The sequence below is a fragment of the Salimicrobium album genome, from assembly GCF_900107115.1.
Lineage (GTDB): Bacteria > Bacillota > Bacilli > Bacillales > Halobacillaceae > Salimicrobium > Salimicrobium album.
Map to the genome: position 1 here is coordinate 519044 of NZ_FNOS01000001.1, position 115343 is coordinate 634386.

The window sequence follows — 115343 nt, forward strand, 5'->3', positions numbered from 1 at the left end:
CAAAGAAGAATATAAAGAATCCGATAAGTACAGGACCGGTGTAATCAAAGAAATTCATGTCCTCTGAACCATGCCAATATTGAATACTCACTGCTTCTTTTCTATCTACTCCCATCGCCTCCTGAATAGAGGTACGTATCATTTGATGGTCTGTCGGGTCCGAACCTTCAAGAATTAACAGAGGTCTATTTTCATCCCACTTAAGTAAAGCATCGATCTCCGCATCATTCAGCTGTTTTTGTGCTGTCTTTTCGTCGAGGATTGATACTTCCATTTTTCCGGAAGCCAGCTGTTCGTAGATTTGTTCCGGTGCTTCCACCACAGCCACTTCAGCCGTCCGGCTGTCATTATCGAGTACAAGCCATAAGAGGGATAATATAAGTCCAGGCGCCACTACCATCAGGGCCACACTCCGCTTATCTCTCAGGAATTGGCGTAAAATCCTTTTGGCTACAATAAGAATGTTCAAGCTTCCTCACCTCCGAAATGAAGGAATACATCCTCGAGAGTCTGGGTATGATATTCTCTCTTCCATGCATCCGGGCTTCCCGCAGCTATTACTTTCCCCCCACGCAGCATTGCCAGCCGGCCACATTTCTCGGCTTCTTCCATCGAGTGAGTAGTGATCAGAATAGTCGTCCCCTGTTCTTTCAACCGGTAAAATTCCTTCCAGATGCTGCGGCGTACTACAGGGTCAAGTCCCGTGGTCGGCTCATCCAGTATCAGAATTTCCGGATCGTGAACCATCGCTATCGCCAAGGATAATCTTCGTCGCATCCCCCCGGAAAAAGAGCCGACGGAACGGTTTCTGTATTCCAGTAGTCCGGTAATACGAAGTACATATTTCATTCTTTCTTTTTTTTGTTTTCTGAGATAGAAGGAAGAAAAGAAATCAAGATTTTCCCAGGCGGTCAGTTCGTAATAAAGAGCATTTTCCTGAGCCATATAACCGTACCGTTTCATAAGCGAACGTTTCGGCATTCGCTGGTTCCTCAGCTTCACTTCCCCCTCCTGAGGGATGATCAATCCCGTCATAATGCGCACGAGTGTCGTCTTTCCGGATCCTGAGGGGCCCAGTAATCCGAATATTTCCCCGCGATCGATGAATATGTCGACATCCTCCAGCACTTTTTCTTTTCCGAATTTATGTGTTATTCCATTCAGTTCAATCATTTCGATACCCCCCTTCCTTTATTTTAACTTCTTTCAAAGGATAAAACTCTATTTATACAAAACTATTTAATTTTTTTCTGCTTTCCTATTTGAAAGTGGTCCGTGGTAATTGTTAAAAACTGAAATTTTTGTAAGAGGTACGTTTTTTTATAATTTTGGAAAAAGCAACTACAGAAAAATTTTTTTAGTTTCAGTTAACTATTTTATAACTTCTTTAATCTCACAATTAATGTAAAAAGAGTTTCATCTGAATGGAGCGTGGGTACATTCCCTAGGAAGACATAATGATAAGGAGGATTCGTGTGAGCGATAAAAAAAGCAGAAAACAGGAACAACTGGAACGTTTTACAGCTGATGATCGCGATAAAGAGATGACCACGAACCATGGAACGAAACTCTCTGAAGACGAATTTTCCCTGAAAGCGGGAGAACGTGGGCCTACTTTAATGGAGGATTTCCATTTCAGAGAAAAAATAACGCACTTTGACCATGAACGTATTCCGGAAAGAGCCGTACATGCCAGAGGCTATTCCGCCCACGGAGAGTTTGAGCTCTATGAGTCTCTGGAACAATACACAACTGCTGATTTTTTGACGGATACAAGCAAAAAGACCCCTACCTTCACCCGCTTCTCCACGGTTGCAGGCTCTAAAGGGTCAGCAGAACTGGCACGTGACGTGCGTGGGTTTGCAACAAAGTTCTATACAGAAGAAGGCAACTTTGACCTTGTAGGTAACAACATACCGGTATTTTTCATTCAGGACGCCATTAAATTTCCGGATCTCGTCCACGCGCTAAAACCCGAACCGCATAACGGCATCCCTCAGGCAGCAAGTGCCCATGACACATTCTGGGATTTCATTGCGAATAACCAGGAATCGGCACACATGATTTTGTGGGCGATGAGTCCCCGGTCCATTCCGAGAAGCTTCCGGATGATGGAAGGTTTCGGTGTAAACACTTTCCGACTGGTAAATAAAGAAGGAAAAGGTCATCTGGTGAAGTTCCACTGGAAGCCGAAACTCGGCGTACACTCCCTCGTATGGGACGAGGCACAAAAAGTGAATGGTAAAAACCCGGATTTCCATCGTGCCGATCTTTACGAAGCAATTGAAAATGGAGATTTCGTCGAATTCGAACTGGGACTTCAGATAATCGATGAAGGAGATGAGCATTCTTTCGATTTTGATGTTCTGGATCCTACGAAAGTGTGGCCCGAAGAAGAAGTTCCGGTCAAACGGGTAGGTAAGCTGACGCTGAACCGGAACGTGGACAACGTGTTTGCCGAGAACGAACAGGTCGCTTTCCACCCGGGCCACGTCGTACCTGGAATCGACTTTTCCAATGACCCGCTGTTACAGGGACGTCTGTTCTCTTATACAGACACTCAGCTGACACGTCTCGGAGGGCCCAATTTCCACGAAATTCCGATCAACCGCCCCGTCTGCCCTTTCCATAACAACCAGCGCGACGGTATGCACCGAATGACGATTAACCGCGGTCAGTCGAGTTACCACAATAACTCGTTGGCGGATAACCATCCGCGTACTGTTCCTCCGGAGGAAGGCGGATTCGAACATTATCAGGAAAAAGTGGAAGGTGAGAAAGTACGCGCACGGAGCGAAAGCTTCAAAGACCACTTCTCTCAGGCCATCATGTTCTGGAACAGTATGAGTGAACACGAGAAAGGTCATATTAAAGATGCTATAAGCTTTGAACTTGGTAAATGTCAGCAGACAGCCGTCCGCGAACAGGTTGTGGATATGCTTTCCAATATAAGCGGAGATCTTGCTTCCTACGTAGCAGATAATCTCGGACTGGCAGCACCACAAAATCAGGCGGAAAATATAACAAAAACTTCTCCGGCTCTGAGCATGGCGAATACGGTACAGTCACCTGAAACCCGTAAAATTGCCGTGCTGCTTGCAGAAGGCTTCAACGGTGAAGAAGTTCAGGGAGTCCTTGACGGTATCGATAAAGCCGGTGCGGATGCTGAAATATTCAGTACCAAACTCGGTAAAATCAAAGCTGATAATGGGTACACGGTAGAGGCGGATCATACATTCCTTACCGGAGATTCCGTACTTTTCGATGCTGTGTACGTTGTAGGCGGCCCTGACCTCAGTGAATCTTACAAAATGAAGGCGAAGTACTTCACGAAAGAAGCTTACATGCACTTCAAGCCTGTCGGAGCGACTCACGACGGTAAAGACTGGCTCGAAGAAGCGGGCATGAGCGGACAGCCGGGAGTCATCACTTCAGATGATCTCGAGTCCTTTGGAGAAGACTTCATTAAAGCCGTAGCCGCACATCGTTTCTTTGATCGCGAATTAGTATAAATCAAAAACCCCGGATTCAGAGAATCCGGGGTTTCGTATGTCTTCAAAATCTGTTATGTAAGTCCTGATGTTATTTTGATAAATAATTGCGCAATCCTTCTGTTACTGCCTGAGCTACCTGATTCTGGTGGTCCCTCGTCTTTGCAAGATCCAGTTCGTAACCATTGGAAATATAGCCGAGTTCCAGCAATGCAGCAGGAGCCTTGTTACCACGAAGCACCTGGAAATTTCCATGAAGTGTGCCATCATCCTGATAACTTGTGCGTGCTGTGAGACGGTTCTGTATGGAGGCAGCGAGAGACGGAGACCCGTAGTAATAAGAGCTTATCCCTCTTGCACTTTCGTATTTGTGAGAATTGTAGTGAAGACTTACGAAAGCGTCTGCATTGTGACGGGCGGAAGATCCGGTGCGTTCGAAAAGCGAAACGTATCGGTCGGAGGTTCGTGTCATAATTACCTCCGCTCCGGCATACCTGAGTGCCCCTGCCACCGTCTGTGCGGTCTGAAGGGTTAAATTTTTCTCAAGCGTTCCATCTCTGCCTATCGCTCCGGGTTCGTACCCACCGTGGCCGGCATCTACAACGATCGTGGAATTCTTTAAAGAAGAAACATCTTCAGAGGGGGAAGCGGAATGGGACGCTTTAACAGCAGTGGCCCTGCCGGAACTTGTCAAAAATCCTGCAATCCACGCCTCAGAGCCGTTACCAAGTTGAACTTTTACCCATCCATTTTGTTCTTCTAATTTCTGATACGTGTCCCCCTGTCCGGCGAACCCGACGATTGGAGTCTCTGTGCCCGGCCCTTGTCGAAGGTGAACGGTATCAGCCTGGACGATTATGTCTCCTGAAGCTGTCTGTCCGGAGGAAGCGGAATTTCCTGCTGATACAAGATAATGACCCGCTACCCAGCCACTTTGTCCATTATAATCAACATTCGCCCAGCCGTATTTCTCTTCCTGCACTGTTACTTCCGTACCCCGAGAGAGCGCTCCCAGCACTTCGGACTCGCTCCCCGGCGCTTCCCTCAAGTACAGAGAGGAAGCGTCCACCTGCTTCGTGGAGTGACTGTCTGCCGCTACTGCAAAAGTTCCTGTAAAAATAAATAAAAAAGTAAGTAATAGAGCGGTAACCTGTTTAATAATGACTATCCCTCCTTTTTGTTTGCCGGGCCAAGGCCGGCAGTTATCATTATAACATTTTTCCATAAAACGAACACCCAGCGAATGGATTAATTCAGAATCTGGTCTTAAATACAGGTATACAATGAGTCCAGACAAAAACTATCCCCCAGGAAGCCGGACGATGCTGTCCGGTTCCAGGAGGGGGTTCGACGTATAAATAAAAAAGAACAACACTTCGCATCCTGCGGGCACGGCCCGCAGCAGTCTCCGTGTTGTTCTACAGAAAATCATTTCAATGAATTAACCGGTTCCTGTCTTCCCATTATCCGTGCTGTCCCGGTCTTTATACAGCTTAAATGCTTGCTACTTTCTTTTGCTGATAAATATCTATCATATTATGCAGTGCTGAACATTCGGCGTCGTCCAAAGGAATCATAGGAAGACGTACGCTCCCTACGGAAACGCCCATGTAATTCAGGGCTTCCTTCACAGGTGAAGGACTCGGCTGGGCAAAAATAAGTTTCATCATAGGCAGAATGTAACCGTGCAGAGTAGCCGCCGTCTTCACATCCCCACGCTTGTAACTGTCTATCATATCTATCATTTCGTCACCGATAACATGGGAAGACACGGAAATGACTCCGGCGCCCCCTACGGATAACATAGGTAACGTCAGGCTGTCTTCTCCGGTGTAAACGGAAAAGTCCTGAGGTGTCTGGCTGATGATACGCGTGGCAGCATCCAGATCACCGCTAGCTTCTTTTACAGAAACAATGTTCTTGATTTCAGCAAGCCTGATAATCGTATCGGGTTCAATGTTCACGACACTCCGTCCGGGAATATTGTATAACATGACCGGGAGCGGGGTTGCTGCAGCAACTTGAGAAAAGTGACGATACAGGCCTTCCTGAGAAGGTTTGCTATAGTAAGGAGCTACGAGCATAATACCGTCCACTCCCACTGCTTCTATCCGTTTTGTCAGTTCTACAGAGGCTTTCGTATTGTTGGAACCGGTACCTGCGATGACCGGCACTCTTCCGTCTGCTACTTCCACTACAAAGCGGCAAAGCTCCACTTTCTCCTCAGCCGTCAAAGTCGGGGACTCTCCGGTCGTTCCGGCTACGACAAGTCCCTCCGAACCGTGGAGGATCAAATGCTCCACGAGATTTCTCGTCCGGTTATAATCGATGTCCTCCTGGTCGTCAAAAGGCGTCACCATGGCCGTCAATAATTGTCCAAAATTCATTGTTACACACCCTTTTTAAGATTTTTAGATTTAGGTGCGGAGGACCATAATAAAAAGCAACAACGGAGATCAGGGCCGCTGTTGCCGTAGAAACATGTATATCGTTTCTCCGTAAGATAGCCCTCCATATAGTCTCCTATATGACAGTTCTGCATCTTTTAAATACCAGAACCAGCGGTCAGAATCATGAGGTTTCTGCCACTTCGGCAATGTCCCCTTTCGATGCGATTCAACGAAGCCTCCGCTTCTCCCTGCATCTACTAATGGTTATTGCACCTCTACCCTTACTTCAAACATTATTTGAAATAAGATGTGGTATTGAATTACTTCCAACATACCAGAGCAGGGCCCTTTTTACAATCGATTCGTTTCAAAAAAATCTTTTATTTTCGTATTTCTTCAATGCCCATTGTCAGCTTTGTTTCGTTACACTGCAAGGTACTTGACCAGCTATTGAAAAGAGTAGGGTCCAGAACTTCATTCTTCATAAAGACGTCTCATTTTCTCAATCTCTTTCTCCACTTCCTGTTTAAGGGTGCGTGGAGATATAACCCGGGCCTTGTGCCCCCACTGAAGCACCCAGGTGACTAGTCCCGTACTCATCTTTCCTTCTGTGGACAGGAGAAAATACTCTTCGTCCACCTGTTTCACCGATACTTCAAGACCAAATCTGTCGAGCACTACATTCAAAAGGGACTGATGGAATTTTATTTCGACTTTCATATTTTCTCCGGAGAACATATGAAAACTTTGATTAACGTACTCCTGAACATCGAAGTCACCTTTTTCAAACGTCTCATCGGCGATACGGATGTTTCTTATACGATCCAGACGGTAGTGACGCATCTCTTCTGTTTTACGGAACCAGCCGATCAAATAGTAGAAGTCGTTCTGCCAGATAAGGGCATACGGCTTCACTTCGTACTCGTCTCCGTTCCTATGATATTCGAACGTTTTATTCATGTTGTATTTACCATACTTGAAGCAGACGACCCGCTGCTCGGAAATAGCCCGGTGCACATGATCTATATTGATTTTCACCTGATCGTAATCGTTCGCTGTCATCTGTGAAAATATAAGAGGGTCCGGGAGGGTCGCAGCAATATGTCTACTCGTTAATTTGCCCAGCTTTTTAATAAGTTTCTTTTTTTCTTCCTCATTAATGAAACGGGCCGACAAAATGGCATCATTCAACAATCGAAGCTGATACGTTTCAAACAATCTGTCCTGAAAACTGTAATATACTTTGCCGAATTTCCCCCTGTTTTTTATAATTTCATAACCGATCTCTTCCAGCACGTTCATGTCACTTTTCAGGGTTCTCGCATCGAATTCTCTATCTACCCCGAAAAACTCCTGTAACTTACTGCTCATTTCCGTAATGCTCAGTTCGTTATTTTCGTCCGTCTCTTCAAAAAGGATACGTAACAACACTAACAGCCTGGTATTGTTGTTCAGTTCCAAACACTCACCCCTCGACGACTTCAAAATAGATTCGCTTCATATATCTTAAATTCATAGTAAAATTTATTCACACTGTTGTCTATGCTTAATCGTTAAAAATGCCCACAGTTCCCGCAGGTAAACATTTTTTTGTGTTTCTGGTAATTTTTTATAAAACAGTCGTATGTCCCTGTTTTCACTCATTTACTGAGTACGGGTTTGAAATTGTTGTCACCGCCGGAGCGTGGGAGTATAATATTCCATTAGTCTATGCAAACTAAAGGAGGGTTATAAATGGTGGAACAGAACTACAACAGAGTTCTGGTTGCAGCATTGCTCATATCAGGATCTTTCATTACGATCCTTAACCAGACACTCATGATCACGGCCATTCCTCCAATTATGGAAGAAATGAATGTATCGGCCAACTCCGCCCAGTGGCTGACCACCGTCTTTATGCTCGTAAACGGAATAATGATTCCGATTACCGCATTTTTAATAGAAAAATTCACAACAAGACAGCTGTTTATGACAGCTATGACAATTTTTCTGGTTGGGACATTTCTTGGAGGTATCGCTTTTAACTTCCAAAGCTTAATCGTGGCACGCGTAGTTCAATCAGCCGGAGCCGGCATCATGCTCCCGCTGATGCAGACGGTCTTTCTGCTTATATTCCCGGTGGAAAAACGCGGAACGGCCATGGGGTACATAGGACTCGTTATTTCCTTCGCCCCTGCCATCGGCCCTACCCTTTCCGGGTGGGTGACTGAAGAATTTACATGGAGATACCTGTTCTGGTTCATCTTCCCGCTTGTCATTATTATGATTTTGGTAGCTTTCTTCGTACTGAGGAACGTGACGGAACTAAAAAATCCGAAACTCGATATTCCTTCCGTACTTCTTTCCACGTTCGGCTTCGGAGGCCTACTTTACGGATTTACAAGTGCCGGAAACAATGGATGGGGAAGCCCTATCACTCTCCTCGGCCTTGCAGCCGGGTCCGTCATTCTCTTCGCTTTTATCAGAAGACAGTTGAGTATGACTCATCCGATGCTTGAGTTCCGGGTATTCAAACTGAAAACATTCAGACTGACCACCATTATCGCCGGCATTACGTTCATGGGGCTTATAGGTTCTGAAACACTGATCCCGCTTTTCATGCAGAACATGCGTGGTTTCACTGCGTTCGAATCCGGTCTCGTACTTCTGCCGGGGGCTCTCATTTCCGGGTTGATGTCTCCTATTACCGGAAGGATTTTTGACCGGATCGGAGGACGTGTGCTCGGAGTGATAGGTCTCTCGATCATGACGACCGGAACAATTCTTTTGGGAGTACTTGATACGGAAACGACTCTCACTTACCTGATGGTCGTCTACGCTATCCGCATGTTCGGTTTCTCGATGGTGATGATGCCCGTCACCACTTCAGGTTTGAACGAACTGCCCAACAAACTAATTCCTCACGGAGCCGCAGTGAGCAACACAATGAGACAAATCGCCGCTTCCGTGGGTACTGCCGTTCTGGTCACTCTGATGACAACATCCAAAGACGTGGCAGCATCTCTCACATCCATGGATAGGCCCGATATCTTTGGAGTTAATTTCGCTTTCTTCCTCATTGCCGCTCTCTCGGCGGTATCAACGGTTCTTGCTTTATTCATTAAGCGCACCTCTCCGCCTAGTGACGAGCAGTGGGATGAGTGGGAAAGACAGGCTCAAGAACAAAAGAACGAAAAACAAAAAGAGAAAGCAGCCGGCGGATAAATCGCCTGCTGCTTTCTCTTTTGCTATATTGTCTTATTAACGGAAGCTTTTTTCCATCGTTACGTGCGGAATATTGGCATCCATAAACTCATCAGAAGTCGTACGATAGCCGAGACTTTCATAAAAAGTTTCCGCCCGGGTCTGAGCATTCAACTTCGCCTTATCCCTTCCTTCTTTCTGGACGCGCTCTTCCATCGTACCTATCATCTGTTTCCCGAATGACAAGCCACGATGTTCCTTGAGCACACAAATACGTTCAAGTTTTCCGTAGTCATCCATTATGCGGAGACGTGCGGCTGCGACGGGCTGATCGTCTTCATAACCAACGAAATGCACAGACACTTCATCAAGACCATCATGCTCTTCTTCTTCTGTAACATTCTGCTCTTCAATAAACACTTTTCTCCGTACGGAGTAGGCATCTTTTCTTTCCTCTTCTGTAGATACTGTCTTTATTTCCATAATTTCTATTCCCCTTTCAGGCGGAACGTTTCATACACACTCCACGATTCGTTATCGAGCTGGTAGAGCAGTTGAAAACGGTCTAACCGGTCGGTAAGATCGAACTTGGACATCCGCAGACTTTCATATATGTCGGAGAATTCATCGTCCGACAGACTCTGTGCAATAGTGATATGCGGTACAAAAGTATGTTCTCTTTCTCCTTCAAGAGCACCTTCATGCATTTTTTCACTCAGTCTGTGGAGATCTTCGTTAGGCTCTATCTTTAAATACAGCACGTTTGCTGCCGGCTTAAAGGAACCTACCTTCTTCACTTCTATATCGATCGGCCTCGTTTTTTTTGCAATCTCATCCAGCGCAGGGATAATGGTTCTCTCGATTTCTTCATCGTCCGATTCAAAAGGATATTTCAAAGTGATGTGAGGCGGTACGAGAGCATAATGAGAGTCGTACCTTTTTCTGTAAGAGTTTGCCTCATCCTGGACTTTTTTAGACGGAAAAATAGCTATACCATATTTCATCTTGCGTCCCTCCTGTTCATTTTCCGATTATAGTAACAAGTCCCCTTTTGAAGTCTTTCTGCCAGGACCCCCATGTGTGGTCCCCTCCTTCAATTTCGTGGAACGTGTAATCGAACGGTTTTCTTTCAAGGTATTTATTCAGTTCGCGGTTCGGATTGAGAAAATCCTTTACTTCGCCTTCTGTGGTAGTTACTTCTGTCTCTTTAGTACCAATCGTATGATAAATCGACAGCGGTGTGAAGTCGCTTGCTTTCTTAGCTTCTTCCAGTACCGTCTCATTCACGAACGGGCTCTGCATTATAATGTTGGAAAAAGTATAAGGATAACGGCATCCGATCATGAAAGCCAGAGAACCTGCGAGGGAATCACCGATCAGTGTACGACAGCTGGCCATACAATGACTCGGATACGTCTGATCCAGGAAAAGAACAACTTCGTTTACAATAAAATCTATATAATTCTGCTGTCTTTTCCCTTCCGGATGGTATTTATCCTGCCTGTCGAATTTATCTTCATAATGGATCCCCACAAAGATAGTCGGAGAAATCTGTTTGGACTCATGAAGTTCATCGCTCAGGGTAGCTGCCCTTCCCATCTGAAAATAATCGTCCCCATCCTGCATGATACAGAACTGATATTTGTACAGTTCGGAAAAATTCTCCGGTAAATATACTTTCAGTTTCATTTCTTCTTTTAAATACTCACTGTTTATCGTATGTTCTTCGAATGTGCCTTTCCTTTTCACGTGAACACCCCTGCATCGTTTAATCATCCATAGATTTTACCCTTACGTTGAAGTTTCAAACCTTTACTTTTATTTTATCATAGTTAAGCTTTCGAATCTTTATTTAAAAAACGTTTGACATATATAGAGTACACATAGTATATTATTACATGTCTTACTTACATATTCAAAACACGGGCCGTTAGTTCAGCGGGAGAACGCTTGGTCGACAACCAAGAGGTCGCTGGTTCGATCCCAGCACGGCCCACTACTGAAAGTCTTTTTCTTCCTTAGGGAGAGAAAGACTTTTTTTGTTGAGGAAAACCATTACGGAAGTATTTTTTATTATCATATAAAGATTTCTCATGTACAATTATTATTATCTGCATAAGAAATCGATAGAGGTGAAATTATGTCACATACTGAAGAAAAATATTACATCGGCATCGGTGCTTCCGCAGGAGGCCTCGAATCTCTCGAACGCTTTTTCAAAACCATGCCCAACGATACAGGTCTTACTTTCATTATCATCCAGCATCTTTCCCCCGACTTCGAAAGCCACATGGATGACCTTTTACGCCGCTATACGAGTATGAATATCCATGTAGCCGAAGACATGATGGCGACGGAGCCGAACTCCGTCTACCTTATCCCGCCCCGTAAAAATCTCTCCATTTATCATGGCACTCTCCATTTAAATGAACAAACCGAACGAAAACACCTGAATCTTCCGATAGACCTGTTTTTTAAATCACTGGCTGAAGACCAGGGCAGAAACAGCATCGGGGTCATACTCTCCGGTACCGGAAGCGATGGTACTCTCGGGGTTCGTGCCCTGAAAGATGCCGACGGAATGGTGATAGCGGAGGACGAGACTACTGCCAAATTTGACGGGATGCCACGAAGTGCGATTTCCACCGGTCTCATCGACTACATTCTCCCTCCGGATGACATGGCTGAAGAGATAATCAATTACGTTACTCATCCAGCAGACCCCGTTAACAGGTCTTTACAAACCTCCGACGGAAAAAGTATGTTGTCGCGGATAAACAGAATTATGAGAAGTCACTCAAAAATAGATTTCGATAACTATAAAGAGACGACGATGATCCGCAGGATTAACAGAAGAGTGAAGCTGAACCGGCTGCAGACACTTGAAGAATACGCGGAACATCTCTCTAATTCGGAAAAGGAAAGAAATATACTCCAACAGGAATTGTTTATAGGCGTCACCGGTTTCTTCCGGGATAAAGAGGCTTTTGACAGTCTTACCGAAAATGTCCTCCCCAAACTCGATTATAACAAGGAGGCTCTCCGGATCTGGTCCGCCGGGTGTTCCACCGGCGAAGAAGTTTATTCGCTTGCTATACTTCTATGTGAATACATGGAAAAAAACAATCTGCAGACCGGTCTGAAAATTTTCGCAACAGACATAGATGACAAAGCACTTGAAACCGCCGGTAACGGTGTCTACCCGGAGAGCCTGATGTCGGATGTCCCTCCTGAACTTGTAGCCAAATATTTTATAAAGGAAGAAGAAGGATACCGCATAGCTAATTCCATAAGAAAAATGGTCGTTTTTGCGAAACATAACCTTGTGAATGATCCTCCTTTTTCCCGGCTTGATCTTCTCGTATGCAGAAATTTGTTCATTTATCTTAAAAGCGAAACACAGCAGTATATTTTGAATAAATTTTATTACTCGTTATTAAAAAATGGATACTTATTCCTCGGTACCAGTGAGACTCTCGGAGATTTAACGAAGGCTTACCGGTCCATAGATAACAAATGGAAAATTTACAAACCTCGGGAGGATTACCGGCCCGACCATCCTTCGGGAATATCTCTGTACAGTGACAAAGGCCCGGAAATTGAGAAAAACACCCAGCCTGCAAAGTCTGTGGCCCAGAACGTAAATCTTGAAAATGTATTACAAAAAGCTGTATCCAGTATCTCTCCCCCTTCCATAATTATCGACGGTAACGATCAGATTATTCACGTTATTAATGACATGTCGGATTATTTGCGACCTCAGCCGGGCAAGTTTTCAAATAATTTCAATACCAACATGTCCCGGGAACTTTCGTTATTTGTAAACAATATCCTTCGCAGACTGAAAGCAGAGCGTACTCACGTCCGGTTGAATAATATTATGAACGGAGCAGGAGAGGAGACTTCTCTCTCCCTGAGCGGCCACATCATCGAAATGAAGTATCAATTCTTCTACTTCATCAGTTTTATTGAAGCTACTGAGGTGAAAGTGAAAAATAGTGAGGAAGTGGATGTCTCGGATCAAATGAAAGAGCGGGTCCGATATCTGGAATCCGAACTCCAGCTTGCCAGAGAGGGCCTGCAGGCAACAGTGGAAGAACTGGAGACATCCAACGAAGAATTACAGACATCCAACGAAGAACTGACCGCTTCCAATGAAGAATTGCAAAGCACGAACGAAGAACTCCAATCCGTGAATGAAGAAATCTATACAGTCAATAACGAGTACCAGGAAAAAATCGAGGAACTGAAAAAAGCCAATAACGACCTGAACAACCTTTTGAATAATACAGAGATAGGAGCGCTCTATCTCGATGAAATGCTCTGTATAAGAAGAATCACCCCACTTATGAAGGAGGTTTCAAACGTACGTGATGAGGATATAGGCAGACCAATATCCCATATTTCGGTCATGTCCGAGTACCCCGAAGTTGTGGATGACGTGTACGAAGTGCTGGATTCTCTTATAAAGAAGGAAAAAGAGATAGAAGATAATAAAGGCAGGCACTGGTTCGTCCGCATCCGTCCTTACCGGACAGAATATAACTCCGTAAACGGAATTATCGTCACACTCGTAGAAATCACGAATTTGAAAAAGGAACGGTCAAAAGTGATGGAAACGAAGGAGAAATTTGAGCAGGTCCTTGAAATCAGCAATATGGGATGGTGGGAATTCAATGGCCGTGCCGATCATTTCGACGTCTCCCCTTCCTTTTTACAGAACTGCGGTTATGGAAAGGAAGATTTTCCTACGACGCTCAACGAAGTCAGCCGATATTTTAAGACAAATGATATAAAAGTAGCTTTTGAAAAAATGCTTTCGGGGAAGAAGAAGAGTATCAACCTGTTCGCTTCTTATCAGTGTGAAGATGGAAGTTTCATCCCTGTCCATTTTTTGGGGAGAGTCCTCGAGAAAGATCACGATGAAGACCCGCTCCGTATCGGCGGTACTATCATAGATATTTCCAACTACATGAAGCAAGGAGACTAAACTTATGGAACGTATGGAAGAAATAATCGAACAAATTCTTCAGGGGAACAATATTGAAGACTACAAAAACGAAACAAAAGAGGAAATTCTTTCTACACTGTCGGTCTACCATGAAGAACTCCGTTTTCAGAACGAAGAGTTGAAACGGACAAATCATGAGTTGGTACTGGTAAAAGAAAATTATGAATCTTTGTTTTATGAAGCCCCTACTTCTTACCTGACTGTAGATGGTTCCTTTTCCATTACGGACTGCAACAGGAAAGCTTCCTCTCTCTTTGAAAACGAGGATCTGACAGGTTCAAAACTGTTTGAGTGGATCAGCGAAGATAGCCAGGATGCTTTTTATTTCCATACGAAACAACTCGAACATCAGAAGGATATACAGCCGATAGATATTACTCTGGACATAAACGGAAAAGAAAAACATGTGCATATGGAAAGTAACGTGATTAATAAAGGTGAGTATAGAATCGCCTGTATCGATCAGACAGAAAACGTCAATTACCAGAAACACATTGAACACCTTTCCATCCATGATGAAATGACAGGACTGTACAATCGTCGTTACTTCGAGAAAAAAGTTCAGGAAATGGATACATCCCAAAATTTCCCACTTGGATTTATACTGGGAGATATCAACGGTTTGAAACTTATCAATGATGCCTTCGGTCACCCCGAAGGGGACAACGTTGTAAAAAAAGTTTCCGAAGCGCTTTCGGAAAACACCAGAACGAATGATGAAGTATTCCGCATCGGAGGGGATGAATTCGCTATTATTCTCCCGAACACGTCCGAAAAAGAAGTGAAGGAAATACGTGCCCAGTTAGTGAAATCCTGTGTAATTGAAGGCGATAATAAATTATACATCACTACTTCTTTCGGCTCCTCTGTCAAAAAAATGGCCTTCCAGTCCACCGAGGAAGTTCTTCAATATGCAGAGAACCGGATGTATAGAAATAAACTGTTCCAGCGAAACAGCCATCGGACCAGCTATATCAACAGTATGATGGCCAGTCTTTTCGAAAAAGTCCCGCGTGAAGAAGCCCACTCCCAGCGTGTGAGCAGCCTGGCCGAAAAATTGGGTCAGGCTCTGGATCTTGATGAAACGAGACTATTGAACCTGAAGACGGCAGGAATGCTCCATGATATAGGGAAAATCACCATTGATCACTCTATTCTCAACAAGGATACTCCGCTAACTGCGGAAGAGAATGAACTCGTGCAGCGACATCCGGAAATTGGGCACCGGATATTGAATGCTTCCGAAGAGTTCGCGGATTTATCAATGATCGTACTCACCCACCATGAACATTATGACGGCCGTGGATATCCTCTTAACCTGGAAGGGGAAGACATTAAGTTAGAGGCCCGCATTATCCATATCTGCGAGGCGTATGATGCGATGGTCAGTGACCACCCTTATCACCCTGCTATTTCTAAAGAGGAAGCATTACAGGAGCTTAAAAAGTATTCGGGCAAGGAGTTCGACCCCAAACTTGTGGAACTGTTTATTGAAATCATGTCCTGAAGCTGAAACTTCAGGACATTTTTTCTGAAGAGGAGATCCATCGCTCCGTGTTTTTATGACGATAAAACCGTACATAACAATCCGGTGATGGCAGTGCTGACAAACATTGATTCTGTGTCTTTTCTTCCGCCTTTTTGTCACATTATTCACAGGACCGACATTTTTTCGTGACAATTCATTCAACATACATGAACAATTTGTGAACTGTTGTCATATTCGTTGCGAAAGTCTGTATAAAGCCCCTATGATGGAAACACGCATTAACAGCAGTTAATTCAGAAAGGAGTCTGAACATGAAGAAACAGTGGCTATTTTCCGGTTTGCTTTTGTCTTTTTTACTTTTCCTGAGCGGATGCGAACCGTTAACTGTCTTTGATCCCATGGGACCACAGGCAGCACTATTAAAAGATGTCATATGGATATCTATATGGACTATGCTATTCGTTGTTGTCGTGGTCTTCGTTATCTTAATATATATCCTGGTTAAATATCGCTCGACAAAAACACCATCGGACTACAGACCACCGATAGTGAAAGGGAACATCTGGGTGGAGATAACCACAATTGGTATTCCGGTATTGATCATCGTATTCCTTTCCTTCGTCTCTGTACAAAGCACATATGAAGCAGAAAGCGTGCCGAAACAGTTCAAAGATGAGGAGCCTATGGTAATTTATGCTGCTTCCTCCAACTGGAAATGGCATTTCAGTTATCCGGAAGAAGATATTGAGACTGTAAACTATCTTTTCCTTCCTACTGACCGCCCTGTAGAGTTCCGCTTATATTCTTTCGATGCCATTTCGAGTTTCTGGATTCCTCAATTGGCCGGTCAAAAATACGCTATGACAGGAATGGTTACAACTCTGAATCTTGCCGCTACGGAAGAAGGAGAAATGCAGGGACGTAATGCCAACTTCTCCGGTGAAGGGTTCGCTGAACAGACCTTCAACGTGAGTGCTGTCTCCCAGAAAGAGTTCGATGAATGGGTGAAAGAAGTAAAAAATACTGCGGAACCTTTGGATGAAAAAACATTCAATAAACTGCTCGAACCCGGACATCTGGGCCAGAAAACCTTCAGCAGTACTCATCTTGATTTCAGCCCTCCTCCTGAGGAGCACGGGGAGATGAGCGAGGAAGAAATGAAGAAAGAAATGGAGCAAGAGCAGTCGGACCATTAAAAGAGAGGAGTCTTATGGATGGAGTTTTTTAAACAATTTGCCGTACCTAACCCAACTCCCACCATTTATTTATCTATGGTCGCAATCGGTCTTACACTGATTGCGGTCCTTGCCGGTATCACCTATTTCAAAAAGTGGGGATACTTGTGGAGTGAGTGGTTGACGACGGTTGATCATAAAAGAATAGGAATCATGTATTTGATTTCTGCACTGCTTATGCTTTTCAGGGGCGGAGTCGACGCGCTGATGATGCGTGCCCAAACTTCCATGCCCGGTAACGAACTATTAAGCGCAGCCGAATATAATGAAATATTCACCACCCACGGCGTTGTCATGATTTTCTTCATGGCCATGGCTTTTATTACAGCTTTAATGAACTTCGTCGTTCCTTTGCAAATCGGAGCGCGCGACGTTGCTTTCCCGAGACTGAACGCCCTCAGTTTCTGGTTGTATTTCATGGGAGCGATGCTTTTCAACCTGTCGTTCGTCATCGGGGGATCACCGAGCTCCGGTTGGACATCGTACTTCCCGCTCGCCGGTAACGAACTGTCCCCACACATCGGGACCAACTATTACATGATCGCGTTACAGATTGCCGGACTGGGTACGTTGATTACCGGTATTAACTTCATCGTTACGATTTTCAAAATGCGTGCCCCGGGCATGAAACTGATGAAAATGCCGCTTTTCACCTGGTCGGCGCTTATTACCAACCTGTTAATAACATTTGCTTTCCCGGTACTGACAGTAGCTTTGGCTATGGGTACCATGGACCGTCTGTTCGGAACCCATTTCTTCACAATGGATAACGGAGGAATGGCGATGCTGTGGGCCAACTTCTTCTGGGTATGGGGTCACCCCGAAGTTTACATTCTGGTGCTCCCGGCTTTCGGTATATACAGTGAAGTTATTTCTACGTTCTCCAAACGGAACCTGTACGGCTATACATCCATGGTCGTCGCTATTGTAGTTATTTCGACCCTTGCTTTCCTCGTTTGGGTACACCACTTCTTTACGATGGGGCAGGGTGCTCTCGTAAACAGTATTTTCTCCATCACTACAATGGCCATCGCTATACCTACGGGTATTAAAATATTCAACTGGCTGTTCACGATGTGGAAAGGGAAAATTCAATTTACGGTGCCTATGTTGTATTCTCTCGGATTTATTCCGATATTTACAATCGGAGGTGTTACCGGGGTCATGCTCGGTATCGCCAGTGCCGACTATCAGTATCACAATACGATGTTCCTTGTGGCACACTTCCACATCGTAATCATCCCAGGGGTTGTATTTGCAATGCTTGCCGGGATGACGTATTGGTGGCCGAAGATGTTCGGTTTCATGCTGAACGAGAAGATAGGAAAATGGGCATTCTGGAACATTGCAATCGGTACCTGTCTCGCCTTCTTCCCTATGTTCATCTCAGGGCTCGATGGCCAGGCACGTCGTATGTATACGTATTCCGAGGTTGCCGGTTTCGGAATCTGGAACCTTCTGTCGTTCTTCGGTGCTCTCGGTCTTGCAATGGGCTTTATACTGATTGTATTTAACGTATATTACAGTGCCCGCTATGCGACCCGTGATATCGGAGACGATCCATGGGATGCACGCACCCTTGAATGGGCTACCCGTACACCGGTGCCGGAATACAACTTTGCGGTTACCCCGCAAGTCGATTCACGCGAACCATTCTGGGACTCGAAATATGAAGGGAAAACGCTTTTCAAAGAGGAGATAAAAGACATCCATATGCCTAATAACAGTGGACAGCCATTCATTATGGCAGCTTTCTTCTTTGTTGCAGGGTTTGGTCTCGTCTTCAGTCTGTGGCCAGTCGTCTACGTTGCCGCTGCCGGTATAGCCGTCCTTCTCTTCATACGTTCCTTTGAACAGGACGACGGCCGTCATATTCATGAACAGGAAATAAGAGATACCGAAAACGATAAGAGAGGTGAGACGCGATGAGTACAGAGCACTCTACACCAATGGAATACAGCACGGAAACTAACGCTTTGAACATTATCGGTTTCTGGGTCTTTATAGGGGCTGAAATCGCGTTATTCGCTACCCTTTTCGCCACCTATTTCATTATGGAAGGTCGCATCGCAGATGGACCTTCCGGTGGCCAGCTTTTCGTCATCTCTACCTTAATGATTCAGACGTTCGTCCTTCTGACCAGCAGTTTTACGATAGGTCTCGGGGTCAATGCTATGCGTCTCGGCCGAAAAGGTGCTACGCTGACATTCCTGGCAATTACTCTTGTATTAGGGGCCGGGTTCGTCGGAGTTGAGATTTATGAATTTTACGAGTACGTACACGAAGGCCTGTCTCTTCAGACAAGTGCTTTTTCCGCCGGGTTGTTCACTCTTCTCGGTACGCACGGAGCCCACGTCTCCTTCGGTCTCTTCTGGGGAGCCGGGATCATCGTACAAATCGTCAAGCACGGATTTACGCCACGTACAGCCAACAAAACATTCATCTTTTCCCTGTACTGGCACTTTCTGGACGTCGTTTGGATTTTCATTTTCAGCTTCGTCTACCTGAAAGGAATGATGTAATATGAGAGAACTATTTCCGGCTAAACAGGTTACAGGTTTCGTCGCTTCTCTCGCTTTAACGGTGATTGCCCTGCTCGTCTATTTTCTTGATATGAGTTTTACAGTTGGCATGGTAGTTCTTCTGCTTACTGCTTTTACACAGGCAGGACTTCAGCTTGTGGTATTTATGCACGCGGGAGAATCACCTGATTCAGATTCCATTTATTTGAACACTTACTATGGTATTTTCATCGCCCTGGCCATCGTGTTCGGTTCATTACTGGCTATGGTCTGGGGATATTAATTAATCTGAACCACAGACAGACGAGTGGAAAATCACGTGGAATAAAGAAACAGGCAGAGACAAACTCTGCCTGTTTCTTTCATTTAAGCAATTTATACATATAGTATTCATTTATGTATTCCCCTTCTATTTTCAGGGAATTCACTTTTTCACCTTCTATTTTGAAGCCCATTTGCCTGTATAAATGAATAGCAGCAGCGTTGTGTGTAAGTACGGTCAGCTCAAGCCGGGTCACTCCCCGCTCTCTGGCCCAGCGAAAGCCTCTTCGCAGGAGCTGCTTACCTGTTCCTTTGCCTCTTTGACTTTCCTTTACTCCAAGAGCTATGTATGCACAATGACGGGCCCTTTCCAGTGCACTACCTCGAAGCATAATAAAGCCCGTGATTTCTTCATTCTCTTCACTTATAAACAAATCTGTCGAACGGTCTTCATTAACATTCCGGATCATTTCTTCCTGTTCCTTCACACTTATCTCTCTTTCCCCGGGTGCATACAGCATATTTCCCGATTCATCTAGTTCTTTACTTAATTCAAGAAATTCCAGGGCGTCCCCTGTCTCCAGTAATCTGCATTCCGTATCCATAGCTCTGCTCCTCCATTGATCTATTCCAATTTCCATAACAAAGCCCTAATTCCAAAAAAATTAGGGCATTCTTCATTTCATTTTATTGATTGAATCGCCGGTTTTCTTTTTTGTAACGGACCGTTAATTCTTCGGATAGTGACAGGAACAATCCCATCATAAAAATGAAGACTGAACCCATTACGAGACCAACTCCGATCATAGTCAACGTGCGGTCTCCAAGTCCCATTATACTTAACAAAAATGTCACAGTACCCATAATGAGAAGAGTTGCTCCGACGTATTGCACAGTGTTTAAAGTTTTAGAGTTCATTTCCATCACCTCTTACTACTATTATTACCCTTGTTCACAAATTTGTCAAACATTTTGTTAACGCTTTCATTGACATTTCCCGGGTAATATTAAATTAATATGGTCATGGAACTCGTATCGTGCCATCCTTTTATTTCAAAGAAAAAAACAGTCGGTAATCTTTTAAAAAGGAAGTAACCTCTCCATTTCTCATAAGTCCATTAGCAAAAGCTGTAACCGCCGTCCGGTATAACAGCCAGGCTGAAACATGCTGCGTTTCCACTCCATAAGTCCGGCACATGCCGGCTACCAATTCTTCATGCGACACTTCTCCGTGCTTCCGTATCCATTCCTTCATATACTCAGTTAATTTTTCGTAATAATCCAGGTTGGTCCGCACTGTCTTTTTAAAATCCTGTTCAAATACGCCATGGCCCGGTACGGCTCCAAGCACTTTAAGATCCAATAATTTGTGAAGAGAGGCTTCGTGGAACGAGCTGTCAGTAATGTAAGGTATTTTATGTTTATGAATGTACTCAGGACCGAAATAGCTGTCAGCGGCGAATAATATGTTATCTATTACCAGCCCGCCCTGGTTGTAACTGTGACCGGGAAACGTAATCATTCGTGCTTCCACTTCCCCGATTTGCACTGTTCCTTCTTCAACTACCCGGTCAATTTTCACCGGAGGTCCTTCCAGAAATTTATTCCGCGTCTCAGGGAGAGGGTCATTACCGGAGGATAGATATAAAGGTTCAATTGCCGGATTCTCCATAATTGCTGCTTCAAATTTCGGAGCGATAGTGATCACCCCGTACTTCTTCCGTAAAAATGCCGCTCCCCCGTAATGGTCCGCATGTGCATGAGTAAGAAAAAGGTGGGTAAGCGGGAACTCATTCTCTCTCAGGTATCGAACTGCTTTTTTTACAGTCGAGTCATCGATTCCCGCATCAATCAAAAGACCCGTATCGCCGCTTTGTACGTAGCCGATATTTACAACACCATCAAAATAATTGACATGTTCCGTCAGTTTCCTGAATTCCATATATCTTCTCCCCTTTCCAGCTATACTATACGGATTCGCTGAAAAAGGAACCTTTTCCTGTTACCCGTGAGTAAATTTTTTCCTGAGTATGAAGAGGTAAAGATGAGTTTCTGCTATGAGTTTTATGAACCGTCGAAGGCGCGTATAGCAACCCGCTGATCTGTTGGTATTCCAGCCTGTCCTCTTCTCTCGTCTGCCTGCGTTCCTTCACTTTCTGATCAAGGACAATTTTCCAGGCTTTTTCTATTCCCCGCGGAGCTTGCTGTCGTTCCGTGATGCGCTGATGGTAATCCTGATACTGATAATGGTTAACAGGTAAGATATAGCCCATCATTCTCCCTCCTCTTTCTTATCTCTATACCCCCTTTTTTGATATAATACGCAAAAAACGAACCGGTACTGCGTACAGTAGCGATTCGTTTATGTTACATATCCCGATTCGTGTATTCCGGCCAGACATTCCAGGGATACTGATCCGGTGGCATAGATTCGAATGTCATATCCTCTTTTTTCACAGGGTGAGAAAGTACGAGCCTGTGAGACCAGAGAGCAATCTGCTGACCCGGGTGATTGACTTTCCCTCCGTATTTCTGATCTCCATAGATCGGTGCTCCCTGGTGGGCGAGCTGGACTCTTATCTGATGGGGACGACCGGTATAAAGATCTATTTCCAGGAGACTCATCCCGGATTCTTCCTGCTTTACTTCATATTCAAGTTCCGCTTCTTTCCCGCGTCTATGATCCTTACCTACGACATAGACCTCATTCTTCTTCCGGTCTTTGACGAGGTAGTCTTTCAGCCGGGCCTTCGGTGAATCCATACTCCCTCTCGAGATCGCCAAATAATATTTCTCCATGGCATTTCTTCTGATCTGATCCGAGAGACGGGAGGCAGCTTTGGAAGTTTTCGCGAAGACCATCACTCCGCCTACCGGACGATCCAGGCGATGTACGAGCCCCAGATAAACGTTCCCGGGTTTATTGTATCTTTCTTTGATATCATTTTTTAGAATGCTCAGCAGATCTTCATCCCCGCTCGCATCTTCCTGCACCGGCACATTCATCGGTTTCTCCACGACAAGCAAGTGATTATCTTCATATAAAATAGGAATGTTAATACTTCCCTCTCCTTTCTTCATTCAATTTTTTTATGGATCCCGGGCACTTTTGAAAAAGTTTCCGAAGCTTTCGCAACGTGCTCTTCCCATAAGGCCGGCACCACGAAGTGCCTGCCCTGGGCGTTATTCAGAATAGCTGCATCGATCGTCGCCAGTCCCTGTTTTCTGTAAAGCCACGTATCTTTTTTCTCGAACGCCTGGAGACGTGCACGTTTTAACGTCACAGTTTCTCTGCTGACTTTCCGATACTGAAGGTTTAAATAAGTTTCATCAAATGAGATACCTGAGGTCCGCCAGCGGATCACTCCCCACCCCGGGAATAACACAAGGGCTGCGACGGGGAGGAGCACCCATGCGGGTACTGTCAATGAAACGACGATAACTGACGTTAACGACACGAGTAGACTTCCCCATATATAATAGGGAAGACTCCTTAGCGGTGGTCTTTTCATCCCAGGTTTGTCCCGATAGTACTCCGGAAGGTATTTATTAAGGAAATCGGGCACGTCGTTCTTTTTTAATAACGGAAGCAGGTAAACCGTACTCCCCTCCATTTTTCCCCCATTCACGCCTCCGGCTACCTCTACATACACATAACAAAGACCGAGCAGTTGTCTGATGATATTCTCTTTTACGATAACTGCCTGAATTCTGTTAACAGGAATCGTGCGCTGCCGCTTCTCGATAAGTCCGTATCTCATGTACAGTTCCGTTTCATATCTTGTAATCGTGAAATTCGCATACTTGACCATCGTCCAGAGAATACCCGCTCCCCATACGATGAGGACCGATATAAGAACAAGGAAGATAAGAAACTGTACAGCTAATGAAAACAGCCATCTGGTGGCATCTTCATACATCTGTTCCGGAATAATCTGATTGGCCTGGGAAAACAGAAGCCAAAGCAGACCAAAAATAATTATCGCATTATCGGAAGTTGCTCCGGTAAGCGCCAGTCTGGAATAGCTCATCACTTCTTCCGGATATACTTTTTCATAATCTTCTTCTGTTCTTTCCCCTTTATGTTTCAGATTTCCCGAAACCCGCTCCCCTTCTTCAAACGTGACCGCAGCAAGGGAAGCATCTACGTTCTCGTCGCTTCCAGCGGTTTCGATCTGCACTTTCGTCAAACCGAAAATCCGGTGCAGAAGGGTTTGAGTAAGATCTATCGACTGTATTCTGTGTTTGGAAATACGGCGTTCCCTGCGTACAAAGATCCCCTGCTTAATCTGTAATTCTTCTCCTGTAACCACATAAGAGAACCTGAACCATTTCACAATAGAGAAAACAAGCAGAATTACAAGCAGTAACCCGACACCTGCGAATTCGTACCACGAAGCACCGCTGTTGAAAATGATAAAAAGGACAGGCAGAAAACCGAGCGCTGCGTCTTTCAGAGAACGGAAGAACTGAAAAACGATGGAGGCAGGATGGAGACGTTTTTCATACATCATTTTCTTCCACCCTCGCAAGTTCCGAAATTCTGTCCCGCAACCCGGAAGCTTCCTCCTCGGTCAGCGCCGGTATTTCGTGAGTCGTCGCTGCAGTCGATATCGTCACCGTAGCAAGAGAGAATTTCTTCAGGATCGGTCCCTGTTTCGTATCTACGTGCTGAACACGAAGCATAGGAACTAGCGTTCTTCTCCTGATAATGATGCCATGCTGAATATAAACTTCCTGCTCAAAAACTTCATATCTCCAGCGCCGCCATCTTAGCCTGGGAATAAGAAATACAGAAAAAATTATGTCAATTATCAGCAGGGAGACTGCTATAGCGATGACCCACCAGGGCCATGATATGTATACAAAAGCTGCTATCGAACCGGCGAGAAGAGCAACGGGGATGATAAGATACAACACAGCCGTTAACCTCCAGGCACTGACAGCCGTTTCTTCAATGAGATTTGCGGGAGTCTGACGCATGCCCTCCCTCCTTTCCCCTTTATTATAACGAAACCATTGCTTAATTGCGAAGTCTTCCTTAATAGCTTCCTGATGTCCGGAAACTAAAAAAGATGCCCCTCCGGTTTTGAGAGAGGCATCGCTATCTGTACACTTAAAAACCGATAATATTGAACCCTGAATCAACGTGGATAATTTCTCCTGTTACGCCGCGGGAAAGGTCACTAAGAAGATAATAAGCAGTATCTCCTACCTCTTCCTGCGTAACCGGACGACGAAGCGGCGCTCTTTCTTCTATTTCGGCAAGAATCGAATTGAAGTCTCCCACGCCTTTTGCACTGAGGGTACGGAGCGGTCCGGCCGAAATAGCATTTACACGGATATTGTCTTTACCAAGGTTGCTGGCAAGGTACCGCATATTAGCATCCAGACTCGCTTTTGCTACCCCCATCACGTTATAGTTCTGGACGACTTTCTCTCCACCGAGATAAGTCATAGTCAAAATGCTGCCGCCGTCTTTCATAAGTGGTTTGGCTGCACGGGCAACTGCCGTGAGTGAATAGGAACTTATATTCTGAGCTGTAAGAAATCCGTCCCGGCTCGTGTTCAGGAATTCTCCCTTAAGTTCTTCACGGTTCGCAAAAGCAATGCAGTGCGCTAGACCGTGTATGGTCCCCACGTCATTCTGGATCGATTCGAAAGTCTGAATGATCGATTCGTCATCCGTCACGTCACACTCGTAGAATAAAGGCTCCTGTCCCTCAAGTGACTCGGCGAGTTCACGGACCGACTTACCGAAACGTTCTCCTACGTAAGTGAAAATAAGTCTTGCTCCCGCTTCGTGAAGAGAACGGGCAATTCCCCACGCTATACTTCTCTTATTGGCCACACCCATTACAACATATGTACGGCCTTCTAATGAAAAATTCATCAAAACCCCTCCTTGAGGTTAGTATTTGTTGTTAGTACCTGCTCCTATTTTATTATACCTTTATCAAAAATACAATTATACCAGCAAATTCATGAATGCAGAAGCCATACCGAAATAAATCAGTATGGAAATCAAATCGTTTATCGTTGTTATGAAAGGACCGGAAGCTACTGCCGGATCGATATTAAGTCGATCCATAATCAGCGGAACGAAGGCTCCTGCAATAGTCGCTACGATTAAAGCGGACATGATCGATATACCTACGAGCAGACCGAGGAAAAAGTTTCCCTGCCACACATACACTACTAAGGTAATGATAACACCACAGACGACTCCTGTTATGAGACCGGTGGAAGCTTCTCTTAACATCATCCGCATTTTCCCCTGCTTCCTGATCTCTCCCGTCGCTATTCCGCGTATAGCGACCGCCAGCGCCTGAGTACCCGTATTTCCTGCCATACCGGCGATAAGAGGGATGAAAATAGCCAGGATAGCTACCTGATTCAGCTGAGCTTCGAACTGACTGATCAGACTTGCCGTGAGACTGCCGAGAAACAGCAGAATAATAAGCCACGGGAGTCTCTTTTTTGCAGAAGTGAACGCATTATCGTTAGGGCCATCCACATCGGATATACCGGCCAGCTTGGAGTAATCATCACTTGCTTCTTCATCCATTACATCCATAATGTCATCCACCGTGATGATTCCGAGCAGATGGTCCTGGAAGTCGACAACGGGGAGCGCAAGAAAATCATAATCTCTCATCATCTGAGCAATCTCTTCCTGATCTTTAGCCACTGAGACACTTACTACCCGGTCGCTCATCGCCTCTTCGATAGTCCAGCCCGGTTCAGAAATGATCAGATCCCGGAGAGAAATTACGCCGGCCAGTTTTTTGTCATCGTCCACTACGTACGTATAGTAAATCGTCTCGGCGTCCGGTGCTTCCGTACGCAAATGCTCCATTGCCTCTCTTACTTTCATGGAGGCTTTCAAGGAAACGTACTCTGTCGTCATAATAGAACCGGCGGTCTTCTCTTCGTAATGAAGCAGATCCTTGATTTCCTGTGCGTCTTCTTTGTTCATTATCGTCAGAAAACTGGCGACCTTATCTTTTTCCAGCTGATTCAGAATGTCCACGGCGTCGTCCGAGGACATCTCGGCGAAAACTTCGGAGGCGAACCTTGGATCCATTTCAGAAAAGTATGGTTCCGACTCCTCGTGTTCTACGTGCTCCATTACATCCGCCATTTCTTTTGGTGACACATATGTATAAATAACCTGGCGGAGCTCTTCTTCCAGTTCTTCGAAAACTTTTGCCTGATCATAAGGGTGCAGCTCCAGAAATTCGGCCCGAAACTGGTCGATTTTCCCTTCACTCAGCGAATCTTCCACCTCGTTCCAGGCATATTGGCGTTCCTCTTCATCCAAATGTTCCATTTTATCCCGCCCCCTTTGTTATAATATAGTAAGTGTAAGCGACAGCTGTCATTCAGAAGGCTTACTGAAACGCTCATAATTTTTTACATAAAAGGCATGTTCGATTTTCAATGACAAGGAGTATGTTCTATGGCTTACGACATCATCGGTGACGTGCACGGCTGCCTCGAAGAATTAAAACAATTGTTCACAGAGCTCGGGTACAGTTATGAAAACGGGGTGCCCGTCCACCCCGAAGGAAGAATCCCCCTGTTTATCGGAGATATTACAGACCGGGGTCCACATTCCCTTAAAACGATCGAATTCGTTTGGGATATAGTGATCGAAGCTCGACAAGGACTGTATATCCCGGGCAATCACTGTGATAAACTGTATCGTTTCTTTCTGGGAAATGATGTTCAGGTGAAACACGGTCTCGAAACAACTGTGGAGGAATACCGGAGTCTGTCGAATCGGCAGCAGAAAACGGTCCGGACTCGATTTATGCAGCTGTTCGAGGAAGCACCGGTTTATTTGGATCTGCCCGAAATAAATACTGTAGCAGCTCATGCCGGCATCCGGGCTCAGGATATCGGTGATTTAAATAAACGGATACGCGCTTTCGTTCTTTACGGGCCCGTCACCGGTAATAAACTACGGGACGGAAGGCCGGAGCGCGTGGACTGGGCGCTGAATTACAGCGGTTCGAGACGTGTCGTTTATGGACATACGCCTGTCCTGGAACCCCGTTTCATTAACAATACCGTCAATATAGACACCGGATGTGTCTTCGGTAATAAACTGACAGCTCTGCGCCTCCCGGAAGAAGAAATTGTCCAGGTCCCTTCCCTGCTGACTTTTCAGCCCGATAACTTCCGTGCTTTCGGGTAAAAAGAAGGCGCAGAGCGGAAACTCATCTTTTCTTTTGTCCAGGGGTGGATGAATTGTAAAAAACTTGCGTGCAGAGCCTGCCCTTCGGACCATGCTGACGGACCTGCCCCGTAGAGCGTGTCACCGGTCAAAGGGTGACCGATACTTGCCATGTGCACCCTTATCTGATGCGTTCTTCCGGTTTCAAGACCCACGCTGACGAGGGTTTTGTCTCCCATTTCTTCCAGCACTTCATAACGGGTGACAGCTGATTTACCTTCAGCGGAAATTTCTCTTTTTATAATCGAATCTTGCGCCCGGGCGATCGGCGAGGTGATCCTGCCTTGTTTCCTTTCCATCATTCCTTCAACAAGGGCAGTGTACCCTTTTCTCAGTCCCGCCTCTTCTTTATAAAATAGCGAGTGACTGTAGGGATGTTTCGCTATCAGCAGCAGTCCTCCTGTATCTCTGTCGAGCCTGTTAACCAAATGGACGGTCTGCTTCCAGTTCTGCAGTGTGTAATGATGAAGCACAGCCTGGACGACCGTACCATGAGGATGCTGGCAGGAAGGCGTGGTCACCATACCGACCGGCTTGTCGATAAGCAGTACATCCTCATCCTCGTAAACTACAGTCAGCGGAGTAGCTTCCGGTTCGGCGGGTAAAGTATGCACCGCAGGGAATTCTACAGTCAGCACATCCCCCGGTGAGAGTTTATCGTAATGACTGACCACAGCTCCATTCCGGAAGAATCCTCCGTTTTTCTTAAGATCTTTGACCATTCGGCGTGACATCCCTGCTTCGTCACGAAGGAAATCCTGCACTTTCTTTTCCACAACAACTGAGAAAGCCTTTTTCATCCGTTACTCCCCATCGTTGTACTGATCGGAAATGAAGGAGTCGTGCACTCTGCGCCAGAAAGGGAAAGGACGGAATCTTGCAAATCTCACTTTCTCTTTAGCCACTCTGCACTGAATAGACTCGACGTTACTGTAAGTTCTTGTTAAATGGTCGATAGTAAAAAGAAAGCTTTTCTCATTAAGTGGACGGAACACACAAGTGTGATGAGCAGGTAATACAAGTGGAGACCCTACCGTACGGAACACCCTGTTGTTGATCGACGCCATTTCGGTCACCTGAATCGCTTCCAGGGAGGGGTGCAGAATCGCGCCCCCAAGTGCTTTGTTGTAGGCGGTACTGCCTGAAGGGGTAGAAATGCACAGCCCGTCTCCACGGAAGGTTTCGAAATGATCCCCTTTAATATCGATATCAACTACGACAGAACCCTCAGACGTTTTAATCGCACACTCATTGAGAGCGAGATGACGTTCTTCTTCCTCGTGCTCCTTCTGTTTAATCATCACTTCCAGGAGCGGATACTCGACTACCTGGAAAGGAGTGCGGGCGATTTCAATAATCAGTTTCTCTACTTCTTCAGGCATCCAGTCGGCGTAAAAGCCAAGGTGGCCGGTATGAATACCGATGAAGGCCGTATCATCCAGCCTGTGTAAATACGTATGGAACGCCTCAAGCAGCGTTCCGTCCCCGCCTACCGAAATAACAAGTTCCGGGGTGTCCTCATCGTATTCCAGCTTGAATTCGGCTAGGTAATTTTTAATCTTCGTCCGAAGCTCATTCGATTTGCGGTCCCCTTTGGATAAAATAGCGAATTTCATCATTTTCCCACCTTTCTTATTCCCGGGAGTTTTTCTTTTTATACTCCTCCTTCTTGCGAAATTCTTTCCGCGCCTCATACACTTCGTCTTTGATCTTGGACATCTCTTCATCGAGACGGAAAGCAGCTTCCCCTGCACTTCTTAAACGTGCCTTTATTTCCGGAGGAATCTGCCCCGAATATTTGTAATTCAACGTATGTTCATTCGTTGCCCAAAAGTTCATAGCAAGCGTACGGATCTGAATTTCTGCAAGTACCTTCTTCTGACCGTGTATCGTCTCTACCGGGTATAAAATAACGACATGATAGGAGCGATAGCCGCTGTCTTTCTGACTGGTGACGTAGTCTTTTTCTTCCACAATAGACAGATCGCTGCGCTGACGCAGCATTGCGGCTATGACATAAATGTCACTTACAAACTGACAGACTACGCGGACACCGGCTATGTCCTGCATTTCCTCTTCTATGTTTTCAGGGTTGATCGCTTTCTTTTTTGCTTTTTCAATAATGCTGTTCTTTGGTTTTACCCTTCCAGTAACGAATTCAATCGGAGATTCTTCCCCCTCGAAATCATACTGCTGCCGCATCCCTTTAAGCTTCACTTTCAGTTCCTCGACTACCTGGGCGTAAGGTGCAAAAAAGGCTTCCCAATTCATACTGCGCACCACCTTATCACTCATTTATAATAGTTATGAAGTGATTTTTTGTTCAAAACCATTGTATCATAATACCATAACCAGCAGACTGCATACATCAGCCGAATCATATTTTTTTACTGAAGGAGTGTGAAGTAGTGAGTCAGGAAATCGAGATTGAGTTCAAAAACTTGCTTACGGAAGAAGAATATAAGAGAATGCTCGAGGAGTTGCCGTTTGATCCGGACGAATTCTTTGGTCAGACCAATTATTATTTCGAAACAGGAAAGCTTCTTTTGAAACAGCATGGAGCTGCTCTTCGTATACGTCAAAAAGGTTCGGGATGGACAATGACTCTGAAAGAACCTCACCCTGAGGGCCTCCTTGAGACTCATGATGAAATCGATGAATACGAAGCCAACCTGTGGATCCGGAATGAAGGACACGCTCAGCCGAACATTACAAAACGGCTTAATAATCTTGGAATCGATATCAGCGATTTGTACTACCTCGGTTCTCTTTCCACCCGGAGACGGGAAATCAGTTATCAGAAGACAACAGTGACACTTGACTACAGCCGTTATTTTCAGACACACGATTATGAACTTGAAATCGAAGCCGATTCCCGGGAACAGGGTGTGAGAGTTTTTCAGGAGCTTCTCTCCAAGTTTTCCATCCCTCAAAGAGAAACGAAAAATAAAATTCAGCGATTCTATGAAGCGAGGGGCAGGTCAGATTAGTTGTCGGCACCCCTCCTCATTGCTACAATAGATTATATAGATAGGAAGGGATGAATTATGCCCCAGGAACATCGATCTATTTACGAAGCGATCGGAGACGAAAAGCTGCAGATACTTGTCGACGCTTTTTATAAACGTGTGGCCTCCCACCCGGAGCTCACACCCATTTTCCCGGCCGATTTAACCGAAACAAAACGTAAGCAGAAGCAGTTTCTGACTCAATTTTTCGGAGGGCCGCCCCTGTACATTCAGGAACATGGACACCCGATGCTGAGAGCCAGGCACATGCCTTTTCCCATCACGCCGACCAGAAGGGACGCCTGGCTTTCATGCATGAGAGAAGCCGTTTTTGAGGTCGGTATTGAACAGCCATATGAACGTATCATATTAGAGAGGCTGACAATGACAGCAAACAATATGATGAATACTCCGGAAGACGAGAAAGGGGAATCTATGTGAGTTGGAGAAGCTTAAGCCAGGCGGATCAAACATCCCAGGGCTTTGAGGAAGGTTTTTTCAATTTGCAGAAGCGGCCTATCGAAATCTACGTTTTCGTCGACCCGCTCTGCCCCGAATGCTGGTCTCTTGAACCTTTCATCAAAAAACTTACGCTTGAGTACGGCAGGTATTTCAAAATCCGTCCCATATTAAGCGGATCTCTTACCACCTGGCAGCGGAGCCACTCAGAGAAACCCGAGAACCTGAAGCGTCAGTGGGATCAGACTACTTCCCTCACAGGTATGTGCTGTGATGGTGATGTATGGATTGAAAACCCGGTCCACTCCCCTCTTTCTACGGCTCTTGCAGTGAAAGCCGCCGAATTTCAGGGAAAGAAATCAGGTATGAGATTTTTGAGAAAAGTTCAGGAGTATGTATTCCTTGAAAAACAGGACGTTTCCAAAGAAGAAATACTGGTGGAATGCGCAGAAAAGAGTCATATAGATGTGGAAGAGTTCAAACGGGATCTTCATTCCGAAACCGCTAAGCGGGCACTTCAGGATGACATGAAACTTAGACAGGAAATGGAAGTTGACGAAACCCCTACACTCGTTATTTTCAACGAATCCGAAGAGGATGCCGGTCTGAAAATCACAGGCCTTTATGAATATCATATTTATGTTAAAGTTTTGAAAGACATGCTTCAACAGAACCCGGCCCCTTCGTTAAAACCAAGCCTGGAAGAATTCATGAACCAATACCGGTTCGTAGCCAACAAAGAAATCGCTGTCGTCTACGACTGGACAGAAAAAGAAGCCCGACGGGAAATGCGCAAACTCGTTCTGAAACAGAAAGTACAGGAAATACCTGTGAAACACGGCGTGTTTTGGGAATATATACGTTAAAAAGATGGACATCTATAAGATGTCCACAGCTTGCAGAGAAACCCTATGTTTCTCTGCAAGCTTTTTTTGTGCCACTCGTGCGGGATGAATACCAATAAGCGAGAATAACGCAGCCGGTACAGTTGTTTTGAGCTTGCAGGGATGGACTGAGGCTGAGGGCAAAATTTAACCCCCGGTGTTGTACCGGGGGCCAGCTGATAGTATCTTTCACTTCGACTATTTATTTGTCAGGAGAATCAAGCTATCACCCTTCCAGCAGACGTTCCATTTCGTCAAGCTTCTGTTCAAACACGTCGAGCGCTTCCAGTACCGGCTGTTTGGATGTCATATCGACACCGGCTTTTTTAAGGACTTCAATAGGATAATCGCTGCTTCCGGCTTTAAGGAAATCTTTGTACCGTTCCACAGCGGAAGCCCCCTCCTCCTGAATCTGACTTGCAAGAGCTGTAGCGGCAGAATAGCCGGTTGCGTACTGATAGACGTAATATCCCATGTAAAAATGAGGAATCCGCGCCCATTCCAGGCCGATATCTTCATCGATAAACGCATCGTCTCCAAAGTACTTTTTATTAAGATTGTAATAGATTTCTGTCAGTCTCTCTGCAGTAAGAGCTTCGCCTTCCTGCTCTCTTCTGTGGATTTCATGCTCGAATTCAGCAAACATCGTCTGACGGAAGACAGTGCCCCGGAAACCTTCCAGGTAGTTATTCAATAAGAAAAGTTTCTCTTTCTCGTCATCCGTCTGTTCCACCATATAATCGTTCAATAATGCTTCATTTGTAGTGGAAGCGACTTCGGCTACGAAAATCGAGTAATTCCCGTAACGATACGGCTGATGCTGATGCGTGTAGTAGCTGTGAAGCGAGTGACCCAATTCGTGAGCAAGCGTGAATAAGTTATCCACATTATCCTGCCAGTTCATAAGAATGTAAGGGTTTGTGCCGTAATGTCCGGAAGAATAGGCCCCGCTTCTTTTCCCTTTGTTCTCTTCTACATCAATCCATCGATTTTTGAATCCTTCTTCAAGTTTTGCAGTATAATCCTCACCTAAAGGTCTGAGGGCCTCTATCACTTTCGACTGCGCTTCTTCAAACGTAACCTTCATTTCGACATCTTTGACCAGAGGTGTATAAAGGTCATACATATGGACTTCATCCAGTCCGAGAACCCGTTTTCTTAAACGGACATATCTGTGCATAAGGTCAAGACGGTCATGTACCGCTTCGATAAGATTGTCATAGACGGTTTCCGGTATTTTATTAGAATCGAGCGCCGCTTCTCTCGCACTGCTGTAATTACGCACCGTCGCCTTGAAATTGTTTTTCTTAACGTTAGCACTGAGTGTAGAAGCGAACGTGTTCTTAAAGGAGCCGAATGTATCATACATAGCACGAAAAGCATCTTCCCGTACTTTCCGATTGTCGGATTTCAGGAAATTGATAAAGCGGCCGTGTGTCACATCCACTTCATTCCCCTTCTCATCATTTATGGAAGGGAAAGTGAGATCGGCGTTATTAAGAGCTCCGAAAGTCTGAGCAGGAGCACCTGCGACTTCAGAAAAACCGGCAAGCAATTTCTCTTCTTTCTCGGATAGTATATGTTCTTTCTGGCGGATGATTTCGTTTAACGTGTGCTCGTATAATTTAAGCGGCTCGTACTCTCCGAGAAACTTATCAACCGTTCCCTCAGGCAGTGCCAAAATTTCGGGTACTATGAAACTCATTGCCTGAGACGCTTCAGTAAGCAACGTCTCAGCTTTCGTATTCATCTCCTGGTAATATGCATTCGTCGTATCCTGGTCACTGCGCATGTGTGCATACGTGAACAGCTTCCCGAGCCTTTGCATAAATCGATCCTGAAAATCGAACAGTTCGTACAATCGCTCTGCTGAATTTCCGAGCGTATTTTCAAATGGAGGGATTTTTTCCACTTCTCTTTTTAACTGCTCAAATTCTTCGTACCATTTCTCATCCGTTTCAAAAATATCTTCAAGTTTCCACGTGCGCTCTTCAGCCACGTCCTCGCGTTTTGGAAGTTCTTTCGTCTGTGCCACTTAAAAGCCTCCTTATTCTATACTGCTCAGGACCATTCGTCCCTTCGCCTTAATTGTATCATTAATTCCCTGTCCTGCCTTACAGCCTGCTCTACGTTTTTAGGGAAAGGGACACCTTTTCCTTTGTACCATCCTTCTTTTATTTTCTGAACATATCCAAAGTCCGCCAGTTCCTCCATGTAAGCTTCTGCAAGGTTGAACTTTCTGCTGCCGATTGCGTCCGACACAGAGACAGGCGGACAGGTCACCTTCTCTCCCTGCTTCAAAGAAGACATGGCAAGAATTATCTTCGTCTGCCATCTGACGGATATATCGTAATAAAGAGGCTGACAGCTTACAGGCAGGAAACATACGGAAGGAAGAAGAGAAGGGGATAGATTTTTAGAATAAAGGAACTGACGGAATTCATTTTCTTTCCCGAAGTTCCGTGGTGCGGGAGTCGTCCGGTAATAATAGACGGTCTGTAGCCAGTGCCGAAGAGATTTGTCGGCTGTACGTATGCGGAAAAGATCAGTGAAGGATAGATATTCAAGGGAGCGACTCTGTTTCCTGATGAGCCATTTTGCGGAGGAGAGGGCCTGACGGACATATATGATAGAGAAGGTTTTTGTGGGGGGAGAAAAAGTGTAGAAGACGGGTTGAAGATTGAATACGTAAAGAAACGACCTGAGAAACGCTGAAGAAGAAATCCGTCGGGAATCTCCTGTCACTTTCTCGTCAGCCAGAATCCATATCGGAATAATACCGGCCTCACGATACGTTACGGTCCTTTGTTCTATCTTTTCGGCGGGGATGACGGAGCATTGAAATTCTACAGCAAACTTACGATTTTTCCATTCCACGTAAACGTCGGGCCGCTGGTTGATAGCGGGTATGTAATATTCCAGAACAGGATTCAAATTCTGATTTCTCAACCATTCGTATAGAAGTACCTTGCCGGAATGATGTTGGAGCGTTTCCCCTTTACGGTCACATGCATTTCCCGGTAAATGTGCAAAATGCGGAGCGTACTTATCACTGAGCCGGAGCCGCACTCTTTCTTTACATTCAGGACAGTAGAAAGCTTTTATATGTTTGAGGTGTGCAACTTCCCTTGTCGTTCGTCTATACAGAGAAAACAAGGTTCCTTGTGTATCTAAAGCTGAAAACATGTCTCATCTCCTTTATGAAAGTTATACCACCGTTCAAAGTATTATATTCGTCACGCATTATGAAAATCCTGCTTTCTTTTCCGACTTCCGAACGACATAAAAAAAAGCACTTTCCTTAAACGGAAAAGTGCTTTTTGATAGATTTTAGAGCATCTTCTTCAAATATAGGATTACCATATTCATTAATGACGTGAACAGTGTGCTTCGTTTCTGAACCGAATTCCATCAGACGGCTTAAATAATTTTCCTGGATACTATCATCCATATTCTCATCCTGGAAGCGAACACTTAGATAATAACCTTCCTCGTAATGGTACAAGGCATTGTGAACGCTGTCCGGCAATGTCAGGTAATGGCTCAACTGAATGACATCCTCGATATCCGGAAAGTGAAGAACGAAGGACAACGGCTCTTTATTTTCTTCTTCTTTCTCACCTTCATTGTCTTTCTTATCTTCTGCAGTGCTTTTCTCTGAAGGCTCACTTTCCAGTAACGACTCCAGTTTCTCATCCATCGGAATGTCGATGTTCTTGTCTTCCTCATCCGGCAATTCCAGCTTTTGTCCGTCCTGGGAAAGTTGTGCTTTTGTTACAATAATTTCCATTCCTTTATCCATCGCCTGTACCTGGATCCACAACGGCCCTTCCGGAGAGAAATCTTCCTGGTCGCTCACTTCATCCATCATGTCCCAGAAAAGCTGCTCGCTGCGCTCCCGGTCATACCAGATTTCTTCGCGATTGAATCCCCGTTGTTCTACATCCTGATACGTTATATAAAACTTAACAGTGTTTTCATTAATCCGTTCTATTTCCATTTTCGTCTCTCTCCCTTCGAGGTAGTATAACAGGCTGAAGAGACTGCTCTATTATTTAACACAGTACCCGAATCCGCAACGGTCTACACCCTGCTTTCGAATAATTCACCTGTGCTGTTGACTTCATTATAGGATACCTTCCCTCGGCTTCAAAATAAATTGCTTTCACATAAAGTAAATGTAAGTTGATATTATATTTTAGACTATTTATTTTCTTTTGTCACTAGATAAGAAGGAACGAAATTTATCGTTTTCACGTTCGTTGATTATTGATTAATAAAAAAGCTATGCCTCTTATCGGGGCATAGCCTTTAACATCAATTGACAAGACGCTGAGCTTCTTTCAACTGGAAAGTTCGAACGCTCCTTGGAAGGAAGCGGCGTATTTCATCTTCGTTGTATCCGACCTGCAACCGTTTGTCATCAATAATGATAGGACGGCGTAACAAACCGGGATTTTCCTGGATAAGATCGAACAATTCCTGCATTGGTAATTGATCGAAATCAGTGTCCATTTCCTGGAACACTTTGGATCTCTTCGATATGATTTCTTCTGTCCCGTCTTCAGTCATTCGGAGTATTACTTTTATTTCATCGATAGTCAAAGGTTCTGAAAAAATATTTCTTTCCGTGTATCCAATGTTATGCTCTTCTAACCAGGCTTTGGCTTTACGGCATGATGTACAGCTTGGTGAGGTATAAAGTGTAACCATGTGAGACTTCACTCCTCATTTTTGGAATATAACAATATCTGCAAGCGAAATTGTTTATCAGTTTAAAATCACTTTAATTAAATCCTTATGTTCAGTATAACACAATAGGGACCGAAAATCCATATCGCTTCCCAAAAAACTGGTGAAATTGAGGTAGCGATGCTCGGTGTCGTTTTGCCTTACATATACTATTATACCACGTCTGACCTCTACTTAAACCCCGCAAGCGATTAAGTTCACAAAGTTTTCATTATCAATTAATACACCTTCATTGAAAAAGCTCCCGCACTGATACGGGAGCTCTTTTCAAACTTTCTTTTTAGTATCGAGAGAATCAATCATGTTGTCTACGGCCCTTTCTTCATCCAGCTGCAGAACTTCTTCTACCGGCTGATAGGATTTGCCGTAAAACTTCTTATCTTTATACGTGTGTATTTCCTTATACATCTGTTTCATCTGTTCAAATGTTTTCTCTTCACTGTAATCTTCCGGAGACCAGTACAGAATCTCAAGCTGACTCCATTCATTCGTAGCCAGGGAACGCCGGGAATATCCAATAGACTGTGCGTGTGAGAATCCTTCACGCTGATAGAAGCGGAGGCGTTTCTCCGTATCCGAATCTTCGTAATCGACCGGTTCCACTTCAAGTATAATCGGTTTGTTCTTTTCCTTCATCCTGTCCATCAGTTTGTGACCGAGACCTTCGCCCCGGGCGCTTGAGGAAACATACACATAATCGATAAAGACGAAAGTCGGGAATTCGGCATACATTAATACGTGTTTATCCCCTTCATCTTTGTAGTATAAATCTCCCTTTTCATTCAAAAGAGCTTCCATATGTTCCTGAGATTTCATTTCTTCAATTGGAAAATACTGATTAAGCTTTTCAAACCAGTTCATCGATCTACTCCCTTTTTCGTAGTCTCCTCTATTATAACGGAAATCCGCTCTTTTGTTAAATTGGAGTAAATAAACAGAAAAACCGGCCGCAATTTAAATGCGCCCGGATTTTGATTACGGAGTATAGTCCACTCCCTCAGTATAGTTGTTTCCTGCATTCCAGATAAGATATTCTTCGATTCCGTTATTATTAAGAGCCTCGATCTGTGCTTCCACTTCCGCTACTCCATACTGTTTCGTCGGACCCGAATATAACCAGGGAGCTTCGAAGTCCTGGATCCATGGCCGGGAAACCGGCGGCTCTTCCAATGTTTTCAATCGGTCATTTTCCACTTTAGCGTATTCCTCAACAAGCTTATAAGGTTCTGTATCTGTATTTTCAATTCCAAAGAAAGAACCCCAGTGACTCGGGTAAATCATCGAGGAAATCACATCGACATTCGAGGCGATTTTCGAAAAATTCTGGCCTATATTCGGTTCTTCGGGAACTACTGCCGAGTAACCGAAAATATCCACAGATACATCAGTATTGTAATTTCTGAGCGATTCTCTCGCATATTCTACAAAGTCCGTTACAGCATTAACTCTTTGCTGGACATCACTCACACCTTCCGAATCGTAATCGCCTTTCCCGTACTGAAGTACGTCGTCTCTGGATGCGAACCCTTCCGGAAAGCGAACATAGTCGAACTGCACTTCCTGAAAGCCAAGATCCGCCGCCATTTTAGCAACTTCAACGTTGTACTCCCACACTTCTTTCTTGAATGGGTTCACGAAGGCCTCTCCTTTCCCATTCGTCCATATTTCTCCGTTTTCTCTGGTAAAAGATAATTCAGGCCTCTCTTCTGCCAGTACATTGTCTTTAAATACGACAACTCTCGCTATCGGGTATATTCCTTTCTTCTCAAGATCTTTCAGTATGGCCTCGGGATCGTCCATCACGCTATCGTATTTACCTTCGAATATTTTTTTATATTTCTCGTTATGAGGTTCGAGCATAATTTCCCCGTGGTCTTCCTTAACATCAATTACCATTGCATTCAAATCCGTCGATTCTACCAGTTCAGTCAATTCAGGCATTTTTTTCCCTGCTGCCGAATTGGCAGTGACATAGATTCCCCTTACTGCATCGGGATATGTAAATGAAAGTTCCGACTCACGCATAAAACGCTGAATTCTGTCGGGAAACGGATATTTTTCAGGAACAAGTGCTTTGCCTGAAACCTCCGTTGCAGGCAACTCTTCCCCTTCTTCCGCCTGCACTGCTCCCCCAAGACTGCCAATAACTATTATAACGAACAAAATATTGCACAATACTGCTTTCATTTTACCATCCCCTGCCATCATTTCCTCTATTATATACGAAATTCCTATTCAATGACCATAGATTTCCATTACTTTCATAAAAATACTTATATTTAAAAGGACCGCTTCTATGCAGAAGCGGTCCTCCCGGTTACTTACCCGGATGATCCTGTTGATACTTTTCCATTTCCTTTGTCGTACAAAGTACCCAATGGTCCGGTCGCACTTCACGGAATTCAGGTTCCTCACTCTGATCGTGATCACTCGGGTCGTAGTTGAATCTTCTTCTGGATCTTTCATAATCCGGATCCGGAAGAGGAATAGCTGATAACAGGGATTTCGTATACGGATGCATCGGGTTCTCATATAAATCGTCGGCGTCTGCAAGTTCAACCATTTTTCCAAAATACATTACTCCGATACGGTCACTGATATATTTTACCATCGACAAATCGTGGGCGATGAATAAATAAGTGAGACCTTTCTCATTCTGCAGCTTCTTCAGCAGGTTCACCACCTGTGCCTGAATGGAAACATCGAGAGCTGAAATCGGCTCGTCAGCGATAATAAAGCTCGGGTCTACCGCCAGGGCCCGTGCAATACCGAGACGCTGGCGCTGGCCCCCGCTGAATTCGTGCGGGTAGCGGTTAGCATGATCTTCATTAAGTCCTACTGTTTCAAGCAGGTTCACAACGATATCTTTACGTTCCTGATCGTTGGAAGCAAGGCCGTGAACATCGAGGCCTTCCGCTATAATATCCTCCACCTTCATACGGGGATTCAAAGAAGCGTAAGGATCCTGAAAAATCATCTGCATTTCCCGATTGAAACGCTTCAATTCTTTTTTATCTTTCACACTGTGTACGTCTTCTCCATTAAAAAGCACTTCCCCGTCCGTTGCGTCATAAAGGCGGATGATGGTACGGCCCGTCGTGGATTTTCCGCACCCCGACTCTCCTACAAGCCCGAAAGTTTCGCCTTTGTATATATCGAAATTAAGGCCATCCACTGCTTTGATGACGCCTTTCCTTCCTGCTTTAAAGTGCTGTTTCAGGTTGTTGATCTCAAGCAGCTTTTCTTTACTCATACTCCATCTCCTCCCGCACTTTCCTGTGTCGTCCCTTTCATACGAGTCTGCACACTTTTAGGCGGCTGGACGGCCGGTGCATTCTCATGAAGAAGCCAGGTAGCTGCGTAGTGATCATCTGATACTTTGAACATCGGTGGTTCCTGTTCAAAATCGATTTTCATGGCGAAATCACTGCGCGGAGCGAAAGCATCTCCCTTTGGCGGGTGCATCAGATCCGGGGGAGATCCCGGGATGGCGTACAGTTCGTCGTCATTACTGTCAAGCGAAGGCATGGAGCCGAGCAGCCCCCACGTATAGGGATGTTTCGGGTTGTAGAAAATGTCATCCACTTTACCGATCTCCACTATTTTACCGGCATACATGACAGCTACTCTGTCAGCTACGTTCGCCACAACTCCTAGATCGTGAGTGATGAACACGATACCGGACTCCATTTCCTTCTGAATATCTTTCATCACTTCAAGAATCTGTGCCTGAATGGTAACGTCGAGAGCGGTCGTCGGTTCATCTGCAAGAAGAAGCTTCGGATTACACGCAAGCGCAATAGCGATCACTACACGCTGACGCATCCCTCCTGAGAACTGATGGGGATATTGTTTAAGACGCTCTTCGGCATTTGCGATTCCGACGAGTTCCAGAAGTTCCAGAGCCCTTTTTTTTGCGTCGCTTCTACTCTTCTTCTGGTGCTTGATCAAACCTTCCATGATCTGATTGCCGACTTTCATCGTCGGGTTCAGGGAAGTCATCGGATCCTGAAAAATCATCGCTATATCTTTCCCGCGGATTTTGGAAAGTTCTTTATCTTTCATTTTCGTTAAGTCTTTACCCTCAAAAAGGATTTCTCCTTCTTTGATACGGCCCGGAGGACTTGGTATAAGTCCCATTAAAGCTTTCGTCGTTACGGATTTACCGGAACCGGACTCGCCTACAATGGCAAGGGTTTCCCCTTTTTTAACACTGAAATCCACACCCCGGACTGCTTTCACTTCGCCTCCGTAGGTATCAAAGGATACGTGCAGGTTGTTCACTTCGAGTAAGTTATCCATGATGTACCCCTTTCTCCTATTCACGCATCTTCGGATCGAATGCATCACGAAGACCGTCTGCTAATACGTTAAATCCAATCATCAGTATCGATAATATAAGCGCCGGCCAGAACAGAATGAACGGATAAATCTGCAGAGATTTGAACCCTTCATCAATGAGCGTACCGAGAGATGCCTGTGGCGTCGGCAGACCAAGACCGATGAAACTCAGAAAAGCTTCAAAGAAAATGGCTGATGGAATCGTAAACATCGTATTAATGATGATCAGTCCCATGACGTTCGGTACGAGGTGTTTTCTGATCACCCTGTTATCCGAGGAACCGAGGGTCTGGGAAGCGAGCACAAATTCCTGGCTTTTCAGCTTCAGTACCTGTCCCCTCACTATTCTCGCCATCGGAATCCACCCGGTAATGACGAGCGCAATGGTAATGGACATGATCCCCGGATCCAGAATGAGGATCATCAGTACGACGACGACAAGGTTCGGTATACCAGTAAGTATTTCAATGATACGCTGCATGTAGTTGTCGACACGCCCGCCGTAATAGGCGGAAATACCGCCGTAGGCAACCCCGATCACCATATCGATTGCAGCCGCAAGAAGAGCTATGTAAAGAGAAATCCTTGTTCCTTCCCATACTCTCGTCCACTGATCCCTTCCGAGCCCGTCTGTTCCAAACCAGAAGTTAGAGTCAATACCTTTGGCTGCATATGGGTCGTGTACGGCTTCGACTCTTGCTTCCCCGCCATCGGATCCATCATTCAATACATTAATTTCCGTGAATTCTTCATCGTTGCTGAATCGGGCAAGTGCACTGGAACGGGCGGCTTCCACCGTGTCCCCCTCTTCAATCTGAGAGAGTGTCCCATCAAGACCGAGCCAGCCGAGCCCGTCGACCTTCGCAGGGATTTTAGCCCGCGACAGGTCCTGTTCATTTGCTGTGTATTCATTCATGTAAGGTCCGAATATTGCCATAACAGCTACGATAATAAGGAGGATCAGCCCGGCCATCGCTCCCTTATTCTTCCGGAGACGGATCATAGAATCTCTCCAGAAGGATAGGCTCGGCCTCCCTATTTCGTGCTGCTCTTCTCTTTCGCGATCCACAGGTACAAATAAATCTTTTGAAGGTGTTTGATTTTCCATACTCAATTAATCTCCTTCTGTCAGTCGGATTCTTGGATCAATGAGCCCGTATAACAGGTCAATGATCAGGATGATAAGGATGAACAGGAACGAGAAGAAAAGTGTCGTCCCCATAATAATCGGGTAGTCGTTTGTGTTGATGGATTTGACAAACTGTTCTCCGATCCCCGGTACCGAGAAAATGTTTTCAATTACGAGCGTACCTGTCATCAGACTTACAGCAAGCGGTCCGATAATGGTTATAATCGGAATGAGAGCGTTACGAAGTCCGTGTTTGAATACCACTCCGAACTTGTTCACTCCTTTTGCCCTCGCCGTAGTTATAAAATCGGAACCAAGTACTTCCAGCATTTCAGTCCGCATGTAACGAGCGGCAATTGCAATTGGGAAGATCGCCAACGCTATGGTTGGTAAGATTGTGTATTCCCAGCCTTCCCAAAGAGCAACTGGAAAAAGCCCCCACTGAACGCCTAAATAAAATTGAAGAATACCCGCGAACACGAAAGAAGGTATGGATTTACCTATGACCGCGATGAATGTGGAACCGTAGTCCACGACCCCGTTGTGATAAATCGCCGCCATCAATCCGAGCAGAACACCGATTATCGTTCCTAAGATTAGAGACTGTGCTCCGAGTGTCATCGAAGGCCCCATTCTTTCGAGCAGAATCGTCGTTACTTCACGATTATCAAATTGGAACGAAAGCCCGAGGTCTCCCTGGAAAAGTCCGGTAATATAATTGAAATACTGGACAGGGAGAGGGTCATTCAAACCGTATTTCTCCAAAACAATCGCCTGCTGCTCTTCCGACAGCTTATCTGCAGCACTTAAAGGTGTACCCGGCAGAAGCTTCATCAGGAAAAACGTCATCGTTGCAATGAGCAGCAACGTTATTAACATATACACAAGTCTCTCTAATATGTAACGCACCATATGCTGACACCTCCTGGTTGTAAAATCTTTTAAAAGTAGTTAATTGACTGAAAGTTCCGTATTATCGGAAAAATTCCTTTACAGGGAAAAAGAGAGCATACGTCCTGCGACATATACTCTCCTTTCTTGTTAATGGCCTATATAAAGTTAAGAATGTCCTTCTTATTTACCTTCAATATAAGCATACTTGTACGTGTAGTCGGCACCCATAGGGTTTACATAGACACCTTTTACATAAGGTTTCTGCAGCTGGGCCACACTACGCTGATAAAGTGGAGCAAGTACAGCATCTTCTTTCATAAGCAGTTCCTCCGCCTTCAGGAAGTTCTCCCAACGGGCTTCAGGATCCTGTGCAAGGTCCGTATTCGCTTCATTGATCAGTTTATCGTATTCTTCACTTGCATAACCGGTATGGTTGTTACCACCGTCTGTCAACCACAAGTTAAGGAAAGTGTTAGGGTCGATGTAGTCCGGTCCCCAACCTGCGTTCTGCAGCTGATAGTTCATATTCGTATCGCGCTCAAGACGTACTTCAAACGGCACGGAGTTCACTTTAACGGAAAGTCCCTCAAGCTGCTCCAGCTGATCTTTGATGTAAGCATCAAGGTTCTTGGCCGTTTCTGTATCTCCACCGAGGTACTCAAGTTCGACAGAATCTTTACCAAGTTCTTCTTTCGCCTTGTTCCAGTGTTCTTTCGCTTTCTCAAGGTCGGATGTTACGAGATCTCCGTTCAGTTCACGGAAATCTTTTCCGGATTCAGGATGAGAAACGAAGTTCTCAGGAACCTGGCCTGTAGATGCTTTCGAACCGTTGTTCAAAATTACGTCCACCATTCCCTGCCTGTCAATTGCGTACTGGATAGCTTTACGTGCGTTCACGTTCGAAAGCACTTCGCCTTCCTGATTCATCTTAATATAGAAAAGTGTAGGTTCATCTTTGATTTGGAATTCTTCCGAAGAGCGGTACTCATCCACGAACTCGGAAGATAAATTAGTACGGTCGATTTCACCGGAGTTGTAAAGGTTTACCCCTGTAGCTGTATCTTTCACTACGTTTACATTAATTTTATCAAGTTTTACGTTTTCAGCATCCCAGTAGTCTTCGTTCTTGACTACAGTCCAGCCTTCACCGTGATTCCATTCTTGAAACTTGTAAGGGCCGTTGGAAAGAAGGGCATCCGCTTCCTGAGCGTAGTTATCTCCCTGCTCCTCAACGAAGTCCTGGTTCAGAGGAAGGAATGTTCCGAACGATGTCAGAGTTTCGAAATAAGGCGTCGCCTGTTCTAATTGTACTTCAAGTGTATAATCGTCTTTTGCAGTAACACCAAGTTCACTTACTTCCATTTCACCGCTGGCAATCGCCTCGGCGTTTTTAATGACGCCGTTCATCATGTACGGACCGTACTCGGAACCTGTGTCCGGGTTAACGGCACGCTGCCATGCATAGACGAAGTCTTCCGCTGTTACAGGGTCTCCGTTGGACCATGTTGCGTCTTCACGAAGATTGAATGTATAAGTCGTTCCGTCTTCGCTCACTTCATGATCTTTAGCGATTCCAGGCTCCGCCTGGGCATCTTCATCCAGACGATACAGACCGTCTTTCGTGGAACCTAACCACTGGAACGCAACTGCATCGGTAGCCATGGACGAATCCATCGTCGGAATATCTGCGGATTCAGAAAGGTTCAATACCTGTTCTCCGTCCCCACCGGAACCTTCGTTATCTGATCCGGAACTTTCTCCGCCCTCACTACTGCTGTCGCCTCCGCCGGAGCAGGCAGCCAGGAACATACTCAAAGCCAGTGTCAGCACCAGCAATAACCAATTCGACTTCTTCATGTGAAAAAGACCTCCCCTTATTATAAATGTATTCTGAAAATTCAGCGGTTCGAACAACCCGCAATTTGAATTATACAAGTTTTCTTAAAATTTTGCATTAATTTTTTAAATCTTTTTGAAATAAACATTGTTACAAAAGTGGATTCGACCGGTTTTTTAAGTCTAAAGACCTATATTAAATTACAATAACATTACAACTATCACCACCTTTACCTTTGAAGGGACGAAATTCGGTGCTATAATTGTAACGATTTGTTACATAGTGAGGAGTGTTTGAATATGGAAGCCGTAAAAAAGGCCTTCTTTGTATTGCTCGTTAATCTTGTAATCACCGCTCTGCTTTTTCTGTTCAACGCTCCTGCATATACATTGAAGTATTATATTAATTCCGTTTTCTACGTAGTATTCTTTTATTTATTCATCGCACTTATGATGTGGGTGATCCGCGGAAGATTCTTCGACGGGATCACTTACAGTTTTCGCAGATTCTACAATAAGACTTCAAAACAGCGGGATTACCTTGAAGAATGGAAAGGAAAACCTCTGCCCTCAGAAACCGTCAATCACAGCTGGCTCCGGATGTTTTTCTTCCAGGGTGTTTTTATGCTGATGATTATGTTTGGACTTTTGTTCTTCTACTATGCAGGGGTTGCAAATTAGCACCCGTTTCCCTATACTTCTATTACAATATATATTCAGAGAACAAGGATGGAAGATAAGTACGTACAATGTTCTATTGGTACAGAGACGCTGTGGTGGGTGCGAACAGCGAAGACATAGTACGGAAACTGGGCTTCCGGAGTTTCACCGTATATCGGCGTTAACGATTAAAGTCGGCTGTATGATCGCAATACAGCAATTAGGGTGGCACCGCGAGCATTCGTCCCTGCACAGGCAGAGAGGAATGCTTTTTGTATGCAGGAAATTAATTATATAAACAGGGAGCGATTACTATGTCCATTATTTTTTCAGGTATTCAGCCGAGTGGCACACTTACTCTCGGCAACTATTTGGGAGCGTTGAAGCACTTCGTCGATCTGCAGGAGGACCACCACTGTTACTTCTGTATCGTAGACGAACATGCGATTACTATGCCACAGGACAGATTAAAATTGAGGGACAATATCCGTTCTCTTGCAGCTTTGTACCTTGCTGTGGGTATCGATCCAGGGAAATCCACACTGTTCATTCAGTCGGAAGTACCTGCCCACACTCAGCTTGGCTGGATGCTACAGAGTATCAGCTATATCGGGGAACTTGAACGGATGACCCAGTTCAAAGATAAATCACAGGGAGGCGGCAGAGACGGGGTTTCTTCCGGACTTCTCACATATCCGCCGCTTATGGCTGCAGATATCCTTCTTTATCGGACAGAGACTGTACCAGTAGGCGAAGATCAGAAACAGCATCTCGAACTTACACGGACGCTTGCAGAACGTTTCAACAATAAGTACAACAACGTTTTCACGGTACCCGAAGTCAGCATACCCACTACCGGGGCCCGGATCATGTCTCTCCAGAAGCCCGACAAGAAGATGAGTAAATCCGACGCCAACACAAAAGCATTCATTTCAATGCTCGATGCTCCTGATACGATAAGAAAGAAAATCAGGAGCGCCGTGACGGATTCGGAAGGAATCGTAGAATTCGACCCCGATAATAAGCCGGGAATTTCAAACCTGATTACCATTTATTCCGTCTGTACCGGCCGTTCGCCGGAGGAGTTGACAAATGCTTACCAGGGGCAGGGGTACGGAGACTTCAAAGCAGACGTAGCGGAGGCTGTCGTCGAAGTCCTCTCCCCTATCCAGGAAAAGTACTACGAGCTTCTCCATTCCGAAGAACTGGACCTGATTCTTGATGAAGGAGCCGGCAAAGCGAATGCTTCTGCAGAAAAGACGTTGAAAAAAGCGAAAAAAGCGATGGGACTCGGACGCGTTCATCAAAAGAGAGGTTGAATCTCAAGAAACTTTCCATACGGTACAAACCGGAACGTTTTCAGGTTCCGGTTTTTGTTTTTACATTCATTAAGGAAGCGGACCAACGGATAAATTGGTATGAACGCTCAAAAATACAGATATGATTTCGTACTTTATGTAAGTATCTGGAGTACGGTATAATACGTTCAACTCCTTCTTTACTTATGAAAGGATACAAGGTACATTTGAATTGGTAAGCTACGGGAAAGGGGAATAATTATGGCTTCGAGCCGTGCAGTGCGCAGACGAAGAAAAAGTAAAAGAAAACTGAAATTGTTCGTCGCACTTATATTGATTTTAACATTGACAGTCGTCGGTTACACGGCTTTTGAATATTTGAGTGGAAAACACAACGCGGAAGGGACGGCTTCTGCAGACGCCAAGGACTCTTCTGGTGAAATGACCAGTGAGTATAAGAAAGAGTGGGAAGGTACGGATAACGGGGATGGAAAAACGAACGTCCTGATGCTCGGAAGTGATCAGCGCGGCTCGGAAAAATCCCGTACCGATACAATTATGATTGCCCAGTACGATCCGGGTGCCCAGTCAGCGAAACTGGTCTCCATTATGAGAGACACATACGTCAAAATACCCGGCCACGGATATAATAAAATAAATGCTGCATTCGCCATTGGCGGTCCGGAACTGATGCGGAAAACGATAAAAGAAAATTTTGGTGTGGAGTTGGAGTATTACTCTCTTGTAGATTTTGACGGCTTCACACAAATTGTGGATACTATCGCTCCGGACGGACTTCGTATCGATGTGGAAAAAGATATGAACTTCGAAGATAGCGCAGGCAAAATCGATCTTGAGGAAGGGGAACAGAAACTGGACGGAAAGGAACTGCTCGGGTATGCACGTTTCCGCAAAGATGCGGAAGGGGATTACGGACGTGTCCGCCGCCAGCAGCAGGTGATCACCCGTTTAAAAGAGGAAATCATTTCCCTGAACGGTGTATTAAAAACACCTCGGCTGATCGGTACAATCCAGCCTTACGTCGATACGAACCTCGGCACCGGGAAAACTCTTTCCCTGGCCAAGGACTTTCTTTTGAACCCTGTGGAGGATATTGAAAAACTACGCATACCGACTGATGACAATACATGGAATGAACGTAAAGAGTACCCTATTGGTCTGGTACTGAATCACGATACAGAAGAGACAGCAAGAACGATCCAGGAATTTCTGGAATAAGCTAAAAGCCTTCCCTGAGATGGTCAGGGAAGGCTTTTTTGTAATTTATTAATAGATTACAAAGTCAGTCTGCATATTTCTCAAAAATCAGCGCAACGTTGTGTCCTCCGAAACCGAGGGAGTTACTCATTACTGTCTGAATTTCCTTGGATCTTGCTTCGTTTGGTACATAGTCAAGGTCACACTCAGGATCCGCTTCTTCATGATTTATTGTAGGAGGGAGAATACTCTCATTGATAGCTTTCAGGGAAAAAATCGCTTCTATCGCTCCGGCCGCTCCTAAAAGGTGTCCGGTCATGGACTTCGTGGAAGACATGGCCAATTTGTAGGCATGATCCCCGAACACGGTTTTAGTGGCAATCGTTTCATATTTATCATTAAGTTCCGTAGAGGTACCATGAGCGTTAATGTAATCAACAGTCTCCCTGCTGATTTCGGCATCTTCAAGAGCTTGACTCATGGCTCTTGCAGCACCCTCGCCTTCCGGAGCAGGAGCCGTAACATGGTGAGCGTCCCCTGTAGAACCGTAACCGGTAATTTCACCGTATATTTTAGCGCCTCTATTTTTCGCGGACTCAAGCGTCTCGAGAATGACAACGCCTGCGCCCTCTCCCATTACGAACCCGTCCCGGTTCCGGTCGAAAGGTCGGCTCGCTCTGGCCGGATCCTCATTCAGTGAGAGGGCCTTCGCTGAAGAGAAGCCGGCAAAAGCCATTTGAATCATCGGAGCTTCTGTCCCGCCGGCAATCATAATGTCGGCGTCTCCCCGCTGTATCACTTTGAAGGCATCTCCGATAGAGTTGGCACCCGAGGCACAGGCTGTTACCGTACACGAGTTGATGCCTTTGGCGCCCAGCGAGATGGAAACCTGACCGGCGGCCATATCCGGAATCATCATAGGGATAAAAAATGGGCTTACGCGCCGATATCCCTTCTTCTGAAACTTCTCGAACTCTGATTCATACGTGCCCATGCCGCCGATTCCTGAGCCGATCCACACACCGGTACGGGGAGCTATTTCTTCGGTGATTTCAAGGCTTGCATCCTTTACGGCCATGTGGGAAGCTGCTACTGCGTACTGGACGAATGGATCCATCCGTCTGGCTTCTTTCTTATCCACATACGGCGAGACGTCGAAATCTTTCAGCTCGGCCGCCACGGAGACCGGGTAATTGGCAGGGTCCATTTTAGTCATGGGGCCTATACCCGACTCTCCTTTCTTTATACTGTTCCATGTATCTTCGACATTATTACCTAAGGGTGTTACGGCACCCAGACCGGTAATAACGACTCGCTTATTATCCATCCTCTACTTCCTCCTTAAAAATTCACTGAATATTATCTATAAGTTACTTTTCGGTTCACCTCGTCCGTGAAACCTCAGAGCTTTATTTGCCCCAGCGCAGTGCGACTGCACCCCACGTCAATCCGCCGCCGAATCCGACGAGGACTACGAGGTCTCCGTTTTTGATTTTACCTGCTTTCACTTCTTCTGACAAAGCGACAGGGATAGATGCTGAAGAAGTGTTCCCGTACTTCCTGATAGTTGTGGCCATTTTCTCCGGAGGGATGCCGAGACGTTCTCTGGCAGCTTCCATAATACGGATGTTCGCCTGATGAGGCACGAGAAAGTCTACATCCTCTTCTTTCAGACCGATTTTTTTCACGACATTCACGGAAGACTCGGGCATCTGACGCACAGCAAACTTAAACACTTCACGGCCGTTCATCTGAAGTGCATCCTTCTGGTCCTGATACAGATGCGGTCCGCCCGATCCATCGGCACCAAGTTCGAAAGATAGTATTCCTTTTTCGTCGTCTACCGGACCGATCACTGCAGCACCGGATCCGTCTCCGAACAGCACGCACGTATTACGGTCTTCCCAGTCGGTAATTTTCGAAAGTTTCTCGGTTCCGACTACGAGAATGTTTTTATAGGCTCCAGTATCAATGAACTGTTTAGCGGTGATCACACCGTACATGAAACCGGCACACGCTGCCCCAACGTCCATGGCAGCAACTTTATTGGCGCCGAGTTTATGCTGAAGCATGGCCGATACGGAAGGGAAAGGCTGATCCGGTGTAACCGTAGCGACAATGATCATGTCCAGATCCTCCGCTGTCATACCGGCGTCTTCAAGAGCATTGACTGCCGCATTGTAAGACATATCAGAAGTATCTTCCCCATCAGCTGCAATCCTTCTTTCTTCGATCCCCGTACGGGTGCGTATCCATTCATCACTTGTATCTACAATTTGTTCCATATCCTTATTTGTAAGCACTTTTTCGGGTGTATAATGTCCAATTCCGAGAAATCCAGCATTCATGTTTTCATCCCCTTAAGGTATAATCTAATCTTATTACTTGGTGCTAATTCTAATGTAAATTATACCTGTCTGCAAGCACTTTGGCCGGAGAATCGCCTTATTCCGCGAAGATTCAGGCTGACCTCGCCTTTTCAGCGAACCCTTCCGGTCCTGATTTTTTTCGTAAATGTCATATGACAGAAGGTCCTCCTGGCCTCTTATCTCCTGAAGATACGCGGTGAAATATGTTTTTTTGTTTTATTTCTTTCCGGCTTTTGGTAATATGAGTAGTAAGATTGTACATAATTGAGGTGAATAACAATGCGTATTCTTTACACGATTCTATGGTCATTCCTATTCAGCTTCATGACTGCTTACGTAATAAGCAACATGAACCAGGTTGATTTCTCCATGCTTCAGGTCATTTTAATGACTGCCATATTCACGGGCGCAGTTATATTACTCGGAGAAGTAGGTCTGAAAGAGGAAGAAGCTTAAAAGAAGCGCTCAGCGCGCTTCTTTTTTTAATGGTGGAAGACCCGTACTGCAAACAGAAGTTTAATCAGAAGGAGGCTTCTTTACATTGGAAGCGATATGGTTATGGATCAAATACTTACTATTGGGCATATTTCAGGGATTTACGGAACCGATCCCCATCTCTTCAAGCGGACATCTGGTCATTTTACAGGAACTTATTTCCCTGAGCGATGAAGGGCTTGATTTTCTTGTTCTCGTCAACTTCGGTTCATTGATTGCCGTGCTTATCATTTACCGGAATGATATTACCCGCCTCATCCGGAACGGTTTCGGATACATTTTCAAACAGGAAAAAGCACATAAAGAAGACTTTGATTTCATCCTCTACCTTGTAGTTGCGACTATTCCTGCAGGTATTCTCGGAGTTGTATTCGGAGATTATATAGACAGTAACCTCGATGCCGTATGGATTGTGGGAGCGACGCTGCTCGTAACGGGACTGGCTCTCTGGGTTATAAGAAACATCCGCGGGGGGAAAAACGACAGGAACCTGACAATGAAAGATGCGGTTATTGTGGGACTTGCCCAAGGGGTCGCCCTCATACCCGGCATCAGTCGTTCAGGAGCGACTATTGTAGCCGCCATGCTGCTCGGGATGAAGCAGGAAACGGCTCTGCGCTTCTCTTTCCTTCTGTTCATCCCGGTAAGTCTCGGTTCGATGCTTCTTTCACTCGAAGATATTCTCGGAGCAAAAAGCGGACAATTATGGGCTGCTTACGTACTGGCTTTTGCCGGTTCCATAGTAGCTTCCTATTACTCCCTTCGCTGGTTCATGAACGTTATGGCCAACGGTAACCTGAAGTATTTCGCCTACTATTGCTTTACTGTCGGTATTCTCGTCCTGCTGTTTTTATCCTGAGCAGCGACCGGAGTATCAGCATAAAAAATTCCCTCCGGAGGAAAGCGTCTGTACTAGCACGCAGCCTTCGGGGGGAATTTTTTGATTTCGTATAAATCAATCCGGGATACCAAGAGCTATCTTCGCATAGCGGCTCATGCGATCTTTGCTCCACGGCGGGTTCCATACGATATTCACCTGAATTTCATCAATTTCAGGGAGATCGGATAAAGCGCGTTTTACATCCTGCTCGATGTGTCCTGCCAATGGGCATCCCATCGCAGTAAGGGTCATCGTAACGACCGCCTTATTATTTTCATCTACGTCTACGCCATATACCAGGCCTAAGTTCACGATGTCGATACCAAGTTCCGGGTCAATAACGTTTTCAAGAGCACCCATTGCGTTTTCTTCGATTGCAGTAGTCATTATTCAGCCTCCTTCTTATCTTCTTATACGTATTATAACGAAAAATAGAGCGAACGTTAAATTTTTCGCTACAATATTTTTTCAAGCCACTTCGTCATCTCCAGAATACCACTCCGGCTTACTTTGTGATCCCTCCCCGGTTCTTTGAGATGACGGATCGCCTGCTTGTTTCTGTATTGACACTCCACTTCGTTGTAAAACTCATAGCTGTGAGTGAACGGCACGACAGGATCCGCATCTCCATGCCAGAAGAAAAGCGGTCTCTCCTTCAATTTCTCAGGATGAAGCGAGAGATCTATCGTAGAAAGCGCCCAGTACAGACTGTTCAATTCTTCGTCGCTGACAGGAAGCTCTCCTCCACTTGCTCTTACGTCCTCTATTATCTTTTTTGAAAACTCTACCGGTTTCGGAGATCCCATCATGACGCAGGCCGCATTTATCCACGGGTACATCGTCAAAGCCGCCGTAGTCGTAATGCCGCCCATGGAAGTACCGCCGACTCCGAAACGGTCCCCTTCCAGCAGATCACGGATTTCCAGTTCATCATACAGAACCTGGAGTTCTTTCAGGTTTTGGTAAACAATATCCCAGAATTTGAGATTGAGCTGCTGCTGGTGCAGTTTTTCTTCGCGCTCTCCGTGGTACAGACTGTCCGGGAGCAGCACACGGTACCCTTTCTCCGCAAGCAGATAAGCCTGTGGTAAGTTGTGTTCTTTGGCGGAAGTGAATCCGTGGAAATATGTAAATACCGGGAGCGGTTCTCCCTGTTTCGCCGCTTCGGTGACGTGCAGAAGCGGAATTCCTCTCCATGACTCGCGTTGTACTGAAATCATTGGCTCTTTCCTTTCTTTTCTTAATTTACTTTGGTAAAATACGAATATTCTCAGTTAATAGTAACATTCACAAATTTCATTGGAAAGTTTTACATATTTCCAATAGTCGAGGTGACGAAATGAATAAACATATAATTGCGCTGGACTTGGACGGAACACTTCTCACAGATGAAAAAACGATCAGTCCCAGTACGAAGGCAGCCGTACAACAGATTATTCAGGAGGGCCATATCGTAGTTATATCTACCGGCCGTCCGCACAGGGCCAGTATTAAATATTATCACGAACTTGGACTGGATACTCCGATGGTGAACTTCAACGGGGCACTTATCCACCATCCACTGAACCAGAAGTGGGATGCTATCCACTCCCCTCTCCCTTTACGAAAAGCAAGAGAGATCATCCACATGGCAAACGAAATGGGTGTGAAGAATATTCTCGCCGAAGTAAAGGATCACGTCCACCTTCATTATTACGACGAAGACATGATGAAAATATTCGATACGAACGAACATCCCGTAACCGTGGGCCCGCTCACCAACCATTTGAAAACCGATCCCACGTCCCTGCTTATTCAACCGAAAGAAGGAGACATGGAAAAAGTGAAGTATATCCGCGAAGAGCTCGACAAACATGCCGAAGCCATCGATCATAGGCGATGGGGCGCTCCATGGCACGTTATCGAAATTGTCCGGTCAGGATTGAACAAAGCGGTAGGACTTCATAAGATTGCCCACTACTACCGCATACCACGCGAGAGGATTATAGCTTTCGGTGATGAGGACAACGACTTCGAAATGATAGATTACGCCGGCACAGGAGTGGCGATGGGGAATGCGATTGACGGGCTTAAATCAATTGCCGATGAAACGACCGCTTCTAACGAAGAAGACGGCATCGCCCATTTCCTTAACAGTTATTTTCAAATGAAACCTTCCATACGATAATTGCTTGATGGTATGAAAGAGAAGTCCTGGCATGCTGATCACGCCAGGACTTCTTAATTTATTATATCAACCTGGTATCTACTCTGAAAAAAGGCAGCCACCTGTAAACTGACTCCTCATCTTTTTTTCTCTGTCAGACAGCAGCAGGGCGGTCTTTCCATTTCAGCACATCATAACTGCCCGACAGGACCAATCCGAATACGGCATGTCCTGCAAGCCAGAGAGAAATTGCCTTCCCGTCCCGAAGCGAGGGGGTTTCCTGTATAGCGAGAAGAGTCAGCGGCACATACGTAAGTGCAGCGCCTGCGGACAGCAGCCCTGAAAGTACAAAACGGAATGTCGAGTCCCAGGCTTTTCTCTTTTCAACTATATAAACGAAAATAAAACCTATGCTCAAAGAGACAGATAGATGAAGCATCCATTCCAGTGCAGGGTGACCCATCGCATGACGGACTCCCGGAATAAAATCCACGTTCATCAGAAGGGTGTAGACGGAAAGACCAAAAATCTTCTCTATGCCGTAAAGAAAACCTCCAAGAGCGACACCTGCAATAGTGCCGATCCACGCTCCGATTTTTTTGATCATGCCCGTCCCCTCCTTTTAGTAGTGCTCCTGAGTTCTCAATTCCCTTAATATCTGAAGTAAAACCTCACAAATTTCTTCTTCCTCTTCATCAATCAGTCGGAAATAAAGAGCGCGGAGCAGATGCTTACCGTTATTAATGATAAGATCTTCCTCCGGATCCTTCCAATTTTCCCGTTCATAGAGGAAAGTCCATAGCCACGCGACCTTCTCTTCTTTTTCTATCTTATCGAACATAGTTATAATCGCAGTCACCATATGCTCTTCTTCATCGAACAGGTAGGGTCTGTCTATGAGAAATTGTTCACGGATGATCGGCAGCATTCCTTTCACTTCCTCCCCTGTAATACACGCGCAGGCGGACAGGCTGTTAAGTGCTTTGCCGGCGTGAGCCATCGTATGCACCCAGCCTTTTCCTTTCACGTAACCGCGATGATCCTGTTCCTGCTTCATGTATTTTTTCAGGTTTTCCCATACCCGGTGTATATTTTCCTCGGAAAGGAAAGCGTTACTTGAATGTCGAGAGAGGATGGGGGACATGAGTAATACTGAATAACTGCGACGGAACACAGCGTCTTCTTCCTGTTTGGACGTATTGATTCTATAAAATAAATAATTTTTATTCATCAGAGATGTGAGCATATTTCTAAGCTGCTGATCTGAGTATTTTTCTCTTTGGATGAAAGTGGACAATATATTATGAATAAGTTCCGAACGTAAATAAGGGTCCACCGCCCCCATATTCTGGAGCATCACTGTCGTTATTTCCTGCTGGTTGACGCGTTCAGGAAGAGTATAGTCGTTTTCCTTAATTTCTTCCAGCGTTTCTTTAAGTCTGTTCTTCATATGTTCACCTCTATTACTACTCAAAAAGTGTTTTTATTGTACCACAAACCTTCGCAACGAATAGAATGTTTTGTTTCTTCGTTTTGCTCCCGCCCTTTTTCTGCTAAAATGAATAAGTACAAAGGTTACAAGGAGGTTTTTTAAATGGGCGTAGTTGTAGAAGAAACACCGAATCCCAATGCCAGAAAATTCACGACGGATTCCCGTATTTTCCCCGGGGATGGAAGTGTGTCCGTAATGCCGGGACAGACGAGCGATTTCCCGATTATGAATGCACTGATGGAACTCGAAGGAGTCGATAACGTATTCGGCTTCCAAAATTTCATTACTGTCAATAAAAAACCGGATGCCGACTGGGATCAGCTGACTCCGAAAGTGGAAGCTGCAGTCAAAGAAGCCGGCTATTAAGAAGACTCTGAGACAGAAAGGCTGTCTCAGAGTCTTCTTTTACTTTATCCGTCTTTCCGGGCTCATTCTTCCCCGAATCGGTCAAGAGGTACGTAATTAACGTTCACAGGTTCATTGTCCTTGGCATTTCTGTCGTAAATCATAAGCGTAATTGCTCCGGAATCCGGCAACTCAGATTCAGGGATGGAAATGGCGAGCTCAAATTGCGACCAGTTCGGCGCCCCCGCATCCACTTGAACAGTCGTTTCCGAAATCAGTTCATTATGACCGTCTTCTACTCTGTAGAGGAAGTCTCCTTCGAAAACGCGGGCTTCCCCGCTCACTGTATAGTTTCCTTTTTCCCCGGACAGTTCAAGGTTACGAAAAGCGTCATTGCCTTCCACAGAACTCGATGGCTCGGATGGTTCCGGGTCTCCTTCTTCCTCTGTACCTTGTTCAGTTCCTTCTCCCTCAGCACTTCCTGACTCTTCGGAAGAACTTTCTTTCTGTTTCTCGATAGTGAAAGCTGAAGTGGAAGTAAACTCCATGTCCTTCACTTTATCACCGTTTACCGTATTGACCAGAAATGTCACCGTCGCTTCATATTCTCCAGGCGTCACGTTCTCTTTCCACTCTACTGCATTCTCAAGCTTTTGTCCGGCTTCTATATTTTCGGATGTTTTAGCCTGTGTAAATGAGCGATCAGCAGAAAAAGTGTACACATTTTCACCATTTTGATCCGTTACGCGGACATCGAACTGCTGTCCCGACAGGAATCCTGCTTCTACAGCTTCTTCACCTTCATTCGTCAAAGAGAAACTGATATCGGCTTTTTTCCCTGAAGTTTCAACACTGCTTTTCACTGCAAGCTGTTCAGCCAGTACCTGTCCGTTACTCTCGTCACTCGTTTTCTTTTCTTCATTTCCTTCGTTATTCTGCTGTGCACTTTCTTTCTCGTTTTTCTTTTCTTCATTTTCTCCGTTACTCTGCTGTTCGCTCTCTTCCTCATTTTTCTTTTCTTCTGTCTTACCCGTTTCATCGGCTCCACACGCCGAAAGACCAATAACTCCTGTGATCAGAATTGCCATCCACCATTTTTTCATTTCATTTCCCCCTTACAGGACTGTTATACTACTTTACTAATGTACCTTATTTTCATTCTTTTCGGAAGAAGCCGAAGACACCGGTGGTCTGGACAATATTGGTGAACGCCCGGTCATCGACATCGTGAATAATATGTTGAAGATCGTAAAGCTCGTAGCGGGAGATAACCATTATCAGCATATTTTTGTCCTCACCGGTGAAAGCCCCTCTTGCCGGTAACGTAGTAATACCCCGGACCACCTGAGCGTGGATTGCCTCTTCCATATCTTCTGCCTTCGAAGTAATAATCATCGCTGTCAGTTTTTCATGACGGGTATGTATTGCATCAATCACCCGCGTCGTAACGTATAGAGTCAGCAAAGTATATAAAGCGTTTTCCGGTTTATAAATCAGACCGGCTACGGCGATGATAGCACTGTTGATTATAAGGAAATAAGTGCCGATCGGCCGGTCTTTCATCCGGGAGAGGACCATAGCGATAATATCAAGCCCTCCGGTGGACGCCCCCCATTTAAGGGTGATACCTACACCGACACCCCCGAGCACGCCACCGAACACAGCGTTAAGTATAATGTCCTCCGACAATTGCAAAAGCGGTATAACTTCGAGGAAAAATGTCGTAAAAGCCACTGATATTGCGCTGTACACAGTAAACCCTTTTCCTACTTTCAGCCAACCGAGTATCGCAACAGGTATGTTCAGAATAAATAATATGATTCCGGTGCTGATAAAATGGATGTCCAGAAAATCCTGAATGATACTCGTTAAGAGCTGGGCCATACCGGTAAAACCGCTTGCGTAAACATTTGCTTCTATGAGAAATAAGTTCAGGCTGACTGCGTTAAACAGTGCACCTATAATAACGACGATGATCCTTTTCGTTTCAAATGTAAACATGGTGCTCCCCCCTGTCTTTTTTAATTATAGATTATTATTACTGAAATGAACATATGGTATACTTTGACTAAATAACTTCTTAGACATAAACTTAACATAGAACTCACTCTAATAGAATGAAGGTGAAAAAATGAGCGTACAAATCATCTGCGATTCTGCAAGTGACCTTTCAGAAGCTACATTGAGCGAATACGGAGTGGATCGCGTATCGTTGAAAGTTCTTCTTAAAGGCAAAGAGCATGAAGATGGTCAGGACCTTTCTCCCAAAGAAGTGTATGATGCGATGAGAGAAGGGGAAGCTCCGAAGACGTCACAGGTGACGGCCCAGGACTTCCGCGAACTCTTCACCGAAAAAATTGCCGCCGATCAGCCATTTCTATACATCGCTTTTTCCTCCGCCCTCTCCGGGACTTATCAGTCGGCAAAAGTAGTGGAGCAGGAGCTGAAAGAAGAATACCCGAAGGCCAAATTTGCAGTAATCGACACGAAAGCCGCCTCTCTCGGGTACGGACTCATCGTGCTAAGAGCAGCGGAAGAGAGTCGGAAAAACGCGACGCTGCGGGATCTTATATCCCTCGTTTCCTACCACTCCAAACATATGGAACATTTATTTACAGTAGACGACCTTTCATACCTTCAGCGTGGTGGTCGGGTAACCAAAGCAGAGGCTTTCGTCGGCAGTCTTCTTAAAATTAAACCTCTTCTGCACGTCGACGACGGGAACCTTGTGCCCCTTGAGAAGATCCGCGGTCAGAAGAAAGTATTTAAGCGCATGATTGAACTGATGGAAGAGCGCGGAAAAGACCTGAAACGCCAGCGTATCGCAATCAGTCACGGAGATAGCGAAGAGAGAGCCAAGCAGCTCGCCTCTATGATCGAAGAAAGATTCTCCCCTGCGGACATTCATATAGATATGGTGGGTGCAGCTATCGGAGCCCATGCCGGCCCGGGAACGATAGCACTCTTTTTTATAAATGAAGAGTACAGGTAACAACTCCTCATTTATGGAGCAAAAGGTAAAAAAATCAACGAACACGACGCTCAGTGTCCGTTGATTTTTTGTTTTCTGTTTCTAACCATTGTCATTATAACAAAGATAACGAAAATAGCCATAACGCTTACGACAAAACCGACGAATAACCAGTTGATCCCTGCCGAATCTTCCACGACGAACACATCGGCGGTCTCACGTTCCAGCACTACCCGGTACTTCCCATCATCTGACTGTCTGAGAAAACCGTCATGCATCAGGCCGCGCAACTGTTTGTTGTCTCCGAGCGAAGTTACAATGCCGCTTTTCGTTTCCTCCGAATTGTTTACGGCTACAAGCATTGTTTTCTCCCCGTCGATTTTAAATACTTCCATACCGCCTTCGTTGTACACTTTCTGCACTTCACCTTTCGCAAACGACGGAAACTCATTTTGCATCGCGTTCAACTTATTTATCCTTCTGGTTACTTCTTCGTCTGTTCCACCAAAATTCATCATCGGTAAATTCCCGATTCCCGGCTTTTCCCCCATCGGAATCGCTGTTCCATATTGCACTACGGCTACATCGTGATCGGTATACAGTTGCGTCAGAGCCAGTTTCCATCTCGTCACCGGATTAAATCCCGACTCCTGAGCTAACGTCGTAAAACGCCTCGTATCGTGAAAATCGACAGCACTGGCGGTAGTGCCCTCTTTCTCAGGAACCGGCAGTTCTATGTTACCTGTGCCCGAAAAACTTTCGGAGATCGCTTCCTGATACGATTCATCATACCATATGTCAAAACCTGTTTTGCTATAGGAAGAATCTTCCCCCTTGCCGATCAGTACCGTATCCGTAACATTGCTTAAAGTTTTTTGCCAAAAGTCCGGACTGGCCTCTTCCACTTCCGGAAAACCGAAGCCGTCCAGTCCCGCTTCTTGTTTCCAGTACGAAAGAATCGAACTTATTTCTTTTTGTACATCCTCGCCGGTTTCCTTCACCTTAACCTCCCCGTTTCCGGAGCGTTCCGTGAAACCTTTCTCCACCCATGGATGATCTTCGTCAATGTCCATCAGTGGCATATCCATAATCACTTTCATATCTCGATCATGGGCTTCTTCGGTAAGGGTCCGGACTTCTTTCATTGTACCTAAGTGTTCATCCACTTTTTTGTAATCTTTAACCTCGTATCCTTCAAAGTCCGACGAACTCATCAGCGGCGATAACCAGATTGTCGTAAATCCGAGATCCTTGATATAGTCCAGTTTCTCTGTGACGCCCTGGAGATCACCACCGTGATACCCGTTTTCTTTACCGGTCTCCAGGTTCTTATCGTTAGCGGTCTTACCGTTCATGAAACGGTCCACCGTTATGTAATAAATACTTTCACCTTTCCAATTCTCTCCTTCTTCTGCCGTAGCCGGTGTGGGAAGTACCCAAAAAAGAAGAGACGAAAGAATGAGCATAAGACCTGTCATTCTTCTCATCTGTCCTACCCCCTCAAATTTTCAATCATTATTAAAGGTTATCCTTCCAGCACCTTTACCGTCAACTATTATCTTTATATAAATACTCTTTCAGATTGAAAAGAGTGTAAACCGTCCACACTTTCTTCACAGCTCTTTTCGATGTCTCGAACTCTTCCACCTATTGCAGAAATTCAATTCTATCCGCTATAAATATTTTCAAAAAATTCATTGACTTTACAAATGAGAATGATTATCATTACAGGTGAGGGTGATTCCTCGCCATAACCTTGAACATAGTAGCAGGCACTTCCCCGTGTCTGCCCCCTTATCACAATAAAAAAGGAGTGGTCCGCTGGTCCGGACCACTCCTTTTTTATTGAATTTACGATTATGGCAATAAACCCATCGGCAGCATTACGAAACCGAGGAAAAGCGCCAATAGTACGGAAATGGTAAGTTGTATCCACCAGCTCGTAACATTTTTGCCTTTTTTCTTTTTGACAGCCACCATCTCTATGGAGGCGATTACCCAGATTCCGACCAGAAGTTTAATGATAACTGCCGGACCGTAGCTGGAGTAAGAAGCGAACAGGTCCCCTCCGGAATAAAGAATCAGTAAATAGTCTAAGCGTAGAATCATGTGAGAAATCTTGGCAGGCTTTAAGTTTCCCGAATTTAAAAACGTTGACACCAGCGCAAGAAGTGCTAAAGCCAGCACCCATGAAAAAATATGTAGATGAGTCATTTCATCATCCTCCTTTCTTTACTTATCGTATCACTTCTCCCGACTGATTCCCAATGAAAACCGGCTGGAGAAATCAGTAGAAAAACCTGTTATAATGAAAAGGTATTGTTATAAAGATTCAAAGGAGGTCCTGTATGTCTCGTAACAGTCAACAAATCATTGATCAGACGCAAGAATATGGTGCCAAAAACTATCACCCGCTTCCTGTAGTCATTTCGGAAGCAGAAGGAGTATGGGTAAAAGATCCGGAAGGTAACCGTTATATGGATATGCTTAGTGCCTATTCGGCCGTTAACCAGGGACACCGCCACCCTAAAATCATTCAGGCGTTGAAAGACCAGGCCGACCGGGTGACTCTTACATCCCGCGCTTTTCATAACGACCAGCTAGGCCCCTGGTATGAAAAGATCTGTAAAATCACTAATAAAGAAATGGCTCTTCCTATGAACACAGGGGCAGAAGCCGTAGAGACCGCTCTTAAAGCAGCACGCCGCTGGGCCTACGATGTAAAAGGTGTGGAAGAAGACAATGCGGAGATCATCGCCTGCACCGGTAACTTCCACGGACGGACGATGGCTGCTGTTTCCCTCTCCTCGGACGAGGATAACAAACGTGGCTTCGGTCCTGCTCTCCCGGGTATCAAATTAGTCCCTTACGGTGACATCGAAGCTCTTCGGGAAGCGATTACAGATAATACAGCCGCTTTCCTTCTTGAACCCATCCAGGGAGAAGCGGGAATCGTTATGCCACCGGAAGGTTTCCTGAAAGAAGCATCCGATCTTTGCAATGAAGAAAATGTTCTGTTTATCGCAGACGAAATCCAGGCCGGCCTTGCGAGAACCGGAAAGATGTTTGCATGTGACTGGGAAGACGTAAATCCGGATATGCTTATTCTCGGTAAAGCCCTCGGCGGCGGTGTGTTCCCTATTTCCTGTGTAGTATCCAACAAGGATATTCTCGGAGTATTCAATCCGGGTTCCCATGGGTCCACGTTCGGAGGTAACCCGCTTGCATCAGCCGTATCTCTCGCTTCTCTCCAGGTAATAGAAGACGAAAATCTAGCCGACCGCTCGCTTAGACTTGGCAATCATATGATGGAAGAGTTAAAATCCATCGACAGTTCCATCATAAAAGAAGTGCGGGGAAAAGGCCTCTTCATCGGTGTAGAACTTACCGAACCTGCGCGTAAATACTGTGAAGAACTGAAAGAAAAAGGACTTCTCTGTAAAGAAACGCACGAAAACGTAATTCGTTTCGCTCCACCTCTGGTCATTTCTGAAGAAGATCTGAACTGGGCTATCTCTCATATCAAAGAGGTTCTGAGCGTTTAATGTCACGAAAACGAAGAAACGGCTTCTGTCCCGGACAGAAGCCGCTTTTTTCTTTCGAAAAACTCTATATGTCAGTTTTATACGTCCCTCTTCTCCATAACCATTCCACCGGACCATACCGGTGTTTTTTCAGCCACCATCCGCTTATGACGACCTGGAGAAAGAAGACGCTCAGGACAAAAACGGTACTCTGCAGCGGCGACACTTCCCCGTAGAATCCGAAACCGACAGAGTAAAAAGCGATGAAGCTTACAACCGACTGCAATATATAGTTGGTAAGCGACATCCTCCCTACCCATCTAAGCGGACGTATCGCCCGTCTGACCGAACCTCTATACAACATGGTAATAGATAGTACATAGAACACAGCCGAGGCGGACCCGCCGATATTATCCTGAGCCAGATCGAACCAGCCGGGGCTGCCGAAGAAATAAGGGCCGACCTTGAATATGAAAAACAATATACCGGTCACTACCCACCAGCTCCGCATTTCATTTCTGTAATTCTCCGGTTCATGAAGCCACCTTTTTCTCGCAATGTACATTCCGAACAGCATCATCGGAAGCATGCTCATGATTAAAAACGGCCAATTCCCCGGGCTGTTCGTATACCACCAGTCCGTCAAATTCTGCGCCCAAATCTCCCCTAGCGCCCCGTTACCATAACTAGTCATTGCCTCCTGTATAGCTTCCCTGTTTACCATAGCCACATTGAAATCTCTGGCTGCATAAAGCAGTAAAGTGAATGGTAACGTTACGGCAGCCAGCATTCCGAAAGCGAAACGAAGCAGTGTCCGGTTCTTCACTTTCATAAATAGCAGAAGAATCATCCCAAGAATGCTATAGGTGAGCAGTATGTCTCCATGCCAGATAAGAAAAGCATGAATGATTCCGAAAAGAAAAAGGAAAAACATCCTTCGCTGTAAAACGGGTTCATAACTTACACCTTTTTCTACCAGCCGGTCTCTCATCATTTGCAGGCCAAACCCGAACATAAGAGCAAAAAGCGTGTAAAAACTCGCCTGGAAGAAGATATCGATGATCGCCCGGATTACTCCGCTCATTTCTGAAGAAAAGTACTCCTCTCCTCCTCCATATAGAAAGAAAGGAGCATTAAACGCCGGAGCGTTCACCATAAAAATACCGAATATCGCGAGGCCTCTGACGACATCCACCCATTCCAGACGCTCCTTCTCTGCAATTGGACCTCCCTTCGACATAATCTTCCCCCCTTACTTCCTTCTATTTGCTTTTTTCGTAGTGACTCTTTTAGCCGGATCCTGCTTCTGCACCCATTTCACATACTTTTTCATATCAGGGTGGTCCTGGATCCGTTCAATCCGGTTATAGAACCGGGCCAGTTCCCGGCTGGAAAAAAGTGCATGGATCTGACGATGGCAGGCAGTACATAATTGAGCTGTCGGTCCGTGTACGCCCCCATGCTGTTTAGGGATAAGATGGTGCTCTGTCGTTTTTACCGGGAAGCGCCAGCACAACTCACAAATATCCTCCATCACTTCAATCCCCTTTCACCTCCACAACTTTTGCTGCATCGAAAAAGTAAAGCACACTTCTGTACACTTTCCTTTTTCTTATATCTTCAATCGCTTTTGCGTAAAGGGAGAGCTGGGTACGGTAACGGGAAGAAAGCTCTTGTTCCGTTTCCTTTCCGCTCAGACTGTCCGTTTTGTAGTCAAGCAGAATATATCCATCTTTATAAGGGATGAGAAGATCCACGATCCCCTGGATAAATACCCGGTCGTTATCGTCTTCCTCCCAGTCGTTATATACTTCTTTTGCAGGTAGCATATAGTTGAAAGCTGCTTCACGTTCCACTCCCGGTTCGGCGATCACTGTTTTTCCCGTTTCTGTATCAAAAAAACGGGAAATGGCTTCGGCATCGATTGCGTCTGCTTCCTGACGTGTTATTATTTCCCGGGCAATAAGTTTTTCGGTGAATTCTTCCACTTCCGGGGGGGTATGTGGTTTTAGAGAAATATGCTGCATCACGGTGTGCATAGCCGTCCCCCGCTCGGCAGCAGTGAGCGCTTTTTCCTGCTGCATAAATTTAGGTCTCTTTCTCATCGGAGGCCGGTAAGGAAGAACGAGAGTCGTATCGGCATATTCATCCACTTCCTGTTTCCTCTTGATTTCTGTTACCGTCTGTTTAGCGCGTCGTCTTGCCGCCTGCTCGTGAGGGTAGCGATAACCCAATCTTTTCTCAACGAACGGTTCTATTTCATGATCAACAGGAGCCCACTTAAGAACGGATTCTTTCACTGTATCATCCCGATGTTCCCTTTCCTTTGCTGTACCGGTTAATTCTCTGCCGTGGATGACTCCGACAGACCATTGTGATTCATCCTTGTGAATGGCGGAAGAAGTTGCCACCTCCACTTCCCCGGCCGTAAGAATCTGGGCCTGCTGATGTCGGACAAGAGAAGGACCGATCCAGTCGAGGTACGATTTCGCGCTCAGCCTGTCAGCTGCCGGCAGTGTCCATGGTTCATAGCGGACAAACCGCTTCCATTCCTCCTGTTTTGCCTGAAAAGAAGCCACATTTCCGACAAGCACCAGTTTTTCCTTGGCCCGCGTAAGAGCCACGTAGAGCACTCGCATTTCCTCGGCGAGCATCTCTCTTTTTTTCTTTTCGCGCAAAGCGTGATAAGCGATCGTCGGGTAAGTGAGCCTTTTTTCGGGGTCGATGTATTTCGACCCGAAACCGAGATCTTTGTGGAGTAAATACCGGGAATTAAGATCTTTCATATTGAACTGCTTATCAATACCTCCGAGAATGACCACCGGAAACTCCAGCCCCTTACTTTTGTGGATCGTCATAATCCGCACGACATCTTCCTGCTCTCCAAGAGCCCGGGCCGCTCCAAGATCGTCTCCCCTTTCTTCCATTCTTTCAATGAAACGCAGGAAACGGAACAGCCCGCGGAAAGATGTATTCTCATAGGATCGGGCACGGTCATAAAGTGCCCGCAGATTCGCCTGACGCTGCCGTCCGCCGGGCATACCACCTGTGAAATCGTAATATCCGGTCTCACGGTAAATGTACCAGATCAGTTCCGACAGGGCTTCCTGTCTTGCCCGCTCCCGGAAGTCATGGAGCATAACCAGAAACCGGTCCAGTTTTCCGCTTAACGAATCCGTTTCTTTAGCAGTATACAATTTAACAGCTTCATAATAATTTGTCCGCTTGTCTTCCAGACGGATGCGTGCAAGCTCGTCCTCGTCCAGTCCGACAATCGGAGACCTGAGGACCGAAGCCAGCGGGATATCCTGTTTCGGATTATCAATAATCTTCAGCAGGCTGATCATTACCCGGATTTCAATCGCTTCGAAATAACCGGTGGAAAGCTCTGCGTAGACCGGTATCCCCTGCTGTTTGAGTTCATCCATTATAACCGGTGCCCACGCCATGGAACGTTGGAGAAATACTATATCTCTGAATTTAAGAGGTCTCGGCATACCTGTTTCTTTATCCATTACCTGCATCGGCTCGTTGCCATCGTACCCGAGCCACTCTCTGATTTTCCCTGCGTAAGCCCGGGCTTCAAGCTGCGCCTTTTCCAGATCACGGTAATCTTCTTCCATGTCCTCTTGCTCTTCTTCTGCTTCTTCCCGGTCAATTAACAGAAGTTCCGTACTCGTGTCTTCTTTGAACCATTCGTCGTAGGAGGTGTTCCCGTAAATCAGTTCGGCTTCTTTCTCATACTCCATCTCCCCGACCTCTTCGTCGAGAATTTGGCGAAAAAGGTAGTTCGTTGCATCGAGCACCTGGGTCCGGCTGCGGAAGTTTTTAGCCAGATCTATTCTCTCCCCGTCTTCTTCTTTCTCCTGGAAACGGCTGTACTTCTGGAGAAACAGGGAAGGTTCCGCGTGCCGGAAACGGTATATACTCTGTTTCACATCCCCCACCATAAACAAATCTCCCGCCTCGTCGTCGGCAGTCAATAGTTTAAGGAGCGTCTCCTGTACCAGATTCGTGTCCTGGTACTCATCTACGAGTACTTCCGCAAACTGGCGCTGATAATTTTTCGCCACCTGTGAAGGTACGAGGTGCTCCGGCTGTGAACTTTCATCCCGTAAAATATCCAGTGCATAATGCTCCAGGTCGGAGAAATCGACTACCCCTTTCTCTTTCTTCGCTTCCTGGTAGCGCTGTTTAAAATCTTTCACTACAACTCCCAGCTGAACGATGACCGGATACAACTCTCCCATTTCTTCAAGATATCTCACAAGGGGGCGTGCAAACCATTCTTCCTGAATCTGTTTGAATCTTTTCTTATATCTTTCCCGTATTTCTTTCGCTTCATTTTTCTTATCCTCTGTCACGTCTGATTTTTTTCTCGACAACGACGGGAACTTAGCTTCTTTCACGTAGTTCTCAAGCGACTGCCAGGATGTAGCGAGGCTGGCTTTCGCTTCGCGTACAAGAGCGAGATCTTTGTCTGCCGTTTCCCCGTATGTATAAGGGCCGTCCGGCTTACGGGTAAGTTCAAGAAATTCTTCTGCTTCTTTTTCCATAGCTTCAAGCTGATGATGAACTTCTCTTTTCAGCAGCACAAACCAGGGCAGATCTTCCACCTCTTCATTCACGGAAACGTTATACATTTCTGCCACCTGGTCCAGCCAATCTTCCGGCCACGGATGCTGTTCCGAGAACGTGTACATCTGAAGGATAAGCGACTCTACATCCAGGTCGTGACGGTCCCCGGAGAACCGGTCCACCAGGTCAAAAAACCGGGTTCGCTCCTCACCTTCCCGTCCATACCAGTCTTCCAGAAGATCTTCAAGCACTTCCTGCTTCATTAAATCCGCTTCTACGGAATCCGCAATTCTGAAGGCAGGATCGATATCCAGGAGATATGCATGTTTCCTTATCACTTCCATACAGAATGAATGGAGTGTCGAAATGGACGCACTCTGCACAAGGGACAGCTGTTTTTTCAGGTGGATAGAATCCGGCGACTGTTCAAGAGCTTTGTCGAGCGCCTCCGTCACCCTGTTCCTCATTTCCTGAGCCGCTGCGTTCGTGAAGGTTACTACGAGAAGGGAGTGGATATCCACCGGGTTCTGCCTGCCAATCACCTTTTGAATGATTCTTTCTACAAGAACCGCTGTTTTCCCCGACCCTGCCGCTGCCGAGACGAGAATATCATGGCCGGAATTATAAATCGCCTCTTCCTGTTCTTTTGTCCAGCTAACCATCGACTTCCCCCTTTTCTTTCAATTTCTCCCAGACTTTGCTGTCTTTCATATCGGCCAGCTTCCGGTACTGGTTCTCCGCAAGAGTCGGGTCGAACTGACAGACGGAACGGAAGGAACAGAACTGGCATGCCGTTTCCTGTTTCTTCTGATATGGATTAAGCGGAATATTGCCTTCCGTAATATCCATCCCCGCCTGCGTCATCAGTTTACGAACGTAGCCGTCCAGCGCTTCGAACCTTTCCCTGTCCGCCACTTTGGAATTGGAATAAAAACCGCCTTTTTCCTTTAATCCTGCTGGAACCACCGGGCTGTAACCTTTATCCGTTTCTGTATCCATCATACGGACAGCGGCTTCATCTTCCAGAAGCAGCCCCTGCATTTTAAAACTTTTCACTATTTCTCGTTCCAGTTCTTCATCGTTCAGCACTTTCTTTCCCGTAATCATCGGGTTATGGACATGGAAATACAGTACACCCGCAGGAGTCGCCTCCATCCCGAGCCACTCTTTCGCATTCTGTAATATAACTTCGAGATAAATAAGCATCTGCAGCGATAAACCGTAATATACATCGGAAAGATTCAGACCTCTTGCACTTGACTTGTAGTCAATGATCCTCAGGAACATCTCTTCATTATTCACAGCCTGATCCACCCGGTCAATCCTTCCCCTGAGCATGAGTTCGAAGCCGTTCGGAAGATCCAGACTCATAGCCGGAAGGGCTGCATCTTTCACTTCCCCGAAACCGAGTTCAAGACCGACAGGAGCAAAATTCGTCCGTCTCGCCTGCTCTCCGAGGATATATGTTGCCTGGGCAATCACTTTACTTAACTTCTCCTGAATATACCTGTATCGATTCGAACTCCTGAGCACCTGATGCTGCAGAACCGGTGCAAGTTCCTGTGTGGCACGGCGCGCATACTGTTCGGCAGAGGAACGATCCAGCTCCGAAAACCGCTTCCCTTCCTTTCCGATCCAGTCGGTTATCTGCCGAAGAGCCTCGTGGAACAACTGACCTATATCAGGGGCGTCCAATTTATACGTCCGTCGTTCTTCCAGATTCAGCCCTTTACCGGCAAAGTGCTGAAATCCGCAGCTGTAGTAAGATTCCAGGGCGGAAACACTCGTTTTCACCTGTTTCTTATGCATGCGGCGGGCTGTTTCCTGCTGGAGTTGAACGGGTTCATTTTTATAAAACAGGCTGTGAAGCACTCTTCGCGTCGTGCTCTCTTTCGTTTCCGCCTGAATATACCAGTTCAACACGCCCCACCAGGCATCCTGGATCCGGTATCCTTTAATATAACGGGCCAGCTGGGCAGTGAGAGCCGATCGCGTCTTGACCGGCGTCGTGATAAAACGTTCGGCTTCTTCCAGATCGTCCGGATCCTGAAGAAGCACATGTTCCCTGCAGGCCGGAAAGAGTTCTTCAATGCGGGTGATCAGAGGAGAAGCCGCCTTCGCTTTACCTTCCTCATCACTCAACGGATAACTCACCCATAATTTCCCGCTCGGCATCGTTGCTGCAAGATACATGTAGAAACGGTCGTAAAGCAGTCTTTCGCGACTTCCGGCCGCTAATTCCACTCCATGCCGGGACAGAAGTTCCCGGTCTTCCTCAGAAATCATTCCGTCTCCGGCAGGTTTCATTGGCCACGTTCCTTCGTTGACTCCGAGAAGAAATCCGGCTTTGATGCCGTTTAATCTGGAACGGTCCACGCTTCCGACAATGATATGATCCATACTTGGAGGTACGTGAGCGAAAGTAAGGGCATCGAGACCACTTTCGAATGCCTGGCGGAATACCTGAAGGGACATAGTTTCTTCCCCTATCATCTCCACCATTTCGTCGAGAAGTTGAAGCAGACTGTCCCATACCTGTTCCTGCTCCCTTCCTTTCTCCACTTCTCCGTTTTCATCATAGAAACTTCTCCATATTTCAAGCGTGCCCGGAACGTCCATTCTGTCCAGCCATTCAAAAAGAGCGGTCGCCCTCTTTTCATTGGATTTCCTGCCCCGGAGGTCGTCATCCAGATTCCCGAGGGCTTCTGTCACCTGACGACGGTATGCGTTAATGCGATCCTGCTTCTGTTTCTCTTCATCCGTCTGTGCCGCCTGTTCAAAACCCCGAAATCGCTGATATTTCCATGGCTCCGCCGATCTCCATTGCTCCCTCGAACGGATGCCATATTCGAGAACATAATTTTCCAACTCATCAATGGCTTCTTCGTTAAGAGGATGTTTCTTATCGCCGGAAGGGATAAAACCGGTTTTCAACAGCCGGAATACCGCATCATAGCGCCAGCCCCCCTCTACGACATCAAGTGCGGAACGTATCAGTTCCAGGAGCGGGTGGTTCAGCATCGTCCGCTTTTCATCAAGAAAGACCGGTATACCATAATCGGTGAAAATCGTTTCGATTAAACTGTGATACATACCGGCATCACGCATGAGAATTGCTATATCGCGGTACCTGTACCCGTCTTCCCGGACGAGCCGGAGGATTTCCTGGGCAGCTCCTTCCACTTCCGCCCTGGGGTGGACAGCTTCATAAATACCGATCGGTACGTCTCCTTCGAAAGAAGGGGCAGGACGTTCTTCAAAGTTATTCTCCAGGTGCTGAAATGCTTTACGATCAAGAAAACGGCCCTGTTCATTCGAAAGGGTCAGCGTCTCCTCCACTTCCACACCCCCTTCTTCAGCCAGCTCTCTGAGAATGGAACAGGTTTCTTTCGTTTCCGCAAAAAGATCGATATCCTCAGGATCTCCGTCTTCTTCGTCGAGTGTCAGTGTGACCTGTACCCGTTCCGCATGCTGGAAGAGTTCGCGCAGAACCTCATACTCCTGGGGAGTGAAGCTGTGAAAACCGTCTATGTATACTTCTGCATCCTGAAGAAATGAAGAGTGGGGTATTTTCTCTCCGAGCAGCTTCAACTGGTCTTCCCCATCCACGTAGACGCCTTCCATATAGTGGGTGAGACGGCTGTAGATATAATGAAGGTCTTCCAGTTTATCCTGCAGCGCCCTTTCTTCAGCGGTCCGGTGGACATACCCTTCCATGGCCTCCACTTGGGATTCAAGTGTGTCAGGAGTCACGCGATATCTTTTGAATTCCGTAATCATTTCTTCCAGCTGATGAATAAACCCCTGTTTCTCCATCGCCTTTTGGAAAACATTCCAATCGGATGTGCGCTCCTCTACGATTTTTCTGAGCAGCATTTGCACTCCCGTAGAGCTTATATAAGATCTCGTCGCCCCTCCGGTTTCCTGAAACACTTTCCAGGCGAGACGGGAAAAACTGAGCACATGGGCCCTCGTCGCCCCGTCGATATTCCCCCGTTTCAATAACGCATACTCCTGCTGGAAGGTCATCTGGTCCGGCACAAGATATACAATTGGGCGGCCTGCAGGCTCCTCCTGCAATTTCGCTTCGATTTCACTCAGAAAGTAGTTGCTTTTTCCGGCTCCCGAACGTCCGGTTATAAACTTGATGCTCATCCGCCTTCCTCCTTTTTCCTTATTTTACAATACCATAAGAAAATGAACCACCCGAGCGGCAGTTCATTGAAATGTTACACCCACCTGTGACATCGGCCAGTAACGTATTGACACTTTTCCGACCACCGAAGCTGAATCGATAAAACCGAAGCTGCGGCTGTCCAGGCTGTGCCGGCGATTATCCCCGAGAACAAAGAGTTTACCCGGAGGGACTGTCGGTATTCCTGTTATTCCTTCGAGCGTGAAACTGGAGGTGAACACTTCCCCGTCTTCCGGACGCAGCTTATCAAGATACGTTTCTTCCAACCGTTCATCGTTAACGTATAATTCGTCGTCTTTCACGGCTATCTCATCCCCCGGGAGACCGATTACTCTTTTCACATAGTCGTCTTTTTCGTTGTAATGAAAAACGATGACGTCCTGCCGATGTATTTCCGTCCATTCGTAGGAGACTTTATTCACCATTAAAAGATTACCATCATATAACGTAGGCTCCATCGACTCCCCGTCCACAATGTAACTTGCGAAGATAAAAGTGCGGAAAACCACCGCCACAAGGGCTGCCAGAATGACCGCACGAAACAGATATTTATGTTTATTCATTCCGTTTCCTCCAAAGGGTTTAATACTGGTAATTTACCCGGGAGAGGTCCGGTTCAACCCTTCTTCCTTCTGGCACGTGTCGCCAGCCGCTGCTCCAAATATTTACCGAGGAGCCAGAAAAGACTGATACAGATAAGCACAACAATAGTTTTGACAGGGTTCGAAGTAAAAGAGGTGATGCTGTCACCGACGAACGTTATCGAAAAAATCATTACGGATTTCCCGAGTACAGCAGCCAGTAAAAAGTCTCTGGTCTTCACTCCGGACAATCCTGCAACGACATTAATGATGGCGGAAGGGGAAAAAGGAAAGCACATGAGAAGAAACAGCGGACCGAATCCGTGCTCTTCAACCCACACCATCACCCGTTTTACCTGACGGTTCTTTCTCAAAAAACGAAAAAAACGTCGACGTCCGAGACCGCGTACTACAAGAAAGACAAGTACGGCTCCTGCCACAGCTCCGATCCATGAGTAGAGAAATCCTTTAATAAGACCGTATACCACGGCATTGGCAACTACAAATACTATGAGCGGCAAAACAGGGAGAAAAGCTTCGATAAGAGGCAGAACTATACCGGGAAGCGGACCAAAGCGCTCCAGCCTCTCCAGTTGCCGTATAGCGTAATCGAACAATTGATCATTTTCAGCTAGCAATTTCAATTCCTCAAGCGTTGGCATAAAGGTTCATCCTACTCTGTTTATCTATAGTAATTTTATTTTACTGGAATTCTTCTTTTCTGCCTACCGTGTCACTTTCGAAAATTGGATTGCATAAGCGAAGGGGTTCTATGATATACTACCACATAAGAACACATGTTCGCAATGAATGAGAGGAGGTCGTGGCATGGCTCACCTGAAAGAAAAACAACTTGATAAAGCCTCCCGCTACCTGTTCCTGACAATGGCGATCACTGTCATAAAACAGGACCGGCGGCATATAGCGAATGGCGCCCACAAGATTAAAGAACCTTACCTCGAGTTGCTCGGTAAAATGGAAGTGTGTGCCAGGGAAGAAAGAAAGCGTCTTCGTTCATTTATGGATACACATCAGGTTTACGTTATTGAAACCTCAAGGCACGAAGCCTTTACCACTTTTTCCTTTATGGCTGCAGGTTATGAGGAAAAGAGAAACTATTTCAATCCGGCTATCCGCAGGAAAGTGGAATTCATCTTATGGGAACTGATGGAGAAGGCTCTGAAACAAAAGAATGTCTCACAGTAGAAGTGAATCGTTTTTCGTACATGAGCCTGAACTGGGCGGTGCGTTCCAGCTGGTTCGAAAATACGCCGGGGGAGACAGGTAATTCTTCACACAATTTGTTTACAAATTGAACTCTCGTTTTTCTGGGATCGGTCTGGCCGGGGGCGAAATCACGTACAAAACTGTGGGAAATCCAGGAGCATTCAAGTCTTGAAGGGGACATGGTCGGGAAGTAATAGAGCTTCAGCATCCCGGAGATGACGATGGGGGATTTGTGTGTGTAGTTCGTAATAGCTTTTGTGCCGGAAATTCTACCGGAGAGGTTGCTTCCAAAATACTTACAGGAGTTGTCGATCACTTTCGTGGGGGGCAGGTCCACTATAAATGAATCTTCCACTTCCATCACCCTCGTTCTGATTTTCCCCTCTTCCTCTATGGCGATGAGAGCAACTGTACGTTCGTTTACTTCATATTCAGTTTTCAACGTTTCTTTCACGGTTATCATATCCCTTCCTTGTGAGTACAGTAATTGCTTTTTAAATATAGCAGATTATTTTCGAACCGTCTACGTTCCTGTTATTTTCTTCCGAAAATTCCAACATCTTCACCGTATTTGTTATAATAACAGTAAAATACCGGAGGAGAGTGCTATGTGGATTCGGAGAAAGAAAAAGAAATCTGCCCCCAGAGAACTGGAAACTATGGACTTATCCCTGAATGATATACGAAAAGCCATCAACGATTATGCCGAAAAAAAATCGGACAGGGTACCTTTAAGTGTAATCATTAATGAAGACCTAACCATCGACTATGAGCTTCTTGCTCACTTCATCGAAGGAAAACCGAGGAAGACTTTCTACATGTCCCGGGAAACTTACGAAGTATTTGAAGAGGAAAACCTTCAGCTCGCAAAAGATATCGATATGATGCAGCGGGCAGTGGATGCTTACGTTCAGCAGGAAAAAGAACTGCCCGTCATTGAAGATGACCCTTATCGACGGGTTAACTGCTACAAACTGGAGCGCCTCGGTTTGATAACCCACCGCCCCGACAGAGAATTTTATATTACTAAAGAAGAATACATGGTGGATTACGAGAGGAAGTGACTTCTCCGAAGAGGTATTCGATCAACGCTATCCCGCACTCGGTGTTCTTATCTCTGTTCAACCTAAAAAAGAGCCAATGCTACGGAGAGCATTGGCCAAAAGAGACGACTGATTAACTTTTGAGTGAGGGGTTTACATGAATGAAAAGGCTCTTTAGTGTACAAAGGCTTTTCTTTCATGCAGACAGTTATTTAAACTGCCTTTCTCAATTTTCATTATAATACAGCCTTTAAAAAATCTCACCGAAAGCTTTTTGCGGTCTACCGCATATGTGTCTGCGATATTTCTATTAACTGACAACAGACATCTGTTAGCTTTGTTGTAAATGATCACGCAGGTTCTTCCTTAAGATTTTACCGGTCGTATTTTTAGGAAGTTCCTCCATGAACTCTATGCGCTTCGGCAGTTTATACTTCGCCATTTCCTGCTTACAGTATTCAATAACAGCTTCTTCATTCAGAGAAGGATTATCTGAAACGACGAAAGCGATCACTGCCTCCCCCATCTCCGGATGAGGTTCTCCGACTACAGCTGCTTCCGTAATTTCCGGATGCTGATAGAGGACTTCCTCCACTTCTCTCGGGTAAACGTTATATCCGCCGACGATAATCAGATCTTTTTTCCTGTCCACGATATAAAAATACCCTTCCTCATCCTCACGCGCCATATCTCCGGTGAACAGCCAGCCGTCTTTAATCGTTACCGCTGTTTCTTCCGGCATTTTATAATAACCCCTCATCACGTTCGGCCCTTTGACGACGAGCTCGCCTGTTTCTCCGGCAGGTACTTCCTGGCCTAGCTCATCAACGACTTTATTCTCAACGTTAGTGATATTCTGTCCTATAGAACCGGCCCGCCGCGGCCTGTCTAAAGGATTAAAAGCCGTCACGGGAGAAGCTTCCGATAAGCCGTACCCTTCCGACACCCGTACGTTGAATTTTTTCTCGAAAGCTTCGAGGAGAGAAACCGGCAGAGAGGACCCTCCCGAAACGCTGATACGCATATTTTCAAATGTGCTTTCCTGGCCATCTCCAGTCTGCAGCAGGTAATTGTACATCGTAGGTACACCGGCAAACACAGTAGCTTCATACTCTTTCGCAGCTTTGAACACTTCTCCCGGTGAGAACTGAGGGATGACTATAATCGTTCCTCCATTTACAATCGGAGCGTTCAACGCCACGGTCAGGCAGAACACGTGAAACATAGGCAACGTTGCAATTACACGGTCCTCTTCACTTATTTCCAGATAGGTGGCCACATCTTTTGCGTTCGAATAGATGTTTTTGTGGGTAAGCATCGCTCCTTTCGGCTTCCCGGTCGTCCCGGAGGTATACAGAATAACCGCCAGGTCATCATCATCCAGCGAAGGAGGAGTGAATGAAGCTGATCCTTGCTCTACTGTTTTTGTAAACGATTTCATTTTTGGGGAGATAGTAAAAGCTTCCAAATCAATATCTGCCCCGGTATCCGCAACGAAATAATGGGTGACATCCAATTCATCATCCACTACATCCAGCTGACTTACAAGAACATCAAGCGTTATAACCCCTTTGACATCGCCATTTTTTAAAATATACTTCATTTCTTTGGAAGTGTACGTAGGATTGATAGGAATGACGCTGAGACCTGCACGAAGAGCGCCGTAAAGGCCAATCATAAACACAGGACTGTTGCCACTGATAAGAGCTACGTGATCCCCCTTCTCGAAACCGGCATCTTCGAGAGCACTTGCGAATTTAGTTACTTTAGCATCGAAAGTCCGGTAATCCGTCCTCTCTCCCTGAAAAATATACGCATCTTTCCCCGGCATTTCCCGGGCTGTCAAGCTTAAACGTTCACTTACGTTCATAGGTGCCTCCCCCTTCTTTTATTAAATGAATGAATAATCATTCATTATAAGGAATATCAACTTAAATTATAAATTATTGCCAGACTATTCGCAAATTTATTTCCATTCTTTTTTTAATATTCCGTAAATTACCTGGTCGATGAAATGATTATTCATACGGGCGCCGGACCGGGAGACCCCTTCTTTCGTAAACCCGAGACGTTCTGCGACGGCCCGGCTCGTTTCGTTTGCCACAGAGGCCCGGACAATCACTTTGTTCATACCGAATGTAGAAAAAGCGCAGGTAATCAGTGATTTGACGGACTTCGTGATTATCCCTCTCCCCTGGTACCTTCTCCGAAGCCAATACCCTATGTAAGTGGTGCGATTCGTCCAGTCCAGTTCGTTGAAACTTACCACTCCGACGATCTCTCCCTGAAAAAGGACGACTGCGGTCATACTTTCATATTCGGCATAACCGCGACGAAAATTCCTTATCGCATTTTCCATGTCCCGCACTTCCCGGGTATTCTCTACCCATGGAAGCCAGGTTTGTAAGTAGTGCCGTTCTTCCTCAACTATTTCGAACAGTTCACCTGCGTCGAAAAATTCCACGAGCCGCAGTTCCGTTTGTTCATCAACTTTCCGAACGAACATTTTCTTCCTCCTGCTCCGCTTCCTCCCGCACTCTTTCCAGAAACTCATGCACCACTTTTCTGTTACTCTTATCCCTGACGAATTTCAGCATTATTTTCCCTAAAACGCTGGCACCCTCATTGGTCCCTTCATAAATGAGTCTCGTTCTGTTTCCTGCCAGTTTTTGAAAAGTATAGGAAGTCTTTATATCAAAAGCACGTCCTACAGTGAATGTCACTTCTTTCAGTTTGTGCTCTTCCCTGTCTTCACAGGCTAAAGTCGTCACGATATATGTCTCCGTTCTCTTTCCTTCCCTGTAGGTCTGACGATGCCTTGCTCCTACCTCGTTCTCTTCTTTTTCAATGAGAGCATGTTCTTCCACTTGCGGCATAATCCTGGTGATGTTCTTATCTTTAAAAAGTTCCCATACTGTTTCAATATTTGCATCAATCGTTATCTCTTCACTCCAGGTAATCATCATTTGGACCTCCTACTTTTCGTATTCAACTGTGGTGCATTTCTTTCTACAAAACGGCCCGACTCTTTCCGGAGCCGGGCCTGTTTGATTAATACACAATCGTTAAAAAGTCTTCCTCATTAATCTTACCGAGATAGTGGGGAAGGTCAATGTCTTCGACTGACTTCCTGATTGCTTCTCTTTCATATTTTGTCCCTATTAAACGATTTTCCACATCAGAAACATCCCCGATTCCGAAGAAGTCGCCGTAGATTTTAGCGTTTTTAATATATCCTTTATCTACATCAAGACGTATGTCATACGTTCCTGCGCCTTCAATACGCTTCGTCTGGCTTATATTTGATTTCGGTGACTTTCCGTAGTTCCAGTCCCAGTTGCGGTAACGTTCTTCCGAAAGCTTTCTGATACCCTTCCAGTCTTCTTCGGTCAGTTTGTACTGAGGCACATCCTTCACATCTTCCACATCGAAAATATAGCGGAGTATCATCGACTTGAACTCTTCCATAGTCGTTCCTTCCGGAAGATATTCGGAAATATTCGCTACCCGGCTGCGGATCGATTTAATACCCTTCGACCGGATTTTTTCCGACTTCACGTTAAGGCTGCGTACTACATTTTCCACTTCGGAATTGAACATGAGCGTACCGTGACTGAACATCCGGCCTTTTGTCGTGAATTGTGCGTTCCCGGAAATTTTGCGGCCTTCTATCGTCAAATCGTTTCGGCCTGATAATTCTGCAGGAGCACCGAGCTGCTTGAGTGCTTCCACGACGGGTTTGGTGAATTTTGCGAAATCATGAAAGCTGTTTCCGTCGTCCCTGGTAAGAAAGCTGAAGCTAAGATTCCCTTTATCATGATACACTGCTCCGCCCCCGGAAAGACGACGAACGACGTGAATGCCATTCTCCTCTACGAAATCAGTGTTGATTTCTTCTACAGCATTCTGGTTTTTTCCTATAATGATGGACGGTTCATTAATATAAAACAGTAAGTACGTTTCACTGATATCGAGGTTTTTAAGTGCGTACTCCTCAATAGCAAGATTAATAGTCGGATCATAAATACCTTCGTTATCGATGAAGAGCAAGATTCTCATCCTTTCCTGTCAATTTTTACTTATCTCAAGTATAAGGGAGAGGGGCTTTCTTAGCAATTACTCGTCCGTCCACTTCAATCCTTCCTCCGCCAATTTCACTTCTCCCTGAAACACGTCCGCAGCTTCCTGTTTCAGCTTCGAATGGTTGCCGAAATGCGGAAGGTGACTGAGCCAGAGCTCTTCTACATCCGCTTTCACAGCGATTGCAGCCGCTTCCTCACTGGTCATATGACCGGCCGACCGGGCATCCATTCCTCTGTAAAAACTGGTGTCGGCAATCAAAAGATCCGCTTTCCTGGAAAAATCGATCCACTCTTCCTGATAACAGGTATCTGCCGTATAGACGATGGCCGATTCACCATTTGAAATCCGCATACCGTAGCACGGAACAGGATGATCGGTTTTCAGGAAAGAAATGGTGAAGGGCCCTATCGTCACGGGTTCATCGGGATCGTAAGGGATCGCCTCCGTGTAGGAAGAGGACAAAGCGGTGAAGCCATCCATGTCTTCTTCATGCCCGTAGACCGGAAGTTTTCCATTCACTTTTTCCAGCAGAGTCTGTACAAGCCAGGCGTGTTGCAGTACACCAATATCAGCTATGTGGTCATGATGGTAATGGGAAATGAGGACAGCGTCGATGGAACTTAAAGGCACATACCCCTGAAGACGGGAAAGCGCTCCACTGCCGCAGTCCAGAAGCAGTCGAAAACCATTTTCCTCTATTACATAGCTGGATGTCGCGCTGTTCTGGGCAGGGTAAGCTCCCCAGTATCCGATAGTTGTAATATTCATAATATTCCTCCTTTTATAATTCTTTAGTCCTATTTTGAATTGTTTTATAACATCCTGTTGCTTTCTCGCTTCTGTTATAATACAATGAATTTAACATAAAAACAGAGGAGGCATTACCCTTATGATGAACGTCGTTGAATTCTTCCGTAACTTGCCTAAAAAACAGTGTGCCAAATGTGGAGACGTAATCCAGGAGCAGGCGGACTGCTACGGTAATACGTGTCATGACTGTGAAGGTCCCGCTCTTTAATGTCAGATGAATAAATCAAAGAAGGGAGCAGGTTGCTGCTTCTTTCTTTCATTTTAACAGAATGTTTCCGAGACTTGTGAAGCGACAGCCCCGTTCCTATACCCGCTACTATATAACAGTTGTTACTAAAAAGCTTACAGCAATCTATGTACGGATTGACTGTAAGCTTTTTTATTATTCACTTTCAATAATTCGTCCGGCTGCTTCTTTCCCCTGATCGATACAGTCAGGGAGACCGATGCCGTAGTAATGGGCGCCTGCAAGCTGAACACCCGGCAAATCTCTCTTCATATGGTTCGTGACCTGATTCAGACGTTCTTTATGCCCTACACTGTACTGGGGCATCGCATTGTGCCAACGGGTGACGACGAAAAAGTCAGGCTGGTCGGTGATATCCATTATTTTTTTCAGATCCTTCATAACGATATCCCTGATCTCTTCGTCTGTTTTATCAACGACTTCCTCGTCCCCCGGCTTTCCGATATAACAGCGGAGCAGCGCTTTCCCCTCAGGTGCTGCATGAGCCCACTTTTTATGCGTCCACGTACATGCCGTAATCCGGTAGTCATCTGTCGTTCTTGATACTACAAACCCGGTACCGTCGATATCCTGTTTGATGGCTGATTTATCAAAAGCCATAGCGACATTGGCTACCGATGTTGCTTTCATCTGTTTCAGAGGTTCCGTCCAGTCATAATGAGCAAGCATTTTTGCAGCTGCTGGAGCGGGAACAGCCAGAATAATATCGTCTGCCTGTTTCACTTCCCCGTCACTCATCAGTATGTGATAACCGTGCTCTTTCTTCTCGATGTGATCCACACCTTTGGACAGCTGAACGCTCCCCGGTTTCAGCGCATCCTGCAGAGCGTCGATGAAACCCGAAAGTCCGCCGGCGAACGAGCGGAAGGCACTCGGTTTTTCCCTATTTTTCTTTTTTCTCACAGGGGGGGCAGTACCGGTATCTTTCAGCCCTTTGACCAGACTTCCATACTCTTCGGTGATTTCTCTGAACTGTGGAAAAGTGGCGTCCATACTCAGACGATCGATATCTCCGGCATAAATCCCGGAAAGAAGCGGTTCCACCGCGTTCTCTACTACTTCATTCCCGAGCCTGCGCCTTAGAAACAAACCAAGAGCCTCATCCCCGGTCGTTTCCTTCACCCGTTTACCGGGCTCAAGCAGAGCTCTCACTTTTCCTCTTCCGGAAAACAGGGTGGACTTCAAGAGCGGCCGTTTTCTCGTCGGAATTCCCATATGGGATCCCTGAGGCATACGGTTCAATCGCCCTTTCGCCAGAATATATGCATTTCCGGTCGAATTTTTGACCACTTCCTGCCCCATCCCGATTTCTTCAGCCAGTTCAAGCATGCTTGTTTTACGGGCAAGAAAGGAATCTGGCCCTCTTTCAATCGTAAACCCGTCCTTATGGAAAGTTCTTACCTTCCCGCCGAGACGTTCCGTTTTCTCCACAAGCTCCGTATCCACGCCGGCTTTCTGTAAATAATAAGCGGCAGATAACCCCGTTATCCCGCCGCCTATCACAACCGTTTTTCTGCTCATTCTATTTCTCTTCCTTCCACTTGGACCAGACCACATCGACAAGCGTTTCTATGAACTTCGGATTTGTGTTAGGCATTTCCGGGCGGTAGTAATTCGCCCCCACCTCGTCACACACGACTTTACATTCATAGTCATTATCAAAAAGCACTTCCAAGTGGTCTGCCACGAAACCTACCGGCGCGTAAACGAAGGAAGTGTAGCCCTTCTGCTCAAAGAGATCCCTGGTCAAATCCTGAACATCCGGGCCGAGCCACGGATCAGGAGTATTTCCTTCACTCTGCCAGCCAATCTCATACTGGCTGATGCCGGTAGCTTCCGAAATCAGTTCAGCCGTCTCCCGCAGCTGGTCCGGGTACGGGTCTCCTCCCTGAAGAATCTTCTCCGGAAGACTGTGGGCGGAAACGATCAGACAGGCTTTCTGCTTCTCATCTTCCTCCATTTTTTCATATTCCTGAAGAATCCCTTCTTTCCAGAAATCGATAAACGTCGGGTGGCTGTACCAGCTTTCCACAGAGCTGATCCGGATTCCGTGTTCCTCTGCCTTCTCCTGGGCACGTCCGTTATAAGACTTGACGCTGAAAGAGGAGTAGTGCGGGGCGAGTACGATCGAAACAGCTTCTTCGATTCCATCTTTGGCCATCTGATCGACTGCATCTTCGATAAACGGGCTTATGTGCTTCAGACCGATGTAAAGTTTGAACTCCACATCTTCCTGCATGCCATTCAGCTCATTGCGGAGCGCCCCTGCCTGTTCTTCCGTTATACGGGCCAGTGGAGAAATTCCCCCGATCGCTTCATAGCGGTCTTTAAGATCCTGAAGCGCTTCCTCCGAAGGCTTGCGCCCTTTTCTAATATGCGTGTAATAAGGCTCAATATCTTCTTCTTTGTAAGGCGTGCCGTACGCCATTACAAGTAAACCTACCTGTTTATTCGCCATTTCCGTGAACACCCCTTAATTGTTTTTGGAATATGTGTGTACCAGTTCGGTCAGTCTTCTTAACGTTTCCGGCTTAATTTCCGGAGTAACACCGTGACCGAGATTGAAAATATGGGGACCGTGTTTCAGCCCTTCATCCAGTATGGATTTTGCCCGGCTTTCAATAACATCCCATTCAGAGAGAAGGACTGCAGGATCAAGATTTCCCTGGAGAGGTTTTTGAATCCCCATCTCCCGGGCCTCTGTAATAGAGGTACGCCAATCCAGCCCAAGTACGTCAATAGGAAGCTCATCCCAATCCCCGAGCAGGTGCGGAGCGCCCACACCGAAAAGAATCAGCGGTACTCCTTCTTTCTTCAATTCGCGGAAAATCCGGTCCATGACAGGTTTGATGAATTTCCGGTAATCCGCAGCATGAAGAGCTCCGCCCCACGAGTCGAAAATCTGGATGGCTCGGGCGCCGGCTTTCACCTGGGACTGGACATACGTAATGATCATCGAAGCGAGTTTATCCATAAGTAAAAACCACGTTTCTTCATCTCTGTACATCAGTGACTTCGTTTTATGGTAATTTTTCGAAGGGCCGCCTTCGATCATATAGCTGGCCAGCGTGAATGGTGCACCGCTGAAGCCGATCAGAGGAACGTTAAGCTGCTCTTTCGTCAAAAGGCTGATCGTATCCAATACATATGGAACGTCCGATTGCGGGTCGATTTCCCCAAGATTCTCCACATCCTGACGGTTCCGGACAGGATTATGAATGACCGGCCCTACCCCTTTTCTTATTTCCACGTCTACACCGAGTGCAGGGAGCGGCGACATAATATCCTTATACAGGATAGCTGCATCAACACCGTAATTCTCAACGGGCAGCCTTGTTACATAAGCACACAGTTCAGGCTGATGAGTGATCTCAAACAACCCGTACTTCTCCTTCAGTTTTCTGTATTCCGGCTGGGAACGTCCGGCCTGACGCATATACCACACGGGCGTATGCTCTGTCGGCTCCCCGCGGAATGCTTTTAAAATTGTGTCGTTAAATGAATTAGTCATATAGCACCTGACTCCTTTATATTCTATCCGATTCCAACTATAACGATTATGTGCCCTGGTGTATAGCGATAAGCCACATTTGTCACTATTTTGTACCTTCTGACAGATGTGTCTCTTTCACCTTTACGTTCATACTCTGAAAAGAGCGGGAGTCTACCATTCCAGTGTTACTTCATTGGACGGCTCCCCTTCTCTTCCCGATTCCGGATCAAAAGGCACGACGTAATACGTCCGTGAATCAAAAAGTCCGAAGCTCTGAATCGTATGGCTGGTCTCCTTCGTCTTTGTTATCAGTTCCTTTTCTTCACCTTTTTTACGATAAATTCTGTACGTTACATCTTCATCTTTTTCGTCTGTGTTCCAATCGAGTTTCCCGCGCACCAGCGTCCATCCACCGATGTCGATGGAACCTTCCAGTTGAATATTCCGAGGCAGCTCCACCGGTTCTTCCAGAGAAGTAAGACCTTCAGGATCGGTAAATTCCTCTCCCGGGTCGAGCACTTCTTTAAGATTTGTAAGCATCTGTTTCGTAAGCGACACCGGTACGCTGCTTGAATCCTCAAGGTAATAGTCACTTCCCGAATCTCCGTACCCCATCCACATGCTCATAGCATAATTGGGGGTGAAGCCTGCAAACCACACGTCTCTGTTCTTGCCTTCCACCTCCGGATGCTGCGCAGTGCCGGTTTTTCCTGCAAGTGCACCACTGTAGCTTCCATTACGGGCCGTGCCGGAACTCACTACGGTCTCAAGCATTTCCCGGAGCTGGAAAGCTGTTTTTTCACTGAAGACGCGCACAGCTTCTATTTCTTCCTTCGGCTTCACGGTTTCACCGGTCCGGTCCGTAATGGTGGAAACGGTTCTAAGCGGCACCCGTTCCCCGTCATTCCCGACAGCCTGATAGCCGCCGGCGATCTCCATCGGGCTGTATCCTTCCGACATTCCTCCGAGAGCGATGGAGAGGTCGTCGTCTTCAGTGGCAAGACCGAGTTTTTCAAGATAGCTCTTACTTTCCTTCACGCCTATTTCGTTCAGCAGCCATACTGCAGGAGCGTTTTTCGATTTGACAAGGGCTTCATATAACGTCACCTGCCCTTCGTACCCGTCCAGATTCTTTGGAATATAACCCCCGTAACTGATCTTCTCATCTTTCAGTACGGAATAAGGGCTGTAAGTATCACCCATTAAGGCGGGACCGTACACTGCCAGCGGTTTCATTACGGATGCGGGCTGGTGTTTGGTGAGGGCATGGTTCATCTCCCCGTGTTCATACTCTCTTCCCCCGGTAAGAGCCGTCACCTTCCCTTCTTTATCTGTAAGCACAAAAGCCGCTTCCACCCCTTCGACAGAACCGGACGCGTAGTTCCCATCCTTCATCGTCTCATAAGCTATCCGCTGGGCTTCCGGATTCATATTCACTTCTATTTCATACCCTTCCGTTTTCAGTGCCTCTCTTGAAACACCGTAACGATCCACCACTTCCTGAACCACGACGTTTACGTAAGCATTCGACCATGTCGCGCCGACAGGTGCTTCTTCAGTATATTCCACCTGTCGGTTGGAGAGTGCTTCTTCTTCTTCCTTCGTAATGTACCCTTCATCTTCCATCCTGAACAGAACCGTGTCGCGCCTGTCTTTGGCCGCTTCGGGATCTGCTATCGGTGAATAATTGCTTGGGGCTTTCGGGAGGCCGGCCAGGAGAGCCGATTCCGTTTCGTTCAGCTCCGGTACAGGCTTTGAGAAATAACGCTCTGCTGCTTTTTCCACTCCATAGGTTCCTTCACCGAAGTAAATCGAGTTCAAATAAAGTTCAAGAATTTCATCTTTCGTATAATTCCGCTCCAGGTACAGAGCTACCATTACTTCCTTTGTTTTTCTGAGCCACGATTTATCGTTGGAGAAAAATAAATTCTTTGCTACCTGCTGGGTGATAGTACTGGCTCCTTCCACCTTCTCCCACGCTAAAACGTCGCGGTAAAGAGCTCTCGCTATGCCACGGGGGTCAATACCCGAGTGTTCATAGAACCTGCTGTCCTCGGTAGCCACCACGGCTTCCTGCAGAAATTCGGGCACCTCCTCCAAGGATATGGGACTCCGATTTGTGGAATAGATCTCTTCTATCTCTTCTCCATCCGCAACTACTGTAGTCGCTGCATCAAGGGTCATTGCATCTTCGGAAACGAAGAAGCGTCCTCCGAACATGAGCAGAAGCAGACCTATGGCCATGACGAATAAAAAGCTCCCCAACCCTATGAACGTATTCCTTAACCGTTTCCCCTTTTTCCTCATTTGCTTATATTCTTCGCGTTTCACTATAAGCCATCCTTTCTTCCTGCTTGCAGTTTCTCCTGCCCTCTTGCTAAAATTTAACTGAAGAAGAAAGGAGAATCTTTATATGATAGTTTCCATGACTAACGGTACGATCGATTTCCTGAAAAAGATTCAAAACCAGCATTCCGACAAACAGGTCCAGCTTATGCAGGGGGATAATTCCACAATCGCTTATTACGAAGGAGAGGAGCCTTCTATTTTCGAAGAAAGCCGTGATTATGAAATTGTCGACTCTACAGGAGATGTACAGAATAACGGTTTCGTAGTGACCAACAATATCCCTGTATCCGAAGAAGGACGCGCTACATTTGAAGACCGCTTCAAAAACCGGAAAGGGAACGTTGAAGGGATGGACGGGTTTCAGGCCATCCGTATTCTTCGCCCTAAACAGGGGAAAACCTATGTCGTATTCACGCAATGGCGTGATAAAGAAAGCTTTGATAACTGGAGGAACTCCCAATCTTTCGAACAGGCCCATAAGAAATCGGGTCCGGAACATAAACAGAAGCCGTCCTTTATCGATGGCGATGCTTATATCATGCACTACCGCATGGTGAATCCGGAAGATTGACATAACAGAGGCCGCTGACATTTTCAAAGAACTGTCATGCTATAAAGAAAGTGAGCGGAGAGCCCGCTCACTTTTTTCTTAGTCTCCTTTAACGTTGTTTTCAAAGAAATCCCTGAAGTTCTCTTCCGGCTGCTGACCGACGATACGATCCTGTTCTTCCCCGTTTTCGAAATGTACGACCGTAGGTGTTCCTTCGATTCCATACTTATGTCTCTGCTCAGGGAATTCAAGTACGTTCATCTTCTTCATATCCACACCCATCTCTTCTGTAAGAGGCACCAGGTACGGTGTTGTGTTCTGACAATATACACATTCAGGACTGTAGAAATATACAGTTACTTCCTCTCCCGACTCCACTTTCCCGGAAAGTTCATCAGGAAGGATCTGGTTGCCGTAGTTCGGATTCTCCAGCTGATCGATCGTGGACTGCTGCAATTCACTTTCGTCCTTGTTATAAGGGTTACCTTCTGCTTTTTCCGAGTTCTGCAAACTGACAATCAATGCCAGTGCCGCAATCAGTACCACAAGTACAGCTGCGAATATAATCATCTTCTTTTTCATCGTCACTGCTCCTTCTGCCGTAATAGTAATAAATGGCTTATGAAAATTATGATAAAAGCTGTACCGGCCAGAAAAGGAATCGTAATGAAACCTAAATAATTGACGTACTCGACCGTACAGGGGACCGTCCCGCAGCTTCCGCCCGGAGTCTTTAGAGCCGGAACTTTCTGAACCGAATAATGATACGTGGACACAAGAACCCCCGCACCACTCAAAATCAGTCCCGGTAAAGCGGTGTTTTTTTCATTTTTAAGTAAAGCGACACCATATATGATGACGAGGGGGTACATTAAAATACGCTGATACCAGCACCACTCGCACGGCGTATAACCAAGAAATTCCGAATAGAACAAACTTCCAAGCGTAGCGGTAAGGGCCGTCGCCCAGGCCACAAACATCAAATCTGACCTCTTCATACTTCGCCTCATCCTCTCTTTAAGTATTATACAAGGGAATGTAACGAATTGAAAATATAGAATAAAAATTCACGAAATCGCCATCATCTGTTCGTTTAAGCAAGACCGATGCGGGAATACAAATAAAGAGAAGATATTTATGTCCAAAGAAAGGATGGTCGTCTTATGGATCAGAAAATGAAAGAATTAATCGAAGGCTTAAATGAAGATCTTTCCCATGAATACGCAGCTTCTGTTATGTATACGAATAACGCTGCCGTGGTTTCGGGTTTGTATCGTTCAGTACTGAAACCGTTCTTCGAAGGAGAAATTGCTGACGAGCAGGGGCACGCCTTATATCTCGCAGAAAAAATAGCAACTCTCGGCGGAACGCCGACGACTACTGTAGCGGAGGTACCTCAGGAAACACGTGTTAAAGAGATGCTTGTAGCCGCACGTGATTCGGAGGAAGCCACTATCAAACGTTACGAACAAAGAAAGAAACAGGCCGATGAATTGAATCTTACCGAACTCTCTGTAAAACTCGATGACCTGATTTCCGATGAAACCGGTCACATGGAAGAAATCGATCGTCTGCTTCAGGACTCCCGACTGCACGAATAACCGGAGTGACTGGCGTTATAATCGAAAAGCGGACTACCCGTCCGCTTTTTTTCTTTCTTCTGACAACGATGATATAGTAAAGAGTAAAAGGAGGGAAAGATAATGTCCGAGTCCATGTTTAAAGAAGTAGAAACCCTCTATGAAAAAATGGTGGAAACACGCAGGTACCTGCATCAGTATCCTGAACTTTCTTTCCAGGAGACGGAAACAGCTGCATATATAGCTGATACATACGAAGCACTCGGTATCCCTTTCCAAAAAAATGTAGGCGGCAACGGAGTGATAGCCACGATACAGGGGGGACGGCCCGGCAGAACCGTGGCACTGCGGGCCGATTTTGACGCCCTCCCGATCCAGGAAGAGAACACCCACCTGCCTCACCGCTCCAGAAACGACGGAGTGATGCATGCGTGCGGACATGACGGTCACACGGCTGAGCTGCTCGGTCTCGCAGAAGCGGTGTGGAAATATAAGGAGGAACTTCCCGGCACTATGGTTCTCGTACATCAGCCCGCTGAAGAGATTACTCCAGGGGGAGCGAAACCTTTGCTTGAAACAGGCGCCCTCGACCACGTAGACGCCGTTTTCGGTACTCATCTCTGGACAAATACGGAATACGGGACAATCGAAACGGCCCGGGGTCCGTTTATGGCTGGCGCCGATGCTTTTGAAATTAAAATTAAAGGAAAAGGCGGCCACGGCGCCCAGCCTCACCAGACGAAAGATGCTATCGTCATCGCCTCCGACATTGTAGCTTCTCTCCAGCAGGTAGTCGCCAGGAGAATCGATCCGTTAAAGACTGCCGTAGTTACCGTAGGGACCATTCAAGCCGGCAAAGCCTTCAATATAATCGCCGATCAGGCCGAGCTTTCCGGTACCGTACGAACGTTTGAGCCCGAGGTACAGGAAACCATCAGGGAAGAGATGGAACGTATTACGAGAGGGATATGTGAGGCGGCAGGCGCCGACTACCATTTCTCCTACAATATCGGCTATCCTCCTGTTATCAATCATGAAAATGAGGCTGACCTGGTTCTTAAAGAAGCGCCGCATGCAGATTCCTCTCTCTCAACCCGTGAAGTGGACCCCTCCATGGCCGGTGAGGATTTCTCCTATTATTTACAGAAGAAGCCCGGAGCCTTCTATTTCACAGGAGCTAAACTGCCCGAACACGACTTCCCCCACCATCATCCTAAATTCGACTTTGATGAACGGGCTATGCTTCATGGGGCCAAAACCCTTCTCCAGGTATTTCTCAGTTACCAGCATAAATATAGCAGCTGAATCATAAATTTTTCATATAGACCTGCTTCCCCGGCCGCCCTGGCCCGGGGAATTTTTCTATTTATTTGCCCGTCTCTCTTCTTTTTTTGAACAGCATAATTTCAAGAGCAGCGATGGAGACGAGCAGCCAGGCCGTTCCGACAGCTATTCCCGCCAGAACGTCGGTGAAATAATGGACCCCTATAAAAATGCGGCTGAGAGCCACCGTAGTACCGAATAATGCAAGCAGTATATTCACGGTCCACTTCACTTTAGAAGTGAACCTGCTTACTGTAACGAGATAAATCATAAATCCGTAGAAAGCGAAGGCACCTGTAGAGTGTCCGCTCGGGAAGCTGTATCCGACCCCGTCATATGCCTCGATCACTTCCGGACGCTGGCGCTCAAACAATAACTTCAAACCTTTCGTAAGAGCGCTTATTCCTATCATATTGACCGCAAAAAAAAGTGCCACCCATTTACTTTTATTCGAAATAAACAGAAGATAACTTATTACGATGACCGACAGTGCTGACAAAACCCATACGGACCCTGCTTCGGTTATGTATCCCATCGTTTCTGTGAGCCACGGTGGATTGATGGTATCCACAAAATTATTTACTATGCGATCCAATGCGAACTTTTCCCCTTCAAGAACATCTTCACCGAGGGAAACGAAAGAGAAGAACCCTCCTCCTATGAGGATAAACCCTGCTATTATTAAAATAATGGATGTTCTGGTGGGATTTTTGAAATGTGTGCCTCTAAATAACAATTTCTTTTCCTCCTACTTCTTACTTCTTTACTATCTTTCCCCGCACCGTTTTCAAACAAACTACAAGCCCCGGCAGAGTATACCTCCTTGCCGGGGCTTTGCTTATGCTTTCGTCCTGTAGGCCAGGTTTGATTCATTCAGGCTTTCCTCTTCTCCGAACAGAAAATGTTTATGCATATCGGGTGAATAAATGGAGTGTACCGTCTCCACACCGGCCGCTTCCGCAACAGAGCGGAGCATAGCAGGAGAACTTCCGCAACATAGACCGATATAATTAACTCCGTCATTTTTCGCTTTTTCCGCCCATGCCGCAAGTTCATACCGGTTATGATAGAGCGGGTCGAGCGAAGTCGGAAAAGTCGTTTCCGTCGGGAGAGTGCAACTGCATCCGCCATCCGGAAGATTAAAAAATGTGGGATTGTCTTCCGTCGTACGGTACGGAATCGGCAGTGCCCCTACATATCCGTTCACTTTTCGTCTTATTTTCTCTACGTAGGGCTGCATAGTATCAGGACCGCGAAAACAGTTCATACCTACGACCAGTGCTCCGTTCTCTTCAAGAGAGGCGCAGGAATCCTCCACGGTGTAGCCGTCACGCAGTATGTTTTCCCCCATAAGACCGAGGGTTATGACAGCCGGGAGTTCAACCCGTCTGATCTCCTCCAGAGCAATAAGAGCTTCTTCGTGGTAGTAGAACGTTTCCCCGTTCACAAAATCCACCCCTTCTTCTTTACACCATCCGACCATTTCCCGGAACATTTCCCGGACTTGAACTTTACTATCTTCATTTTCCGGATCAAAGATATTCGTATTCGAAATGTTCCCGGCCACGAGCGCTTCTTCCTCCGGATGTTCTCGCGCCACTTCTTTAGCCAGACGGATTGCGTTCCGGTTCAGCGGTTCAAGCAGTTCCTCTTTGCCTATGATTCTCATCTTCTCCCGGTGGGCGTTGTAGGTAAAAGCTAACACTACATCGGAACCTGCAAGCATATAATCCCGGTACGTCTGTTTCAAAGCTTCCGGATTCTTAAGGGCTACTTCCGGCACGAAAGAACCCGCCTGAAGATATCCTCTCCTCTCCAATTCAAACAGGTAACCTTCCCCGGCAATCACCGGACCTTCTTCCAGCCGCTGCTTAAGACTTCTTTTAGTCATATACCTCGCTCCTTTTTATAATGGTTTGCGTATCAGGGCAGTTATGCACTTTTTCGAACAGACTCCAAAAGCGCTGCGCCCAGGTCATCCATCAGGTCATTTTTATCTTCAATGCCTACGGAGAAGCGGAGAAGACAACTATCCACTCCATATTTCACCCTCGTCTCCTCCGGAATATCCGCATGCGTCTGAGTTGCAGGATAAGTAATGAAACTCTCCACCCCTCCAAGACTTTCAGCAAACGTAATGATATTTAAGGTCTTCAGAAAAACCGGCACCTGTTCTTCTCTTGTTAAACGGAAAGAAAGCATCCCGCCCCGTCCCGGATACAGGACTTCCCGGACCTCTTCACGGCTCTTCAGATAATCAACAATTGTTTCCGCATTCTCCTCGTGCTGTTTCATACGTATGTGGAGCGTTTTCATCCCTCTCAGTAAAAGCCAGGAATCCATCGCCGACAGTGTCGCACCAATCCCGTTATGAAGGTTCTGGACAGTGCGGGTGAGCTCCTCCCCTTTCGTTATGATCGCCCCCGCCAGGACGTCATTATGACCTCCAAGATACTTCGTACCGCTGTGGATAACGATGTCCGCCCCTTCTTCCAGAGGATTCTGAAGGAGAGGTGAATAAAACGTGTTATCCACTATCAGCCTTACACCGTATTTTCTGCAGACAGCAGCGCATTTCGAAATGTCCACCTCCTTCATCAAAGGATTGGCCGGAGTCTCGAAAAATACGGCTTTTGTCCTTTCCCTCATTTCACTCTCCAGTGCCGCATCATCCGTGAGGTCTGCATAACGAAAAGTTATCCCGTACCGGGCAAGAACTTCTTCAAACAGCCGGTAGGTCCCGCCGTACAAATCACGTGAAACGATCACCTCCTCCCCCGAGCGGAACAGACCGAAAACTGTATGGATAGCTGCCATTCCGGAACTGCAGGCAAAAGCCCCGTCTCCCTTTTCGAGTTCCTGAAGTGTTTTCTCCAAAACAGAGCGCGTGGGGTTAGCCGTCCTTGTGTAATCAAAACCGGTGGATTCCCCGAGCCCGTGATGGGCATAACTTGTGGAAAAATAAACCGGAGTGCTTACTGCGCCGGTACCGGGGTCCGTCCTGTTTCCGGCCTGCGTCAGTATTGTCGCTCTCTCGTGTACCATAGTGGCATCCCTCCCATAAAAAAATCGACCTCCTGAAAAGAGGCCGATTTCTACACATTTGTGTACTATCGTCCTCTCATCTTTTCAAAGCACAGGCTTTGCTGGAATTGGCACCAGTTCGCTTTTAAACAATGGTTGCCGAGGTTTCAAAGGGCCAGTCCCTCCACCTCTCTGGATAAGAGTACATTAATATTCATTTGATTTTCACCAATTATATAGACGAACGCAGCATTCGTCAATATTTTTTTAATTATTTTTCAATTCAGTCGTTTCCTTACAAAGGTTTCCGTAAATAACCGACTGAACAAAATACCTCCGAACGCCATCAAAAGGGCTCCCGCCCACATCATCTGCACAGCAAATACCACGACGAAAATGAGTGTCTGGAAGAAAAGAAGCTGTCTCAGGAAACGTATCAATTCTTCTTTTCTCTGTTCAAAGGAGACCGGATAAATATCCAGCCAGGCGATAGTCCGATGATGCTGCCACAACGTCATCATCTGGAATCCGCTCAAATAAAGAAACAGGACACCGATAATTACACTTATCATCATATTAGGAACGAACCATACAGCAAGAGCACCTATAGCAGCCAGACGAATGTACATCCCGCTGTAATCGCCGGATCTTGCAAAAGTAATTCGGTACAGGTAAGTGTACGTTGTATCTCCGGAAAAAGGAATGCGGGCGGTCAAAAGTTTTACGATAAGACGCCTTCGTTTCACCCGGCTTTTCAGATGCGGAACGTCTGTGAACATATTAGCCAGCCTGTAGAACACCCTCATCCGTCCCTGGTCTTTTTCCAGCAGAAGATCCCAGGCAAGCCCGGCTTTCTGCTTCGATACTCTCCAGGCATATACTACAAGCCCGCTCAAGAGCACAAGACCCGGAACGACAAACAAGAGGGCATCAACGGCCGCAGAGTAAAACAGGGCGGCTGAAACTATCCACACCGCCGCCTGATAGCCGATACGTATAGAAGGCTGACGTTCCTGCAGCATCCACCAGTTGGACTGCATTACTCCCGCCTTCACGACAAGCATAAGCAGAATGATGGCGAGGTAGTGATCCGTACCCAGTTCAGGATACACGGTAAAATACAAAGGTCCGAGCGCAGCCCCCGCAAGAAAAATTACGTAAAGCTGCACCACATAACTATAGTAAAGACTGAAACGGAAATAATCCTTCAACTCGAACTCCGCCGGCAGAAGAAAAACCAGGTCCGGTTCTTTGATCATTGTACGTACCGGACTGTAGGATGTAATGCTGGCGAAAACCAGAGCTACAATCAGTCCGGCGGGGAAATCTTCAGGAACGGTCTGCAGCCACTGCTGATAAAAGTATGCACCGGCCGAAAGAAGAAAAAACATCACTACCGCAATATGACCGTTAAAAATATAGCGCGTATACCGGCTCAGTTCTTTCGTGTGTTCCCTCATCCGCTCTTTCCAGAAACGTCTGGCGTTAATCATGGGAATCGTCCTTCGTCAATCGTACATATATATCATCGAGGGAAGCCCGCGGCATGGAAAAGAATGTGCGAAGTTCTTCCAGCGTCCCGTCTGCTCTGATTTCTCCTTCATGAAGAATGACAAAGCGGTCACAGTATTTCTCTGCAGTGGCGAGTATATGAGTCGACATAAGAACCCCGGCCCCGTTCTTCTTCATTTCTTCCATCCATTCAAGATAAGACTGGATGCCGAGCGGGTCGAGCCCTACAAACGGCTCATCTACGATATATAAAGCGGGTTCGATCAGAAAAGCACACATAATCATGACTTTCTGACGCATCCCCTTGGAGAAGTGAACAGGAAACCAGTGAAGCCTTTTTTCCATATGAAATTCTTTTAAGAGAGGGGGGACTCTGCTGTTAAAAGTCTGTTCATCAATGTGATACGCACGGGCAGTCAGGCGCAGGTGCTCTTCCAGCGTAAGTTCATCGTACAGAATAGGCATCTCGGGGATATAGGCAAGCTGTTGACGATAGCCTTCGGGGTTCTCCCTGAAAGACGTACCATTTATGGAAACACTTCCTTTTTTCGCCTCCATCATTCCGATAACGTGCTTGATGGTCGTACTTTTCCCGGCGCCGTTCAATCCGATAAGACCAACTATTTCACCGGAATTCACCTGAAGAGAAATGCCGTGCAGAACGTTTTTACGGGTGTAGCCCCCAAATAAATTTTCGATATGTAATAGTGATTCCAATCTGACTCCCTCTTTTCGTGTGTAGTGGTCCCTTCCTTTAAAAAATAGTACCATAGTTGGCTTTCCTATTACAGTTCTTGCGTCCTGCTATGGTACAATACCCATCAAGGAGGGAATATTTATGACAGATTGTATTTTCTGCAAAATTATCAACGGAGAAATTCCATCAGCCAAAGTATATGAAGACGAAGAAGTTTATGCCTTTTTAGACATTAGTCAGGTCACCAAAGGTCATACGCTCGTCATTCCAAAACAGCATACTAAAAACATCTACGAAACTCACCCGCAAATAGCCTCCAATGTGTTTGCACGAATACCAAAAATCGCCACGGCCGTTAAATCCGCTTTTGATGCGGATGGTGTGAACATTGTAAATAATAACGACGAAGCAGCCTATCAGTCTGTATTTCACTTACACATCCACGTTCTTCCGAGGTACGAAAACGGAGACGGTTTCGGAGTCAAATGGACGGACAACAGTAATTCCTACACTCCGGAACAGCTTCAGGAACTGTCGCAGACGATTGCTGAAAAGATTTCTTAGAAACTGTACGGGACTTTTGTTATACTTATAACACATTCGCAATCGACCACGAGGGTACGGTTGGAGTGAAATCAGAAAAGCTTAGAAGAGGAGAGATTAGATGAATACTCGTGTACTGGTGTTGCTGTCGTTGTTTATAGGAATAGGGGCTGTACTGCATGCAGTCATGCCGCCGATATTTTTCGGAATGAGGCCGGATATGCTGCTTGCCATGATGTTTTTGGGGATTATTATGTTCCCTAAAGTATCTTACGTTCTTGTACTTTCCACAGCTACAGGAATCGTCTCTGCATTAACCACCACCGCGCCGGGCGGACAGATCGCAAACCTTATTGAAAAACCCGTCACAGGTATGATTGTATTTGTGCTCGTTCTCGCCATGCGTAACTTTAAACAGGAACGCATCAAAGCAGCTGTTCTTACGGCTGTCGGAACGATTGTCAGCGGCTCCATTTTCCTGGGGTTGATTCTGTTCGTTATCGGTTTAATGGATGCAGGCTTTATAGCCATGTTCCTGACTGTAGTGCTCCCGACAGCGCTTTTAAACACTGTGCTGATGATGGTATTGCACCCGGTTTCTCTCAGGATTATGAGAAACTCCCCATCACAGACACTTCGCGCCTCCTGACCTTATAGGAGCGGCCTCTCAGCCCGGTCGCTCCCCTGTTTTCAGGAGGAAAAGGTTTAAATGTATACATATCAGGAGAAACAGTAAACAGGTACAGGTTAGTGAGTAAAGGAGGAAACAGAATGGTCCGAGTTAAACCGTTTGTTATGGGAATTGTTTCCGGAAGTGCTGCCGGAGCCCTTTACGTTCTTTTCAGCACTCCCTCGTCCGGCCAGGAATTCCGCTCGAACGCTGTCAGTAAAAGTAAAGAATTGAACAGTCTTTTACGCAGGTCCGGTCAGGATGGTAAACAATTCAAAGATCAGGTTACTGAAACATCCAAAGACACACTTTCACTCATCCGTCATCTCAGCGAAGATATCAGCTCTTCTGTCGAGGGCTGGAAACAGACGATCGCTCCCCATCAGAAAGAAATTCAAAAATACTTAGAACAGATTGAAGAAAATCTTGCAGACCTTGAAGAGAAAGCAAAGCAGCATCGCACCTCCGGAAACGAAGAAACTCCCCGCAACTGATGAAAGAGCACCCGCTCCGGGTGCTCTTTTTTATCTTCCTTCATAAAAAAAAGCGTCCCGGCTCCCGGGACGCTTTCCTGACATTATTATTCAGCAGCTTGTAAATCTTCGATGGAATCAACTTCCATATATTCCGGGACTACAAGGCCGATTTTCGCGCCCTCCAGGTTAGCCCCGAGATCCTCTACCTGTTCTCCGTACTTCTCGAACTGGGAACCATGAGTGGCCGGCAACCATGCCGCTACCATTCCATCAGCTTCGCCATTGGCTACAGCTTCCCACATCGGACCATTGTCGAGAGGAGTGGTGGTCACTTCGAAGCCCTGTTCCTTCATGACTTCAGCTACAACGTTCGTAGATGCGATTTCCGAATCCCAGTTTACATAGACGAGTTCTACTTCTTTTCCATCAACTTCTTCTGTACCTTCCGTCCAGGATGATACTGCATCTTCATTATTGGAAACCCAGTTTTTTGCAGCCTCTGCAGGGTCTGCGCCATTTTGGATTTCAAGCATAACTTCTTCCATTTGAGAAGTTTCCCACTGGAACTGATCCAGAATCTTGTAAGCATTAGGCTTCTCGTCTTTCAGTCCCGTTTTCACCATCGTTTTGATTTCTTCAGCGTCCCCGAAAACTCCTTGCGGGTCTTCAAGATATTTCAGGTCATATTCAGCGAACTTCCAGTGTGGTGTCCAGCCGGTAACGACAATCGGCTCTTCATTGTCAATAGCTTCCCCAAGAGCAGTTGCCATAGCCCCGGAAGAAGAAGTGGATACTTCCCACCCGGCAAGACTGTCATACTTCTCCACAGCATCCTGGGAGGCCGCTACAACACCGGCACCTGCTTCAATACCTGTAATTTCGTAGTTTATTTCCTCACCATAGTTCGCCTTTCCTGAAGATTCACCGTCAGATCCCGATTCTCCACCGGAGTCCGAAGAACCTCCGTCCGAACCGCACCCCGCGGCTAATAGCGTCAACGATAATCCGGCTGTCATACCAATTCTTTTCCAATCAAACTTAAACATGTACTTCTCCCCTTTTCTTAATAAGTTTTATATAAATCAGGACACGTAGTCCTCTTCCACCTGCTTAAGGATTATCTCCCCGCTGTGTATTAAGATTTTGCGTAAAGCGGTCGATAATGATGGCCAAAATAACGATTCCGAACCCTGCGACGAAACCAGGTCCTACCTGAGCACGCTGAAGGGCTGTAATAACTGTCTGTCCAAGACCTTTCGCCCCGATCATGGAGGCGATAACTACCATGGAAAGTGCGAGCATAACCGTCTGGTTGATACCGGCCATAATCGTTTTCTTGGCCATAGGAAGCTGAACTTTAAACAGCTTCTGTGTTCCCGTAGTTCCGAAAGCATCGGAAGCTTCGATCAATTCACCGGACACCTGACGTATGCCGAGGTTGGTGAACCTTACCGTCGGAGGCGTAGCGAATATGACGGAGGCAAAGACACCCGGCACCATGCCGATACCAAAGAACGCAACAGCCGGAATCAGATAAACGAACGCCGGCATCGTCTGCATAAAGTCAAGAACCGGGGTGAGGATATTTTCTACCGGTTTACTTTTCGCCATCCATATTCCGAACGGCACTCCGATAATGACAGATATCAGACTTGCAAATATGACGAGTGTAAATGTATTCATCAGCTCTTCCCACAGCCCCTGGTTCGCCACAAACCATAAACCGATCACCGTAAAAGCGACCAGTCCGAACTTTTTACCCGAGGCGAAAAATGCAAGAACCGCTATTACTACGATGAATAACCAGATCGGTACGTTCATCAGCCAGTCTTCGGCAAATACTTCGATGAAATCACCGAAATCTTCCCGTATAAATGTAAAAATAGGTTTAAGACCTTCCTGTATGCCTTCAGTTGCTGCTGTGATCCATTCAGCTACCGGTATTTCAGGAAATATCCCCATTCAGGTTCACCTCACTTCCGGACAGAGCGGCAATTACTGCCCCTCGAACAATGATTCCTTCCAATTTTTCATTATCCACTACGGCTACAGGGACTTTAGCATCATGAATCACATCAAAGATTTCATGCATCGTAGTCTCCCTGCTCACCTGTACTACTTCTGTACGTAATATGTTTTTCAGAGTTTTTTCTTCTTTACCTGCCGCTTCGGCTACGTCATCAGCGGTAACGTATCCTTTTAAATTTCTATCGGCATCGGTGACGTAAATACTTGATAACCCTTCTTTCCTCATTCTTTCGAGAGCAGTCCGCGGGCCATGTTTCTCTATATCCACCGTCTCCGGCCGTTTCATAATGTGTTCGGCAGTCAGTACTTTGGAACGGTCCACATCTTCTACGAACCTCTCCACATAATCGTTAGCCGGATTGATGAGTATTTCTTCCGGAGTACCGATTTGTACTATCTTTCCATCTTTCATCAGAGCAATACGATCTCCGATACGGAGTGCTTCGTCGAGATCGTGCGTGATGAAAAGAATCGTTTTCTTCATTTTTTTGCTGAAGGGCAATCAGTTCATCCTGCATCTCTTTTCGAATGAGAGGATCGAGTGCCGAAAACGCTTCATCCATCAGCAGTACTTCCGGGTCGTTGGCAAGCGCACGCGCCAGTCCGACACGCTGCTGCATCCCGCCGGAGAGCTGACCGGGAAACTGATTCATATAATCCCCGAGCCCTACCATCTCGAGCGATTCGGACGCTTTCTTTCTGCGCTCATCTTTGTCTATGTTCTGGACTTCAAGACCGAATTCCGCATTTTCAACAATGGTCCGATGAGGAAACAGTGCGAAGCGCTGGAAAACCATACTTAATTTCCGACGGCGCACTTCTCTCAAAGCCTTCTTATCCATCTGGGAAAGGTCTTCTCCGTCGATCGTCACGCTTCCTTCCGTCGGCTCGATCAATCTGTTCACGAGACGTACCAGGGTGGATTTCCCGCTCCCGGACAGCCCCATTATTACGAAGATTTCTCCTGCCTCCACACTGAAAGTAGCGCGGTTTACACCGACTGTGTTCCCGGTTTTCTTTAAAATTTCTTCCTTCGACATACCTTCATCCAGATATTTGGTAGCCTTCTTGGCGTTTTTGCCGAATATTTTCGATAAATCTTTTACGTCGATTACTGGCAATCCCCTCACCTCTTTCTAAATTAGCAACGATTCCATTCGTTTTCTCTTTTTGTTACCTACTTGTAATACTGTAACTTATCCGACACATAAAACACAAACTTATTATAAATGTTATTCAGTTCAAAAATAACGTACAGTTTAAACTGTACACAACAAACAAAGTATAATACGCCTTTTTTCTCTGTTTTTCATCTATTTCCTGCCGGTGCTACTATTTTCTCCCGCAGTAGCATTGTAGTAACCTTAAAGTAATTCGTACTGGAGGAGGATTGCATGACATCTGTAAACTATCCCTTATTAGAAGAATTTCAGGCTAAAACCGTCCAGGAGTTTTCTAAAACTCTTGAGATGTTCGGTCTTACCTCCGGGGACGCGCGGCTTTTTATCATTTTATACATCCACCCTTTTCCTATGACATTGGATGACATGAGTAAGGCTTCAGGTAAAAGTAAAACGTCCATGAGCACCGGGATTCGAAGTCTGCTGGAGCAGGGGCTCGTAGAACGGGTGTGGGTGAAGGGGAAGCGTAAAGACTTCTATCAGGCTAATAAAAACCTGTATTTAAGTTTCCTTTCTTCTTTTATTGAAAAATGGATACAGCAGGCTGATGAACAGAAAGACAATCTGGAAAGGCTGCAGGCAGAGATGGCGGCCAGCAATTATGAGTTAGTCGAGGAAGGTTCCGCCGAAGAAGCGGATCTGCTTTATGAAAAAGCTGAGGAAATGAAAGTATTCCATGCATGCGTTACGGAAGCATTCACCAAAATACTTGCGCTGAAAGAAGATGAAGTCAACTAGTTATATATACCCTCCCCTCTTAAAAATAACCGGCGTATAGTCGGTTATTTTGATTTTTGTGACTTATTCCTGCCGCCTTTCTGCCCTCTCTTCTCCCTGCACTTATTAACCCTTCTTCTCCAACGTTTTCGCAAGGACTCCATGGACCCTTCGACCCCCGCCATCACGCTGTTAAAATTCTTTTTTATAAAACTGTTGCTTTTCTTCTCAATCCGTACTATGATTCCTCTTGTGGCCGGGGAAAAAAGTCTTCGCAGACCCGGCATGTCGACGATTCAACCAACTATTGACTTGCATTCTGATGCAGAGGAGGGTATTCACTATGATGAACTGCTGGAAATCAGTAAACATCAATAAAGAATTCGGCCTGAACCGGATTTATATCTTTTCAATTTTTATTGGGGTTATTTCTTTTCTCATCTTATTTATTCCGTTATCTATGTATCATGGCTCTAATGAAGTAAAAGACTATGGGCTGTTTCCGGTAGTCGTCGTTCTGTTTCTCCTTCCGCTGTTTCATCGGCTGATGCATATGCTTCCGTTACTATTGTCTTATAAACGTATGAAGGTGTTCCTGAAATTCAGAAAGCGCGTTTTCCCGACTTTCTTCTATCAGTGTAAATCGAAACTTTCAAAACAGACGTCCATTCTTATGGCGCTCGGCCCGACTCTTTTCATATCGGCGCCTTCGTATATGATGGCTTACATGTTCCCTGATTATTTCGTGTATTTCATGCTCATCACTTCTGTTAACTTAGCGATGTCTTTCACAGACTTCCTTTATCTTTATCATTTCGTGAAAGCTCCGCGCCGGTGTATAATCGAAAACGCAAAGGACGGGTACGACATACTGATCCAGCGGAAAGAAGCATAAGACAGCACCTGTAAGAGTGCTGTCTTTTCATTTTCTCCAGTTTTTGATACAGTAAACCGTAAGAGTAAAGGAGGGGCTATTTATGAGCTTCGCAGTCGTTTTTGGTGTATTTGCTTTAGTTGTACTATTTATTTTCAACTCATTAACTCACTCCCTATGTCTGAAAACGAAAATGGAGAAAGAAAAACAGATGAGAGTATTTCGTACGATCAACGTTCTCATTACCATTCTGCTGATTTCTTCTTACGTGGAAGTCATTACGGTTTTATAATAGAGCGTCATGCACTATAAAATAATTATCGTTAAGGAACACTGCAGGTACGGGCTGCGGTGTTTTTATTTTATGGAGGCAAGTTTCCCCCTTCCGTTTCTTTACATTCACAGTAGTAAGTGAAATGTTTTTTATGTTATATTATCTTTTAGGCAGACCTTCAGGCCCACCTCTGCAAATTACATACAAGGAGTGTACGACCATTATGAAAAAAGCTGTATTAACCACAATTTTAGCTACGAGTGTTTTTACGCTTGCGGCATGCAGTTCGGATGATTCCTCCGAAACGGTTGCAGAAACCGCAAACAGTGAAATTACAAAAGAAGAATTCTATAACGAACTGAAAAATAAACACGGGGAAGAGGTACTTCAGCAGCTTGTGACGAATGAAGTACTGACCGAAAAGTATGACGTAAGTGATGAGGCCGTGCAAAAAGAAGTGGACGCCCTGAAGGAACAATACGGAGACCAGTTCGATCAGGCTCTCGAGAGTAGCGGTTTTGAAGATGTGGACGCTTTTAAGGAAACGATACGTCAAAGTCTTCTTCAGGAACAGGCTGCTGCTGAAACAGTAGATATTTCCGAAAAGGAAATGAAAGACTACTACGAACGCATGAAAACAGAAGTACAGGCAAGCCATATTCTTGTCGAAGACAAAGAAACGGCAGAGGAAGTTAAGAAAAAGCTGGCTGATGGAGCAGAATTCAGTGAACTTGCCAGCGAATATTCCTCTGACGGCTCTGCACAGCAGGGCGGCAAACTCGGTTACTTCGGCCCCGGGGAAATGGCCCAGGAGTTCGAAGCGGCTGCTTACAAACTGGATAAGGGTGAAATCAGCGAACCTGTCCAGTCTCAATTCGGCTACCACATCATAAAGGTCACCGATAAACGTGATGCGGAAGATGTGAAACCTTACGAGGAAGCTAAACCGGAAATCAAAAGAACGCTCGTAAGTCAGAAAGTCGATCAGCAGAAAATGCAGCAGCATCTGCAGAAAATCATGGATGAAGCTGAAATTGACGTGAAACTGGAAGAATTCGAGGGACTGTTTAAACAGGAATCAGCTGAAGAAGGCAGCGGGGATTCTGAAGAAGATGGAAGTTCCGAAGAATAGTCCAATTTAAAAGCTGGGGGATTTATCCAATCCCCCGGCTTGTTTTATTTATTTGTACATAAATTTATTATTAATAGACTTCTGTAAAACTGCAGGCAGGGGAGGTGTGGTTCTCACTCCATTTCAAACAGGGGTTTGTAAAAAGAGCGCTGCTCCAGCGAATAAATCCTCTCCGTAAAGCTGCCTGGCTTTGTCTTTTGCAGGGAGGTGTTCATCATTTGTATGCGGGAGTCCAGCATATCGATCTGGTGCAGAATTTCTGCTTCGCGAATGTAAGGTGGTTTCGGGCTGCCCCATTCACCTTTACCGTGATGACTCAGTACAAGATGCTTCAGCGCCATCACTTCCTCCCCTTCGATATGAAGTTCCGAGGCCGCATGCTGGATTTCCTCGACCATTATGGAAATGTGCCCGAGCAAACGGCCTTCAATCGTATACTCGGGTGAATCAGGGTCCGAAAGCTCTCTTATTTTACCTAGATCATGTACGATAATTCCGGCGTACAGTAAATCCTTGTTTACTTCCGGGTAAATTCCACCGATTTCCCTGGCTAGGCGGAGCATGGTGACAACATGGTGAGCAAGGCCTGAAACGTAGTTATGGTGGTTCCTCGTAGCGGCAGGATATGTGAAAAGTTCTTCGTTGTACTCTTTTACGAAGTAGCGGGTGAGCCGCTGAAGATTAGCGTTGGTCATTTCGAACATGAATTCTTTGATCTGATCTTCAAGCCACTCCACACTCACCGGCGCTTCCTCCACGAATTGTTTCACTTCTCTTCCGTCTTCCTCCAGCGCCTGACGTATGTGCTGAATTTTCAATTGGGGCTTATTTCTGAATTGACTTATCTCCCCGGATACCTTCACTAATACACCTTTTTTAAACAACGTCTCATCTTCTTTTTTTGCGCCCCACAACCGGGCGTCGATTTCCCCGGTACGGTCACGTAAAAGCAGGGCTAAAAACGGTTTACCGTTACTGGCGATACTTTTATTCGCCGAGGTGATGAGCAGGAAATCGTCGAACGTCTCCCCTACCTGATAATGAGCAATTCCCTTACTCATAGGAAACCCCCTCTCTCCTGACAGGTTTCTGCTCCACTTTGGGAACATACCGGAAGATTTCCCCGGATTCCACAACACGAATAAAGTTCATCAGCCATTCATAGTAGTTTTTCGCATACTGCAACTTGTATATATCGTCTTCGAGTCGTTCCCTTAACAGTAAATCTTCCGTGTTCTGCTGCAGATTCCGGAACTCTTCGATGGCTTCATCCGCTTCTTCTATGTTCGTTTCTACATCTTTCTTCCATTTACTAGCAAAAAGAGAAGTGAAGGATTTGTACCAGTCTTCTTCAGACTTATACAGATCTTTGCGCATCCCTTTTTTAAAAGCAGGTTCTACCATTTTCATATCAGATAGTACTTTCACTCCTGTAGACATGCTCGTTTTGCTCATGGATAGCGCTTCTCTCATGTCATCGAGCGTCATAGGTTTCTCGGCAAAATACAAAACTCCATAAAGACGTCCGATAGATGGAGTAACCCCGTAAAGGTTCATATTTTTAGCGATCACCTGAATAAACTTTTCTTTCGTTTCTTCATACTGCTGCCATTCTTTATTTTCCACTGGAGGATCCCTCCCGTCTGATTCAAAATTAACATCCATCTATTCTATCAAATATTTTCTTAAAAAGCTCTATCCCTTTTTATCTTTTAGTTCACCTGCTTATCAAACGTATTCAGCTATATAACAAATTCCCTGCCCGGGAGGCAGGGAAACATGTTCTTCATTCTTTTTTGGAAAGCTGCAGCGCTTCTTTCGTGTTTTTCCATAGCGAGGAGCTGCTGTACATAAGTACACCTCCCCGATAAATTCTGGCACCGATAACTCCGAGCAGTATGATTGCGCCGACGAGAACGCCGAACGACAGAACCACTTCCCATACCGGCATTTCTCCCACTCCTATTCTCGTGAACATGACGAAGGGAGTGAAAAAAGGGATATAGGAAGCCGCCGCTATATAAAAAGCGTTCGGGTTGCTGAGGGCGGATATCGCAAAAAAGAACGCTACGACCACCAGCATCATCATCGGTGTCACCGTCTGTTGGGCATCTTCCACCCGGCTTACGAGTGAACCGAGCACCGCGGCCAGTGTGGCATACAGGAAGTAGCCGAGCAGAAAATAAATGACTGCATAAGTGATGATGCCCCAGTCCGGGTTGCTGAGACCGGCCATCTGGATAAGGGAATTCTCCGAACTGTCACTCATACGGATACCCACAATACCGCTGAGAATAAAAATCCCGAATTGACTCAGCCCCACCAGGGCAACCCCTGTTATTTTTCCGAACATCTGCGTGACCGGCGATACGCTGGAAATAAGAATTTCCATTACCCGGCTCGACTTTTCCGTAGTCACTTCCGTGGCAATGATGTTTCCGTACATAATGACAGCAAGATACATAACGAACAGCATAATATAGACGATCACGCGGGCCTGGTTCAGCTCTTCTTCGGACTTAGCCCCCTCTTCCAGTGCTGTCGTCTCAAATTCCACAGGCGTGGAAATTTCGGCAAGTGCTTCTCCGGATATATTCTGCTGCCGCGCCGCAGCGTTCATTTTGACCTGCTGTAATGCCTGCCTGACTTCCTGATCCGTGGAGGAAGTGAATTCGTCCGTGTAGTAATGACCGGCCGGCAATCCTGCTTCTCCTTTTTCGACTACGAGAAGCCCATCGAATTTGCCATCTCTTACCGACTTTTTCGCGTCTTCCGCTTCTCCTTCATATATTTCTCCACCGGGAATGGATGCAGCGAGAGCAGACGCCTCCGGTTCATCTGCAATAAGAGCTACGGAGGATTTTTCATCCTCGTCCCCCTGGAAGACTTCCATTACCGTCTGTATATTCGTCATGAGCAGGATAGCAGCCACCATAAGAGCAGTAGTAATGATAAAGGCCTTTGATTTAATTCTGTTAGTATATGTATGGGATAGAATGACAAAAAACTTATTCATATGATTCACCTACCTTTTCAATGAAGATATCTTCAAGCGACGGTTCCTCCACCTCGAATTTTCTCACAAATCCTTTGCCCTGCAGGGCTTCGAAAAGTACCTGTGCATCTTCTTCCTTATGTATCTGACAGGTCGCCCCCTCCGGTACAGCTTTATAGTGGAGCACCACCTCTTCCTCTTTCAGGAATGAAACATCGAAGTCGGCTTCGATCTGCACATTTTTCTTTCCGAACGAGCGTTTGATTTCCTTTAATTTCCCATGCACTACCGGCGCTCCTTTATGCATAATACACAAGCTTTCACAAAGTTCTTCGACGTGCTCCATCCGGTGGGAGGAGAAGACGATGGAAGTGCCCTTTTCTTTCAGCTCTTTCACGGCTTCTTTCAGCATCTCCACGTTTACCGGGTCGAGTCCCGTAAAGGGTTCATCCAGAATCAGCAGTTTCGGCTTATGCAGCACGGCGGAAATGAACTGGATTTTCTGCTGATTTCCTTTCGAAAGCTCTTCCACTTTTTTCGTCCGGTAATCGGGCACTTTGAAACGCTCCAGCCAGTAGTTGATTTCACCGCGGGCGTCCTGCTTATTCATCCCTCTCAGTTTGGCCAGATAGACGAGCTGATCTTCGACTTTAAGTTTCGGATACAGCCCCCTCTCCTCCGGCAGATAACCGACGAGGTGACTCTGATCGTACCCGATTCCTCCTTCATTCCAGGAGATTTCCCCTTCTGTCTGGTCGAGAAGACCGAGAATCATACGGAATGTTGTCGTTTTACCCGCACCATTTCCTCCGAGGAACCCGAACATCTGCTTTTCGGGTATTTCTATGGAAAGGCTGTCGACTGCAACAAACGAGCCGAATTTTTTAGTTACATTGTCAAGTTTCAGCATATTTCCTCCTCCTTCATTTTCTTTCGATTACGTTTCTTCAGTGAAAACGTTTCATTTTTAAACAAAAACTTCTATAATGTGAATAGGCATTCATCCAAAAAGGAGGGTACATAAATGAAAACATATTTTCTGACAGTATTCAGCCAGGACGGCACCAACCTGATCGACGAAAGGTTTGAAGCGGAAGACGATAAATCTGCTGCGGAAATCGGAAAAGAGAAATTGGCGGAACAGGGGTATGAAGAAAAGACACATCGTTGCGTAGCCCCTGAAGGTCATCTCGTCCTCTTTCACAGATAATCAGTATATAGAAGCCTTCCCCAGTTCCCGAGGGGAAGGCTTCTTTGAATCATTGAGCTTGAATTCGACGGTTGTCAGGGGTCTCTCCGATTATTTACCTGTGAACTCCGGCTTTCTTTTTTCCATGAAAGCACGGACGGCTTCCTTGTGATCTTTCGTTTCGCTCAGTTTTCTCTGGTTAATCCGTTCCTGCTGTAAATAATACTCAAGTTCCTTCACGCCCGCCTGATGGTACAGAATCTTCGTCGCAATCATCGATCTCAAAGGTCTGCGGCTCCAGCTCGTCATCAGGGCTTCCGCCCGGGACATCAATTCTTCCGTCACCATATCCACCAGTTTCAGTTCCTGGGCTTCTTCTCCAGACAGTTTCGCCCCCTCCCAGGCGTACTGTTTCGCATGATGCACACCGAGCCTTTCCTTCAGCCAGTAGTGGCCGCCTCCGTCCGGAGCCAGACCGATCCCGATAAAATTCATCGAAAATACTGCATTTTTTTCAGCAATAATACAATCGCAGCTGAGGGCGATACTCAACCCGAGTCCTACAGCAGAGCCGTGCACGGCAGCAACGACTATTTTAGGCATCGTATAGATTTCTTTAACAATCGCTTCGATGTCATTCATCAGTGCGCTGTATTTTTCCTCATCCGAAAACTCTTTCATCATCGAAATGTCGCCTCCGGCACAGAATCCGGGACCTTCGCCGGATATCAGAACCAGATCCGCTTCGTATCCTCTCACTTCCTCTAGCACTTCCCTGAACTCCTTAAGCATCGGTGCATTCAATGCATTGTATTTGTCGGGACGTGCCAATTGAACGTGTACAAAAGAGTCGTGCTGTTCTAAACGGAAATAATTCAATGTGTTTCCCCCTTTTTAATTCTTTACATACCTTCCTGTATTATACATTTCGACGAAAATTCCGACTTTCCTTTTAACAATATACGCACCCTTTTCTTGGCATAAAAAAAAAGCCGCCCGAAGGCGACTTTTTACTGTTCTTCCTGATCCTGGGTACCGTAAAGATCCTCAAGAGGTTTCGTAATGATCTGGCTTACCTCATTGATGACCGTGTTCAAACGCTGCTCTTCTTCCATCAGCTTGGAAATATCAGGATGCTGCTGTACAAGTTGTACAACGCTCTGCGCTTTTTCCACTTCTTCTTCGGAGATTTCTTCTCCCTGCATCTGCTTCTGTTGAAGCGTCATTTGCGTCTGACGGAAATCTTCGAACATCTGTTTAGAAGATTCATCGCTCATCACTTTGTCATAAGCGTCTTTAAGTGCTGTAAATTCTTCACTGTTACGTAGTGCTTTTTCCAGTTCATATGCATTATCATAAATATTAGCCATTGAAAAATAACCTCCTAAATTTGACTCTTTTCCTACTATAACAAACGAGTTTCCGTCTGTATAGGCAAAAACTTATATTCCAAGGAGGAGTACGATACCACTTTGAAGAAGGCCTACAAATCCCCCTAACATAGCTCCGAGATAAGTGATCATCTTGAACTCGCGACGTGAAATTCCGAGCACCAGATCTTCAAGGCGTGATACCTCGAAAGCTTCCACCTGTTCCTTCACGATATCTTCCAGATGCAAATGTTTAATGACACTTTCCATCTGTACCGAAAGAAAATCGATCGCTTTCGGAACGACAAAAGCCACTCCATCTTCCGTAATCCTCTCCCGCACAGGGGCCGAAATCTCGGAGAGCGGTTTATCCCAGTATCTCTCCAGAGGCACGAGACTGCTTAACGCTCCGGAGAAAGAGGCGATTATCTCCTCACGCCTGATGTGTTGTTCAATATCTTCCACTTTCAAAGCAATCAGGTGTTTATACTCCTCCACCATCACGTCTTCAATCCACTGTCTGGTCTCTTCTTTGTTTGCATATCTCACCATAGTGCCATGCAGCCGTTCGCTTATGTTTCTGCTGCTGAAAATAGAAGACATGAGCTGGCCGAACATCCCGTGTTTTTCAAAATAATCGTTGATAAGAGCCTTTACACGATATCGTCCGTCCGGGCTTTCAAGATACGAAGCTATTTTCCTCTGTACATAGATGCTTGCGCGTTTTGTAAGAAATATCCCCCTCTCTTCCCATTCTCCCGGCACAATATCTTTTATTTTTACGTCTTTTCTTCTGTCCAGCCACCCGCTGATAGTTTTCTCCAGCTGTTTTTCAAGTTCTCCGTGCACGTTTTCTTTCGTAAGTTCCGGGGCCATGGGAGAAATGAGTTCTCCCAGAGTGATTTTTGAATCGAGGAAACGGTTCACTTCTTTTCTGGTTCCCCTTAGCAGTGTTTCCCTGAATGTCTCGTTCAAAAGCTTATTCCTGAGCCCGCTCGGAGTCACCAGGTGTTCCACCACCATTTCACCCAGTTGTTTTGCCAGTTCACTTTGCCGTTTGGGAATAAGTCCCGGAGTGAACGGTATTTGAAATTTGCCTATATATACAGGACGATAGGGACGAAACAACATACGTATGGCGAGAGAGTTCGTCATTCCCCCGATCATTGCTCCAATTCCGATCATCATAATTGTAAACAGTATCGGATCCATATAATTATCCTCATTTCCGGTTATGTTTCTTTCAGTATAAGCGAATCGGTAAAAAACGTGCAATCAGTTCGCGGGACCCGAAGGTATGCCAAGTGTGCCGAGCCACGGAAGGACGCCCCTGTTTTGTTCCTCTTAACCAAAAAAACGCACCGGGACACCGGCGCGTTTCAGCGGCTCTTCACGAGCATTTGTATAGCTTCGCCTATTACTTCGTCTGCACTTTCTCCTTCGTTCTCTGCATCACGAATACATGTTTCCAAATTTTTTGCTACAATATATGCTAGGGAACGATCCATCGCCGACCGGGCAGCAGATAGCTGTGTTACAACATCTTTACATTCTTTTCCTTCATCCATCATTTTTAAAATGCCGCGTATTTGCCCTTCCACTCTTTTGAGGCGATTTTTCACATCCTGATTATATTCACTTTTCTTCTCTATATCTTCCATGAAGGAGCCCCTCCTCTTGCTAATCTGGTATTTTCTTTTAATACTACTACATCACTCGGGATTATACAAAAGAAAGGATATGTTTTATGAAAGCAGCTCAGCTGAAACAGCTTTACTCCAATTATACAACACCGGAAGAAGTGTCCGTACACGCATACGATTCCTATTACTGGTTCGATACGGACGAAGGGACGGTGGGCCTCAAGCGGGAAGAAGTTCCGGAACGTGAGCATACTCTCCTGCTTGAACTTTTCCCGAAAGCCGACCGGGGAATCTCTTTAAGGGAAGACCAGTGGAGACGTCTGCTTTTCCAGCGGGAAGAAGCAACTTTCCAGACGCCTCCTCACCGTTATCGCTTCATTTTCTTTACCGCTCCTCATTCCGTGGATCAGGAATCTCTCCACGAAGCTTTCCAGGCGCTCTTTCCGTTCCCTGTTTCCATCATCTGGACAGATGGAAGGGGCGGGGTAATCATTGAGGAGCAGACAGAGAGACCGGTGGAAACCATCGCTTTCGACGAAGTGATGGATGTACTTATGAGTGACTTCGATATGAAAATCCGTTTCTATGTAAGTGAATTCTATGAAGAGTTCCGGTCGGTCCATACCCATTTCACCTTCTCTCAAACGATGGCCGAAACAGCCTCCCGCTATCTCCCGGGAGCACTCGCCACACCTCTGAATACGGCTCTTTATCTTTATATGGATAGTTTAAAAGAAGAGAACAGAGAAATCCTTGCATCCAATTTCCTGAAAGGCACTGAATCCGACGGGGAACTTCTGGATACCGTCAAAGTGTTTCTTGAACACGGAGCGAATGCATCAGCCGCTGCCAAAACGTTATATATGCACCGCAACAGCCTGCAATACCGTATCGATAAATTCACGGAACTTACCGGAATGGACATCAGGCAGTTCGACGCAGGCGTCCTCGTTTATCTCTCTATTCTTTACATACGCTACTGACAACGTGCACAAAACGCCGTTGATTTTCCTGTGCACGTTAACCGTTTTCTTTATTGTACGGATGAGATAGACTGGTCCTTATAAAGAAAACGATTTCAAATGACGGGGGTAATGATAATGGCTGAGATCAATTTGAACAATATCCAAAAAGTTTATGACGGAAATGTGCATGCCGTACAGGATTTTAATTTACATATCAATGATAAGGAATTTGTGGTATTCGTCGGTCCCTCCGGGTGCGGGAAGTCGACGACTCTGCGTATGATCGCAGGACTAGAGGACATTACTGACGGGGATTTTATGATTGATGAAAATCGTATGAATGATGTGGCACCGAAAGACCGGGACATTGCAATGGTTTTCCAGAACTATGCCCTTTATCCGCACATGAACGTTTACGATAATATGGCATTCGGACTGAAACTTCGTAAAATGGATAAAAAAGAGATCCAGGAACGGGTTAAACGGGCTGCGGACATTCTTGGGCTCGAATCTCTTCTCGACCGTAAACCGAAAGCACTCTCCGGCGGTCAGCGCCAGCGTGTGGCTCTCGGGCGCGCTATCGTCCGGGATGCGAAAGTTTTCCTCATGGATGAACCGCTCTCCAACCTGGACGCCAAACTTCGTGTACAAATGCGTGCCGAAATCCAAAAGCTCCATCAGCGCCTGCAGACGACCACTATTTACGTAACGCATGACCAGACGGAGGCTATGACGATGGCAACCAGACTGGTAGTTATGAAAGATGGTGTTATCCAGCAGGTCGGAGCCCCGAAAGATGTATACGACCGGCCGGAGAACATGTTTGTCGGCGGGTTCATCGGCTCTCCTGCGATGAACTTCTTTACCGGAAAACTGGGTGAGGACCATATAGAAATCGATGAGGCGAAAGTAGCCGTTCCGGAAGGGAAGATGAAGACACTGCGCGAACAGGGATACGTCGGTAAAGAAGTCGTACTCGGCATACGTCCGGAGGAACTCCATGACGAACAGCTCTTTATCGACAGTAACAGTGATAAAAAAATCAAGGCTTACATCGAAGTTGCCGAACTGATGGGAGCGGAGTCCTATCTTTACTCGAGAATAGGTAATCAGGAATTCGTGGCGCGGGTGGACTCCCGCTCCGACGTCAAAGGTGGAGATACTATAGAAATCGCCATGGATATGAATAAAGCTCACTTCTTCGATAAGGAATCAGAGCTTCGCATCAGATAATCACTTAACAACAGCGCTTTTTGCCCCAATACGACAGGGCGCGCTGTTGTTTTTTATAGAATTCTTATCCGTCACTACGCTTTTCTGTGAAATACTTCGTCCAGAATGCGAAGTGCTGCATCAATCTGGGCCGTCGTCACGGTAAGGGGAGGAAGCAAACGTATCACGTCCGGACCTGCCGGAAGTACGAGCACGCCCTCGGTCCGCAACTCATCGATAATCGGTTTTACTTCATACTCCCATTCGACCCCTATCATGAGCCCGAGTCCACGCACCTCTTTTACTCCGTCGATATCGGCAACCATTTTGGTCAGCTGTTCTTTCATGTACTTCCCTTTTTCTTTTACATCATTGAGAAATCCTTCTTTAAGTATCTCTTCCAGAGTAGCTCTGGCTGCCGTGGCGCTGAGGGGGTTCCCTCCAAAGGTGGACCCGTGACTTCCCGGACCAAAATCATCCTTCAAAAAAGCCTTCCCCAGCATCGCTCCCACCGGAAAACCGCTGCCGAGCCCTTTAGCCGATGTAATGATATCAGGATCGAGCCCCATTGTCTCATAAGCGAACAGTTCTCCTGTACGTCCGGCTCCCGTCTGGATCTCATCAATGATAAGAAGCACTCCCCGTGATCTGCATACTTCCTGAACGAATTCCAGAAAACTCTGCTCTGCCGGACGGACTCCTCCTTCTCCCTGAACAATCTCAAGCATACATGCTGCTGTAGTTCCGTCTATGTTCCTTTCCACACTTTCTTTATCATTCCACACTGCATAGTCAAAAGGCTCGAGCATACGGCCAAACCCCTGCCTGACCTTTTCCTGTCCGGTAGCCGCCATTGTAGCAAAGCTGCGCCCGTGGAAAGACTGACCGAATGTTACTACTTTATCTTTGCCTGTATGTTTTCTGGCCAGCTTAATGGCTGCTTCATTCGCTTCTGCTCCACTATTGCAGAAAAAAACGGCATCCATGGAAGAGTGTGCTGTCAAAATTTCCGCCGCTTCCACCTGAGCCGGAACCGGAAAAATATTCGATACATGCCACAGCCGGTTCATCTGCTCTTCAATCGCCCTTTGTACTGCAACCGGACGGTGACCAAGATTATTCACCCCAATACCGGAGGTGAAATCAAGATATTCATTATTATTATCATCTCTTACGATCGTTCCTTCCGCATCCGTCAGAGTTACCGGCAGACGCGGATAAGTCGGAAACAGACTCACAGAAACATCCCCTTTCCCTCTTTTGTAATGAATGTGCCTTTCCATTCCCCGTTTATTGACATAGGTTCTTTCCCGCTGACAATCACCGCTTCCCGCAATGTTTCGGATAACGCTTCTTCCGCCGCTCTCACTTTAGGTATCATTCCTCCATAAATCGTCTCTTTTTCAATGAGCTGCCTGATGTCTGCTGAGGAAAGGTGCGGAATTATCCTGCCCTCCTCCATTACCCCGGGTACATCCGTTACAAAAATAAGTTTGTCTGCTTTCAGTGCTTTTGCAATTCCTGCAGCTGCGGTGTCGGCATTCACGTTCACAATTTCCCCATTTTCTGTCTGCGCAAGAGGAGAAACAACAGGAAGGAAGGACCTTTCGAGAGTTTCCTTCAGAAGTCCCGTTTCAATACGGGGTGTCCCCCCTACGTACCCGTAGGAAGAAAAGTCCAGAAATTCAGCAGAAATCACATCATCACAACCTCTTATGCCCACTGCCTTCATTCCTTCCTCCGTAAACCTGTCTGCCAGTTCCCGGTTTTTCACTTCTCCCAATACTGTTTCCACAACTTCCATAGCCGGTTTCGTCGTCCTCCTCAGTCCGTGTATGAAAGGAGCGTCGATTTTTCGTTCCTTCAGTTCGGAGGAGATAGAGGGGCCTGCGCCGTGAACAATTACAAATTGATACCGATCCCTGAGTTCTTCTACACTCTTAAGAAAAATACTTTCCAGTTCCTCGATCATACTGCCGCCTATTTTCAGGACGAGGAGGGGTTTATGTCCGGTAACTGGCATTGATTTTGACATAGTCATACGTCAGGTCACACCCCCATGCTGTTCCGGAAGCGTCACCGGCGCAAAGATCTACAGTGATCTTCACCTCATCCCGGGACAGATAGGAAGCTACTTCTTCCTCTGAAAAGTCGACGCCCTCCCCATTTTCAAAAACGGTACAGGACCCGACCGCCACGGTACACTTTCCGGAATCGAAACTCGCTCTGCTGTGGCCCATCGCACCGATAATCCGCCCCCAATTTCCATCTTCTCCATATATGGCCGTTTTGACGAGACTGGAACCTACGATTTTTTTAGCTACTTCTCTTGCTTCTCCCACACTTGCCGCGCCGTTCACGGTAACCTCCACCAGTTTGGTCGCCCCCTCTCCGTCTGCTGCTATTTTTTTAGCAAGGTCACAGCAGACTTCCGAAAAGACTCCTGCGAAAAGTTCCCAGTCTTCATGACCTTCGTGAAGAATTTCATTATTAGCCGCTCCGTTCGCCATGGCCAGCACCATGTCATTTGTCGAAGTTTCCCCATCCACGGTAATCTGATTGAAGGAGTGATTGACAGTAGATTTTAAAAGCCGGTCGAAATCTTCCGGATCGACAGCTGCGTCCGTCGTCAAAAACCCGAGCATCGTCGCCATATTCGGATGGATCATTCCGGAGCCTTTCGAGGTCCCGGCTACAGTTACTACGCTTTCCCCGATTTTCACCCGATAACAGACAGATTTCGTCTTCTTATCAGTAGTGAGAATCGAGGAAGCGAAGTCTTCCCCTCCTTCCGAATCCGGGTCTACTTCAAAACAGCCCTTTTTAATAATATCCATAGGCAGCTGTTTCCCGATGACACCGGTGGAAGAGACGGCTACCGAAGATTCCGGAAGGCCGTGACGTTCTGCCAGCCACCGTCTCATCTGAAACGCATTGGCCACTCCCCGGGCACCTGTACAGGCGTTCGCTACTGCACTGTTCACGACTACTGCCTGAAGCATGCCATCTTCCAGACTTTCTCTCGTCACCTGTAATGGCGCAGCCTGAAAGTGACTCCGGGTGTAAACGGCGGTACTGACAGCCGGCACATCACTGACAATCACCCCCATGTCTTTTCTCGTTTTTCTTAAACCTGTATGGGCTCCTCCGGCTGTGAACCCTTTTGGCGTGGCTACTGTTCCATTTTCTATCTTTTCTACGTTTAACGCTGTATCGATCAACCTCCCAACTCCTTTCTATTTTTTATTTATGGATATAAAGGAAACAACTTCAAACCTCTCGTCTCTTCGAATCCGAGCATAATATTCATGTTTTGTATCGCCTGACCCGAAGCTCCTTTAACGAGGTTATCTATAACGGACACTATCGTTAACCGACCTGTCCTCTCGTCCAGTTCCACATGCATATCACAGAAGTTTGAGCCGTACACATCTTTCGTTGCCGGGAATTCATCCCTGACCCGAACGAAAGGACTGTTTGCATAAAAAGTTCTGTAAAGATCCATCCACGATTCCGGATGTTCATGTAATGAGACATCGACATACATCGTCGCCATAATACCTCTCGTCATGGGTACGAGATGGGGAGTGAACGAAACTGCCTCCGATCTCCCGCTCCATCTCTTAAGCTGCTGCTCAATTTCAGGTATGTGCTGGTGTTCATTCACTTTGTAAACTCTGAAGTTCTCTTCTGTATTCGTATAAATTGTCTTTTCGTTCGGAGACTTTCCTGCTCCCGAAATACCGGATTTAGCATCTATAATGAGAGATTTTTTCTCCAGCAACCCGATATCGGCTAGAGGGGCGAGCCCAAGAAGCACCGCTGTAGGATAGCACCCGGGGTTAGCTAGAATATCCGCCTCCCTTATCTTTTCGCCATTCGTTTCCGGCAGACCGTACACAGCTTCGTCGAGTAACTGTCCGGGAGCAGGAGTTTTTTTATACCACTTTTCATAATCCGCCGGGTTCTGCAAACGTAAGTCCCCCGACAAATCAATCACCTTTACCCCGCTGCCCTGGAACAAAGGCGTCAGGTCTCTCGATACTCCTGCGGGTGTAGCGAGAAACAGTACATCCAGTTCCTCTTTCATCCGTTCCGTTTCTATAGGTTTAAGCTCATCACTGAACCACTCGGACAGCTGAGGCATTAAAGAAGCGTACGGAGAACCTGCCTCCGAAGAAGAATAAAGACTTATGTTTTTTATATCCTTATGATTGGCCAGAAGCCGGAACAATTCTACGCCACCATAGCCGGTAG

At 46.1% G+C, this 115343-nt stretch carries 115 protein-coding genes, 1 tRNA gene, 1 pseudogene, 2 riboswitches and 1 other annotated feature (2 of these 120 running past the window's edge); of the genes and pseudogenes, 38 read left to right on the forward strand and 79 right to left on the reverse strand.

The annotated features are described in order from the left end of the window. Both BLU03_RS02575 and BLU03_RS02580 read right to left on the reverse strand, forming a co-directional pair. A protein-coding gene (locus BLU03_RS02575) for an ABC transporter permease (protein WP_008590006.1) crosses the window boundary here: on the reverse strand, positions 1–469 show its start. The gene continues 545 nt to the left of window position 1, outside the view; 469 of the gene's 1014 nt are visible here — the first part of the coding sequence; the start codon lies at positions 467–469; its stop codon lies off the left edge, out of view. Then, entirely contained in the window at positions 466–1173 is a 708-nt protein-coding gene (locus tag BLU03_RS02580; protein ID WP_008590008.1) for an ABC transporter ATP-binding protein, read from the reverse strand. Before BLU03_RS02580 ends, BLU03_RS02575 begins: the two co-directional genes overlap by 4 nt. Positions 1174–1457: 284 nt before the next feature. Between BLU03_RS02580 and BLU03_RS02585 the strand changes: the two genes are divergently transcribed. After that, positions 1458–3512 (forward strand): catalase, encoded by a 2055-nt coding sequence (locus tag BLU03_RS02585; protein WP_040609349.1) that lies wholly within the window; start codon positions 1458–1460, stop codon positions 3510–3512. 70 nt (positions 3513–3582) lie between these two features. Here BLU03_RS02585 and BLU03_RS02590 read toward each other — a convergent pair whose 3' ends face one another. The 3 genes from BLU03_RS02590 to BLU03_RS02600 form a co-directional block, all read right to left on the reverse strand. Further along, the gene (locus tag BLU03_RS02590) at positions 3583–4716 is read right to left on the reverse strand and encodes an N-acetylmuramoyl-L-alanine amidase (RefSeq protein WP_093105383.1); all 1134 of its coding nucleotides are present in this window, start codon (positions 4714–4716) and stop codon (positions 3583–3585) included. A gap of 268 nt (positions 4717–4984) precedes the next feature. Continuing rightward, positions 4985–5878, reverse strand: a complete 894-nt coding sequence (dapA, locus tag BLU03_RS02595) for a 4-hydroxy-tetrahydrodipicolinate synthase (protein WP_093105388.1) — start codon at positions 5876–5878, stop codon at positions 4985–4987. Between the two features lie 109 nt (positions 5879–5987). Further along, positions 5988–6167: riboswitch (Lysine riboswitch) on the reverse strand. Between the two features lie 188 nt (positions 6168–6355). Then, positions 6356–7342: a helix-turn-helix transcriptional regulator gene (locus BLU03_RS02600; protein WP_076569196.1), complete on the reverse strand. Its 987-nt coding sequence runs from the start codon at positions 7340–7342 to the stop codon at positions 6356–6358. 273 nt (positions 7343–7615) lie between these two features. Here BLU03_RS02600 and BLU03_RS02605 point away from each other — a divergent pair, with 273 nt between their 5' ends. Then, complete coding sequence (locus tag BLU03_RS02605; protein WP_076569194.1) at positions 7616–9085, forward strand: MDR family MFS transporter; 1470 nt, start codon at positions 7616–7618, stop codon at positions 9083–9085. Positions 9086–9121: 36 nt separating this feature from the next. Here BLU03_RS02605 and BLU03_RS02610 read toward each other — a convergent pair whose 3' ends face one another. From BLU03_RS02610 to BLU03_RS02620, 3 genes are read right to left on the reverse strand one after another with little or no spacing between them, the layout of a single operon-like run. After that, the gene (locus BLU03_RS02610) at positions 9122–9547 is read right to left on the reverse strand and encodes a GNAT family N-acetyltransferase (protein ID WP_040609351.1); all 426 of its coding nucleotides are present in this window, start codon (positions 9545–9547) and stop codon (positions 9122–9124) included. A gap of 5 nt (positions 9548–9552) precedes the next feature. Then, positions 9553–10068 carry a YjcG family protein gene (locus tag BLU03_RS02615; RefSeq protein ID WP_093105391.1) on the reverse strand — a complete coding sequence of 172 codons (516 nt, stop codon included), beginning with the start codon at positions 10066–10068 and terminating at the stop codon, positions 9553–9555. Positions 10069–10084: 16 nt separating this feature from the next. Beyond that, positions 10085–10813, reverse strand: a complete 729-nt coding sequence (locus BLU03_RS02620; protein WP_008590025.1) for an alpha/beta hydrolase — start codon at positions 10811–10813, stop codon at positions 10085–10087. A 175-nt stretch (positions 10814–10988) separates the two neighbouring features. Here BLU03_RS02620 and BLU03_RS02625 point away from each other — a divergent pair. The 7 genes from BLU03_RS02625 to qoxD all read left to right on the forward strand — a co-directional run bounded on the left by BLU03_RS02625 (position 10989) and on the right by qoxD (position 19604). Then, positions 10989–11060, forward strand: a tRNA-Val gene (locus tag BLU03_RS02625). Between the two features lie 144 nt (positions 11061–11204). Beyond that, positions 11205–14054, forward strand: a complete 2850-nt coding sequence (locus BLU03_RS02630; protein WP_093105396.1) for a CheR family methyltransferase — start codon at positions 11205–11207, stop codon at positions 14052–14054. A 4-nt stretch (positions 14055–14058) separates the two neighbouring features. Further along, positions 14059–15582: an HD domain-containing phosphohydrolase gene (locus BLU03_RS02635; protein ID WP_093105399.1), complete on the forward strand. Its 1524-nt coding sequence runs from the start codon at positions 14059–14061 to the stop codon at positions 15580–15582. A 293-nt stretch (positions 15583–15875) separates the two neighbouring features. Next, complete coding sequence (gene qoxA, locus BLU03_RS02640; protein ID WP_093105401.1) at positions 15876–16760, forward strand: cytochrome aa3 quinol oxidase subunit II; 885 nt, start codon at positions 15876–15878, stop codon at positions 16758–16760. An 18-nt stretch (positions 16761–16778) separates the two neighbouring features. Next, positions 16779–18728 carry a cytochrome aa3 quinol oxidase subunit I gene (gene qoxB, locus BLU03_RS02645; RefSeq protein WP_076569188.1) on the forward strand — a complete coding sequence of 650 codons (1950 nt, stop codon included), beginning with the start codon at positions 16779–16781 and terminating at the stop codon, positions 18726–18728. Then, positions 18725–19321 carry a cytochrome aa3 quinol oxidase subunit III gene (qoxC, locus tag BLU03_RS02650; RefSeq protein ID WP_008590035.1) on the forward strand — a complete coding sequence of 199 codons (597 nt, stop codon included), beginning with the start codon at positions 18725–18727 and terminating at the stop codon, positions 19319–19321. The genes qoxB and qoxC overlap by 4 nt, the downstream gene beginning before the upstream one ends. Position 19322: 1 nt before the next feature. Further along, complete coding sequence (gene qoxD, locus BLU03_RS02655; protein ID WP_093105404.1) at positions 19323–19604, forward strand: cytochrome aa3 quinol oxidase subunit IV; 282 nt, start codon at positions 19323–19325, stop codon at positions 19602–19604. Positions 19605–19683: 79 nt separating this feature from the next. On the opposite strand, the gene BLU03_RS02660 is transcribed toward qoxD, so the two are convergent. From BLU03_RS02660 to mgtE, 9 genes are all read right to left on the reverse strand, one after another. Then, complete coding sequence (locus tag BLU03_RS02660; protein WP_008590040.1) at positions 19684–20187, reverse strand: GNAT family N-acetyltransferase; 504 nt, start codon at positions 20185–20187, stop codon at positions 19684–19686. An 82-nt stretch (positions 20188–20269) separates the two neighbouring features. Continuing rightward, entirely contained in the window at positions 20270–20500 is a 231-nt protein-coding gene (locus BLU03_RS02665; RefSeq protein ID WP_008590042.1) for a hypothetical protein, read from the reverse strand. 130 nt (positions 20501–20630) lie between these two features. Next, positions 20631–21524, reverse strand: coding sequence for an MBL fold metallo-hydrolase (locus BLU03_RS02670; protein ID WP_093105406.1), 894 nt, complete (start codon positions 21522–21524; stop codon positions 20631–20633). A 25-nt stretch (positions 21525–21549) separates the two neighbouring features. Next, the gene (locus BLU03_RS02675) at positions 21550–21855 is read right to left on the reverse strand and encodes a hypothetical protein (RefSeq protein WP_008590046.1); all 306 of its coding nucleotides are present in this window, start codon (positions 21853–21855) and stop codon (positions 21550–21552) included. A 94-nt stretch (positions 21856–21949) separates the two neighbouring features. Continuing rightward, positions 21950–22663 (reverse strand): RluA family pseudouridine synthase, encoded by a 714-nt coding sequence (locus tag BLU03_RS02680; protein ID WP_234972546.1) that lies wholly within the window; start codon positions 22661–22663, stop codon positions 21950–21952. Further along, positions 22660–24096 carry a PH domain-containing protein gene (locus BLU03_RS02685; RefSeq protein ID WP_093105409.1) on the reverse strand — a complete coding sequence of 479 codons (1437 nt, stop codon included), beginning with the start codon at positions 24094–24096 and terminating at the stop codon, positions 22660–22662. Before BLU03_RS02685 ends, BLU03_RS02680 begins: the two co-directional genes overlap by 4 nt. Further along, entirely contained in the window at positions 24086–24565 is a 480-nt protein-coding gene (locus BLU03_RS02690; protein WP_008590053.1) for a PH domain-containing protein, read from the reverse strand. Before BLU03_RS02690 ends, BLU03_RS02685 begins: the two co-directional genes overlap by 11 nt. 133 nt (positions 24566–24698) lie before the next feature. Further along, positions 24699–25475 carry an enoyl-ACP reductase FabI gene (gene fabI, locus BLU03_RS02695; protein WP_008590055.1) on the reverse strand — a complete coding sequence of 259 codons (777 nt, stop codon included), beginning with the start codon at positions 25473–25475 and terminating at the stop codon, positions 24699–24701. 75 nt (positions 25476–25550) lie between these two features. Beyond that, the gene (gene mgtE / locus BLU03_RS02700; protein WP_093105411.1) at positions 25551–26915 is read right to left on the reverse strand and encodes a magnesium transporter; all 1365 of its coding nucleotides are present in this window, start codon (positions 26913–26915) and stop codon (positions 25551–25553) included. Positions 26916–27044: 129 nt separating this feature from the next. On the opposite strand from mgtE, the gene prpE reads away from it, so the two are divergent. Beyond that, positions 27045–27785 (forward strand): bis(5'-nucleosyl)-tetraphosphatase PrpE, encoded by a 741-nt coding sequence (gene prpE, locus BLU03_RS02705; protein WP_076569175.1) that lies wholly within the window; start codon positions 27045–27047, stop codon positions 27783–27785. Here prpE and BLU03_RS02710 read toward each other — a convergent pair. Genes BLU03_RS02710 through BLU03_RS02720 form a run of 3 tightly spaced genes read right to left on the reverse strand, consistent with a single transcriptional unit; the run spans position 27755 to position 30095 of the window. After that, a complete protein-coding gene (locus tag BLU03_RS02710) occupies positions 27755–28624 on the reverse strand; it encodes an RluA family pseudouridine synthase (protein ID WP_076569173.1) in 870 nt (289 codons plus the stop codon). The two genes, prpE and BLU03_RS02710, sit on opposite strands and share 31 nt — an antisense overlap. 3 nt (positions 28625–28627) lie before the next feature. Further along, positions 28628–29440: an NAD kinase gene (locus tag BLU03_RS02715; RefSeq protein ID WP_008590062.1), complete on the reverse strand. Its 813-nt coding sequence runs from the start codon at positions 29438–29440 to the stop codon at positions 28628–28630. Between the two features lie 16 nt (positions 29441–29456). Then, positions 29457–30095, reverse strand: a complete 639-nt coding sequence (locus BLU03_RS02720) for a GTP pyrophosphokinase (RefSeq protein ID WP_008590064.1) — start codon at positions 30093–30095, stop codon at positions 29457–29459. A 137-nt stretch (positions 30096–30232) separates the two neighbouring features. On the opposite strand from BLU03_RS02720, the gene BLU03_RS02725 reads away from it, so the two are divergent. The 3 genes from BLU03_RS02725 to BLU03_RS02735 are packed head-to-tail and all read left to right on the forward strand — an operon-like array spanning position 30233 to position 32157. Next, the gene (locus tag BLU03_RS02725) at positions 30233–30814 is read left to right on the forward strand and encodes a CYTH domain-containing protein (RefSeq protein WP_076569171.1); all 582 of its coding nucleotides are present in this window, start codon (positions 30233–30235) and stop codon (positions 30812–30814) included. Between the two features lie 57 nt (positions 30815–30871). Continuing rightward, positions 30872–31273, forward strand: a complete 402-nt coding sequence (locus tag BLU03_RS02730; protein ID WP_008590069.1) for a globin domain-containing protein — start codon at positions 30872–30874, stop codon at positions 31271–31273. Beyond that, positions 31270–32157: a ClpXP adapter SpxH family protein gene (locus BLU03_RS02735; protein ID WP_093105414.1), complete on the forward strand. Its 888-nt coding sequence runs from the start codon at positions 31270–31272 to the stop codon at positions 32155–32157. Before BLU03_RS02730 ends, BLU03_RS02735 begins: the two co-directional genes overlap by 4 nt. Positions 32158–32401: 244 nt before the next feature. Here the strand turns inward: BLU03_RS02735 and pepF are convergent, their stop codons facing one another. The 11 genes from pepF to BLU03_RS02790 form a co-directional block, all read right to left on the reverse strand. After that, positions 32402–34210, reverse strand: coding sequence for an oligoendopeptidase F (gene pepF / locus BLU03_RS02740; RefSeq protein ID WP_008590073.1), 1809 nt, complete (start codon positions 34208–34210; stop codon positions 32402–32404). 26 nt (positions 34211–34236) lie between these two features. Continuing rightward, the gene (locus tag BLU03_RS02745) at positions 34237–35361 is read right to left on the reverse strand and encodes a competence protein CoiA (protein ID WP_093105417.1); all 1125 of its coding nucleotides are present in this window, start codon (positions 35359–35361) and stop codon (positions 34237–34239) included. A gap of 115 nt (positions 35362–35476) precedes the next feature. Then, the gene (gene mecA, locus BLU03_RS02750) at positions 35477–36175 is read right to left on the reverse strand and encodes an adaptor protein MecA (RefSeq protein WP_008590076.1); all 699 of its coding nucleotides are present in this window, start codon (positions 36173–36175) and stop codon (positions 35477–35479) included. Positions 36176–36492: 317 nt separating this feature from the next. Continuing rightward, a complete protein-coding gene (gene spxA, locus BLU03_RS02755; RefSeq protein ID WP_008590078.1) occupies positions 36493–36888 on the reverse strand; it encodes a transcriptional regulator SpxA in 396 nt (131 codons plus the stop codon). 306 nt (positions 36889–37194) lie between these two features. Next, positions 37195–37788 carry a GNAT family N-acetyltransferase gene (locus BLU03_RS02760; RefSeq protein WP_093105419.1) on the reverse strand — a complete coding sequence of 198 codons (594 nt, stop codon included), beginning with the start codon at positions 37786–37788 and terminating at the stop codon, positions 37195–37197. 114 nt (positions 37789–37902) lie between these two features. Then, on the reverse strand, positions 37903–39114 hold the full coding sequence (locus BLU03_RS02765; protein ID WP_093105422.1) for a putative glycoside hydrolase: 1212 nt from the start codon (positions 39112–39114) through the stop codon (positions 37903–37905). Positions 39115–39244: 130 nt separating this feature from the next. Then, positions 39245–40180 carry an ABC transporter ATP-binding protein gene (locus BLU03_RS02770; RefSeq protein ID WP_093105424.1) on the reverse strand — a complete coding sequence of 312 codons (936 nt, stop codon included), beginning with the start codon at positions 40178–40180 and terminating at the stop codon, positions 39245–39247. Next, a complete protein-coding gene (locus BLU03_RS02775) occupies positions 40177–41229 on the reverse strand; it encodes an ABC transporter ATP-binding protein (protein ID WP_008590087.1) in 1053 nt (350 codons plus the stop codon). The genes BLU03_RS02770 and BLU03_RS02775 overlap by 4 nt, the downstream gene beginning before the upstream one ends. 16 nt (positions 41230–41245) lie before the next feature. Further along, entirely contained in the window at positions 41246–42376 is a 1131-nt protein-coding gene (opp3C, locus tag BLU03_RS02780) for an oligopeptide ABC transporter permease (RefSeq protein ID WP_093105427.1), read from the reverse strand. Positions 42377–42382: 6 nt separating this feature from the next. Next, on the reverse strand, positions 42383–43309 hold the full coding sequence (gene opp3b / locus BLU03_RS02785) for an oligopeptide ABC transporter permease (RefSeq protein WP_093105430.1): 927 nt from the start codon (positions 43307–43309) through the stop codon (positions 42383–42385). 162 nt (positions 43310–43471) lie between these two features. Beyond that, on the reverse strand, positions 43472–45148 hold the full coding sequence (locus BLU03_RS02790; protein ID WP_093105432.1) for a peptide ABC transporter substrate-binding protein: 1677 nt from the start codon (positions 45146–45148) through the stop codon (positions 43472–43474). A gap of 279 nt (positions 45149–45427) precedes the next feature. Between BLU03_RS02790 and BLU03_RS02795 the strand changes: the two genes are divergently transcribed. The 3 genes from BLU03_RS02795 (at position 45428) to BLU03_RS02805 (ending at position 48324) form a co-directional block, all read left to right on the forward strand. Further along, on the forward strand, positions 45428–45808 hold the full coding sequence (locus tag BLU03_RS02795; protein ID WP_076569152.1) for a DUF3899 domain-containing protein: 381 nt from the start codon (positions 45428–45430) through the stop codon (positions 45806–45808). A gap of 36 nt (positions 45809–45844) precedes the next feature. Further along, positions 45845–46039, forward strand: a binding site (T-box leader). A gap of 62 nt (positions 46040–46101) precedes the next feature. Next, positions 46102–47106 carry a tryptophan--tRNA ligase gene (trpS, locus tag BLU03_RS02800; protein ID WP_093105435.1) on the forward strand — a complete coding sequence of 335 codons (1005 nt, stop codon included), beginning with the start codon at positions 46102–46104 and terminating at the stop codon, positions 47104–47106. A 486-nt stretch (positions 47107–47592) separates the two neighbouring features. Beyond that, positions 47593–48324: an LCP family protein gene (locus tag BLU03_RS02805; protein ID WP_407690259.1), complete on the forward strand. Its 732-nt coding sequence runs from the start codon at positions 47593–47595 to the stop codon at positions 48322–48324. A 64-nt stretch (positions 48325–48388) separates the two neighbouring features. Here BLU03_RS02805 and fabF read toward each other — a convergent pair whose 3' ends face one another. Further along, on the reverse strand, positions 48389–49630 hold the full coding sequence (gene fabF / locus BLU03_RS02810) for a beta-ketoacyl-ACP synthase II (protein WP_093105440.1): 1242 nt from the start codon (positions 49628–49630) through the stop codon (positions 48389–48391). An 82-nt stretch (positions 49631–49712) separates the two neighbouring features. Next, positions 49713–50651: a beta-ketoacyl-ACP synthase III gene (locus BLU03_RS02815; RefSeq protein WP_076569144.1), complete on the reverse strand. Its 939-nt coding sequence runs from the start codon at positions 50649–50651 to the stop codon at positions 49713–49715. A 300-nt stretch (positions 50652–50951) separates the two neighbouring features. On the opposite strand from BLU03_RS02815, the gene BLU03_RS02820 reads away from it, so the two are divergent. Together BLU03_RS02820 and BLU03_RS02825 are read left to right on the forward strand one after the other, a co-directional pair. After that, positions 50952–51128, forward strand: a complete 177-nt coding sequence (locus BLU03_RS02820) for a YjzD family protein (RefSeq protein WP_008590105.1) — start codon at positions 50952–50954, stop codon at positions 51126–51128. 85 nt (positions 51129–51213) lie between these two features. Then, the gene (locus tag BLU03_RS02825; protein WP_093105442.1) at positions 51214–52026 is read left to right on the forward strand and encodes an undecaprenyl-diphosphate phosphatase; all 813 of its coding nucleotides are present in this window, start codon (positions 51214–51216) and stop codon (positions 52024–52026) included. A 96-nt stretch (positions 52027–52122) separates the two neighbouring features. Here BLU03_RS02825 and BLU03_RS02830 read toward each other — a convergent pair whose 3' ends face one another. Further along, entirely contained in the window at positions 52123–52434 is a 312-nt protein-coding gene (locus tag BLU03_RS02830; RefSeq protein WP_008590109.1) for a metal-sulfur cluster assembly factor, read from the reverse strand. A 68-nt stretch (positions 52435–52502) separates the two neighbouring features. Then, entirely contained in the window at positions 52503–53267 is a 765-nt protein-coding gene (locus tag BLU03_RS02835) for an alpha/beta fold hydrolase (RefSeq protein ID WP_093105445.1), read from the reverse strand. Positions 53268–53386: 119 nt separating this feature from the next. Here BLU03_RS02835 and BLU03_RS02840 point away from each other — a divergent pair, with 119 nt between their 5' ends. Further along, positions 53387–54214, forward strand: coding sequence for a Cof-type HAD-IIB family hydrolase (locus BLU03_RS02840; protein WP_076569142.1), 828 nt, complete (start codon positions 53387–53389; stop codon positions 54212–54214). Between the two features lie 133 nt (positions 54215–54347). On the opposite strand, the gene BLU03_RS02845 is transcribed toward BLU03_RS02840, so the two are convergent. Together BLU03_RS02845 and BLU03_RS02850 are read right to left on the reverse strand one after the other, a co-directional pair. Further along, positions 54348–54800, reverse strand: coding sequence for a hypothetical protein (locus tag BLU03_RS02845; protein WP_008590113.1), 453 nt, complete (start codon positions 54798–54800; stop codon positions 54348–54350). Between the two features lie 15 nt (positions 54801–54815). Further along, complete coding sequence (locus BLU03_RS02850) at positions 54816–55643, reverse strand: DUF2785 domain-containing protein (protein WP_008590116.1); 828 nt, start codon at positions 55641–55643, stop codon at positions 54816–54818. Positions 55644–55787: 144 nt separating this feature from the next. Between BLU03_RS02850 and BLU03_RS02855 the strand changes: the two genes are divergently transcribed. Further along, positions 55788–56051: a NifU N-terminal domain-containing protein gene (locus BLU03_RS02855; protein ID WP_076569138.1), complete on the forward strand. Its 264-nt coding sequence runs from the start codon at positions 55788–55790 to the stop codon at positions 56049–56051. A gap of 62 nt (positions 56052–56113) precedes the next feature. On the opposite strand, the gene BLU03_RS02860 is transcribed toward BLU03_RS02855, so the two are convergent. Beyond that, positions 56114–57133: a BsuPI-related putative proteinase inhibitor gene (locus BLU03_RS02860; RefSeq protein WP_093105447.1), complete on the reverse strand. Its 1020-nt coding sequence runs from the start codon at positions 57131–57133 to the stop codon at positions 56114–56116. Positions 57134–57185: 52 nt separating this feature from the next. Then, positions 57186–58031, reverse strand: a complete 846-nt coding sequence (locus BLU03_RS02865) for a YitT family protein (protein WP_008590123.1) — start codon at positions 58029–58031, stop codon at positions 57186–57188. A 130-nt stretch (positions 58032–58161) separates the two neighbouring features. Here BLU03_RS02865 and BLU03_RS02870 point away from each other — a divergent pair, with 130 nt between their 5' ends. After that, complete coding sequence (locus BLU03_RS02870) at positions 58162–59022, forward strand: DegV family protein (protein ID WP_008590126.1); 861 nt, start codon at positions 58162–58164, stop codon at positions 59020–59022. A gap of 50 nt (positions 59023–59072) precedes the next feature. On the opposite strand, the gene BLU03_RS02875 is transcribed toward BLU03_RS02870, so the two are convergent. Both BLU03_RS02875 and BLU03_RS02880 read right to left on the reverse strand, forming a co-directional pair. After that, entirely contained in the window at positions 59073–60488 is a 1416-nt protein-coding gene (locus tag BLU03_RS02875; RefSeq protein ID WP_093105450.1) for an alpha-amylase family glycosyl hydrolase, read from the reverse strand. A 370-nt stretch (positions 60489–60858) separates the two neighbouring features. Then, positions 60859–61215 (reverse strand): YisL family protein, encoded by a 357-nt coding sequence (locus tag BLU03_RS02880; RefSeq protein ID WP_093105453.1) that lies wholly within the window; start codon positions 61213–61215, stop codon positions 60859–60861. 134 nt (positions 61216–61349) lie between these two features. Between BLU03_RS02880 and BLU03_RS02885 the strand changes: the two genes are divergently transcribed. Beyond that, the gene (locus BLU03_RS02885) at positions 61350–62546 is read left to right on the forward strand and encodes an ornithine--oxo-acid transaminase (protein WP_093105456.1); all 1197 of its coding nucleotides are present in this window, start codon (positions 61350–61352) and stop codon (positions 62544–62546) included. 64 nt (positions 62547–62610) lie between these two features. Here BLU03_RS02885 and BLU03_RS02890 read toward each other — a convergent pair whose 3' ends face one another. From BLU03_RS02890 to BLU03_RS02915, 6 genes are all read right to left on the reverse strand, one after another. Then, a complete protein-coding gene (locus BLU03_RS02890) occupies positions 62611–63765 on the reverse strand; it encodes a DUF418 domain-containing protein (protein ID WP_093105458.1) in 1155 nt (384 codons plus the stop codon). 12 nt (positions 63766–63777) lie between these two features. Further along, the gene (locus BLU03_RS02895; RefSeq protein WP_176765384.1) at positions 63778–64059 is read right to left on the reverse strand and encodes an HNH endonuclease; all 282 of its coding nucleotides are present in this window, start codon (positions 64057–64059) and stop codon (positions 63778–63780) included. Positions 64060–64063: 4 nt separating this feature from the next. Then, on the reverse strand, positions 64064–67765 hold the full coding sequence (addA, locus tag BLU03_RS02900; protein WP_093105461.1) for a helicase-exonuclease AddAB subunit AddA: 3702 nt from the start codon (positions 67763–67765) through the stop codon (positions 64064–64066). Further along, positions 67758–71258 (reverse strand): helicase-exonuclease AddAB subunit AddB, encoded by a 3501-nt coding sequence (addB, locus tag BLU03_RS02905; RefSeq protein ID WP_093105464.1) that lies wholly within the window; start codon positions 71256–71258, stop codon positions 67758–67760. Before addB ends, addA begins: the two co-directional genes overlap by 8 nt. 63 nt (positions 71259–71321) lie before the next feature. Continuing rightward, a complete protein-coding gene (gene lepB / locus BLU03_RS02910) occupies positions 71322–71861 on the reverse strand; it encodes a signal peptidase I (protein ID WP_093105466.1) in 540 nt (179 codons plus the stop codon). Between the two features lie 53 nt (positions 71862–71914). Beyond that, positions 71915–72541, reverse strand: a complete 627-nt coding sequence (locus tag BLU03_RS02915) for a TVP38/TMEM64 family protein (RefSeq protein WP_093105469.1) — start codon at positions 72539–72541, stop codon at positions 71915–71917. A 166-nt stretch (positions 72542–72707) separates the two neighbouring features. Here BLU03_RS02915 and BLU03_RS02920 point away from each other — a divergent pair, with 166 nt between their 5' ends. Continuing rightward, a complete protein-coding gene (locus BLU03_RS02920) occupies positions 72708–73085 on the forward strand; it encodes a hypothetical protein (RefSeq protein ID WP_076569114.1) in 378 nt (125 codons plus the stop codon). Here BLU03_RS02920 and BLU03_RS02925 read toward each other — a convergent pair. Further along, positions 73030–73569: a competence protein ComK gene (locus tag BLU03_RS02925; protein WP_084193812.1), complete on the reverse strand. Its 540-nt coding sequence runs from the start codon at positions 73567–73569 to the stop codon at positions 73030–73032. The genes BLU03_RS02920 and BLU03_RS02925 overlap by 56 nt on opposite strands. Positions 73570–73714: 145 nt before the next feature. Between BLU03_RS02925 and BLU03_RS02930 the strand changes: the two genes are divergently transcribed. Next, positions 73715–74170 carry a DUF3939 domain-containing protein gene (locus tag BLU03_RS02930; protein WP_008590153.1) on the forward strand — a complete coding sequence of 152 codons (456 nt, stop codon included), beginning with the start codon at positions 73715–73717 and terminating at the stop codon, positions 74168–74170. A gap of 310 nt (positions 74171–74480) precedes the next feature. On the opposite strand, the gene BLU03_RS02940 is transcribed toward BLU03_RS02930, so the two are convergent. The 5 genes from BLU03_RS02940 to BLU03_RS02960 form a co-directional block, all read right to left on the reverse strand. Further along, complete coding sequence (locus tag BLU03_RS02940) at positions 74481–76019, reverse strand: fatty acid--CoA ligase family protein (protein WP_093105472.1); 1539 nt, start codon at positions 76017–76019, stop codon at positions 74481–74483. Positions 76020–76115: 96 nt separating this feature from the next. Further along, complete coding sequence (locus BLU03_RS02945; RefSeq protein ID WP_176765385.1) at positions 76116–76655, reverse strand: GNAT family N-acetyltransferase; 540 nt, start codon at positions 76653–76655, stop codon at positions 76116–76118. Further along, on the reverse strand, positions 76636–77115 hold the full coding sequence (locus BLU03_RS02950; protein WP_234972545.1) for an SRPBCC family protein: 480 nt from the start codon (positions 77113–77115) through the stop codon (positions 76636–76638). The genes BLU03_RS02945 and BLU03_RS02950 overlap by 20 nt, the downstream gene beginning before the upstream one ends. Before the next feature lie 85 nt (positions 77116–77200). Further along, positions 77201–78199 (reverse strand): lipoate--protein ligase, encoded by a 999-nt coding sequence (locus BLU03_RS02955; protein ID WP_008590161.1) that lies wholly within the window; start codon positions 78197–78199, stop codon positions 77201–77203. A gap of 66 nt (positions 78200–78265) precedes the next feature. Continuing rightward, positions 78266–79000 carry an MBL fold metallo-hydrolase gene (locus BLU03_RS02960; protein WP_093105477.1) on the reverse strand — a complete coding sequence of 245 codons (735 nt, stop codon included), beginning with the start codon at positions 78998–79000 and terminating at the stop codon, positions 78266–78268. 121 nt (positions 79001–79121) lie between these two features. On the opposite strand from BLU03_RS02960, the gene yhfH reads away from it, so the two are divergent. Then, a complete protein-coding gene (gene yhfH, locus BLU03_RS02965; RefSeq protein ID WP_008590165.1) occupies positions 79122–79250 on the forward strand; it encodes a protein YhfH in 129 nt (42 codons plus the stop codon). Between the two features lie 174 nt (positions 79251–79424). Here the strand turns inward: yhfH and hemY are convergent, their stop codons facing one another. From hemY to BLU03_RS02985, 4 genes are all read right to left on the reverse strand, one after another. After that, positions 79425–80810: a protoporphyrinogen oxidase gene (gene hemY, locus BLU03_RS02970; RefSeq protein WP_093105480.1), complete on the reverse strand. Its 1386-nt coding sequence runs from the start codon at positions 80808–80810 to the stop codon at positions 79425–79427. A 1-nt stretch (position 80811) separates the two neighbouring features. After that, a complete protein-coding gene (gene hemH / locus BLU03_RS02975) occupies positions 80812–81747 on the reverse strand; it encodes a ferrochelatase (protein ID WP_076569100.1) in 936 nt (311 codons plus the stop codon). A gap of 15 nt (positions 81748–81762) precedes the next feature. Continuing rightward, the gene (hemE, locus tag BLU03_RS02980) at positions 81763–82800 is read right to left on the reverse strand and encodes a uroporphyrinogen decarboxylase (protein ID WP_093105482.1); all 1038 of its coding nucleotides are present in this window, start codon (positions 82798–82800) and stop codon (positions 81763–81765) included. A gap of 153 nt (positions 82801–82953) precedes the next feature. Then, on the reverse strand, positions 82954–85113 hold the full coding sequence (locus BLU03_RS02985; protein WP_093105485.1) for a transglycosylase domain-containing protein: 2160 nt from the start codon (positions 85111–85113) through the stop codon (positions 82954–82956). 82 nt (positions 85114–85195) lie between these two features. On the opposite strand from BLU03_RS02985, the gene BLU03_RS02990 reads away from it, so the two are divergent. After that, complete coding sequence (locus tag BLU03_RS02990) at positions 85196–85702, forward strand: antibiotic biosynthesis monooxygenase family protein (RefSeq protein WP_076569093.1); 507 nt, start codon at positions 85196–85198, stop codon at positions 85700–85702. A 78-nt stretch (positions 85703–85780) separates the two neighbouring features. Here the strand turns inward: BLU03_RS02990 and BLU03_RS02995 are convergent, their stop codons facing one another. Beyond that, positions 85781–86263, reverse strand: a complete 483-nt coding sequence (locus BLU03_RS02995; RefSeq protein ID WP_008590174.1) for a thioredoxin family protein — start codon at positions 86261–86263, stop codon at positions 85781–85783. Positions 86264–86265: 2 nt separating this feature from the next. Next, positions 86266–86679 carry a disulfide oxidoreductase gene (locus tag BLU03_RS03000; RefSeq protein WP_234972544.1) on the reverse strand — a complete coding sequence of 138 codons (414 nt, stop codon included), beginning with the start codon at positions 86677–86679 and terminating at the stop codon, positions 86266–86268. Between the two features lie 165 nt (positions 86680–86844). On the opposite strand from BLU03_RS03000, the gene BLU03_RS03005 reads away from it, so the two are divergent. Continuing rightward, complete coding sequence (locus tag BLU03_RS03005) at positions 86845–87282, forward strand: ferritin-like domain-containing protein (protein ID WP_008590177.1); 438 nt, start codon at positions 86845–86847, stop codon at positions 87280–87282. A 102-nt stretch (positions 87283–87384) separates the two neighbouring features. Further along, the gene (locus BLU03_RS03010; RefSeq protein ID WP_093105488.1) at positions 87385–88566 is read left to right on the forward strand and encodes an amidohydrolase; all 1182 of its coding nucleotides are present in this window, start codon (positions 87385–87387) and stop codon (positions 88564–88566) included. Positions 88567–88627: 61 nt separating this feature from the next. Here the strand turns inward: BLU03_RS03010 and BLU03_RS03015 are convergent, their stop codons facing one another. The 5 genes from BLU03_RS03015 to BLU03_RS03035 form a co-directional block, all read right to left on the reverse strand. After that, positions 88628–89320 (reverse strand): phosphatase PAP2 family protein, encoded by a 693-nt coding sequence (locus BLU03_RS03015; RefSeq protein WP_093105491.1) that lies wholly within the window; start codon positions 89318–89320, stop codon positions 88628–88630. A 102-nt stretch (positions 89321–89422) separates the two neighbouring features. Then, a complete protein-coding gene (locus BLU03_RS03020; RefSeq protein WP_008590183.1) occupies positions 89423–90475 on the reverse strand; it encodes a homocysteine S-methyltransferase family protein in 1053 nt (350 codons plus the stop codon). Positions 90476–90516: 41 nt separating this feature from the next. Beyond that, positions 90517–91629: an aminotransferase class I/II-fold pyridoxal phosphate-dependent enzyme gene (locus BLU03_RS03025; protein WP_008590184.1), complete on the reverse strand. Its 1113-nt coding sequence runs from the start codon at positions 91627–91629 to the stop codon at positions 90517–90519. A 73-nt stretch (positions 91630–91702) separates the two neighbouring features. Beyond that, a riboswitch (SAM riboswitch) is annotated at positions 91703–91811 on the reverse strand. A gap of 75 nt (positions 91812–91886) precedes the next feature. After that, a complete protein-coding gene (locus BLU03_RS03030; protein WP_093105493.1) occupies positions 91887–93101 on the reverse strand; it encodes an ABC transporter permease in 1215 nt (404 codons plus the stop codon). Further along, complete coding sequence (locus tag BLU03_RS03035) at positions 93094–93837, reverse strand: ABC transporter ATP-binding protein (protein WP_008590188.1); 744 nt, start codon at positions 93835–93837, stop codon at positions 93094–93096. Before BLU03_RS03035 ends, BLU03_RS03030 begins: the two co-directional genes overlap by 8 nt. A gap of 121 nt (positions 93838–93958) precedes the next feature. Here BLU03_RS03035 and BLU03_RS03040 point away from each other — a divergent pair, with 121 nt between their 5' ends. The 3 genes from BLU03_RS03040 (at position 93959) to BLU03_RS03050 (ending at position 95524) form a co-directional block, all read left to right on the forward strand. Then, positions 93959–94381, forward strand: a complete 423-nt coding sequence (locus tag BLU03_RS03040) for an HIT family protein (protein ID WP_093105495.1) — start codon at positions 93959–93961, stop codon at positions 94379–94381. A 100-nt stretch (positions 94382–94481) separates the two neighbouring features. Beyond that, positions 94482–95009, forward strand: coding sequence for a tryptophan transporter (locus tag BLU03_RS03045; RefSeq protein ID WP_008590191.1), 528 nt, complete (start codon positions 94482–94484; stop codon positions 95007–95009). 122 nt (positions 95010–95131) lie between these two features. Then, the gene (locus tag BLU03_RS03050; protein WP_076569075.1) at positions 95132–95524 is read left to right on the forward strand and encodes a YtxH domain-containing protein; all 393 of its coding nucleotides are present in this window, start codon (positions 95132–95134) and stop codon (positions 95522–95524) included. Between the two features lie 86 nt (positions 95525–95610). Here the strand turns inward: BLU03_RS03050 and BLU03_RS03055 are convergent, their stop codons facing one another. From BLU03_RS03055 to BLU03_RS03065, 3 genes and pseudogenes are all read right to left on the reverse strand, one after another. Further along, complete coding sequence (locus BLU03_RS03055; protein ID WP_093105497.1) at positions 95611–96552, reverse strand: glycine betaine ABC transporter substrate-binding protein; 942 nt, start codon at positions 96550–96552, stop codon at positions 95611–95613. Between the two features lie 64 nt (positions 96553–96616). After that, the gene (locus BLU03_RS03060) at positions 96617–97468 is read right to left on the reverse strand and encodes an ABC transporter permease (RefSeq protein WP_093105500.1); all 852 of its coding nucleotides are present in this window, start codon (positions 97466–97468) and stop codon (positions 96617–96619) included. After that, a pseudogene (locus tag BLU03_RS03065) lies at positions 97452–98655 on the reverse strand (quaternary amine ABC transporter ATP-binding protein). Before BLU03_RS03065 ends, BLU03_RS03060 begins: the two are co-directional and overlap by 17 nt. Positions 98656–98928: 273 nt before the next feature. Between BLU03_RS03065 and BLU03_RS03070 the strand changes: the two are divergent. The 4 genes from BLU03_RS03070 to BLU03_RS03085 all read left to right on the forward strand — a co-directional run bounded on the left by BLU03_RS03070 (position 98929) and on the right by BLU03_RS03085 (position 101712). Continuing rightward, positions 98929–99453 (forward strand): GbsR/MarR family transcriptional regulator, encoded by a 525-nt coding sequence (locus tag BLU03_RS03070; RefSeq protein WP_093105503.1) that lies wholly within the window; start codon positions 98929–98931, stop codon positions 99451–99453. Positions 99454–99775: 322 nt separating this feature from the next. Then, on the forward strand, positions 99776–100327 hold the full coding sequence (locus BLU03_RS03075; protein WP_008592264.1) for a DUF3267 domain-containing protein: 552 nt from the start codon (positions 99776–99778) through the stop codon (positions 100325–100327). Positions 100328–100409: 82 nt separating this feature from the next. After that, positions 100410–100598, forward strand: coding sequence for a hypothetical protein (locus BLU03_RS03080; RefSeq protein WP_008592263.1), 189 nt, complete (start codon positions 100410–100412; stop codon positions 100596–100598). Positions 100599–100803: 205 nt separating this feature from the next. After that, a complete protein-coding gene (locus BLU03_RS03085; protein ID WP_008592262.1) occupies positions 100804–101712 on the forward strand; it encodes a peptidylprolyl isomerase in 909 nt (302 codons plus the stop codon). Between the two features lie 113 nt (positions 101713–101825). Here the strand turns inward: BLU03_RS03085 and yhaM are convergent, their stop codons facing one another. The 4 genes from yhaM to BLU03_RS03105 form a co-directional block, all read right to left on the reverse strand. Further along, positions 101826–102773 carry a 3'-5' exoribonuclease YhaM gene (yhaM, locus tag BLU03_RS03090; protein ID WP_093105506.1) on the reverse strand — a complete coding sequence of 316 codons (948 nt, stop codon included), beginning with the start codon at positions 102771–102773 and terminating at the stop codon, positions 101826–101828. Beyond that, positions 102766–103338, reverse strand: coding sequence for a GbsR/MarR family transcriptional regulator (locus tag BLU03_RS03095; RefSeq protein ID WP_008592260.1), 573 nt, complete (start codon positions 103336–103338; stop codon positions 102766–102768). The genes yhaM and BLU03_RS03095 overlap by 8 nt, the downstream gene beginning before the upstream one ends. 160 nt (positions 103339–103498) lie before the next feature. Continuing rightward, positions 103499–104728, reverse strand: coding sequence for an ABC transporter permease (locus BLU03_RS03100; RefSeq protein WP_008592259.1), 1230 nt, complete (start codon positions 104726–104728; stop codon positions 103499–103501). Next, the gene (locus tag BLU03_RS03105; RefSeq protein ID WP_093105509.1) at positions 104721–105617 is read right to left on the reverse strand and encodes an ABC transporter ATP-binding protein; all 897 of its coding nucleotides are present in this window, start codon (positions 105615–105617) and stop codon (positions 104721–104723) included. Before BLU03_RS03105 ends, BLU03_RS03100 begins: the two co-directional genes overlap by 8 nt. A 114-nt stretch (positions 105618–105731) precedes the next feature. On the opposite strand from BLU03_RS03105, the gene BLU03_RS03110 reads away from it, so the two are divergent. Beyond that, positions 105732–105917, forward strand: a complete 186-nt coding sequence (locus tag BLU03_RS03110; protein WP_093105512.1) for a YhzD family protein — start codon at positions 105732–105734, stop codon at positions 105915–105917. Positions 105918–106007: 90 nt separating this feature from the next. Here the strand turns inward: BLU03_RS03110 and BLU03_RS03115 are convergent, their stop codons facing one another. The 4 genes from BLU03_RS03115 to BLU03_RS03130 all read right to left on the reverse strand — a co-directional run bounded on the left by BLU03_RS03115 (position 106008) and on the right by BLU03_RS03130 (position 108927). After that, complete coding sequence (locus BLU03_RS03115) at positions 106008–106775, reverse strand: enoyl-CoA hydratase (protein ID WP_093105514.1); 768 nt, start codon at positions 106773–106775, stop codon at positions 106008–106010. A 131-nt stretch (positions 106776–106906) separates the two neighbouring features. Further along, complete coding sequence (locus tag BLU03_RS03120; protein WP_008592250.1) at positions 106907–107266, reverse strand: YlbF family regulator; 360 nt, start codon at positions 107264–107266, stop codon at positions 106907–106909. 72 nt (positions 107267–107338) lie between these two features. Next, on the reverse strand, positions 107339–108478 hold the full coding sequence (locus tag BLU03_RS03125) for a DUF445 domain-containing protein (protein WP_093105517.1): 1140 nt from the start codon (positions 108476–108478) through the stop codon (positions 107339–107341). Positions 108479–108645: 167 nt separating this feature from the next. Next, positions 108646–108927: a metal-sensitive transcriptional regulator gene (locus tag BLU03_RS03130; protein ID WP_093105519.1), complete on the reverse strand. Its 282-nt coding sequence runs from the start codon at positions 108925–108927 to the stop codon at positions 108646–108648. An 86-nt stretch (positions 108928–109013) separates the two neighbouring features. Between BLU03_RS03130 and BLU03_RS03135 the strand changes: the two genes are divergently transcribed. Then, positions 109014–109892 carry a PucR family transcriptional regulator gene (locus BLU03_RS03135; RefSeq protein ID WP_008592247.1) on the forward strand — a complete coding sequence of 293 codons (879 nt, stop codon included), beginning with the start codon at positions 109014–109016 and terminating at the stop codon, positions 109890–109892. A 117-nt stretch (positions 109893–110009) separates the two neighbouring features. Next, on the forward strand, positions 110010–111107 hold the full coding sequence (locus BLU03_RS03140; RefSeq protein ID WP_008592246.1) for an ABC transporter ATP-binding protein: 1098 nt from the start codon (positions 110010–110012) through the stop codon (positions 111105–111107). 74 nt (positions 111108–111181) lie between these two features. Here BLU03_RS03140 and BLU03_RS03145 read toward each other — a convergent pair whose 3' ends face one another. The 4 genes in view from BLU03_RS03145 to argC are tightly spaced (at most 26 nt apart) and all read right to left on the reverse strand, a layout consistent with a single transcriptional unit that may run on beyond the window. Beyond that, on the reverse strand, positions 111182–112369 hold the full coding sequence (locus tag BLU03_RS03145; protein WP_093105522.1) for an acetylornithine transaminase: 1188 nt from the start codon (positions 112367–112369) through the stop codon (positions 111182–111184). Next, on the reverse strand, positions 112321–113127 hold the full coding sequence (gene argB, locus BLU03_RS03150) for an acetylglutamate kinase (RefSeq protein ID WP_093105524.1): 807 nt from the start codon (positions 113125–113127) through the stop codon (positions 112321–112323). The genes BLU03_RS03145 and argB overlap by 49 nt, the downstream gene beginning before the upstream one ends. Next, positions 113090–114307 (reverse strand): bifunctional glutamate N-acetyltransferase/amino-acid acetyltransferase ArgJ, encoded by a 1218-nt coding sequence (gene argJ / locus BLU03_RS03155; protein WP_008592242.1) that lies wholly within the window; start codon positions 114305–114307, stop codon positions 113090–113092. The genes argB and argJ overlap by 38 nt, the downstream gene beginning before the upstream one ends. Before the next feature lie 26 nt (positions 114308–114333). Then, positions 114334–115343, reverse strand: partial view of an N-acetyl-gamma-glutamyl-phosphate reductase gene (gene argC, locus BLU03_RS03160; protein WP_076569051.1) — the 3' portion only. It continues 25 nt past the right edge of the window; the window shows 1010 of its 1035 coding nt (coding positions 26–1035); the start codon falls outside the window, past its right edge — the gene reads right to left on this strand; its stop codon occupies positions 114334–114336.

What these genes read in the sequence shown, in the direction of transcription:
- BLU03_RS02580 (WP_008590008.1), bottom strand. Translation starts at nt 1,173, where the DNA reads ATGATTGAACTGAATGGAATAACACATAAATTCGGAAAAGAAAAAGTG.
- BLU03_RS02585 (WP_040609349.1), top strand. Translation starts at nt 1,458, where the DNA reads ATGATAAGGAGGATTCGTGTGAGCGATAAAAAAAGCAGAAAACAGGAA.
- BLU03_RS02590 (WP_093105383.1), bottom strand. Translation starts at nt 4,716, where the DNA reads ATGGAAAAATGTTATAATGATAACTGCCGGCCTTGGCCCGGCAAACAA.
- dapA (WP_093105388.1), bottom strand. Translation starts at nt 5,878, where the DNA reads ATGAATTTTGGACAATTATTGACGGCCATGGTGACGCCTTTTGACGAC.
- BLU03_RS02605 (WP_076569194.1), top strand. Translation starts at nt 7,616, where the DNA reads ATGGTGGAACAGAACTACAACAGAGTTCTGGTTGCAGCATTGCTCATA.
- BLU03_RS02610 (WP_040609351.1), bottom strand. Translation starts at nt 9,547, where the DNA reads ATGGAAATAAAGACAGTATCTACAGAAGAGGAAAGAAAAGATGCCTAC.
- BLU03_RS02615 (WP_093105391.1), bottom strand. Translation starts at nt 10,068, where the DNA reads ATGAAATATGGTATAGCTATTTTTCCGTCTAAAAAAGTCCAGGATGAG.
- BLU03_RS02630 (WP_093105396.1), top strand. Translation starts at nt 11,205, where the DNA reads ATGTCACATACTGAAGAAAAATATTACATCGGCATCGGTGCTTCCGCA.
- BLU03_RS02635 (WP_093105399.1), top strand. Translation starts at nt 14,059, where the DNA reads ATGGAACGTATGGAAGAAATAATCGAACAAATTCTTCAGGGGAACAAT.
- qoxA (WP_093105401.1), top strand. Translation starts at nt 15,876, where the DNA reads ATGAAGAAACAGTGGCTATTTTCCGGTTTGCTTTTGTCTTTTTTACTT.
- qoxB (WP_076569188.1), top strand. Translation starts at nt 16,779, where the DNA reads ATGGAGTTTTTTAAACAATTTGCCGTACCTAACCCAACTCCCACCATT.
- qoxC (WP_008590035.1), top strand. Translation starts at nt 18,725, where the DNA reads ATGAGTACAGAGCACTCTACACCAATGGAATACAGCACGGAAACTAAC.
- qoxD (WP_093105404.1), top strand. Translation starts at nt 19,323, where the DNA reads ATGAGAGAACTATTTCCGGCTAAACAGGTTACAGGTTTCGTCGCTTCT.
- BLU03_RS02660 (WP_008590040.1), bottom strand. Translation starts at nt 20,187, where the DNA reads ATGGATACGGAATGCAGATTACTGGAGACAGGGGACGCCCTGGAATTT.
- BLU03_RS02665 (WP_008590042.1), bottom strand. Translation starts at nt 20,500, where the DNA reads ATGAACTCTAAAACTTTAAACACTGTGCAATACGTCGGAGCAACTCTT.
- BLU03_RS02670 (WP_093105406.1), bottom strand. Translation starts at nt 21,524, where the DNA reads ATGGAATTCAGGAAACTGACGGAACATGTCAATTATTTTGATGGTGTT.
- BLU03_RS02675 (WP_008590046.1), bottom strand. Translation starts at nt 21,855, where the DNA reads ATGGGCTATATCTTACCTGTTAACCATTATCAGTATCAGGATTACCAT.
- BLU03_RS02680 (WP_234972546.1), bottom strand. Translation starts at nt 22,663, where the DNA reads ATGAAGAAAGGAGAGGGAAGTATTAACATTCCTATTTTATATGAAGAT.
- BLU03_RS02685 (WP_093105409.1), bottom strand. Translation starts at nt 24,096, where the DNA reads ATGATGTATGAAAAACGTCTCCATCCTGCCTCCATCGTTTTTCAGTTC.
- BLU03_RS02690 (WP_008590053.1), bottom strand. Translation starts at nt 24,565, where the DNA reads ATGCGTCAGACTCCCGCAAATCTCATTGAAGAAACGGCTGTCAGTGCC.
- fabI (WP_008590055.1), bottom strand. Translation starts at nt 25,475, where the DNA reads ATGAATTTTTCATTAGAAGGCCGTACATATGTTGTAATGGGTGTGGCC.
- mgtE (WP_093105411.1), bottom strand. Translation starts at nt 26,915, where the DNA reads ATGGAACATTTGGATGAAGAGGAACGCCAATATGCCTGGAACGAGGTG.
- prpE (WP_076569175.1), top strand. Translation starts at nt 27,045, where the DNA reads ATGGCTTACGACATCATCGGTGACGTGCACGGCTGCCTCGAAGAATTA.
- BLU03_RS02710 (WP_076569173.1), bottom strand. Translation starts at nt 28,624, where the DNA reads ATGAAAAAGGCTTTCTCAGTTGTTGTGGAAAAGAAAGTGCAGGATTTC.
- BLU03_RS02715 (WP_008590062.1), bottom strand. Translation starts at nt 29,440, where the DNA reads ATGAAATTCGCTATTTTATCCAAAGGGGACCGCAAATCGAATGAGCTT.
- BLU03_RS02720 (WP_008590064.1), bottom strand. Translation starts at nt 30,095, where the DNA reads ATGAATTGGGAAGCCTTTTTTGCACCTTACGCCCAGGTAGTCGAGGAA.
- BLU03_RS02730 (WP_008590069.1), top strand. Translation starts at nt 30,872, where the DNA reads ATGCCCCAGGAACATCGATCTATTTACGAAGCGATCGGAGACGAAAAG.
- BLU03_RS02745 (WP_093105417.1), bottom strand. Translation starts at nt 35,361, where the DNA reads ATGTTTTCAGCTTTAGATACACAAGGAACCTTGTTTTCTCTGTATAGA.
- mecA (WP_008590076.1), bottom strand. Translation starts at nt 36,175, where the DNA reads ATGGAAATAGAACGGATTAATGAAAACACTGTTAAGTTTTATATAACG.
- spxA (WP_008590078.1), bottom strand. Translation starts at nt 36,888, where the DNA reads ATGGTTACACTTTATACCTCACCAAGCTGTACATCATGCCGTAAAGCC.
- BLU03_RS02760 (WP_093105419.1), bottom strand. Translation starts at nt 37,788, where the DNA reads ATGAACTGGTTTGAAAAGCTTAATCAGTATTTTCCAATTGAAGAAATG.
- BLU03_RS02765 (WP_093105422.1), bottom strand. Translation starts at nt 39,114, where the DNA reads ATGAAAGCAGTATTGTGCAATATTTTGTTCGTTATAATAGTTATTGGC.
- BLU03_RS02770 (WP_093105424.1), bottom strand. Translation starts at nt 40,180, where the DNA reads ATGAGTAAAGAAAAGCTGCTTGAGATCAACAACCTGAAACAGCACTTT.
- BLU03_RS02775 (WP_008590087.1), bottom strand. Translation starts at nt 41,229, where the DNA reads ATGGATAACTTACTCGAAGTGAACAACCTGCACGTATCCTTTGATACC.
- opp3C (WP_093105427.1), bottom strand. Translation starts at nt 42,376, where the DNA reads ATGGAAAATCAAACACCTTCAAAAGATTTATTTGTACCTGTGGATCGC.
- opp3b (WP_093105430.1), bottom strand. Translation starts at nt 43,309, where the DNA reads ATGGTGCGTTACATATTAGAGAGACTTGTGTATATGTTAATAACGTTG.
- BLU03_RS02790 (WP_093105432.1), bottom strand. Translation starts at nt 45,148, where the DNA reads ATGAAGAAGTCGAATTGGTTATTGCTGGTGCTGACACTGGCTTTGAGT.
- BLU03_RS02795 (WP_076569152.1), top strand. Translation starts at nt 45,428, where the DNA reads ATGGAAGCCGTAAAAAAGGCCTTCTTTGTATTGCTCGTTAATCTTGTA.
- trpS (WP_093105435.1), top strand. Translation starts at nt 46,102, where the DNA reads ATGTCCATTATTTTTTCAGGTATTCAGCCGAGTGGCACACTTACTCTC.
- BLU03_RS02805 (WP_407690259.1), top strand. Translation starts at nt 47,593, where the DNA reads ATGCTCGGAAGTGATCAGCGCGGCTCGGAAAAATCCCGTACCGATACA.
- fabF (WP_093105440.1), bottom strand. Translation starts at nt 49,630, where the DNA reads ATGGATAATAAGCGAGTCGTTATTACCGGTCTGGGTGCCGTAACACCC.
- BLU03_RS02815 (WP_076569144.1), bottom strand. Translation starts at nt 50,651, where the DNA reads ATGAATGCTGGATTTCTCGGAATTGGACATTATACACCCGAAAAAGTG.
- BLU03_RS02820 (WP_008590105.1), top strand. Translation starts at nt 50,952, where the DNA reads ATGCGTATTCTTTACACGATTCTATGGTCATTCCTATTCAGCTTCATG.
- BLU03_RS02830 (WP_008590109.1), bottom strand. Translation starts at nt 52,434, where the DNA reads ATGACTACTGCAATCGAAGAAAACGCAATGGGTGCTCTTGAAAACGTT.
- BLU03_RS02835 (WP_093105445.1), bottom strand. Translation starts at nt 53,267, where the DNA reads ATGATTTCAGTACAACGCGAGTCATGGAGAGGAATTCCGCTTCTGCAC.
- BLU03_RS02840 (WP_076569142.1), top strand. Translation starts at nt 53,387, where the DNA reads ATGAATAAACATATAATTGCGCTGGACTTGGACGGAACACTTCTCACA.
- BLU03_RS02845 (WP_008590113.1), bottom strand. Translation starts at nt 54,800, where the DNA reads ATGATCAAAAAAATCGGAGCGTGGATCGGCACTATTGCAGGTGTCGCT.
- BLU03_RS02850 (WP_008590116.1), bottom strand. Translation starts at nt 55,643, where the DNA reads ATGAAGAACAGACTTAAAGAAACGCTGGAAGAAATTAAGGAAAACGAC.
- BLU03_RS02855 (WP_076569138.1), top strand. Translation starts at nt 55,788, where the DNA reads ATGGGCGTAGTTGTAGAAGAAACACCGAATCCCAATGCCAGAAAATTC.
- BLU03_RS02860 (WP_093105447.1), bottom strand. Translation starts at nt 57,133, where the DNA reads ATGAAAAAATGGTGGATGGCAATTCTGATCACAGGAGTTATTGGTCTT.
- BLU03_RS02865 (WP_008590123.1), bottom strand. Translation starts at nt 58,031, where the DNA reads ATGTTTACATTTGAAACGAAAAGGATCATCGTCGTTATTATAGGTGCA.
- BLU03_RS02870 (WP_008590126.1), top strand. Translation starts at nt 58,162, where the DNA reads ATGAGCGTACAAATCATCTGCGATTCTGCAAGTGACCTTTCAGAAGCT.
- BLU03_RS02875 (WP_093105450.1), bottom strand. Translation starts at nt 60,488, where the DNA reads ATGAGAAGAATGACAGGTCTTATGCTCATTCTTTCGTCTCTTCTTTTT.
- BLU03_RS02880 (WP_093105453.1), bottom strand. Translation starts at nt 61,215, where the DNA reads ATGACTCATCTACATATTTTTTCATGGGTGCTGGCTTTAGCACTTCTT.
- BLU03_RS02885 (WP_093105456.1), top strand. Translation starts at nt 61,350, where the DNA reads ATGTCTCGTAACAGTCAACAAATCATTGATCAGACGCAAGAATATGGT.
- BLU03_RS02890 (WP_093105458.1), bottom strand. Translation starts at nt 63,765, where the DNA reads ATGTCGAAGGGAGGTCCAATTGCAGAGAAGGAGCGTCTGGAATGGGTG.
- BLU03_RS02895 (WP_176765384.1), bottom strand. Translation starts at nt 64,059, where the DNA reads ATGGAGGATATTTGTGAGTTGTGCTGGCGCTTCCCGGTAAAAACGACA.
- addA (WP_093105461.1), bottom strand. Translation starts at nt 67,765, where the DNA reads ATGGTTAGCTGGACAAAAGAACAGGAAGAGGCGATTTATAATTCCGGC.
- addB (WP_093105464.1), bottom strand. Translation starts at nt 71,258, where the DNA reads ATGAGCATCAAGTTTATAACCGGACGTTCGGGAGCCGGAAAAAGCAAC.
- lepB (WP_093105466.1), bottom strand. Translation starts at nt 71,861, where the DNA reads ATGAATAAACATAAATATCTGTTTCGTGCGGTCATTCTGGCAGCCCTT.
- BLU03_RS02915 (WP_093105469.1), bottom strand. Translation starts at nt 72,541, where the DNA reads ATGCCAACGCTTGAGGAATTGAAATTGCTAGCTGAAAATGATCAATTG.
- BLU03_RS02920 (WP_076569114.1), top strand. Translation starts at nt 72,708, where the DNA reads ATGGCTCACCTGAAAGAAAAACAACTTGATAAAGCCTCCCGCTACCTG.
- BLU03_RS02925 (WP_084193812.1), bottom strand. Translation starts at nt 73,569, where the DNA reads ATGATAACCGTGAAAGAAACGTTGAAAACTGAATATGAAGTAAACGAA.
- BLU03_RS02930 (WP_008590153.1), top strand. Translation starts at nt 73,715, where the DNA reads ATGTGGATTCGGAGAAAGAAAAAGAAATCTGCCCCCAGAGAACTGGAA.
- BLU03_RS02940 (WP_093105472.1), bottom strand. Translation starts at nt 76,019, where the DNA reads ATGAACGTAAGTGAACGTTTAAGCTTGACAGCCCGGGAAATGCCGGGG.
- BLU03_RS02945 (WP_176765385.1), bottom strand. Translation starts at nt 76,655, where the DNA reads ATGTTCGTTCGGAAAGTTGATGAACAAACGGAACTGCGGCTCGTGGAA.
- BLU03_RS02950 (WP_234972545.1), bottom strand. Translation starts at nt 77,115, where the DNA reads ATGATGATTACCTGGAGTGAAGAGATAACGATTGATGCAAATATTGAA.
- BLU03_RS02960 (WP_093105477.1), bottom strand. Translation starts at nt 79,000, where the DNA reads ATGAATATTACAACTATCGGATACTGGGGAGCTTACCCTGCCCAGAAC.
- yhfH (WP_008590165.1), top strand. Translation starts at nt 79,122, where the DNA reads ATGATGAACGTCGTTGAATTCTTCCGTAACTTGCCTAAAAAACAGTGT.
- hemY (WP_093105480.1), bottom strand. Translation starts at nt 80,810, where the DNA reads ATGAGCAGAAAAACGGTTGTGATAGGCGGCGGGATAACGGGGTTATCT.
- hemH (WP_076569100.1), bottom strand. Translation starts at nt 81,747, where the DNA reads ATGGCGAATAAACAGGTAGGTTTACTTGTAATGGCGTACGGCACGCCT.
- hemE (WP_093105482.1), bottom strand. Translation starts at nt 82,800, where the DNA reads ATGACTAATTCATTTAACGACACAATTTTAAAAGCATTCCGCGGGGAG.
- BLU03_RS02990 (WP_076569093.1), top strand. Translation starts at nt 85,196, where the DNA reads ATGATAGTTTCCATGACTAACGGTACGATCGATTTCCTGAAAAAGATT.
- BLU03_RS02995 (WP_008590174.1), bottom strand. Translation starts at nt 86,263, where the DNA reads ATGAAAAAGAAGATGATTATATTCGCAGCTGTACTTGTGGTACTGATT.
- BLU03_RS03000 (WP_234972544.1), bottom strand. Translation starts at nt 86,679, where the DNA reads ATGAAGAGGTCAGATTTGATGTTTGTGGCCTGGGCGACGGCCCTTACC.
- BLU03_RS03005 (WP_008590177.1), top strand. Translation starts at nt 86,845, where the DNA reads ATGGATCAGAAAATGAAAGAATTAATCGAAGGCTTAAATGAAGATCTT.
- BLU03_RS03010 (WP_093105488.1), top strand. Translation starts at nt 87,385, where the DNA reads ATGTCCGAGTCCATGTTTAAAGAAGTAGAAACCCTCTATGAAAAAATG.
- BLU03_RS03020 (WP_008590183.1), bottom strand. Translation starts at nt 90,475, where the DNA reads ATGACTAAAAGAAGTCTTAAGCAGCGGCTGGAAGAAGGTCCGGTGATT.
- BLU03_RS03025 (WP_008590184.1), bottom strand. Translation starts at nt 91,629, where the DNA reads ATGGTACACGAGAGAGCGACAATACTGACGCAGGCCGGAAACAGGACG.
- BLU03_RS03030 (WP_093105493.1), bottom strand. Translation starts at nt 93,101, where the DNA reads ATGATTAACGCCAGACGTTTCTGGAAAGAGCGGATGAGGGAACACACG.
- BLU03_RS03040 (WP_093105495.1), top strand. Translation starts at nt 93,959, where the DNA reads ATGACAGATTGTATTTTCTGCAAAATTATCAACGGAGAAATTCCATCA.
- BLU03_RS03045 (WP_008590191.1), top strand. Translation starts at nt 94,482, where the DNA reads ATGAATACTCGTGTACTGGTGTTGCTGTCGTTGTTTATAGGAATAGGG.
- BLU03_RS03050 (WP_076569075.1), top strand. Translation starts at nt 95,132, where the DNA reads ATGGTCCGAGTTAAACCGTTTGTTATGGGAATTGTTTCCGGAAGTGCT.
- BLU03_RS03055 (WP_093105497.1), bottom strand. Translation starts at nt 96,552, where the DNA reads ATGTTTAAGTTTGATTGGAAAAGAATTGGTATGACAGCCGGATTATCG.
- BLU03_RS03060 (WP_093105500.1), bottom strand. Translation starts at nt 97,468, where the DNA reads ATGGGGATATTTCCTGAAATACCGGTAGCTGAATGGATCACAGCAGCA.
- BLU03_RS03070 (WP_093105503.1), top strand. Translation starts at nt 98,929, where the DNA reads ATGACATCTGTAAACTATCCCTTATTAGAAGAATTTCAGGCTAAAACC.
- BLU03_RS03075 (WP_008592264.1), top strand. Translation starts at nt 99,776, where the DNA reads ATGATGAACTGCTGGAAATCAGTAAACATCAATAAAGAATTCGGCCTG.
- BLU03_RS03080 (WP_008592263.1), top strand. Translation starts at nt 100,410, where the DNA reads ATGAGCTTCGCAGTCGTTTTTGGTGTATTTGCTTTAGTTGTACTATTT.
- BLU03_RS03085 (WP_008592262.1), top strand. Translation starts at nt 100,804, where the DNA reads ATGAAAAAAGCTGTATTAACCACAATTTTAGCTACGAGTGTTTTTACG.
- yhaM (WP_093105506.1), bottom strand. Translation starts at nt 102,773, where the DNA reads ATGAGTAAGGGAATTGCTCATTATCAGGTAGGGGAGACGTTCGACGAT.
- BLU03_RS03100 (WP_008592259.1), bottom strand. Translation starts at nt 104,728, where the DNA reads ATGAATAAGTTTTTTGTCATTCTATCCCATACATATACTAACAGAATT.
- BLU03_RS03105 (WP_093105509.1), bottom strand. Translation starts at nt 105,617, where the DNA reads ATGCTGAAACTTGACAATGTAACTAAAAAATTCGGCTCGTTTGTTGCA.
- BLU03_RS03110 (WP_093105512.1), top strand. Translation starts at nt 105,732, where the DNA reads ATGAAAACATATTTTCTGACAGTATTCAGCCAGGACGGCACCAACCTG.
- BLU03_RS03120 (WP_008592250.1), bottom strand. Translation starts at nt 107,266, where the DNA reads ATGGCTAATATTTATGATAATGCATATGAACTGGAAAAAGCACTACGT.
- BLU03_RS03125 (WP_093105517.1), bottom strand. Translation starts at nt 108,478, where the DNA reads ATGGATCCGATACTGTTTACAATTATGATGATCGGAATTGGAGCAATG.
- BLU03_RS03130 (WP_093105519.1), bottom strand. Translation starts at nt 108,927, where the DNA reads ATGGAAGATATAGAGAAGAAAAGTGAATATAATCAGGATGTGAAAAAT.
- BLU03_RS03135 (WP_008592247.1), top strand. Translation starts at nt 109,014, where the DNA reads ATGAAAGCAGCTCAGCTGAAACAGCTTTACTCCAATTATACAACACCG.
- BLU03_RS03140 (WP_008592246.1), top strand. Translation starts at nt 110,010, where the DNA reads ATGGCTGAGATCAATTTGAACAATATCCAAAAAGTTTATGACGGAAAT.
- BLU03_RS03145 (WP_093105522.1), bottom strand. Translation starts at nt 112,369, where the DNA reads ATGGAAAGGCACATTCATTACAAAAGAGGGAAAGGGGATGTTTCTGTG.
- argB (WP_093105524.1), bottom strand. Translation starts at nt 113,127, where the DNA reads ATGACTATGTCAAAATCAATGCCAGTTACCGGACATAAACCCCTCCTC.